Source organism: Pedobacter kyonggii, assembly GCF_004310665.1.
GTDB lineage: Bacteria > Bacteroidota > Bacteroidia > Sphingobacteriales > Sphingobacteriaceae > Pedobacter > Pedobacter kyonggii.
The window spans coordinates 1-99,199 of record NZ_SIXF01000019.1 but is presented as its reverse complement, the minus strand read 5'-3'; the positions used below and the strand labels follow the sequence as shown (position 1 = coordinate 99,199).

The window sequence follows — 99,199 nt, the reverse complement described above, 5'->3', positions numbered from 1 at the left end:
GGCAGGTGGCATGTAGCTACCAGAACTCATCTGGTTCCATAGCTTATAAAGGTATTTCTGGGATTGCATGTCAAATGCTTCCATACTCATCTTGTCTACACCCGCTGCGCCTTTGTTGGCTTTGATCTTCAAGTAGGCTTCATGAACCGACTTTCTTGAAATACAATATGGTTTTGGCCTGTACATCTTCTATACCTCCTGTAGTATTAACCTTGAACAGTTTCTATCAATGTACAGCGCCTGATAATGCCACTCCTTCGCTCCAGTCAAGTTTCCAAGACTATCATCACTACTACGGGCGGCTCTGTCCCCGTGGAAGGCATCGGTACTTTCGGCCTTGCGGGTTCTTCCGCTTGGACTTTTCCCTTCACAGCCTACCGACAGGTTCACAAGTTCCATCTGATCGCCTGTATAAAGCTCATGCTGCCTATACGCCGGATGCCACAGAGACGGTAAACAGGTCGCCCTCCCTGCTGATAATAAAGTGTTACTGTACTTTAGTTTTGACATCATCTAATCCTTTCGACGCCTCTTCGGCAGTTCATTTGCATTCATCTTCTTTATACTTACCTGACACCTTTAAGATGCCTTTTCCTCGGACGCTCACCACCAGGAAACTTAATCCAAGCAGCTCAGAGGCGGTTTGGTACCTGCTCCTGTAAGCCGATACCGAGGGACCAACCCTCATCAATCAGACAGCACTGATTTGCTCGCGCAAATCATTCATGTCGCTCAGTAGCCAGGATTTTGATATGCTTTCTTTGCCTCGTCAGACATTTGCATGCCATCTATCTGCCCTTGTGGAATTGGACGGAGATAAAGATTTGGTGTAATCGTTCTGGTAACCGTTACTGGCGTATGGTCGCCATATCCTGTACCACAAATACTGAAGGTAGTGGATAACTCTGCCCATTTTTGCGTTCTAATGAGGTCGAACCGCCTGTATCCTTCTGCATAATATTCGCGCGATCGCTCTGCTAAAATATAATTGATATCAATTGTTGCTGGGGTTGCGGCAATCATGGCTGCACTATTGTCGGCTACTTTTGCCACATTACCATTATTATCCCAACGCCATTTTCCGGCACGGGCCCTCACCACATTGATCAGTTCGCGCGCACTTTTACCTGCTTTGGGTGTAGCACCTTTTACAGCAGCTTCGGCAGCTACGAAGTAAAGTTCAGAAAACTTTGCAATAGGGTAAGGCCGGGTACTACCTGCGTTTGGCTGACCTAAACCTGTGCCATTATCTGTGCGGTAAGGCCCCAGTTTCCAAAGACCAGGATAAACGATCCTGCTTATTCCTGATGGGGAAATTACATAATCTGCCCTTCCTGGTAGCGTGCCGGCACCAACATTACTTGTTCCGGCTCCGCTTGGATAACTTACAGCGTTATTGTCAGCATCCAGAAAGGTTAAAACCGCATTTCCAGGAACGATAGACAAGCCATTGGCATTAACCAAAGAGGCAGGAGCCGATTCTGGAGGGTTATATCCTTTAGGCCAATTTCCACGGTATACCGTTGTAAAGGTACCATCATAACGCGAATCCAATGTTTTATCGGCAAAAGTATTTTTAAACACTTCAATAGGTGGAGCCATCCGGTTCCACGGCCTGCCAAGGTGTTGCTCTGCTTCACGCTGAACCGAACTGATTCCCCCGCTTCTGATATTGGTGTAATTCCAGGTCATCATCCAACCCGCAAAATTATCAGGTGCCCCGCCACTACCAAAGGTTAAACTACCGCCATTAAAACGTTCGCTCGTTTGGGTATGATCAGCATATAACAACATTTCTTTATTACGATCATTCGATCCTAAATTCACATCGTAATAGGTATCTACCAAACCGTAAGATCCAGGACTTTCGATAGCTGCAGTTGAAACATCATAAGCTTGTTGAAAATACCAGTTTGCGTCATGTCCGTCAGGATCAGTACGGTTTGCTGCAGGATAGGTTGGGATATTGTTGGGATTTTGCAACCACCATCCATAAGTTAGGTAGGCTTTTGCCAAATACAGTCGTGCCAAAGTTTTTGTTATCCCTCCTGTAACGCGGGCAGCAACTGGTAAATCGGCAACGGCCGTCAATAAATCAGGAAACACCGCCTTTGTATATACCTCGGGAACTGTATTGCGAACTGATGTTCTTACGGGACTGGTATTGAATTTAAGTTCTCCGGCACCCAAATCGAGTGGCACGCCACCAAATGTCTGTACCAACAAAAAATAATCAAAGGCGCGGAAGAATCTTGCTTCCGCAACCAATGAAGAGGCAATACCTGCGGCACTGGCATTCTCAATTACGCCACTTGCTGTATTAATATTCGGAAAGGCTTCTCCCCATAATACGCTGCTGGGATAACTTGTAGAAAGTATTGACCCAACACCTGAACAATCCATATCCTTAAAGTTGCCATCAGCATCTTTGCCCCAGGTAGCCTCATCGGTACCGGTAATTAGCGAATTATAATAATAGGCCTGCCCATACATGTTACGCAGGTGACCGTACATTGCTGTAAGACCACCATTTACGCCTGTTACGGTTTTAAAGTAATCTGGTGTAAAGACACTGCGGGGTTCTTCTTCAAGAATTTTTTTACAGCCTGAGAAAACGACCATCCCAAGCCAAACGCTCAATGTTATATTTAAATGTATACGTTTCATATCGGTATATTAAAATGTTAAATTAAGACCAGCTATATAGTTACGGGTAGACGGTGTATTGGTACCAATGGTTAAAATTCTCCGCGGATAAGATGTTACCGCAGCGTTTTCATCACCGTACGAGTTTGTTTCGGGATCCATGCCCGACTCGCGATGATATGGAGAGAACATCACAAAAGGATTTTGAACGGTTAAGTACATGCGAAGCTTCAATCTAGAATCTTTTAACAAACTTCGATTGAAATCATACCCTAAAGAGATGGTCCGGATTTTTAAGAAAGAAGCATCAAAATAACCTAAAGTACTTCCATACTTAGGGTTATCACCGCCTGCAATACCGCCAGGTTTTGGATATTTTGCTCCCGTATTTTCAGGTGTCCAGTAATCAACTTTAACGTTATTTCTTCTACCAGATAAGAGATTCAGGTATCCGGAAGAACCATATAATGTACTAAGCAAAATTCCACCGTCTTTAAATAATCCTACCACATTGAGGTCAAATCCTTTATAAGCTACTCTTGTATTAAATCCTCCTGATAATTTAGGGTCCACATCCATGATCTGTCTATCTGCTGCTCCAATAGGTCTTGTTGGTTTGCCAGTCGCATCAAAATCGCCCGTGTACTTCACTTTAATCATACCCACATTACCGCCCGGCTCTAAAACATTCAGATGTGGATCTCCGGCCTGCCATAAACCTACTTTTTCGAAATCATAAATGGCATTGATGTTATGGCCCACAAACCAGGCATTGCCTTCGTCTCTGGTCTGGCCCGATGCAAGGGCAACGAGTTTGTTTCGATTTGCATACAGATTAAATCCTACATCCCATGACCAACCTCCCTTATCGTTAAAAATATTACCGTTAACACTCAGTTCCCACCCTTTATTCTGTGTTTGTCCGATGTTTGCAGTATAACTTCCCACACCAGCAGTAGACGGCAGTGCAACATCTAATAATATATCTTTGGTGTTGGTTACATAGTATTCAAATGTTCCTGTCAGTCTGCTTTTTAGTAAGGAGAAATCGAGGCCATAGTTCCATGTCTGTGAATATTCCCAGCCTAAACCCGGGCTTGGTAACTTAGAAACATAATATCCAGTGGCATAGTTGTTATCGCCAAAATTGTAAGGGCGCGAATTTAGCAAACCAAGGGTTTGATATGGACTTACCGCTTGGTTTGATGTTTGACCGTAACCCACTCTGATCTTCAACCTGTCGATAGCGGTTATCCCTTTCATGAAATTCTCATTCATCAGATTCCAACCCACAGAAACAGCCGGATAAGTATTCCATTTATGTCCTGGCGCTAAGCGTGATGATGCATCAGATCTGATGGTTGCACTGATTAAATAACGATTATCATAAGCATACATCACTCTTCCCATGTAAGACATTAGTCCACTTAGGTTATAGTTTCCATTACCGATTGTTAACTCCCCATTGGCCTGGCCAAGATTGTAAAACTGAAAAGCATCAGACGGAATATCACGTGCTGACATGGATGAGGAATTGAACTTATTCTGTTCAGCAGAATATAAGGCCACTACATTGATATTGTGTTTTTCTGAGAAGGTTCTGTCATAGGTCAATAAATTCTCAAGTGTCCAATGGTAGGTTTGCGAATTGCTAACCCCGGCAGTAGAAACCGTAGTAGCAGTAGCATTTCCGATTCCAACACCTGTATAGTTACCATTGTTGCTCTGGATAAAATCAAGGCCGAGATTGGTACGGTATTTTAGTCCTTTTACCCATGGAATGTTAATCTCGCCATAAAATGAATTATAGGTAGCAAAGCCACGCGTTTCATTCAGCCATTTATCACTGAGATTCTTAGTGAGTTCGCGGGTGTAAATCCACGATTCATCCTGAGGCATTCTGATTGTTCTTTTTAGGCTACCATCTGCATTGTAAGGATTTGCAATAGGCGAATTGCTAAGGATTCCATAAACGCCGAGTTGATTGCCTTCACTTAAGTTGTAATTGTTATTGGTGGTAAATCCAATTCTTAAGAAACTGGCAATTTGTTGATCCATGGATGCTTTCATTGAATACCGGGTGTACTGTTGAGTTGGGATCAGACTTTGATTCTGATAATAGCCGCCCCCAAAACTGTAGCTACCAGTAGTAGATCCACCAGATACACCAACATCATGACTGGTTACAACTGCCGATTTATCATAGAATAAATCTTGCCAATCGGTGTTTACGTCGTTAGATTCATCTGCGCCATTAGTTGTAAATAACCCAGCTGCCTTGCGCAGGGCAATAAATTCTGGCCCATCCATCATTGGATATTTTGCAAAAAGGGTTTGTAAACCAGTGTATGAATTATAGGATACTTTAGCGGGAGCTCCTTGTTGGCCACGGTTAGTGGTTATCAATATCACTCCATTTGCTCCCCTCGAGCCATAAATCGCAGTAGCGGAAGCATCTTTCAAAATATCTAAACTTTTAATGTCGTTGGGATTAATATCGCCAATAGAGCCTGGAAATGGAATCCCATCAAGCACCACCAATGGGTCGTTACTGGCTGAAAGTGAACGCTGACCACGGATCAGAATCTGCATGGTCGCACCAGGTTTGGTAGAAGTTTGTGAAATGTTTACCCCTGCTATTCTACCTTGGATAGCCTGTGCCACATTGGGTGCGGGTATTTCTCGAACTTTATCGCCCGATATGTTTGCCACAGAACCAGTTACCGATTCTTTGCGCTGGGTTCCGTACCCCACCACTACAACTTGTTCAAGTTCAGCAGCGCTCGGGAGTAATGTCACATTGATTTCGGTTTGATTTCTGACCGGAACCTCACGACTTGTAAATCCGATGTAAGAAAACACCAGTACCGAATTGCTTGTTGGAACCGCAATACTGAAATTTCCTGTGCCCAGGGTTGTTGTACTGGTTGAGGTTCCCTTGACCAGAATACTTACGCCTGGAAGGGGTTTTCCCTGATCATCCACAACACGCCCTTTTACTTGGGTTTGTGCATGTGCAGCAACCACAAAAAGCGAAAAAAAAACAATCAGTGATAGTTTGGCTAGACATTTGGAAAGTCCTGCACCAGGCTTTACAAAAAACTGTAAAAATTCATTCCTCATAAAAATTTGGTTTATAATGGTTAAAGTTCATGCTTTACTCAGTAATGAGCCGACTGGTTATCCAAAAAACTGGATAATGAGTATCTCTAAACAAGAGCAGACGAGCATGATAGATGTAAAGTTATTCGATGAGAAGAAAAGTGTAAGTGTCAATTGTTCATAAATATGGGATAAATGTTCAAAGGAAGGGATCGACTAAAAACGATAAGGGGAAGTCCTTCGACTACAAAACATGAAGTCGTTTTATGCAATCGATTGTAAACTAAACAGATGCAAAAAAAAGCCATTTAAGTGATCCTTAACAGCAACAAATATGGAAGGAGCCCACTTCGATTATTTATTTTTTCGAAGCAATAAAGATCTTTTCAAAAACTCGGAAATTTTGAATGTTGTTAGCGCTATAAATAAAGATGGCAACTTTTAGCCCTGGGGGTGAGTTGCACTTAATTTTGTGTTTAGAAGAATTTATTGCCTGGTCCAACCACTATAGGATAGCCAGGTAATACTTACCCGGGATCCAGAACAAGTTTTCAGCTCGATCTATCATTTGACAGCTAACAAGCGCTTGCCCTGAATCCGAGAAGTACACTAAACCAAAATAATTTCTTTTTCTCTGTGCGTTATTTTTACAGCAAAAAATGCTATTTGTAAATTATTTTCAGGTGGTTAGTTACTCAAAAACGGCTACGAAACCATCATTCTTTTTGAGGTCGATTTTCAATTCTCCAGAAGCTGGTATTTTTACTTCTCTGCCAACAAATCCGTTGTGGCTGTCGTTATCATTTCCTGAAGAAATTAGTCTACCTGTTTTGTTTTTAAGAAAAGTGAGATTTAATGCAAGAGGTTTGTCGATTGGTTCTCCATTCAATCCTGTAACATACCATTTGGAACCAGATTTTCTGGCTACAACATATAACTTGCCCGGGTATCCATCAATAAATTTTACATCATCCCATTGCGCAGGCAACGCTTTTAAGAAATCTTTGACTTCAACAGGTACATGGCCCATTCCATCCGGTGTTTCGGCATAGTGCTGTATGCCCGACAAAAAGGCCACTGCTGTAGCCAGTTCAAATGCAGCGGTAGTTCGCCGTTCGATATTGGGGATCTTGTATAAACACATCGGCGTGAAATCCATCGGATCAAACGCATTTCTGATCATGGCACTGGCAACCATGTGTTGAGGTGCTTTGTTGGCCGCATCTTGCCCAAATGTGATCATTTCGTATCCCAGTACAGCTTCTGTGGTCATTAAATTTGGATAAGTTCGTTGCAATCCCCTAGGCAGTGTAGCCCCATGAAAATTGACCAACAAATGGTGAGCTGCTGCATCGGTTAAAATATCATGGTAGTAAGCAATCATAGACTGTCCGTCGCCACCAAAAAAATCGATTTTGATGCCTTTAACGCCCATTTTTTCAAGCCTGCTAAACTCCTTCACCCGTTTCTCATGCGTCAGCAGCTTATCTCTCGGTGTAAATTCTACGGTATTCCAATCACCTGCTGAATTATACCAGAGCAACATAGCCACATTTTTTTTTCTTGCGTAATTAGCTAAAACCGCAACCGAATCATATCCAACGGTCTGATCCCAATTTGCATCGATCAAACAATACTGCCAGTTCATATCGGCAGCGTAATCAATATATTTTTTCTGAACTGGGTATATCGTTGCCTTATCCTTTTCGAGCACCCAGCTCCATGCGGCTTTTCCGGGTTTTACGAACGATAAATCTTTTAATCTGGATGCAGGGGCAAGATCTGTACCGAGGGTCGATTCCATAATTGTAGCCAGATCGCCAATCGCAATGATCCGCCAGGGCGTAATCCATGGAAGCGTAGATTCGGGATACAGCGCTCCTCCTTTTATTTTTTCAGCTTCCTGGGGAAAATTGATCCGATATTCGCCGCCAGGTGATAAACGCTGCAAAGCGGTTCCACAATAATTTCTTTCCAGTCCTGCTTCCGTAAGCATCACCCAGGTATCGCCTGTTTTAAATAAAGCGGGATATACCCAGCCGTTAGCACTGGAAGATGGTGTACCTACCGGGATAGCCATATTATAATATACCTCGTAGGAAGGATTGGTATGCTCAAATCCCGTTTGCGCCTCGGCTTTGGCCTGTAACCACGCCAACGTACCTTCGGGAAAGTGAAAACTTGTTTGTTCTGACTGTATTTTTCTTAGCGACGAATCTTTTTCCGGAAATTCGTAACGAAAGGCGGCCCCATCATTAGAAACACGAAAAATAATATTCATTCTTTTGCCTGTTGGTGTTTTGGTCGATATCGCCAATTCATTTGCGGTATAGGTAATCGATTTCTTTTTTGCATTGCGCATTACATAGGCCTCTTTCAATTTTCGCTCAGCACTACCAACAACTTTTAATGACCTTGTAAAGTCTTCATCTTCTCTGATTATGCCCAGTTTAGAATTTTGTAAGATTGTTTTTTTACCCTTGATAATGCTGTAGGTTCCCTGAGCGGGATTACAGGTGAGAACAATTTTTTCATCAGGACTGGAAACATGATAACTTATTGCTTCCTGTGCATAAATGGAGATGTTTACAAGGGTAAAAATGATAAATAAATGGATAAATTTCATGAGGTTCTAATTATTTGAGCAGCAGCGTATATAATCTGCCTGGTTTGGTTGGTATATCGTAAACAAAAGTCTTTTTCAATGGATTAGCCGTTAAACGGGCTTCGGGCGCTATAATAGGTTCTTGGGTTTCGGCAATGGAATAGAACATATTTGGATTAGTGCCGACTGCATTTTTCAACTCAACAAGGTCGCTTTTCATTTCATTTGGAACCCTTAACCGTAAATTTCCGCCAAGCGTTGATTTAATTACCGCCTTGATTACCTGCCCATTAGACCATTCGAGGCTGAGTACCTCAAAGCCTCCCCTGGCCCTTAAGCCCTTAATGGAACCTTTTTCCTTCCATACATCTGGCAAAGCGGGCAATAAATGCAATGCCTCATCGGCACTTTGCATCAGCATCTCGGTAATACCGGAGGTACAGCCAAAATTACCATCTATCTGAAACGGTGGATGGGCATCAAAAAGATTATTGTAGGTACCACCACCGCCCGGATTAACGCCTAGTGGTGTGAGTTGGTTTTGAATCAGGCGATAAGCATGATTTCCATCCTGCATCCTTGCCCACCAATTTATTTTCCAGCCCATACTCCACCCGGTAGATACATCGCCTCTTTGAAGCAAGGTATTTTTTGCAGCAGCATAAAGTAAGGGCGTACGGTAGGCAGAAATCTGGTTGGAAGGGAATAAACCATAAAGGTGCGAAACATGACGGTGTTTATCGTTTGGACTGTCTATATCATCCAGCCACTCCTGTAATTGCCCATGTTTGCCGATGTGCATAGGTGATAACTTATTGCGCATCTGCAATAAACTATCGGCAAAAATACCGTCAACTCCCAGTATTTTGGCAGCACGGATAGCGGTAGAAAACACATCGAAAACAATTTGATTATCCATGGTGGTACCCGCATCAATAGAGGAGCCCCCATGTGCCGCAGGAGCATTTTCAGGAGAAGTACCTGGATTAACCACCAAATACTTCAGTGTTGGGTGCACCACCAGAAAATCTTTGTAAAAAGTTGCTGCATCTTTTAAAACGGGATAGATGCTTTTAAGGTATTTGCGATCTCCTCCATAAAGATAATGTTCCCAAAGATGCTGACTGGCCCAGCCGCCGCCACCATTCCAGATTCCCCAGAACGCACCATCCACTGGCCCGGTGCTTCTCCAGATATCGCTATTGTGATGCGCCATCCAGCCCCTTGCGCCGTACATGTTTTTAGCCGTGGCCTTGCCCGTTTCTGCCATTTCACTTACCATTTTAAGGAAGGGCTGGTGCAGCTCGGGCAAATTGGTCGCCTCTGCAGGCCAATAATTCATTTGTGCGTTAATATTAATGGTGTATTTACTGTCCCAGGGCGGGTAAAGCTTATCATTCCAGATGCCTTGTAAATTGGCAGGCTGCCCCTCTGGCTGAGAAGAACTGATTAAGAGATAGCGGCCAAACTGGTAATATAGATTAACAAACTGAAGATCTGTTGTATTCCTGAAGTTCATTAACCTTTTGTCTGTTGGTAAGTCTGTACCATCGCCCTCCCCTAAATCAAGTTGAACACGATTGAAGTATTTGTGATAGTTGGTGAGATGCGTAGTCAGGATTTTATCATAAGATTTTGCTGAAGCCTTATTCAGGTACTCCAATGCCCGTTTAGAGGCATTGCCGCTGATGTCACTATAATGGTTAAAATTGGTAGCAATTGAGATGAAAATGGTCACTGCATTGGCATGCTCCACAACAATACTCGAATCGGTCGCTTTTAATGTACCACCTTCATTGCTGAATCTGCTGATTACGTTGTATTTTACAAGCCCCTTGACACCTTCATGATCGCTGGTCAACCCTTCCATTACCAGATCTTTAACAGCTGAGGTACTGATTGAAACCTTTTTATGTGGCGTGGTATAATTTGCAGTAAAAGAAATGCTGGCGGCTTTAGTGGCAGTAAGTTTCATTACCACTACGCGATTACCATGTGCGGCAAAAGCCGTTCGGGTATAGGTTACATCGCCAATGCTGTAGCTTGTTTTACTTACTGCGTTTTCGATATCGAGTTCTCTGTAGTAGTTTTGATACTTTTCATGACCAGGGAAAACGAGTTGAAGATTGCCTGCCGGCTGAAAGATCTGTCCGGATGATTTTTTCCCAAACATGATTTTATTGGCCAGATTTTCAGCTTCCTTATGCTTCCCTTGAAAAATGAGTTCACGGATTTCAGGTAAATGGCTTAAAGTTTCCGGCACATCATTTTGATAGGGACTACCACTCCACAGGCTATGCTCATTGAGTTTTATCACTTCTTTTGCCACGTTACCATAAATCATTGCTCCTAAAAAGCCATTACCAACAGGAAGTGCATTTTCCCAAACAGCACCTGCAGGCTGTTCGTACCAAAGCTTTAATTTTGATTTTTCAGGCACCTGTGCAAATGCCAAAGTACCTGTAAAAAGCAATAAAATTATCTTACTGAATCTTAGTAATATGTTATTGATGTTCATTGATAAGGGATCTAATTCTTAAATTTCATAATCGTTATTTTTGAAACTGCTGGCATCACAACAATGTTAGTAAGTTAAGTGCTTTTAACCACAGATGCGCACAGATAAACACGGATTTTCATATCTGTGTGCATCCCCTTCTATCTCCCTAAAATCGGGACAAGTCGTGGTTAAATTATTTTCACTTGTGCCGATGGCTTAACTTCATGACATTAGGTATTACCATGCTTGATACTCGTTCATCCGGAGTAGTTTTTCTTGATCCACAGCACCACTCAGCGTTCAAAACCATAGCTCATCCCTTAGTTATTTCTTCACCAACCTCACATAAAATACCCTTGCTGTTGATTTTCCATCTGATGGCGAAAATTTAACCGAAATCCGTTTTTTGCCTTTTAGTATTTCTGCAGGGATTGGGTATTCCTGGTTATAGAAGCTTGTTTTTTGTGGCCCCTGGTCCGCATCTACACCAACCAGTTTTTGATCATCAAGATAAATATCAAATTTATCTCGGCCACCACTTGTATGGTAACGAACATTTAAGGCCAGCTGATCTGCACCCGCGGTGTTCATTTCGTAGCTAAAGAAGCCATTTCCCGTTGCATTGCGCCAAAATTGATCCAGATAAGATCCTGTGTGGGAATTATTGTTTTTCATCTGGTGATCTACCTCCGGCTGTTGTTCTCCCGGTGCAACAAAATCTACTGTACGGCTTTCCAGTGCAAGTTTTTCATTTTCTACACGGCTAGCAGAATCGAGGTAAGCGGCATACTGGCCAGGCGTGAGCGCCATCCAATACATCATGTAACGGGAATCGTGAATGCGGAAAAAGGGCTCCAGGGTAATTTTTTCAGGGTTTTCTATCCGCTCATTTACAAAAGAGAACTTCATCGACTGCCCTTTTATGGGCTCGATTTTCTTGCCGATATCGTCAATATGCTCATCAATAAGAATAGGTGCCTTATTAATGGGCAGTTTCTTTCCACTGGCGATATGCCCCCAACGACTATCACCTGCCACCAGTCCTTTAAGTGCTTCCGTTTCTGTTTTAGTACCCAATAAAATCGGTCCGTGCATAATTGCCACATATTCTGGCAAATTGGGCATCCGCTCAACGGTAGTTTTCATGGGCAGGCTCAGCTCTACCACGTCTCCTTTTTTCCAGTTACGGCCAATTCCCACATAAGCATTCGGAAGCAATTTATAGTCGGCTTTTTTACCATTGATTTTCACTTCCATCATTTCCTTGCCGATCCATGATGGCTTTCTGATCATCAACATTAACCGGGCATTTCCATCTGCAACAATCAGCCTGGTTTTTTCCTCATCCGGAAAAGTAGTTTCCTGCCTTATTGTAATTTTTTTTTCTTTCCAGTTGAGTTCAGAGGCAATAAACAGGTTAAGATATAAAGTATCTTTTTGATGGGTGTAGATAAATTCGTTGTACTTGCTGTGGTTCTCCATACCGCTGCCCACGCAACACCACATACCTTCATTCGGGGCCGAATATACGCGGTAGTGCCTTGGCCGGGCGGGTGTAAAATAAACATAGCCACCATGTTCGGGATGCTGTGACGAAAGAATATGGTTATACAGGGCTTTTTCGTAAAAGTCTACGTATCTGGCATCGGGTTTTTCCCTAAAAAGTCCTTCGGTCAGTTTCAGCATATTGTAGGTGTTGCAGGTTTCTGGCCCTTCCACATCATCTACAAAATCAGCACTGGCAACAGCACTTGGAAAAAATTCCCTGCGACTGTTTCCGCCAAAGGCCAAAGACCTTTTGCCTGTTACTGTTTCCCAAAAAAACTGACCGGCCTGATCATAATTCTGTTGATGACTCAACTCTCCGATCCGCTGGAAACCAACGGCTTTAGGAACCTGAGTATTGGCATGTTTATTATCAAGGTTATCCTGCCCGTTTGCCATAGGCGTAAGCAATTGTTTATGAGAAAACCGCATCGCTGCGTTCAGGTATTTTTCATTGCCAGTGATCTGATAGGCATCAGCCAATACTTCATTCATCCCACCTTGTTCTGTATCTAACATTTGCTGCATCTGTTGCTCATTAATCTTCGAGGTAATGGCTATCGCCCAATCACAGAATTTTAAAAATACCTCCTTCGCATCTTTACTTTCCCCATAAATCCAGGCATCGCGCAAACCCGCAAAAGTTTTGTGAACATTATACCAGGGTACCCACGCAGATTGATAGGCTTTGAAGTTTCCTTCTTTAAGTTTCATCCAGATCTCCTTACTATTGGGAACACCCCCTGCATAGCCTATTCCCCATTCTGGATGTGAAGTGGTATTTTTATTCTGGCAGGCTTTTAATGTTGCTACGATTTTTTCCATCCTGCTTTTGCATTCTGGATTACCTGTTGAGGCATAATTAAGTGCAAGTGCACTAAGGTAATGTCCGGCGATATGCCCATCCAGCCCTTCCCAATTATCATAGCCTTTTTTATCTGTACGAAGCTCTGCCTGCTTAAGGTAAGGGTAAAGCAACCGGTCTACATCATAAGCCAATAGTGTTTTTATGTTAAGGTCTCTAGCGTTGTCAAATGGCCCATTAAGCAGTTTTACCTGTTTTAAAGGAAACGAATTGGCGTAAAATCCCTCTTGTGCCCCAACATTTCCACAGAAGGCCATATTGAATAGCACAGAAACGAATAGGCCGACGAAAAGCTTTTGCAAAAGATCGTATTTTGATAGTGTCAACATATAATTTTATTGGAAAAGGTTTTATTTAAATAAGGTAGAGGAGAATTGATAAAGGTTATTTCGCCAAACAGGCCAGGTGTGCCCTCCCGGATATTCGTGATAACTAAAGTTGATATTAAGCGCTTTAAATTTATCCATCATTATCTGGCAGTTATTATAGGCAATATCTTCTTTCCCACCCATGGCAATCCACAATTGCTTTAGGTTGGTATTGATTTTTTCACGGTTGTTTTTCATCCCTATATACTGAAGGTCGGCTATCGCGTTTTGACGTGGTACAACCCATCCAGAACTAAATACACCAAGATACGCGAATTTATCGGTATTGTTAATCCCCGTATAAAGCGTGTGCATCCCGCCCATCGATAAACCGGCCAATGCCCTGTTTTGCGCATCGGCTTTGGTGCGGTAAGTACTTTCAACCAATGGGATAATCACTTCTTTCAATTCTGATTCGAAGGTTTTTAATACGGCCTCGCCAAAGGCAGCTCCACCTACATTTGCACTGGGCATTACAATAATCATCGGTTTGGCTTTTTGAGCAGCAATAAGATTGTCGAGAATCAGATCTGTTTTACCCTGGTTCGCCCAGCCGGTTTCATCTTCTCCCCCTCCATGGAGGATATAAAGTACCGGGTATTTTTCGTTTACCTGTGCATCATAAAAAGGCGGTGTGTAAACATACAGCTGCCTCCATGACCGGGTTACTTTTGAGTAATATTTTTTGATGCGGAGCTCGCCATGCGGAACATCCTTTAACGCATAATAGTCGCCTTTTGAAAAAGGGATTTCAATTCCGCTGGCCATGCGCCCCATGCCGAAATAAGACTTACTGGCCGGATCTGCTACAGGAAGGCCATCAATGATGAGCGAATAATAATGAAATCCTTCACCCAAAGAATCGGTTGTAACAGTCCATCTGCCCTTTTCGTTTTTGACCATATCATACTTTCGGCCCAGGTCTACCTGAACACTGTGAGCATTGGGCGCCGAAAGATTGAAAACAACTTTATGGTCATCGGTGATCTGTGGATAGCCGCCAGAACCGATATTGGTTGAGGCCGGCGCACCTGCTACCGGATATTTTGAAAAAGTAGTGGTATCAACCGGTTTAAATAACAATTGGGAAAACATGTACAATCCATTCTTCCAGACTTTAAAATCATGAAAACCAGGCTCGATAAAATAGATATGTGGCACCTTGTTTTTAGTTAGATAATCGTGCGTGCGCTTACTATTGATAATGAGGTTATCACTAGCACCACAGGAGATAAATAACAATTTGAGCATGGCTGTGGTCTTTTTTGGATCAGGCACAAGCACTTCTGGCATTTTGGTATTTGGCGCAGAAGAAAAGCCAGCTATCCAGGCAAATTTATTCAGGTTTCCCAGTCCAAAATTCAAAGCCTGTCCTCCTCCCATTGATAAGCCTGCAATCGCCCGGTGTTCGCGGTCTTTATACACGCTAAACCTGCGTTCCACAAAAGGAATAAGATCATTAATTAAATCCTTTTCAAAAGTAGCAAAGGCTTGTACTTTATCCTTGTCCATAATGTTCCCGATGGCGCGGTCATCTTTCATGGCTCTACCGTTCGGCATAATTACCACCATAGGTGCTAACTTACCGGCGGCATAAAGATTATCCAGAATCACCTGGGGATTACCTCCATTAAGCCATTCTTTTTCATCACCTCCAATACCATGCAAAAGATATAAAACAGGATATTTTAATTGTTTAGTGTAACCTGGCGGCGTATATACCAATGCTTTACGGTTATTGCCCACAGTTTTTGACGAATAGATCAAAGTATCGATTTTTCCGTGCGGGATTGCAGGCTGAATAACGTCAAAGCCTTCTGGGGCACTGGACACGATCTGCTGAGCAAAACCATCAAAGGCATAAGCACTTAGACTGACAAAAAGCACTGTTATTTTAACAAAGAGGGATTTATTTGTTTTTTTCATATCTGGTTAGGTTAAGGGTATGTTATTAGCTGTTTATTTGCCTTTTACGGGGCTAACACCGATAGCGGTTTCTACAATTTTCTGTATGGTGCCATCCTCATTATAGTGCATATCATCTACACAGATAGACCTTCTATAACTGCCACCTGTGGGCAAGGAGCCATTGTGGTAAAAAAAGTAAGATCTGCCCTTAAAATCGATAACACCAGGATGAGTAGTAAAACTGTTGGGAACATTTCCCTGAATAATACCTTTGTATACCCAAGGTCCCTGTGGCCCCTTTGCCATACAGTATTCGATCATTTCGGGTTTGGTTCCCGCGCCGGCATAGATCAGATAATAGTTGTCTTTTCTTTTGTAAACCCAAGGGCCTTCAATGTAGTTTTTGATGTCCAGTACCTGGATTTCTCCATCCATCTCAATCATATTTTTTTTCAGCTTGACACTTTTACAACTTCCATTGCCCCAAAACAGATAAGCCTGCCCATCATCATCGATAAAAACAGTAGGATCGATGTCATCCCAGCCATGCTTTTTATCGGTAGTCATTTCATTGGTTACCAAAGCCTTGCCAATCGCATCTTTAAATGGCCCAACAGGGCTATCAGAAACTGCTACGCCGATCGCCATCCCTCCTTTACTCTCCTTATTTTTTTGGTGGCCTGTTGATACATACCAATAAAACTTTCCATCCCTGTAAATACACTGAGCGGCGTATGCATCTCCCCCGGCCCATGAAAAGGCCTTTGGCGAAAGCTGCATGCCATGATCTTCCCACTCGACCATATTTTTCGACGAGAACACATGCCAGTCGGGCATTTTATAATTGGTATCTTTCACCGTTGCAGTATCATGCCCAACATACAGATAAACTTTATTTTTATATACCAATGGTGCCGGATCAGCAGTAAAAATATGTTTGATAATTGGATTTTGCGCCTGCGATTTAAAATGCACCGCAAAAACCAGCGTTGATAACAATAGGAAGAGGGCTTTAAATTTCATTATTATTTTAGTATTTGGTCAGTAATCAGTTTGTTTTACTATGATATTTGCACCTTGATAGCTATTTACCTTCTTCATGTATTCGTGTGAATAATTCATTTTGAGCGTTAGCAGTATCATGCTTTCATTTTGGTCAGGTTAATATTTGGTTTAGCGAAGCTACCGGATCTGTTGTTTTTTCGTAGGAAGATTTGATTATTATTATACAAAATATGTTCATCGGTTGTATTTTTGACCTATTTTGAAGATAAAAGGATTAAATTTTAACGGTCTGTAAGGAACGGTGATGCTAGAGGCTTCTCCAGGTTATATAAATTCGGATTGCCTGGGTTACTGCCCAGCACAACGCACATATTTAGAGTTAAATGCATGTTCAACTTTCTTTTACCAAACGGTCTTCCACTTTTCTTTTAACACTAATGTATTCGGAAGGCTGCATATTAAATTTTGCTTTAAATGACTTAGCAAAATAATTAGGGGTAGCAAATCCAACCATGTAGGCAATTTGCGAAATATTCAAATCACTTTTTTCCAATAAAACAGCCGCCTTATCAAGTTTAACCGACCGGATATATTCAATTGGCGAAAGCCCTGTTAATTCGAGTATTTTATGGTACAGTGAACCTCTGCTCATACCCACATGTTTGCTTAGGTCTTCTACCGATAGTTTAGGGTTGTTTAAATTATCATCAATATAAACTGCCACTTTCTTGAGCAAACGGTCGCTGTGTGATTCGACTGTTACGGCTGTTGCCTCCACCTTGATCTGCTTGCTATAAGTGTCTTTGAGCCTTTTGTTGAGGGAAAGCAGATTTTTAATCTTTGCATTTAAGATCTCGAAGTTGAACGGTTTGGTCAGATAATCGTTTGCACCGGTTTCCAGGCCTTTTATCTGTTCCTGTTCCCCGGTTAAAGCGGTTAGCAATATGATGGGAATGTGATTGGTCCGTTTATCTGATTTAACTTTTTTACATAGTTCTATCCCGCTCATATAAGGCATATTGATATCACTTACGATGATCTGAGGATGGTTCGACAGCGTTTTTTGCCACCCTTCCTGTCCGTTGCTGGCCTCGTATATTCTGTAGAAAGACTGCAGTCCATCTTTAAGATAGGCACGAAAATCCTCATTGTCCTCCACTAGTAAAATAGAAGGGGTATCTGCATCCCGATCCGGTCCGGATATGGCGGCGTTCGACTCCAGTCTGGCCTTATTTGCAGAATCCGAAAAATCGATCATCAATTCGGTTGCAGACCGAACATTTGAGAACGGAAGTTCGATGGTGAAAACACTTCCCTGACCAACTTTACTCCGTACAGCGATTTTTCCGCCATGTAATTTCACAAATTCCTGTGCAATTGAAAGACCTATGCCACTTCCCTGATTCAAGATCGGCGCTATTCCGTCTGCCTGGAAAAAGCGTTGAAAGATTCTCTCCTGATCCGTTTCTGAAATGCCTATGCCCGAATCGGCGACAGTAATAATCAACGTAGCTGCATGCGTTGCGCCAGGCAGTGTAACCTTCTCCAGCTCAACTGAAATCCTTCCACCCAACGGGGTAAATTTGAATGCATTTGATAAAAGATTAAACAGCACCCTTTCGATCTTATCATGATCAAAAGGCGCACTAAAATAGCTCAATTGACTATTGAACACCAACTGTATCTGCTTGCGTTCGCTCAGATCATTGAATGATTCTAGAACTTCTTTGATGAAAGAAACGATATCTGTTTCAACAGCATTTAAAGTAAGTTCCCGGTCCTCGATTTTTCTGAAATCCAGGATCTGGTTAACCAGGTTTAGCAACCGCCTTGTATTGCGCTTGATCATCAATAAGGGATTGGCAACATGCTGATCAGGCTGTTCGGCAATCAGCTTATCTACAGGGCCCATGATGAGCGAAAGCGGGGTCCTGAACTCATGGCTGAGATTTGTCAGAAACTTGATTTTGAGTTTATCCAGTGCCCTTAACTGTTCGGCTTCTTTACGATGCTGCGCTAAACGCTGCTCAGCTTTCATTTTTTCCTGAACAAGGGCAAACTTTCTTTTGAGTTTCTGGATACCCAGATGCCGTATATAGAAAAGCGTACCGACAATGGTGAGGATATAAAAAATATAAGCATATGTGGTTTTCCAGAACGGAGGACTAACATCAATGGCGATGGAAGTTTCTGAGGCATTCCAGATACCGTTACTGTTGTTTGCTTTAACATGAAAGACATATTCCCCTGGATCAAGATTGGTATAGGACACCGATTTTGTCGAGCCTGCCTTTATCCAATCCTTGTCAAACCCCTCTAATTTATAGAAATACTGATTATCCTCAGGGACGGTGTAATTGATGCTGACATAGCTGAGCGTGAAACTCTGTTTATAGTCCAGGTGAATATTTTTGGCAATGGATATGTGCTCCTGGATCGGGCTGGCCTTGCCGGGCAGCACCGACGAGTTTGAAACCTTGAGATCAGTAAAGATCACCGCAGGAATACTTCTGTTTTTTTTAAAGAACCTCGGGTTAAAATAATTGAAGCCAGCGGCCCCTCCAAAATAGATCTCCCCTCCGGCAGTTCGCATCCCTGCACCACGGATAAAATTGTTGTTCTGAACACCATTATAAACCGTGTAGTTTGTAAATACTTTTGTCGTGGGATCAAAACTGCTGATGCCTTTATTGGTACTTACCCAGATCAGCCCCTTTAAGTCTTCTACTATAGCATACACTGTAGCATTGTTCAATCCATTTTTTTCGGAGAAATTGACGAACCTGTTCTTTTTACGATCATAGAGGCTCAGCCCCCCACTAAAAGTTCCGACCCATAGATTACCTGACCGGTCCTTTAATATCGACAGCGTGAGATCATTCGGCAGGTTATTGTTTTTTTTGTTCAGAACCGAAAATTTATGGGTAAACTGATCAAGTATCGATATTCCTGATCCATAAGTGCCGATCCACATATTATTTTGATCATCTTCTTCTATAAACCTAATGAAATTATTCCCCGGGAAATCCACCTCGTTGGGCGCCTGGGGGTTCTTGCAGTATTTCAAAATCACTTTAGCATCTGGCGTCATCAGGTTCACTCCTCCTCCATTGGTTCCTACCCAGATTTTACCTGTCTTGTCTTCTTTTAAGCAAAAAACGTCATTCGAATTCAGCCCGTTGGCTTTGGTGGAGTGTTTAATCTGCAATAGCTTATCCGTTAACAGATCCATAGATACCAAACCGTTTGAATAGGTTCCCATGAGCAGTTTTTTTTCTTTGGTGATAGCCATAGCTATTATGGAAATATTGTTCATTGCACTTCCATCAGGCAATCTGACATTGAACCTTTTTATCAGCTCGGTACGCGGATTGAAAAGATTTAGCCCACCACCATCTGTGCCCACAAATATTTCATCTCTGTACTGCACGAAAGAAGTGATTACAGATGCACTCAAACCATTGGGATCGTAAATATTGCTTTGCTTTAGGTTAAAAAGATTCAGATTGGAATCATATTTACTTATCCCGCCATGAAACGGGCCCAGCCAGTAGATCCCGTCATCAATATAAATACTGCTGATCGATTTGCCTGTCAGCGAGTAGGAATCTCTGTAGTTCGGCCTGTAGGATGTAATAGCGGCACTATTGAGATCAATAATTTTCAGTCCATCATCAGTACCTGCCCATAATTGATTGTTTTTATCAATTGCCAGACTGATCACCCTGCTACTGGCAAGTGCATTGAGGTCGCCGTCCATGTAAACAAAAGCACTGAATCCACCATGGGCAGGCAATTTCCTGCATATTCCCCGCGCGGTACCAAACCAGATATTTCCCGATTTATCCTCACAGATCGTGTTGATCTCGTTACTGATCGGAGTGGAAGCATCAGAGGGGCTGTGGCGGTAAATCCTGAAAGCCTTTTCTTTCCTTTCATAAAGATAAACCCCATTATTTGATCCGATCCACAATCTGTTCTTACTATCTTCTAACAGACAGTTAAAAGATAATTGAGCTGAAGATTTTCTGTTGGGGGTTTGCTTAATGTGATTGATGATCTTATTTGTTTTTGGATCCAGCTCATCAAGCCCATTATAAGTTGCTACCCAAACATGGCCTAAATGGTCTGTAGTCACAGCATGAATAAGATCGCTGCTAAGCCCGCCCTCTACATTGGCAGGATAGGTTATGAAGGAATTGTTTTTACGGTCAAATAAACTCAAAGACCCCAGAGAGCTCCCAACCCATAGGTTACCCGAACTGTCCTCATGTAAAGCCCTGATATCATTGGACCGCAGGCTTGTCGGATCATTTTCATTAAACTTATAAACGGTGAAGTTGCTGCCGTCGTATTTATTCAGTCCGTCCTCTGTGCCAAACCACATAAAACCAAAGTGGTCTTTTACTATCGCATTAACTGTGTTGGATGATAGGCCGTCTTTTATCTGCAGTGATGTGAAATTTATTTTTTGCTGTTGAGCGTAATCTTTCACTGGGGAAATCAGAAGTGAGACCGCAAAGCACAGGAATATTTTATTAAAAGCAGATTTAAAAATCATGATTTTATTTTTTGATCTGAGCAGTAACACTGATATCGGGCCTGGACAGACCTGTTTGCACTGCCTTCTAGAAAACCAAAATCCCACGTAACCAAACTGGCTGACCCGCTGCAGCGCATGGAAAACATTTTAACCGGGTGAAGATATGACAACAGGGAAATTTTGATCACCCTGCAAGTAAAGCTATGGCCCATATTATCTATTTGTTTATCAGTTAGGTAGGTAGCACCCAGAGCTGAACATATCTGGTTATTTAATCAGCGCACCTGGTTTTCGCCCAAGGTTTCCGAATTCAAGCTAAAATAACCTGATTATCTGATGAGCGTTAAGTCAATTGTGAAAATTATAGCAATAAATGTTCAATATCCCCCAATGTTCGTCCTAATTCATCAGGTGAAATAAAATTTAAAGGGCCCAAACAACCAGATCGAAACATTTGTCATAGGTTTTTATCCAAATGTACACCTCCCGAAGTTAAACTATTTGGAACTTGCAAAAGTTAAGAAAACCAAATATATGAGACGATTATTCTTTTTAACAATATTTACCACGTTAGCTCTTCTACACGTTTCCAGTCCAATTCAGGCTCAGGAATATCCATTTGAAGATTACAAATTACCTTTTGATAAAAGGGTTGATGATCTGGTATCCAGATTAACACTTGAGGAAAAAGTTTTTCAGATGCTTAATTCAGCACCTGCAATTCCAAGATTAAAAATTCCGGCTTACGATTGGTGGAATGAAACACTGCACGGGGTGGCTAGAACCCCGTTTAAGGTTACCGTATATCCGCAGGCCATTGCAATGGCGGCCATGTTCGATCCTGCAGCGCTGGGTAAAATGGCAGACTACTCTGCTTTGGAAGGGCGGGCAATTTACAACAAGGCGGTTGCGCTTGGCCGTACGAATGAACGCTATCTGGGACTGACCTATTGGACACCCAATATCAATATCTTTAGAGACCCAAGATGGGGACGCGGTCAGGAAACCTATGGGGAGGATCCTTATTTAACCGCTACACTTGGAGATGCATTTGTAAGGGGTTTGCAGGGCGATGACCCAAAATACCTGAAAGCGGCTGCTTGTGCGAAACATTATGCTGTACACAGCGGACCGGAGCCGCTACGCCACATATTTAATGCAGATGTTAGTGCCTTTGATCTTTGGGACACTTATTTGCCAGCATTTGAAAAACTGGTTACGAAATCGGAAGTTGCCGGAGTGATGTGTGCTTATAACGCATTTCAAGGACAACCATGTTGTGGCAGCGATCTTTTAATGACCGACATTTTAAGAAAGAAATGGGGTTTTAAGGGCTATGTTACTTCAGATTGCTGGGCCATTGATGATTTCTTTAAAAATCACAAAACCCACAAAGACGCAGCAAGTGCATCTGCTGATGCGGTTTTTCATGGAACTGATCTAGACTGTGGAACTGATGCTTATAAAGCTTTACTTACTGCGGTTAAAAACGGTATTATTACAGAAAAAGATATTGACGTATCGGTAAAAAGACTGTTCATGATCCGGTTCAGGCTTGGCATGTTCGATCCGCCTTCGATGGTGAAATACGCCAATACACCAATAACAGTTTTAGAAAACAGTGCCCACAAAGCACATGCACTTAAAATGGCAAGGGCATCAATGGTTCTGTTAAAAAACGAATCCAATACACTCCCGCTGAAAAAGAATCTAAAAAAACTTGTGGTGCTTGGTCCGAATGCTAATAATGATATTTCGGTGCTTGGAAATTACAATGGCACCCCTTCAACCATTACAACGGTTCTTCAGGGCATAAAAGATAAACTGGGAAATCAAACAGAGGTGGTATATGAGCAGGCGATTTCGTTCGCGAGCGATACGATTCTACATTATCGAAATTTAGAGAACCAATTAACCGTAGATGGCCACAAGGGTTTCAAAGCCGAATATTTCAAGGGTATAGAACTGCAGGGAGCGCCATTTTTAACGCGGTTCGAAGAATCAATAAACCACAACTGGCAAGAGGGCGAGCAAATTGGTGAAGGTTTTGCTGCAAACCATTTTTCTGCCCGGTTCAGCACAGTGTTTAAAGCTTTAAAGTCAGAAGAAATCACTTTTGAAGTAGATGGGGATGATGGCTACCGTTTAAAGGTAAACGGGCAAAAAGTTTTAGATGCCTGGTCTAAAAACAGGTGGGGGGCTAAAACGTATAAAATTCCTGTTTCGAAGGATTCTACATACAAAATTGAAATGGAATACTGGCAAGGTGAGGGTGGAGCAAAGGTCCGCTTTGCGGGAGGTACCTTTGGGCGCACAGATTTTACTGAGTTGGTTGCACGCCATCGCGATGCAGATGCATTTATATTCGTGGGCGGCATTTCTCCACAACTTGAAGGCGAAGAAATGAAAGTAAATGTGCCTGGATTTAATGGAGGCGACAGAACCTCGATCATGCTTCCCCAGGCACAAACCTCACTGATGAAAGCTTTAAAATCGAGCGGCAAGCCAGTTGTTTTTGTGATGATGACGGGAAGCGCCATTGCCATTCCATGGGAAGCCGAAAATATACCTGCCATTGTTAATGCCTGGTACGGCGGCCAATCGGCAGGAACTGCGGTAGCTGATTTATTGTTCGGTGATTACAGCCCTTCAGGAAGACTGCCGGTAACCTTTTATAAGAGTGATGAGGATCTAAAAGATTTTAATGATTATAATATGGAAAATCGGACCTATAGGTATTTCAAAGGCAAACCTCTTTTTGGATTTGGATATGGATTAAGCTATTCTACATTCAATTATCACAACTTTATCCTACCTTCAAACCTTAAATCAGGTAAAGGAACAAGTTTGTCTGTAAAGATCACCAATACCGGTAAAATGCAGAGCGACGAGGTTGCCCAGCTGTATGTTATGCATAACAATTTAAAAATCAAATCAGCTAAAAAAGCCCTTAAGGGATATCAGAGAGTTAGCCTGGCACCTGGTGAAAGCAAACTTGTTCATTTTAAATTATCACCTGATGAACTTAGTTATATTGATGATAAAGGAACAAAAAGACCACTAAAAGGCGAGATCACATTATCGATCGGTGGAAGCCAGCCAGATGAGAAGCTGAAAACAAGCGGTAATATTGTAACCAGAAAACTAATAATCAACTAGATGAAAAAGATTACCCTCCTATTGATTATCATTACAGCTACTACCCATTTTCTGAAGGCTGAAGATGGACATCAACTTTGGCTCCGCCATACCGCTGCCAAGCAGGTAAAGGTGGTATCGCCAAGAAAGTCGCCGGTATTAACCATTGCTGTACAAGAAATTAAAAACGGGTGGCTGGGAAAAGATGGCGCAGAACTAAAATTTGATTTTGTTAAAGATGGCTCGGTTACCGATGATGGATTTCGTTTGGAAGGCAATAAAATTGCCGCTAAAACGGATCTGGGCATCCTTTATGGAAGCTACGAGCTCCTTAGAAGGCAGTATTTAGGAAAGTCTGATCAAAATTATGCATCTAATCCCTCCTATTCCAGAAGAATCCTTAACCACTGGGATAATCTGGATGGTTCTGTAGAACGCGGGTATGCTGGTGCTTCGATATTTTGGAGACAGGGCGATTCTTCGCTTCAACTCAGTGAGGCAGATATCGCTTTGTACAAAGAATATGCAAGAGCTAATGCCTCCATAGGCATAAACGGCACAGTGCTAAACAACGTAAACGCTTCTGCAAAAATCCTCACCATAGCCTATCTTCAAAAGGTTCAGGCTATTGCCACAGTATTGCGTCCATATGGTTTAAAAGTCTATTTATCGGTCAACTTTTCCTCGCCCGTTACGGTTGGGAAACTTAAAACCGCCGACCCTCTGGTTCCCGCCGTTAGGCATTGGTGGGCAGCTAAGGCAAAAGAAATTTATTCACTTATTCCTGATTTTGGAGGATTCCTTGTAAAAGCCAATAGCGAAGGGCAACCTGGCCCTCAAAATTTCGGAAGAACACACGTTGATGGTGCCAATATGATGGCTGATGCGCTCTCCCCTTTTGGAGGGATTGTAATGTGGCGTGCCTTTGTATATCAACCAAGTAATGAAGACCGTACCAAACAAGCATATAATGAGTTTTTAAAATTTGATGGTAAATTCAAGAAAAATGTAATTATCCAGATCAAAAACGGACCACTTGATTTTCAGCCCCGAGAGCCATTCAGTCCCTTATTCGGGGCTATGATTAAAACACCTGTAATGCCAGAGTTTCAGATCACGCAGGAGTATCTGGGCTGGTCGAATCACCTGGTTTTCTTGTCTACCCTTTGGGAAGAGTGTTTACAAAGCGATACCTACCGAAATGGTAAAGGCAGCACTGTAGCAGCCTGTACAGATGGGACAATGGATAAACGAACCTTCAGTGCAATTGCAGGGGTATCCAATATTGGCCTGGAGAGAAATTGGACAGGGCATATTTTTGCACAGGCCAATTGGTACGCTTTCGGCAGACTTGCCTGGGACAACAAACTTAAGAGTGAAGATATTGCAGATGAATGGATTAGGCAAACTTTTTTAAGTCCTACGGAAAAGAAAATGGAGCGAACCTTTGTAAAGCCAATAAAAGAAATGATGATGCAGAGCAGAGAAGTGGCTGTGGATTATATGATGCCTTTAGGATTGCACCACATTTTTGCCGAAGGCCACCATTACGGGCCCGCCCCATGGTTCTCGAATAAAGCCATCAGGGCCGATTGGACTTCGGTATACTACCACAATGCAGACCTTTTAGGAGTAGGTTTTAACAGAAGCAGCACCGGTAGCAATGCCGTTGAGCAGTACCATGAACCACTCCGATCTACATTTAACAGCCTGGAAAGTTGTCCAGAAGAATACCTGTTATGGTTTCACCATGTGCCATGGACTTATAAACTTAAAAATGGAAACGACCTTTGGACAGCGCTTTGTTATCGTTATGATTCGGGTTTGCAACGTGTTCGTGCTTTCCAACGCATTTGGGACAGTACCAAGGGCTTGATTGATGATGAGCGGTTCAGATCCGTGCAATCCAAGCTCAAGATCCAAAGCCGTGATGCACAGGTTTGGAAGGATGCCTGTTTGTTATATTTCCAGCAGTTTAGCAAAAGAGAAATTCCTTACGATTTAGAACGACCGATATATGAATTGGATACTTTGAAAAAGCTGACCAAAAGTAAAGACTATGAATAGCCTATTTTCATCAAGACAAAACCAAAAAAATCCGCATCTAGCGGAAGTCTTGGTGCCCTGGCACAAGCAAAGGCCTGACTTGTGCTTTTCATTAAATCAACACATCAATATCTATCAATCCTTTGCCTCCCCATCTAGCACAAGTCTTAGCGCCCCGGCAAAAGCAAAGGCCTGACTTGTGCTTTTCGTTAAATTGATACATTAATCCTTTAGGGCACAAGTCAGCCAGCCCACATTGTCCAAACCACTAAGATTCTGTGTTGATTTCCAAAAAATATTTTAATTAATTATCTTTGTTATATAAGGCAGTCATAGAACTAGCTTGTAATAGCGTACTGATCTTGTATCTGTACGCTATTCTCTTTTTCGAGGTATTTTTTGTCATAAGCAGTTTTGTTTTGGAATAGCGTGTACATCATTTCTAACATTTTTCTTTGTACAGCTACTAATCCTTTCATTTTTATTCCATTTCTGGCCAATATTCTGGCATATATTGCTTTAAATCTTTCATCCCATTTAACAGCACTTAAACTTGGCAGATACATTGCCTTGCGTAAATGGCGGTTTCCTTTTTTTGATATTTTGGGTTTTCCTTTTACCGATGTGCCAGATTGCTTCTCTTTCACATCGAAGCCTGCATAGCTGGCAAGCTGTTTCTTACTGCGGATTAGTTCAAAGCCGTTGGTTTCTGCCAAAACAATTACAGCTGTTAGTTCCCCAACGCCAGGCATTGTACACATTATTTTCACATCCTCCTTCAGATCCCTGTCTTCACAAACAATTTCTGATATATCCTTTTTGCTCTCTTTTTCCTGCGCATTCAAAAAAGCAATCCTCGCCTTTAGGCGATCCAGACTTTTCTCATAAGGGTAAGCCTCTGATTTTTCCGCATGGAGCTGGTTTTTCACTGCAGATCTCTCGTTCACAATCTGGTCACGCTCCCGGGTCAACTGCTGTAAACTCCTATATACCTTCTTTGGCTTTTCCCAATTGTCCAGCTTCCGCCCAAGCCCAAATCTTGCAATAGCTTCCGAACAGGTTTTGTCTGTAATGGTTTTTACCTCCAGGCTGCGCATATAGTTGCTTATCTTGTTGGGAAGGATAATACTGAGTTGATGACCATGTTCCGATAAATAATAAGCAAACTTTTGATGGTAAACTCCAGTAGCCTCCATAACGTAATGAACACCAACTGTGCTGTCCGAAAGTTTTTTTACCCAGTCAACCAACAGTTTCATCCCTGCTTCACTGTTTTTGAAAACTTTATAGGCGTACAGCTCTTCTGATAAATCATCTAATAGCCTGCCAAGGGTTACAACTAGCTCTTTCTGGGCAACATCTATCCCCAATACCTGTTTTAATACTTTTTTCATCGATTAAGAATTTTATAATTGATGAATCTCCCTTCGTTTTTTCTCCTGGTTGGATATTCTGGATAGTATGACATGCATAATTCCTTACATTCTGTTCAAACTCTAAAAGATAGAAAAAGATGAGGCTTGATCTTAGTGACAATATACTTGATAGTTATTTAGACTTACATGCGCTCTCATCTTTTTTCAATTATATTTACGAATTTAAACTTTTGTAAACATAGGAGACTTGCGCCAGTGAGGCGCTAATTCAGCATGAATTCAGGTTTGTTTTGGCCTGGAAGAATCACATTGCGGGTACAGCTCCGATTTGAGTCAGTAAAGCAAGCAGATCAGGTTGTCCTACTTCTTCTATGATCTGGTTGTTAGACAAACGGTAAAAATTTATTGCTGCAACTGCAATAGGTTTTTCAGTTGCGGGTACGCCAAAGAAATTTCCTTTATGAGTTCCTTTCATGGTAAACCTAACCGCTACCCTATCATTCTCAGTGATCATCTCTTCAATATTCCACTGAATATCCGGAAAGCCGCTGCGCATCATTCCGATAATCGTTAAATAACCTTTAGGACCTTGTAGCGGGTCAGCCTGAAAAGGCACATGGAACTTCGCTGCCGGATTTATTAATTGTTGTGCCAAATTTTCGTCGGCAGTATTGATGAACTGTAAAAATTGATCAAAAAATTCTTTTGTTGCTCCCATTTTCTATTTTTTCGCTTATAATATGCACTTGTTTTTATAATGTAAAGATGGACCATAATTACCTTTCTAGTCAATAAACAAGCTTAAGAAATAGTCTTAATGTAGATTAAGGGTAGGTGTTATTTTAATGATATATTTTTTCTGATCTTGCTGAGAAATTCAGGCGTGATGCCCAGATAGGAAGCGATCTGCGTATTGGGTAATCTTGAAGCTAGCGCTGCATATTGTGCTAGAAAATCCAGATAGCGTTGCTCTGCATTTGAACTGAAATTTTGCAACAAGCGGTTTTGAAGTTCAATGAACTTTTCCTCCACGATTACCCGAAAATTTCTATCAAACTTTGGTGAATTCACATAAAGATAAAGCAAGTCCTGATGCTCAATCTGTAAAATAGTGGAAGGTTCAATCGCTTCTATAAAAAGTTTACTCGGTTTTCCCGAATAGAAACTTCCAAGGTCAGCAACCCAATCATTCTCCGCTGCAAACCCCAGATTATGTTCCGTCCCTTTTTCATCGATGCCATACATTTTAAAACAGCCTTGCTCAACAAACGTATAATGTTTGCAAACAAAGCCTTCCTGCAAGATCATTTGTCTCCGTTTTATTTTTCTGTGTGTCGTTCTTTCGGCAAGCAAGTTTATTTCCCCGGAATTTAAAGGAAGGTACTTTTTAAAATATTCGACTAGTGGTTGTATCGTCAATTTTTTGATATTGGTTAAGATGAATATTTAAAATGAATCATCGTTTTACAAATATGATAAAAGTGTAAGTAATTAGATTACTGTCTAAAAGAAAAGTTATACCTATGAAAAAAGCACCTCACGGTCAGAATCTTGATGTTGTTGCCATTCAGCTGCATCGCCAAAAGATGAAGATGTTGTAGATAGTAGAATTAAAGTAGACGACAAAGTTTGAATTAATCTTTCTTTGTCGCCCGCTCATACCACCGTATGTACCCACTTGTATAACAATTTCCTCAGATTGATTTCCAATGAAGTTTCTTATAGTTGGTACTTAAAGCGTAATGCCCTATAGGGATATACCCCGATTTCTCCTGGTTACCTTTTAGCTTCGGCTCATGCCAATGCCTCCACCAAATATAGCATGTTATTGAAGGTGCGTTAATGGTTAACCATCTTCATTGCACCTTCACTATAACGCTCACCAGTTATAGGATATCGCTTGATCAATTCATCAACCGCTGTAAGATCATCACCCGTCAGCTCAACTTCAATCGCACCTACATTATCTTCCAGGTATTTTCTTTTTTTCGTGCCTGGAATCGGGATAATATCCGCGCCTTGCGCCAGCACCCATGCCAGAGCAAGCTGTGCGGGCGTGCAACCTTTGGTACCTGCCAGTGCAGCAAATTCAACTATGAGCCTATTGTTATTTGTAATATTTTCCTGCTGGTAACGTGGCAGGGTTCTCCTAAAATCATCATCAGCCAAGGTGTTTACATCAAGTGCATTGGTAACCAGGCCCCGTGCCAGTGGAGAATAAGGCACAAGTGAAATGCCTAGTTCACGCGTAGTCTGCAATATCCCATTTTCCACATCCCTTGTAAGTAACGAATACTCACTTTGCAGTGCAGCAATCGGGTGCTCGGCATGTGCTTTGCGTAAAGAAGTGACAGAAGCCTCACTAAGTCCAAGATAGCGTACCTTTCCCTCTCTTACCAAATCGGCCATTGCGCCAACAGTTTCTTCAATCGGAATGTTCGGGTCAACCCGATGGGCATAGTAGAGGTCTATGGTATCAATTCTCAATCGTTTCAGGCTCTGTTCAACAGCAACTTTCATCCAGGCGGGAGAACCATCAAAATAAGTTCCCGTTGCGCTGCTGGGGCCGGCAATTCCATCTTTAAAACGGAATCCAAATTTAGTTGCAATAAATACCTTGTTACGGTTAGGTACGAGTACCTTCGAAATGAGCGCTTCATTTGCTCCGTTTGCATACATATCGGCCGTATCCCAAAAATTGATCCCAAGATCAAGTGCTTTTTCAAGAGTCGCTAAACTTTCTTTGTCGTCTGGAGGTCCATACGCAAAACTCATGCCCATGCAGCCTAAGCCAAGTGCAGACAGTTTCTCGCTGCTTGTCCCTAAATTTCTATATTTCATTTTGATAAGATTTTGTTTCCTCAAATGTAGATAAGAAAGCAAAACCATCACTTATAAGCATCAAACAGATCGTTATAATATTCAAACAGTTTCTCTCAGTTTAGTAGGTGCTGAACCAGTGTGTTTTTTAAAGAACAGTGTAAAATATGAAGGGTATTCAAAGCCCAGGCTGTAGGCAACATCACCGATATTCCAGTCGGTATGCTGCAATAGTGCCTTAGCCTCTTTAACAATCCGGGCAGCGATATGAGCGGTTGTGGTTTTACCGGTAACCTCTTTTACAGATCGGTTAAGGTGATTGATGTGTACAGATAAAGCGTCAGCATAATCGGCAGGTTTTTTCAGTTTGAGTATAAGCGTAGGAGAATCTATCGGAAACTGTCTTTCCAGCAGTTCAAGAAATAAGGCAGAAACCCTTGAAGAGGCATTGGCATAGGTATGAAAATTTGTGGCGGGATTATTTTTCATCGCCTCATGAATCAACAGGTGCAAATAACTGCGCAGTACATCGTACTTGTGCGGATAAGTTGAGTACATCTCTGCCCGCATCTTTTGGAATATAGCCGAAAATTCGCGCAATTGAATTTCATCTGGAAAGAACACCGGATTACAGCCGACTTTAAACAATGATGAATCCCGCAGGTTATTTACCCGTTCACTATGCTGAATAAAATCCTCGGTAAAAAGACAATACCAGCCCGACTGCTGATCAGAGTCTGCTTCCCAGGAATAGGGCACAATAGGGTTTGAAAATAGCAATGCGGGTCGATCAATCTGTATCCACTTATCCGCATAATAGATCTTCCCCTTACCAATAATAAGAGAAACCTTGTAAAAATCGCGGCGACTGTATGGACTTACCACGGCGCAGTTATCTCTTGTGAACACGTTTATGTGGCCAATAACAGCATTATCGAGCGGAACATCTATGGGCGCATGGCTTGGCAGTCTGTTATAAAAATCGATAACGGTCTCTGCTTGTTTCATGCTGTAAATTTATAAAAATCAAACAATATACCTTGCATAAACCAAATTGATTAACCTGTACCGTCAACTCCAGAAGCCCCTAACACAAACTGCTTACCAGAATTAATTAATAATTTGTTTTTGATAAAGAGCGATCAATAGATTGTTTTTTCCAATCTATCATCCAAAGCCCTTACTAAACCCAAAGTATCTTCCAATAGTCTGTATTTAACGATCAGTCCCTTAACAATGGTTGGTAGCAAATTGTTTCAACTCAACAGGCCAAGGCGCTCAGGCATATTATTCATCATAATGTATTTGCTTTGAAATAAAAAAATACCTTCTTTTGCGACTTAATTTATATTTAGTCTAAATAAGTGAAGGATGAAAAAAATTTTACAGTTAATTTCAGGGATGAGCTATATTCCCTTGCTTTCAATAATTGTTCTGATCACCAGCCCTTATGGTAGCGTGGCACAGGAACGTGAGTCTCATACAGGTAGAATCCGTGGCAAAGTAGTTACAGATGATGGTCACATTGCACAGAGTGTAACCATAAAAATCAAATCATTAAATAAAACAACCGTAACCAACTCCAGTGGTGAATTCGAATTTAAAAATATTCCGTTTGGGAAATACACGATAGAGGCGGTAATGATCGGCTCAAATTCGGCTTCTATAATGGTGGAACTATCAGCTGACAATCCCGGTCCGAAGGTTGAGCTTCAGCTCGAATATTCTTCACAGAAACTCGATGAGGTTGTTGTACACACAGGCGGTAACCGCTTTGCGAAAAAAGAAAGTGACGACGTAGCAAAACTGCCTTTGAAGAACATGGAAAATGCTCAGGTATATACCGTTGTAAGTAAGGAGCTGATGAAAGAGCAGATCGTTACGGACTATAATAGTGCATTTAAAAATGTACCTGGAGCAGGAATTGCAGAGGTGCGCAATCAAGGCCGTACAACCAGTATTTCAAGAGGTTTCCCAACGCCTCAGGTGGTGAGAAATGGCGTAGGAAGTTTTACCTACACTACAATAGACCCTGCAAATTTGGAGCGTATTGAAGTGATAAAAGGCCCATCGGCAACATTGTTTGGAAGTACCATATCATCTTTCGGCGGGCTATTTAACCGTGTTACCAAAAAACCTTATGAAAGTTTTGGAGGTGAGGTATCCTATTCTGCTGGCAGCTGGGATCTGAACCGTTTGACTGCAGATATCAATTCTCCAATAAACGAGGAAAAGACTGCACTGATACGTATGAATACAGCGTTACACAGTGAGCGGAGTTTTCAGGATGCAGGTTTTAATAAGAGCTATTTACTCGCACCAAGCTTTTTATGCAAAGTTAATGAGCGACTAACCCTGACGCTTGATGCTGAGATCAGTGGTTCGAAAGGTACCTCGCCTATGCGCCTGTTGCCATTGGCACCAACCAATGCATCTCCAGTTCCTATTGCAACAAGCATTAAGGAACTTAATATCCCCTATAACCTTTCTTTTGCAAACAATACAGTGGCCTATACTAGTCAACAGTACAATATTTTTGCACAGATGAAATATAAAATCTCAGATCATTGGACCTCACAGACCATCTTTTCAAGAACAAGGTCTTCATCAGACGGATATGTTACCCAGTTAAGGGTCCGCAGCGCCACTACTGTCCGCCAGGAAGTAACCCTTCAGGAATACCCATATTACGGTACAGATATCCAACAGAACTTTATCGGAGATTTTAAAATAGGTAAACTTAGGAACAGGATTGTAGCAGGTTTTGATTTTTATAGTTTAAAGGCGAACCGTAACGATGCTGCAGTGAACATGACAGATATTAATATGACTGTTCCTGGAGCACCATATAATAACTTTACAGCAGCTAAAATTGTCCCAATGTTTGCTACAGCAACCTTCAACAATTTTACGGCAAACAAAGAAAATACCTATAGTGGCTATGTATCGGACGTATTGAATATTACAGATCGCATCATTGCAACTGCTGGTTTACGGATAGACAGGTATTTTAATAAAGGGATTTTTACACCCGCCACCGGCATACTTTCAGGAGATTACAACCAGACTGCCTATTCACCGAAATTCGGATTGATTTATCAGGCAGTAAAGGATAAGGTATCTATTTTTGCCAACTATCAGAATGGTTTCAGCAATAACTCTGGAACAGATTTTAATGGCAACACTTTTAAACCGAGCTGGGCTAACCAGGCTGAAGGTGGAGTTAAACTAGATTTTAGCAAGATTAATGCGACCTTGAGTTATTACGATATCAAAGTAACCAATATTTTAATTCCGGACCTGATAAATGGAAATTCTTTCAATGTTCAGGATGGTACACAATTGAGCCGGGGTTTTGAGGGAGAGCTTATTGCCAACCCAGTTGCCGGCCTAAATATTATTGCGGGTTATACCTATAACTTCAGCAAGATCACCAACGGAAGTGTGGCAACAAATGGCCTGCGTCCAACAACGGCAGGATCTCCAAAAACCGCTAACTTTTGGATCAGTTATCGTATTGTTAAAGGTGATGCGCAAGGCCTCGGAATTGGATTTGGTGGAATTTATGGTAGCGAGTATTACCAGACCAATGTGAATGCTACAGCAGCTGCGCCTGCTTTTAAATTCGCTGTACCAGAATATATGGTGCTCGATGCCTCTATATTCTATGATCGTCCTAGATTTAGGATTGGACTTAAAGTAGATAACCTGACCAATGAAAAATACTGGTCGTATCGTTTTCAATCACAGAATCCGACAAAAATCACTGGAAATATCGTACTCAAATTTTAATCCTTCAAATTTAGGAGAACAATCTATGTAAATATGGGTGCAATAGCTAACTGCTGTTGTACCCATATTTTATATTCTTCATATTCTAGCGCAAGTCTTAGCGCCTTAGGCACAAGCAAAGGCCTGACTGTGCTTTAGTCAAATCAATATATTAATCTCTTAAGAAATTTTTAAAGCACAAGTCAGCCAACAACACTGCCCTAGCTATTAAGACTTGCGATAGTGAGGGATTTTTGTTATCAAGGTTAAAAATCTACATGATAATCTTTGGAGAACGGTTTTGCTGCCCAGGCTTTTTTTGATGTCCATTCTGCCGAAGGTGCTGCCCAAAATTCGTCGGTAGCGGGTAAACCCAAAGGAAGAAACGATAGTGTAGCCATGTACAAACTGCCTGTTGAGGTATAATAATCTGCTATTTCCGGATCGTGCCCGCAAAAGCCAAGCTGTAACCATCCTTTTGCATCAAAAGTTCCAGGTATGTCATACATATTCTTTTTTACTTTAGTTAAGGCAGAACGTACTTGAGCGGGCTGAATGGTAGCCGGTAACTTATGCATGAGGGCAATTTGGCTTAAAGCCTGAAAAGCACCTGTTCTATAAGTAATCGAACGCCCAATTGGTGGATAGGTTCCTTCGGGAGAAATCATGCGCTCTTGCCCTACTACGTAACGCTGCATCCTTTTTACGGCAAGATCGTATCGTTCTTTTTTGATTAGCTTTTTATCGAGCATAACAGCTAGCGTATCCACCATCATCGGGTGGATTACAAAAGAGTTGTAATAATCAAAAGCCATGTTTACACCATCACCGTACCAACCATCTCCTTTGTACCATGCGTTTAAGGTATCTACCCCTTCATTTAAGCGGCTTTCATCGTGTGGTTCACCAATCGATAATAAAAAGGCTTCGGTAATAGAACCAAATAACAACCAGTTATTTTTAAAGGGTTTTCTGTTCCTCAATGATTTAAACGAAGCAATAATTTCGCGTTTTGTTTCGGGTTTTAACGGCTCCCATAGGGCTCTAGGGGCCCTTAAAAAGGTTTGTGCCAGGTAGGCTGAATCAACAATCGGCTGATAATCTTTGGTAAAATTTAGTTTATCAGGACTATTTACCGCAAAACAGCTATCCAATCCCTGAATGGCCTGTAATTTCAATTTGTTTCTTAACACACCTTCGGTTGTGGTATCATCAGGTAACGAAAGCCAGGGTGCAATTCCGGCATAAGTACGACCAACAGCTTCTAAGTACGATACAGCAGGTGTTCTGGAATCGAATTTCGGCGCCGTAACCACTGGCATATTTTTAATCAATGTTCCATCGGCTAAATTGGAAACAACGGGGCTGGCAATTTTATACAGGAGTTTATACCAATATTCTCTGTCGCTTTTTGGTTGAGCGTTTGTACTGTTATCAATTTTTGTTGCGGATAAAATTTCGTTAGGATTAAACAGCCCAAATACTCCGGTTAATGACAACGCGCCTATAAATTTTCTTCTTTCCATTTTGTGTGTGTTATAAATACCAGTTTTTGTAGCGCATTAGCGCCTCGAGATAATAATAATCGGCGTAGCTTAGCGGAACGTCGACTTCTGATTTAAGGGGTAAAGCGCCAGTACTGTGCATCAGTAAAAAACCACCGTTTTCACCCAGCTTTGCAGTATACGCATCAGAAGAAAGTGAAATAATCATTTTTTTTGCTTCGCCTACATATAATTTTCGCTCGCTTTTTGTTGCATATTGTCCTAATTCCAACAAACCAGAGGCAATAACCGCAGCGGCTGAGGCATCGCGATAGGTATCTGGAATGTTTGGTGCGTTAAAATCCCAATATGGAATCTGATCGGTCGGCATATTTGGGTGGTTGATAATAAACCTGGCGATGTTTTTTGCCTGATTAAGATAATGTTTGTTCCTGGTAAAACGGTACATCATGGTATAACCGTATAATCCCCAACCCTGGCCGCGGCTCCAGGCCGATTCGTCAAATGCGCCCTGGGCCGTACCCCTTTTAAGTACTTTGCCAGTAGTCATATCGTAATCTACTACATGGTAGGAACTATAGTTTGATCTGAAATGGTTTTTAAGCGAAGTATCGGCATGGTTGATGGCAATTTTCTTGTATTTCGGGTCACCACCATGATCAGATACCCATGCCAATAATTCCAGATTCATCATATTATCAATAATAACAGGGCCTTTCCATTGTTTACTGCTATTCCACGATTGGATTACTTTAGCAGCCGGGCGGTAGCGCGTAGCAAGCGAAGCTGCAGCTGTATCGATGGTTGGCTTATATCGCGCATTACCTGTAATGCGATAGGCGTTGCCGAAACTACAGAACATCATAAAACCTAAATCATGGTTTCCGGTATAATGTTTCTCCTTTTCTAGTACAGCAAGGCGTTTTTCTGCCTCTTTTAAGGTGCCAGAATCTTTGGTGTATTCGTAAATATAAAGTAGCGAACCCGGGTAAAAACCACTGCACCACCATTTGGTATCGCTCGTTTCCAGCTTATTATTTTTTGCATAATAGGTTTTCGGCATGCGGTCTGCCGGTGTGTTTTTGGCCAATAGCTGATATTGTTTCTGTGCAAATTCAAATTGCCTGTTGAGCAGATTTTTCATTGCTTCTTTTTCATTAGCTGCCTCTTGTGCATGAGCAATTACTGCTGTAGCCAAAAAACTCAAGGCGAACAATAATTTCTTCATAGGTTAGGTAAATTTGTATAATTCATTTTGTGTTAAGCCTTAACATAGGCTTTTGATGTTGGTTGCGGCAAATTTGTGCTTTTACAAGTTCAAAAGAGGTGAAAATCGGAAATGATATGGTAGAAAATCGGAAATCAACTATCTTTTTAAGGTGAATTTTAAAACAATCCATTTTACTGATGGTGTTTTATCCAGTTGATCGTTTCTTTTGAAAAATAATGCCCAATGAGTGGCTATAGGATTTTGAAATCTGTAAAAAGGAATGCCGCCCATCAGAGAACAGCCTTTCTTTCAATCTCATCGGTCTTTAATCAATGCATATTGATTAATGGTACTGGATTTCATTATGCTTATCTTAGTGAAAATCAATTGATTTTTAACTCGGCATAGTGTTTAATAAACCAATTTAATGCGGGGTTTTTATTCGATTCGTTATAAGCCAGTACCACCTCTGTGTTAACCGGAATGGCATCAAATTCAATAAAAGATACTTTCAACTGTGCATATTGCTTTTTTAACGACAATGGCAAAATAGATACCCCCAGGCCCGCTTCTACCAATTGTAATATAGAGTGTACATTGTTGGCCTCGTGGGTAATATCAGGACTAAAGCCCATCCGCTGGCAAATCTCCATAAGTTTCTGGTTATATTGAGGCGCAAAATCTTTATTAAAGAATATAAACGGGCTTTTCTTCAAAAAATCGGCAAGTCCGTTTTTCGTATCAATTTTTTGGTCTGTTAAAGGAATAACCACCACAAATGGATCAAAGAACAAAGACTCTACTTTCAATTTTTCCGATAAAACTGGTGCTCTTAAAATCCCCACATCTAAACCACCATGTTCTAGCTCTTTAATTTGAGCAAGTGTTGGCACTTCGAATAAACTCGTTTTCAGATAGGGAAATTCCCGGTGCATTAATTTTAAAATTTCTGCCAGGTGAGATTGATAAACCGAACTGATGTAGCCAATCTTTAATTCGCCGCTAACGCCTTTATAAATTTTACGAACCACTTCTTTACTCTCTTCCAGTTTGGCAAAGATGGCATCTACTTCAGCCTTAAAATACTTTCCGGCATTTGTTAATGCAACCCGCTTATTACTCCTGGTAAACAATTGTACTTCGAGTTCTTCTTCCAGTTCTCTAATCTGCCTGCTCAAAGGAGGCTGCGAGATGAAAAGTTTTGCTGCAGCCTTGGTAAAATGAAGTTCTTCTGCAACAGTTTTAAAGTACAGCAAATGCCTGAGTTCCATATTTATAATACCTAATAAGTATCGATATATGCCAAAATTGATATTTTACAAATATGATCAACAGCATTAACTTTACAAAAAAATTAAAGCAATGAATAAAGATTATTCGCATAAGGCAACAAATGAAGAAATTAAAACCAGGTTTGATAACGATGTAGAACGTTTCTCGAACTTAGAAAGTGGACAACAAACCACTATAGATGCTCCACTTACCATGGAGCTTTGCACCGGAGCGGCCAAATATATTAATCCAAATGCAAAAGAACTGTTGGATATTGGATGTGGTGCGGGCAATTACACGTTAAAAATGCTCAGTAAAATTCCAAACCTTAACTGTACGCTTAACGACTTAAGCTTACCGATGCTAGCGCGTGCAAGTGATAGGGTATCGGCACAAACCACCGGAACAGTAACGGTTATACAGGACGATATGCGTAACCTTAATTTACCCGATAGTCATTTCGATATTATACTTGCTGCTGCAACATTTCATCATTTGCGCACCGATGCCGATTGGGAGCTTGTTTTTACTAAGGTTTATAGGGCTTTAAAACCTGGGGGCAGTATCTGGATTTCAGATCTCATTGCACACGATTCAGTTTTGATCGATAATCTTTTCCAAGATCAATACGGGGCCTACCTGGAAACACTTGGTGGTGCAGAATATAAGCAAAAGGTATTTGATTATATTGAATATGAAGATACCCCGCGCTCTTTAAACTATCAACTGGCTTTATTGCAAAAAGTTGGTTTCAGCGTTACCGAAATCCTGCATAAGAACTCTTATTTTGCAGCTTTTGGAGCGATAAAATAAAAAAAGAGCTGCAATTAGCTGCAGCTCTTTTCTTCCAGCTTAAAAATTCATATATCTCTTAACAGCTGAAGTAGTAATAGAGATTAACGGTTCTTATTATTAATCAAATCGTTGGCTTTTCCGTTTTTGGCGTCAATAGGTTTACCATTCTGAAGGTAAATTAAGCCGTTTCTATATACAGCCAAACTAGATTTCCCCCCAGATAAATAGTTACCCGGAACAGGAATATCTCCTTCTTGTCCAAATTTTACTGGTTCTTTAAAACGGTCTATAATCCATTCGTTTGTTGAAGGCCTGAAAACAGCCATCTCTGCCCTGCCATCGCCATCATAATCGGCAGGCACCGGAATATCGCCTGGTGTATGTTTAACCTGCAAAGGGATATTGCCGAGACTGGTTTGCCATAAAGAGTTGTCTTTACGGAATATGCCAACATCCAATATTCCATCACCATCATAATCTGCAGGAATGGGTACACCATTTTTATGTCCGAATTTTATACAGTCCAGTCCATCAAAGTACCATATTAATGTGGAAGGACGATAAACAGCAACCTCTGCGAAACCATCTCCATCCCAATCTCCACACACGGGGATATCGCCTGCCTGACCAAGGACAACCTCTTTCCCACCCTGGATATAAAACTTTCCTTCTGATGGCCTGAAAACCGCTAGCTCCGTTTTACCATCACCATTATAATCAGCTGGAGCTGCAACATCGCCTGGTTTACCAAAAGTGATATCTGCCTGTCCCGATATTTTCCAGGTACCATTAGAAAAAAATGCGATTTCGCTAATACCATCGTTGTTATAGTCTTGATACCTGGCCACTGTGGTATGGTGGAACCAGGGAAGTGTGAATTTACTATCGGCATCGGCCTCTTCTTCACCTGTTACCGGAGAAAAAGTACGTACACTGATCAGGTCTTTCGACTTAGAAAATTTCATGAGCCGCATTAAGCCGTGCCCGCCATCTGGCCTGCTCTGATAATCTGATAATAATGATTTGATCACATTGCCAGCATAACCGTCTTGGCGATAGCCTTCACCATTATCGCCCACATGACCTGATAAAGTTAAAAATACATTGGGATAGCTTTTTAAACGATCAAAAACCCGCTGCCCCTGTTTAGAAAACTTCGGAAAGCCCTTTTCGTTGGTACCGGTTTTCTTATTAAAATGAATAATAGAATGGCTCACTAAGATGGCTTTCCGATCGTTAAATTTTTCAAGCAGCCCACTTGCCCATTTGTTTAATCCTTCAATATCCTCATCGTAAGAATCATATTCAAAAAATATAGTAATGAATTTATAACCGCCTGCCTCGAAAAGATCGAAATGGCTATCGTTGTTATCACGATAATGCCCACCGTACCATTTTTTATCCTTGAAATGATCTATGCCGAAATATTTATTGTACTGATCGGTTTTACCACTTAAAGGATATTGGCTTTTGGTTTGATCGTGGTTGCCTACGGCCATACCATATGGAATACCCTGTGGATAACCAGGCTGTGGTTTTTCCAATTTATACATCGACTCGGCAGCGTTTACCCATTGTTGTGGGAATTTTTCCCCATCATCAGAAATATCACCAAGATGGATTACGTATTTAATGTTTTCTTTTACTGCATTTTTTGCAATCCACTCAGTCTGTGCCGAAAACATCTCCCTTTTCCCACCATTCTTCTCTGAAGTATAATATTGAGTATCGGGTAGTACAACAATCGCAAATTCGTCATTTGCTAAACGTTCCCCCTGCAACGCAGGTATAAGGCTTGCACTTGTGGTTAATAACATTTGTGCACTTAAAAAAATGCAAAGGCTTTTCTTTAACAGTGCTTTATTTATGGTCATTTTTACTTAATTAAATTTTATTCTTCTTTTACTTGTCTTATACTTCAATCTTAAAAGTATCCTGGGTTTTGGATGATCTTAGGATTTAGCCCAACTTCGTTTTGTGGGATTGGAAATAATAAGTGGTGATTATCGATTACGTAAGCATCTGAGGAAAGAAATGGAAGCTGCTGCCTTATTTTAACACCAAATGCATTAATAACACTAATTGCTTTTCCAGTCCTCAATAAATCTGTCCATCTGCTGTTTTCGAAAGCCAGTTCAACTCGGCGCTCATGTAGAATAATTGTTCTAAGCTCCGTTTGATCGGCACTTACAATATCCGTTAAACCAGCTCTTTTCCTCACCCTATTTAGTGGTGCTAAAGCAAGCGCCGATTTTCCTTGCTCGTTCAAAGCCTCGGCCAATAACAATAATGCATCAGAAAAACGGTATATCGGAAAGTTATCACTAGAACCCGTGGTTGCTGCAAGTGGCGAGTGCAGGTATTTTTTAATATATGGCACACCAATCTTGCCTGCAGCAGGAGTATAATTAACAATACTTTTAACTGCCGAGTAAACAAAATAACTGCTGGCATCGTAAGTACCTTCGGCAATACCAATAGCGGCATCAAGACGTTTATCATTGGCTTCAAAATCAGCAATCAGATCGCTGCTTGGGGTATTCCATCCACCTGTACCTGTATTATCGATCGCAATACCGGTGAGCAATCTGGTATCCTTACTTCTGGGCAGAAAGTGGAATGAAAGTGCATTAGGTGTAGAACCTGTAATGGTACTACCTAAATATTGGATTTCGAAGATTGATTCTTTTCCGTTTTTATTGGTAGGTGAAAAGGTATCGGCATAATTGGCATTGAGGTCGTAACCCATGGTTAACAGACTATTCAATTGGGTTTCGGCCTCTGCCCATTTTTTTTGAACAGCATATACATTAGCCAATAACATCGTGGCCGAACCTTTTGTTGCCTCGCCAGTTTGTGGGAATTTAGTTGGTACTGAAAGCTCATTGATAGCATCTTTAGCATCAGCAACAATCTGAGCATAAACTTCAACTCCAGTAGCTCTAGGTTTAAATGCATCTTCTGCTGTTTTAACTTCGGCTATCGAAAGTGGTACCCCACCATATAGGCGAACCAGTTTGAAATAATTAAGCGCCCTTAAAAACTTGGCCTGTCCATCCAAATTGGCTTTTACGGCATCGCCAAGATCAGAAGTTTTCAATCTTTCGATAATGATATTGCAACGTGAAATACCGGTATAACTGTGTTGCCAGGTTGCCGAAACATAAGCATTGGTAGAGGTGTTGGTAAAATCTGAAATATTCTCACGCTCTACATAGGCCGTCCCCCTATTTCCAGGAATGGGCTGGTACACCGTATTATCTGAATGCATTTCTGAGGTAAAATAGTCGTTTATTAAAACATCTCTTAGAGGTGCATAAGCAGCTACCACAGCCGAACGGAATTGCTGTTCGGTTTTATAGAACACTCCATCAGTATAAGAATCTTCGGGATTAAGTGCAATAAAATCCTTTTTACATGAACTGATACCAATGGTTATTAGTATAATGGCTATATATATCTTTTTCATTTTTTTAGCTTAAATGTTTATCTGAATGTGGTTGAGATCCCTAAAGAAAAGGTTCTTGGAATTGGGTAAGCATTTTCATCTACCCCAACACCCAAAGTTGGATCTGATCCACCTACATTTGTTTCGGGGTTCATTCCCGAATAACCGGTGATAACGAAGGCTTGCTGAACGGAGGCAAAAACACGAAGGTTTTTCAGCATGAGGTTTTTTACAGGTATGGTATAACCCAGTGAAATATTTTTGGCAGCCAAATAAGATCCGTCCTCAATCCATTGTGTATTCACGTTACGGCCAATACCAGTAGTTCCAGATTTGGTTCTCGGGTAAATGCCTGATCCCGGGTTTTCTACCGATCGCCAACGGTCTGCTGCTGCTGCCAGCAAAACCCTCGAACCATCCATGTTGGTTTGATAGGCCCATTTGGCGGCATTTAAAATTTTACCACCTACCGAAAAAGTCATATCAACAGTTAGATCGAAATTTTTGTATTTAAAATTATTCACCATACCACCGGTAAAGGTTGGTGTTGGATCGCCAATAAAAGTACGGTCGTTCACATCGTCAATTACGCCATCGCCATTAATATCTTTAACCTTAATGGTGCCGATGTCTGAATTGCCGTTAGGTTTTGCAGGGGTACTTAAATACTTAGCCGAATTAGCCAGATCTGCAGCATCTTTGTATAAACCTTCGAAAACAAATCCGTAAAACTCTCCTAAATGATGACCAACCTGCTGACGGAAATAATCTGAACTTACAGTAACATTTCTTCTGATAAAACCAGGATCAACCAAATTGGTAATCAGGTTACGGTCGAATGAAAGACTTAAGTTGGTATTCCATTTGAAGTTACCTACGAGGTTTTTTGAGCTGACAGAAAATTCATGTCCCCACATTTTAAGTTCGCCCACATTAAATATAATCTGAGAAAAGCCTGAAGAGGTTGGTATGGCACGTTGTTGAATCAATCCATCAGTTAACTTTCGGTAATAGTCGTAGGTAAAATTAATCCTGTTGTTCAGAATACCTATTTCAAGACCTAAATCAAGCTGTTTGTTGCGCTCCCACCTCAACTCCTGGTTAGGCAAGCGATTAATGGTTTGGCCTTGTGTAATTACATTATTGAAGTTGTAATAATAAGTGCCTATGGTGGCCTGCGAATCGTAGTTACCTGCGAAAAAGTTATTTCCGGTAATGCCATAACTTGCACGGAGTTTTAAGAAATCGATACCTTTTACGTTTTTCATAAAGCCTTCATCAGTTACAATCCATCCGGCAGATACTGAAGGAAAACTTCCCCATTGTTTGTTAATGCCGAATTTAGATGAGCCATCACGCCTTACCGCGGCTGATAAAAGATACCTGCCTTTATAAGCGTAATTAATTCTCGCAATTGCCGAAAGCAAAGCGTAAGAACCAGCACCACTGCTACCGGTTACACTGGTAGCCGCACCTAAATACTCAATATCATCACTCGCAAAGCCTAGTCCGGTTAAGGTATTGCTGTAGGTACTAAATTGTTGCGCTGAGTATCCTAAAAGTGCATCAATACTATGATCTTTTGCAAATGTTTTGTTGTAGGTAAGGTTTCCTTCTGCAGTCCACGAACCATTATCAACCGACGAACTTGTACCCGTGGTTTGTCCCTGTGTTCCTGTAACCAATCCTGCCTGGAAATATTTACGCATCTCGGCCCCTTTATCTACGCCCAGATTCGTTTTTACAGTAAGGCCTGGCAAAAATTCGTAATTCAGATAACCATTACCTAAAATGCGGGTCGTATTATAATCATCGTTGGTAAGCTCATAAGTAGCCAGTGGATTGATATAAGCAACCATACCTGGAGAGGCCACATTTCTGATATAAGTACCATCCGGATTGTAAGGTGAAATTAAGGGGCTGGCTTCAAAAAAACGTTCAAAATAACCACCAACGCCGTCGCTACTTAACCTGTTGTTATGGTCCATTCTATAACTCGGGGCCAGGTTAAAACCAACTTTAAGTTTATTATTGGCCGAAGTAAAATCCTGATTGAATCTTAGGGAAAATAACTTGGTTCCGTTATTAATTACTACGCCCTGCTGTTCCTGGTAGCCGGCAATAACCGTTGATGAGGAATGCTCGCGTGCCGATTGAACCGTCAGATCGTAACTTTGGATAGGTGCCGAACGGGTTAACAGATCGAACCAGTTGGTTCCTTCACCGTATTGTTCGGGATTATCATAAGCGGCATGGTAATCTGCAGCGATGGTATAACCTGGCTCATATTTTAACCCGTCTTCTCCACGCTCTTTCATAAATGTTGCAAATTCCCTTGCCGTCATCATTTTAGGCAATTTCCCAGTTGGAATCTTCTGGATACCGTAATAAGTAGAAAAATCTATCTTCGAATCGCCTGGTTTTGCGTGTTTGGTGGTAATTAGCACCACACCATTCGCTGCTCTCGATCCATAAAGTGCAGTTGCCGAAGCATCTTTTAAAAAGCTAAAGCTTTCAATTTCTGCTGGATTAATGTTGTTGATACTTCCGGTGATAGGGGTACCATCGATTACAAATAAAGGCTGGTTACTGGAATAAAATGAAGCCGCACCGCGGATAATAAATCCCATTCCACGCCCAGGTTGCCCGCTGGTTTGCGCTATCTGTACACCGGCAATTTTTCCTTGAAGCTGCTGGGCGAACTGACCAACAGGCATATCCTGAAGTTGAGTAGCATCAATAGTGGCTATAGATCCGGTTACATCTTTTAACCTTTGTTTTCCATAACTCACCACAACTTCCGAAAGCTGATTATCCGCAGGTTTCATCGAAAAACTTAAGGCTGTAGTTTTACCTTCTTTTACGGTTACCCCTGTCATTCTTTGCGTTAGGAAAGAGATATAGGAAGCTTCAATGGTATAGTTGCCAGGTTTTAACGAAAGGGTGTAATTACCATTAGGATCAGTTTGAATGGTTTGTCCGGTTTCGAGCACTTTTAAAGTAGCGCCAGGTAGTGGCCCACCTTTTTCGTCGACAATACGACCAGAAATGATCCCTGGTTGCTGAAGAACTGGTTTTTGAGCAATTACCACATAACCCTCTACTAATTTATATTCGAGATTGGTTTCGCCAAGTACTTTTTCAATCAGGTACTTTACCGTTTTAGTTTGCTGGCCCAAGGTAATTTCGGTTTTCACACCACTAAGCAACCGCTCTGGCAGCACAAACTTAACACCACTTTTTTCCTGAATGCTGAGCAAGCTTGCTTTAACAGTCGAATGATCTAAATTAATATTGATTACCTGATCGAGGTTCTGGCTGCGAACACTCCCGGCCAAAAGCACGCCGATAAAGGTAAACTGTGCGATTAAAAGCATAAATGAACACCTCATCATAAACTTAATTGTAGGATGTAATCCTTTTTGCATAAATTTGTATATTAATAGTTTGCCCGGTTATAAACCGGAATAATTGTTGATTTTTTTCTTCATTTAATCGCTCTGTCGTCGAAAAGCAAGCGATTATAATGCGATAAAGACTGCTTCCCCGCCCTATGGATGGGGAAGTTTGTTATTTTTAATCCATTGATTTCCTTTCCTGTTTTTTTGAATGTTAACGGATAGTTATTTCGTTATTTTTTATATGGTAATGGAACTTCCCTGCCGCAGAAAGTACATTTAATAGCTTATTTATCGATACAGTTGCATCCATAGTTAGTGTCATCCGTTCCATCGATTTTTGCCGTTTTTTGAAAATGATTTTAACATTATACCAGCGCTCAAGTGTTTCACATATCTCTAAAAGGGTTGAATTATGGAAGGCCAGCTGCGATGATTTAAAACCAGTAACATCAGCAATGTCGATACCTTCGGTATTGGCTTTGCCACGGAAATAAACCACCCGTTGTCCAGGCGTAAGGATTGCTAATGATTCAACGCTGTTTCCGTTTATTCTGTCTACCCTTACTTTTCCGGTTGCTACTTCTACCATTAGGGCTTTATTGTTAAATGCCTCTATTTTGAAAGAGGTACCAAGAACCTTGGTGCTAACCTTTCCGGTATGGATAATGAAAGGTTTTTTTGGATTCTTAGTTACCTCAAAAAAAGCTTCTCCATACAGGCTAATTTCTCTTTTAGCTGCCGAAAATGTTTCCGGGTACCTTAAGCGACTGCCGGCACCAAGGTAAACGACACTGTTATCGGATAAAATTATTTTAGATCGTTGACCATTTGGATTACTACGCTCTATAAAAGCCAGTACCTGTTGATCGGGTTTACTAAAATGCATGATCAGGTAAACACTTAGTGTAGTGAGTATCAGCGCGGTCCAGATGGCTGCGTATTTAAAATTGAAGCGCTTTTTCGCTCTTAACTCTTGCTCCTCTAGTTTGACCGTAATTCTTTGGTTGATTGAATTGTTCCAATATCGTTGTTTAATATGCGGAACATCTTCTGCTTCAAATAGCGCCCAATCTTTGGTCTGATTGGAGGAGAGGATTTTGCTTAATAAGATTTCAGATTCTGGCTGTTTTAAGAATAAGCGCACCATTTGCTCTTCTTGCACAGAACATTCACCTTTAAGGAATTTTTCTAGAAGTAATTGATCAACCAACTCGGGCATATTTGTTTGGCTCGGCACATATTAATCGCCTTCAACTAACAAGGGACAAAAAAAGCTGTAAGGGGCTAGTGCATTTTCAATAAAACACATAAACAGCTGATAATCAAACAAATTAATTTCAAAAAAAAGATTAACAGAAGCGATAAAAGGAGGGATTAGCTTAATGCCAAAGCAGTAGAAGGCTAACAATTAATGCTGCATCTCTATATCTCAGCAAACTTTTACGGAAATGGTTCAGCGAAAATTTGAGGTGGTTTTTTACTGTGTTGATCGAAATATTGAGGTTATTGGCAATTTCGGCATGGCTCAGCTCTTCTTCCCTGCTCATTTGGAAAACAATTTTGCGCTGAGGACTTAAAAGATTAAGCTTATTCTGATAGTTTTGTTCCAGTTCGCTTGCTAAAATTGCATAATCGGCGGTGTTACCGGTAAAGCAGATATGATTTTCTATACTTTCTATTGAAGTCGTTTCGATGGCCTTTTTTCTGATCGCTTTAATGGTTGCGTTTTTCGCCGCCCTAAAAATATAATGTTTAAACTCTCCCTGTACTTCGAGTGTATGCCTTTTCTCCCACAACCACATCATCAAGTCCATCATTGCCTCTTCTGCAAAACATTCATCGCTTACATAACCAAGCGCATATTTAAAAAGCTTGTTAAAATACCTGTCAAATAAAACATTAAACGCTTTCAGGTTGTCGCGAGAACATTCTTCTAGTAATTGCCGATCTGAAAGTAAGGGATATTCCATAAAAAAATGGATGATTCTATTTTCAGCAAAACTAGAGTCTCGAGTTTATTTTTTGATTAATTACATGTTAAGTATTCATTAATAAACCGGATGTAAACCAATGGCGAATTTATGGTTAGAAGCGATCTATTTGACCGCCTGCCGAATTACTCGTAGCTAGGCTTAAAACCCTTACTTAATGTTATTAATTCGTCTTTATTGATCAGATTGGGATCTTCGAACTGTCGCTTTAAAAAGTTAACCGGAACATTTACTGTACCGTTTGTGGTACGCAGTATGCAAACTTCTTCATTTGCGGTTGAGGATACATAATGACCGATTTCGGATTCAATTTCAGATAAACGGATCAGCAGTTCGTAATAGATATAGAGCGGAAAATTCACAGCGCAAAGTTAACACTATACAAAGCTAACATTTAATTATTGTTATGTTAATATTAACCAATCTTGTAATAATAGCTTAACAAAGGACGCCATTTCTTTTAAGGCGATATGCAATAAATAAATCTACTTTGAAAATTAATCTCGAGTTAACAATAGTAGCTTTAAGTTTGTTCCTAAAATCCGAAAAGGCGATGACAAACCCCATAACCTACTTAAAAAGAACAACTTATTATAGTATTTATCTTGTCATTCTATTTTTAGCCATTCTACCATCCTGCAAAAAGGGCAATAAAAACCCCGAATATCCAATTGGAAGCAACGAGAATATCAACACCTGGATACTCGATAGCCTTAAACACTACTATTATTGGAATGAGCAATTGCCTGCCGATCCTAATATCAGTTTATCGCCAAAAGATTTTTTTAATTCCATCCGCAATGCATCCGATCGTTTTTCCTATATCAGTATCCCTAACGACCCAAGCACCGCAACCCCAAGCAATAAAAATTTTGGTTTTGATTATGCAACGGTAAGCGACCAAAACAGGGCAAAAGTTATCGGGATCATTAAAGTTGTATTAAAGGATTCTCCGGCATCGAGGGCTGGTTTAAAACGTGGAGATTACATCAGTAAAATTAACGGCAAAACCTTAACCTCTAGCAATGCACAGACTTTACAAACTGAAATCTTAAACAGCGACCGCTTTTCTTTAGGTTTAGCCGAGCTAAATAACAATACCTGGACAGATACACGCACTGTTGACTTAAGCAAAGGTGTAATACTCGATCAACGGGAGATTAGCAAGGTTATTGAAAGCGACGGAAAAAAAATCGGTTACCTCTATTTTCTGGATTTTAATGGGGGCTTGGCCAGCTCGCTCACTCCTGTTTTTAGTAACTTTAAAGCAGCAGGCATATCCGAACTGATCCTCGATCTCCGTTATAACGCGGGGGGGCAGGTAGCAGAAGCAGCTGGAGTATGTGCCATGATCGCTAAAAACGTATCGTTCGATAAACCTTTTATTACCTACAGAGGCAATAAAAATGGAGGTGCCAAAACAGAATCTATTGGTACTGCAGCTACTTTCGATGGCACCATAAATTTTAATACCCTTTTGCAACAAAACCTTGGCCTAAGCCGGGTTTATATTTTATCAACCGCCGCCACAGCATCTGCATCAGAAGTCATGATCAATAACCTTAAACCTTTTATTCAGGTGATATTAATTGGTGAAAAGACCAGGGGAAAAGATGAAGCATCATTCAGAATATTTGATGCCAGAATTCCGAAACAGGTGAACTGGGAAATGCATCCGATTGTCTATAAACTTTTTAATGCAAATGGCAGCGGTGGGTATAGTGTGGGAATCAACCCCGATATCGCGATCAATGAAATGAGTATTTTGCCCTTGCTTCAACTGGGTGATCCTGCAGATCCCATGTTAAAAGCAGCAATCGCTGCGATAACAGGCAAAACCATCAAAACATCGATTGCTATAAATAATGTGCTTTCCGAGCGCTTTCGTGCTGATCATATTTTAATGGATTCGAGGGCGCAGTCTGCTCAACAGAGTATCGTAACCACTCACCGGTTAAGGTGATAGAAAAGGTTTTCATTGTGTTAACATTAACTTTAAACGCGACCGCTAACTTGCCCCCATAACCGCTACTTATGGAACAGTTGGAAGATTTTAAAAACGCAAAACTCCTGAATGCAGTGAAAACTGGCAATTCAGCTGCTTTTAATGAAATTTACCATCTGTACCGCAAAAAAATATATGGTTATGCCTACCATTTTACACGGGGCAAAGAAGAAGCCGAAGAACTTACTCAGGATGTTTTTGTAAGGCTTTGGGAGAACAGATCGAAGATCGATCCAGAAAAGAATTTTGATGCCTTTCTTTATACGCTTATCCGCAACAATTTCCTTGCTACACTTCGTAAAAAAGCCAGAGAAAAAGCTTACAGTAGCGAGAACCTTAAGTATGAGCAGTCTTTTAATGCCATAGAAGACGAACTTAATGCGAAAGAAACTAAACAGATTGCACAGGAAGCAATAGAAAGTCTTTCTCCACAGGTAAAAAAAATATACCTGATGAGTAGAAATGACCACCATACGCATGAGGAAATATCGCAACTGATGGGCATCTCGAAAAACACGGTAAACAATCACCTCAAAAAATCACTAGGTATAATGCGGAAATATTTTAGCACTTATTCTCCAGAAACGATCCTGTCTTTTGTATTGGTGTTGTTTTGTTAAGTGGGAGGCATGGAGCGTTAAGATAAATGCCCTGTTCCATTTTACATCATCCATCTTCCCTTTTTTCATCTTATATCATTTCATCATTAAGAGTTAAGAGCATTAAATTTTTTTAGCACCTCCCTGAGTCGCGTCCTCCTGAGCTTTTTTCAGGACTTATCCTGCTAGTAAGACCCTGAAATAAATTCAGGGTGACGAATCAAGGATTAGCTATTGCTAATTGAATATTGGTTATTAATCCCCTACTCCATCATCCATTTACATCATTCATCATTTCATCAATAAGAAGTTAAGGACATTAAGGTTTTTCTAGCGCAGCCCAAGCGGTCGTCCTCCTGAACTTGTTTCAGGATCTATCCTAACTCCAACCACAAAAACTAATCACCTATTAAACAACACTTTACATTTTATTCTAAAAAAAACATTTTTCTGGATAGCTGTATCCAAAGTTTCGTGCATATATACAGTAGCGCGCAGCATAAAAGCTTACAAACATTAAAGTGAAAGAAAACATTAAAATACTATTTGGACATTACTTAGCAGGTAAAACCAATCCGGAACAAGAAAAAATCCTGATGGAGTACCTGGCCGACCCGGCAAACGCCGATTCTGAATTTCACGATGTAATGGAAAAAGCCTGGACAAAACAAAGGGGAGAAACCGATTATTCTTTAGCCGCAGTTCAAGGACTGGCACAGATATGGAATAAAGTTGAGGAACGCCAACCAAAAAGCCGATCACTCTTCCCATTATTAAAATATGCCGCAGCAATTGTGGTCATCATTTCTGCATCACTTGGTTGGTATGCGTATAAGAAAACACAACAACCTTTACAAACTACAATTGCCCTTATAAGTAAAACCACTCAAAAAGGCGAAAAAGTAAAGCTGGTTTTACCTGATAGTTCTATTGTCTACCTCGGTGCGGGAAGTAAACTTACCTGGCCATCGCACTTTGTGAAGGGCGGTTTAAGAAAAATACAGCTTGATGGAGAAGCTTTTTTTGAAGTAAAACGCGATACCACCAGTCCTTTTATTGTACATAGCGGGCAGATGCAGACACAGGTTTTGGGTACTTCATTCAATATCTATGCGTACCCAAAAGATAGAACATTTAGTGTTGCTGTGCGCACTGGTAAAGTGAAGGTTTCGGAGAACAGCCAGGGCAAACTAAAAGAACTTTCACTGCTTACTCCTGGCATGAAAATATTATATCATTTAAAGGAACGGAATTATACGGTACACACCGAACGGGTAACGGAAGTAAATGCCTGGATCAAAAATAGCTTCGCTTTTAAAGATGTAACGCTACCAAATATGCTCAAATCATTGGAAAGATATTACAATGTGCACATCGAGCTAAAGAGTAATAAACTTAATCAATGCAGGTTTAATGCCACCTTTTCGAACAAAAGCATCAGCAATGTAATGGAAGAGCTCCATGTGATGAGTGGAAAACACCTGAAATACAAAATAGATACAGGCACTAAAACAATTACCGTATGGGGGGAGGGCTGCCAATGATAGGTTAGCTTATTTAAGGGCGCAATATACAGGCGCAACATTACCGGATTTACACCTATGAAAAATAAATTAAACCTCTTAACACAAACATGGAGCCGGATTGCTCGAACAATCCAGCTCCTAAACAAAAGTTTTTAACCCGTGAGAATTAAAAAACATCTTGAACCTATGAAAATAGGATTTTATGAATATATAAAAGAATATATTATCAGTTTCGATTACAGGCCAACGGCAATTATGTTGTTACTGTGCGTCCTTTTGTTTAATCAGGCATTAGCAAGAAGCTTTGAGCAAACACCAGGAGAAAGTAGCGTAAGCATCAAAATAGCAGAAATGAGCATCACGGATGCCCTTAGTCTTTTAGAAGAAAAGGCAGGCTTGTCGATTAATTACAATAGATCGATTTTTAGCCAGAACAGCAAAATAAGCCTGGAGGTAAAAAACATGCCACTTGAGCTGATCCTCAAAAAAATACTTTCAGGAACCAGGGTAGCCTACAGGTTTGCCGATACCAATACCATATTGCTTTATAAACTTCCTGATCCGGTAAAACCCGGACGTATATCAGGAAAAATATTAGACGAAAAAGGTGAAACCCTCCCTGGTGCTTCCATTAAGGTTATCCAAACAGGCAAAGCTACACAAACCGCCAGCGATGGAAGTTACACTTTAAGCGTTGAACCAGGCATCTATACTATAGAGGTCAGCTATATTTCTTTTGTTACCCAGCGCATTAGCGAGGTAAATGTAAAGGCTGACAAAAATACACCATTAGACATTTCGTTAAAACCTGATGCAAAAGGCCTACAAGAAGTGGTGGTAACAGCCAGTTATAAAAAAGCATCGGTTGAGGGTTTATTGGCCCGCCAGAAAAACGCCTCCGAAATCAGTAATGGAATCAGCGCCGAACAAATCGGCAGAACACCTGATAAAAATATAGGCGAAAGTTTGAAACGCATTAGCGGCGTAAGTTCTATAGACAATAAGTTTGTAATTGTAAGGGGAATTGGCGAGCGTTACAATTCGGCTCAATTGGATGGCGTGACCCTGCCAAGTACAGAAGCGCAGACACGTAATTTCTCCTTTGATCTTATTCCATCTAACCTCGTTGATAACGTAGTAGTGAGTAAAACGGTTACGCCCGATATGAACACCAGTTTTGGTGGTGGACTGATCCAGATTAACACTAAAGACATCCCCACTGAAAATTTTATGAGCTTTACTGCAGGTACATCGTACAACGACCAGAGTACGGGTAAGGATTTTTTAAGCCACAAGAGAGGTAAATATGATTATCTGGGCTTTGATGATGGCCGAAGGGATTATCCTAAAGACCTTGTTGTAACTGATAGAAGAGTCGCACCCAACAATAGTTTAACAGAAGCGGAATATGCAAAAAAGGTAGAAATGCAGAGCCGTTTATTTACCAACGATAATTTTACAATATACCGTTACCAAGCTGTACCCTCTCAAAACTATCAATTCAGTATCGGAAGAATGATTCAGGTTGATACCTTAAAACAAAAGAGACTTGGTTTTACAGGATCAATAAGTTACCGGAACACACAACAGATCAACACATTTGATCAACAGAAAAGAGGAGACTGGTCTGCTTCCGAATTATATAACAATGCCGGTTCTAGTTATGGTTTTAACACAACCTGGTCTGCGCTGTTAAACATTGGCTACCAATCGGGCAAAAACAGGTATAGTTTCCGCAACAATTACACGCACATGTACGACAATGCGTTGGTGAGAACACTTGGACACAGTTTTGATGTTTCAGGCAATACACCCGCCAACCGTTTGGAAGAAACAGATGATCCAACATTTACAGATCTGTTACAGAACAAACTAAGTGGACAGCACCAGGCAGGTAAATTTAAAATAGAATGGAGTCTTGCCCGAACATCGATCAACCGTACCGAAAAAGATGTGATACTGGCCACCCAGGTGCCAAGGCTTATCGGTAAGGAATACCAGTATTTTTATGATATTGTAAACAGTAGTGAGCCCCGTATCCTACCGACCTCCCGTCACCATTATGAAAATGCCGAAGAGCATTATTCGTGGGATGTGTCTACATCTGTTCCCTTTGAAGTATCAGGAACAAGAAACACGTTAAAAACAGGATATTTCGGAAACTGGAAACAAGCACGATTTAACTGGACAATCGCTTCCTTTTCGGCCAACTTTAATACCCTGCCAGATAGCCTGCGCTATTTAACAATAGCAGAGATGCAACAGCCCGAAAACATTCGCGGTGCTAATGGTTTCTTCTATAATGTGGGGAATGGTTTTCAGGATATATACAAGGGCAAAAGCCTTACACAGGCTGGTTTTGCGATGTTTGACACCAGGTTTCTGGAGAAATTCAGATTGGTTTGGGGTGTACGTGCAGAATATTATAAATATGATGAAATAAACAACGGGAACAACACCAACCTCAAAATATTCAGTATCAAACCAGATAAACACTGGCAATGGCTTCCCTCTGCAAATTTAACTTACAGCCCTACAAGTAGCTTCAATATCCGGACCGCCTTTTCGAGCAGTGTAATCCGACCTGAACTATTAGACAATAGTCAGTTTTGGAGATATAGCCCGTATCTTGGTGCACAATTCGGCAACCAGGGCTTATACAGTACCAGGATTAATAGTTACGACCTGAAAGCAGAGTGGTTTCCCGGACTTGGTGAAATTATTTCTGCAGGAGGCTTTTACAAGAAATTCGACACACCCACCGAACTTACCTTTAGTACCGCTTCAGGCAACATCAACTACTACTTAAAAAGTGCCGATTTTGCACAAGTTTATGGGCTAGAGCTTGAACTACGGAAAAATTTCAACTTTATTTCTACACATAAACTGTTTAGCAACCTAACGGCATACGCCAATTTAACCCTTCAAAGATCGGATGTGAAAGGAACATACCTGGTGGCCAATACAGATCCAAATGGTCCTCCTAGCATAGAGGCTTCAAGCAAACAGAACCGCCCCATGTACGGACAGTCGCCCTATCTGGTTAACCTGGGCTTACAATATAATGCAAGCCGTTTTGGTTTCAACATCATGTACAACAAATCTGGCTATAAAACATATATCGTAAGTGAACTGCCCGCTGATATTGAATACGAAAAACCCAGGGCACAGATAGATGCTCAGATTAGTGGACGTTTATTAAAAAACAGGCTTGAGATAAAGATCAATGCCGGAAATATTTTGAACAGGGCATCGGTTTTTTATCGAAATACCGCCAGCTATGAGGTAAATCCGGATTACGTTGGTGGCGATGCCGACCGTAGCAACAGAACAAGGTTAAAAGAAGGATATAGTAACAAATATGATGATGGCGACCTGATCAGCTTTAGCCAGAAATTTGGCCGAACCTACAGTACCTCTATTACCTACAATTTTTAAAACTACTATGAAAAACAGTATAAATAAGGTTACACCATTTAATCAGAAAGGAGGAACAACGTTTCCTGCATAGCCATAAAAAAAACGAAAGGTTGTATCAGAACCCTTCGTTTAAACCGATCATTTCTAGTGGAACGGCGCATCAGGATAAACCCGAATTATTTTAAAAACCTACTGTTAAAAACCAAGGGTGCCTAACAGGATTACTTAGTAAAATTGATAAGAAATACTAAGATATAAAAAATCATCCCATTTAGATATAAATAGGCTTTTATTTCCACGAAAATTATGGATCACCTGACCTCTTATCTAAATGACCGTAAAAAATCAACCTAAAAAACATGGATCCTACCTATGAGGTCCTATGAAAAACAAAAAACGAAAATGAAAAATTTCAAAAATTTAATCGGTCTTTTATCAATTGTTGCTGTTTCTTTTACAGCTTGTAAAAAAAATGAAGGTGGATCAGCTTCATTCAACAACCGCAGCACTTCAGCAGCAGATTATTCACAATCATCATTACCGGTTGTAACCGTTAGCGGAGACATTACCAGCTCTGTTACCTGGACAGCAGGAAACGTTTATGAATTAAGCGGTGTGGTAACCGTTAGAAATGGTGCAACTTTAACCATCCAACCAGGTACTTATATCAAAGCATCTGTGAATACTCCTGGTGTACAAAACGGTGTATTGGTTATTGCAAAAGATGGTACCATCAATGCTGTTGGTACAGCTGCTGATCCGATTGTATTTACCAGCCGTTACCTTTTAGATGGTGATGCCAGCACAACAGGTAAGCCAGGAGATATAGGTGGTTTAATTGTTTTAGGTAACGCAACAATCAACGTTGGCGATAAACTGATTGAAGGTTTAGCTGACCAGCCTCAGTTCCATTACGGTGGATCGAATGATGCCGATAACCGCGGTACTTTACAGTATGTACGCATCGAATATGCAGGTTTCCAATTGGCTACAAACATCGAAGTTAATGGTTTAACTTTAGGTGGTGTGGGTAGCGGTACTACTATTGACCACGTACAGGTTTCTTATGGTCTTGATGATGGATTCGAATTTTTCGGTGGTACAGTGAGCCCTAGTAATTTAATTGCTTTAGCATCTGACGATGATCAATTTGATTTTGACAATGGTTTCACTGGAATCCTGAGCGACTGTATCGCTATTGCAGATAAAAACGCTACACACAGTACAAGTGGTGGTAACAGCGATTCTAACGGTATCGAATCTGATAACAATGCACCTGCAGAAGATGCTACTTTTAGCTTAACCCCTAAAACTCATCCTGTATTGATCAATGTAAGCATTTTTGGAACAGAAAACACTTCAGGTATTGCCGGTTTAGGTTACCGTAACGGTATCCGCGAGCGTAGAGGTTCGGAAGTTACTTTATCTAACGTAATTGTTTCTGGTTACAACACCAGTATCGCTTTCGATGCTGATGCCAATGCAAGTCTTTCAGATATCTCTACTACATCTGTTCACGGTTTTGTAAACTCAATTACCGCAGCAGTTGGTGCTTACGTTGATGGTGGTGGTAACAACTTGGTAGTTAATGCAAGCAACGCAAGTTATTTTGGCGTGAGCCAACCATGGTACAATACACCAGGTTCTCCATCTACGGTTACGCTTCCAAGCTGGGCTGCTACATGGTCAAAACTTGTATTCTAATTTTTTTCTCTCTTAACTAAAGGAGGCTGTACCCCGTGGGGTACAGCCCCTTTATTACAAAAACAGACAGCTGTTTTTAAATGTAATGACCCTTTATATGAAACTAAAAATTTTTACCCTTTTCTTTTTTTCTGCTGTTGTAACCTTAAGTTTATCTTGCCGCAAAGCAGAACTTCTTCAACCAGATCCTGCTAAAATTATCCAGTTAAACATTACCGGTGCATCTGATGTAGCATTAGAATATCTGTATAAAGACAGTATTATAGCTACGCCACCTGTTGGTAGTATTAACGTAAAAACCCTCCTCTCTGTAAAAGGCGAGAATGCTACTTTAAAGGTGAGAAAAAAAGGCACCTCAGAAATATTGCTAACCAAAACCATCACAGCAATACCATTTGATCAGAACATCAGTTTGTTTTATGATGGAACCAAAATATACAACAGTGCCATTTCGCTGATTGTTAAAGGCTTTGCCTTATCTGGTGAAATCGAATTCTTATTAGATGGAAAATTATTGTCGTCGGGCACCAGCATCATCAATAGTAACTTTTTTATCCTTATTGATAAAGGCACCACCAGGGAAATTACCATCCGCAAGAAAGGAACAACCGAAATACTCTTTACCAAAACAATCGAATCTGAAATAGCAAGGCAGAATATTGATTTTTTTTTCGATGGAACCAAAATCACAAATAACGTTAAACTCACTCCACCGGCAAATCCTACAAATATGATGATCAGTGCCAAGTTCGAAACCATATTTGCCCCACAATTTAAAAATGTTGATGTAGATATTGTTTTTTATACAAAACCTAAATCTGCCACCATTACAACAGCAGGTACCAAAGTTACACCCGAACTTAGGCTTACCCTTAAGAAAGATGGCTCGTTCAATTCGATAGAACTTCCGGCCCTTCCAGGACCAGATTACATCTATAGCTTTGATGTATTTGAATCGGGAACAAACAATGTCCCTTACACTACCACAGCCTCACCATTTGTAAACGCAGCATTTCCATTTAAACAGAACGAAGGAAGGTATGGCGCAATTAATTTCGAAGCAAATGCATCCAAGCTGTTTATTATAAAGGATACCAAAAATTTAGCTTCCACAACAAGATCTACCTATTTTTCAGGTGCTATTACAGATCTTTCAGAATATTTCAGATAAGTTAAATACTGTTCTAACAGGGCATAGGGGAAAACCAAAGCAAATTGCAATGGGTATTCCCCTTTTTCTATTATTACAATTTGCGCATCAACCTATTGACAACAATCATTTAGCTTACAACATGATTTAAATCAGCTACTGATTCATTTATTTGAGCTACTGAACAATTGGTAAAAGCAATTCTAGCTTTACAAGAAAGATTATTGACTGATTTGCTGTGATTTTTTTCCAAGTACCCAGCGGTTCCGCATGCAACGGTAACACCTGTAACGTTTCATGGGTAACCAGAATAACAGGGTTTTCATCATAAATGTCCGTGGAATTCTTTCCATATCCGATTTATCACCCTTACCGCATGGGCATGCACCTTGAAAATGACCATTGCCAATTGATTCGATTGCTGCTGTCATGACACAAAAAATTGAAAACTTATACTAAACATATAGATTACCAAAAATATAGCGCTAATGTTAATATAAAATAACCTGTTCAATACCAAACCAGGTTTATCACTTTAGTACCAAGAAAATCTCACAGTTATTTCCTGATCTTTCTATAAAGCCTGGCTATTTTTTTAGCATCTTTTTTAAATGTTTCGAGATAATCTTCTATTTCTTTCTTCGATAATGTTTCGATCTTCGCTTTAACCGCATGCTTAAAACTACCTACTGCAAGTAACTGGTTTTTACTGTCGCGAAATTTCACATTCGGAAAAAGTTCTGTAATATGACGTTTGTTTCTTTCCCTGATTTCGCTCAGTTTGGTAAAAGATTTTGAATTTGTATCGCTATTTAAATCTGTGAGCGAATCATAATAATCATAATCGTTAATGTAATTGATCACGCTGAGGGTAACAATGTTCGAATCCATATTTACTTTTGTTTCAGTTAAATATAACAGTTTGTGTTTAAAATACACCGTACTGTATAAAATATGTAACTCAACAAACAAATCCAGTTTAGCACTTTATTCAGGCTATAAAATCTAAACCTATGTAATTTTTTTGCCTGATCATTCACATAGATGTAATTACATTATTTCATAGCTTTACCAGCAAAAAATACAGCATGATGAACTTAGTGATGTCAATTATCGGATGGTCTGGAGTAGCATTTTGTACCCTTGGGTATCTTTTTTTAAGCATGAAATTAATCCGTGCTGATTCACTCTCCTTTCAGGCCCTAAACATATTGGGTGGTTTATGCTTAGCCATAACCGCGTTAAACACACACGATCTACCAAATGCTGTAGCAAATGTGCTCTGGATGTCTATTGGTTTATATGCTTTAAGCAGGCAGTTTAGCAAACGGGAGCAGAAACAGCCTTAACAGGTGATATGGAAAGTGCATCATATGCTTTTTGTTTATAATAAGCCAAACGATCTAAATAAGCTTTCTTATCGCTTTCCATTGAAAGATAAAAATAAGCACCATCTACCAGTACAAAAACAAAATCAGCTGTAAGCTGAGGATTCTCAACATTTGTGATCTGCTGTTCATTACACTGTTCAATCATTAGGGCCAGGCCATTGCGAAGGGCATCTAAAATAAGTTTATATTTTAACTTGATCTTTTTCTCCCTGAATGCCAAAGCGTAAAAGGTATAAAACAATCCATCATCAAAAAGCAGGTTCCATTTTTTAGAAAATAGCAGTTCAATAGTGCCTTGCAAATCGTCTAGTTTTGCTTTCTCTTTGTTCTTTATCGTGTAAATCAATAAATACCGATCGAGTATATGATCGATCAATTCATAAGTAAGTCCCTCTTTGGTTTCAAAATAATGAATAATAAGGCTTGGGTTAATATCCATCACCTTAGCAATCTTCGCAATAGAGGTATTTTCGTACCCCTCTTTCTTGGCCACTTGGTAAAATACCTTAATAATTTCCAGTCGTCTTGTTTCTTTTAGGCTTTTGCGTCCCATTGTGCAGTTAATTTAATTAGGCAAACTAATCAAAAGTAGTTCTATTCTGCAAATTTATTTTCTTAATAGATTGAATGAACATTCAATTAATATAATAATCTAATCTTAACCTAACTTTAATATGATATATTCAATTTAGCGCCGCTGAAAGGTACTTATCATTCCAAATCAAACAACTAAATTATTAAGAAAAATGAAAAAAACTATTCTGGATGTTCACGCTGTTGATCCTATCCGCTAGAAGCTTTGCTCAAGAGAGCATTATTAACGGCTTAGTCTCTGACATAAAAACGGTAGAAACGATCTCAACGGTAAACAATGAGCTTATGTTGGAGTATGCCAAAAGGAAACCAAATTGAACTAGGGTTCCGATAAAAAACATTTAAAATTTTAACAAACGAATTAGCTTTATGAAAAAAAGATTTACTTATCCATCTTTGGTTTGCCTGAAGAAGAGTTTATGGGTAACCTGCCTATTTATCGTTATTTTCAATTCTGCCTTTTCCATTCCAAAAACGAATGACAAGATTGTTTTAAAGCCTTCTGAGCGGAAAAAAACAACAGAAAATGCCAGAATTATTAAAGGCCATGTTACTGATGAAAAGAAACTTGGCATTCCTGGAGTATCAGTATTGATAAAAGGAACCAATACAGGTACAGTTACTAACCAGGAAGGCGATTTTTCAATCAAGGCTGACGATGGCAATGTACTTGTCTTTAGTAGTATCGGGTATGTTAACAAAGAAATTACAGTTGATCATTCCGATACTTACCAGATCATGATGACCGAGGATGCAAAAGCATTATCTGAGGTGGTAGTTACCGCTTTAGGTGTTAAAAAAGAACGGTCAAAATTAGGTTATGTGGCACAAACGGTGCAAGGCGAAAATTTAGTTAAGGCAAGAGAGGCAAATATTATTAGCTCACTTACCGGAAGGGTTGCCGGCCTTAATATCAGCAATTCAACTGATTTGTTTCAGGATCCTGGCATTTCATTGAGGGGCAGAAAGCCACTTATTGTTATCGATGGCATACCAGACCAATCTGCAGATCTTTTCCGTGTAAATGCAGATGATGTCGAATCAGTAACGGTATTAAAAGGAGCCAATGCATCTGCATTATATGGTTCTATCGGGCAAAACGGCGCAATTATGATTACGACAAAACGTGGCAAGGGAAATGATCTTAGTATTGATGTAAATAGTTCTACGCAAATACAGCCAAGTTTTATCAGGATTCCGAAGGTACAATCAGAATATGGTGCAGGCTATAAAGGAAAATATACTTATGTTGATGGTTCAGGAGGAGGACAAGAAGGCTCTGGATGGATTTGGGGTCCAAAACTCGATCAGCCCGATCCGACTACGCCGAGTGGTTTTTTTGAAACACCTCAGTTTAACAGCCCCAGAGACCCGATTACCGGAAAATTGGTTCCGCTTCCATTCCTTTCAAGAGGAAAAAACAATGTAAAGGACTTTTTTCAAACCGGACTAATTTCAAGTAATAACATTAGTATTACCCAAAGTTCGGAGAAGGGTTCCTTCCGGGCTTCAGCATCGCATATTTATCAAAAAGGCATTGTGCCGAATACCAATTTAAACAATAGTTCATTTAACGTTTCGGGCAATTATAAACTTTCAGATGCATTTACAATCGATGCAAGATTGAACTATAACCGCCAGTTTACCAAGAACTTTCCTGAAACAGGATACGGACCGACCAATTATCTTTACAATCTGGTGTTATGGACAGGAACGGATATAAACGTGCAGGATTTAAAAGACTATTGGGTGCCGGGCAAAGAGGGTATTCAACAACGCAATTATAATGTATCTTACTATAATAACCCATATTTTCAGGCTTATGAATATTTGCGCGGTTATGATAAAGACAACACTTATGGTTCATTAAACCTGAATTACAAAATCAGTCCGGCTTTTAGTGTTCAGTTTAGAAATGGAATAAACGCTTATGGCTTAAACCGGACCTATAAAGAACCTATGAGTTATATTGGTTATGGCAACAAATCCAGAGGACAGTTTACCGTTGCGACCCAAAACTATATTGACCTGGTTACGGATTTGATTGGAGACTACAACCATACCTTCACCGATAAGTTTAAGCTGCATGCGCAGGTTGGTGGTTCTAATTATTATAGAAATAACAAATATGGTTCTACAAATACGGATGGGTTAACCATTCCCGGTTTTTATAACCTTGGTAATTCTGCAAATCCTCTTCAGGGCAGTAATGCTGTTGAAGAGAGAAGAACAAGCAGTGTTTATGCGATTTTAGATCTGGAGTTTTTAAATGCAATCTATTTAACTGCTACTGGCAGAAATGATGTTATTTCTACGCTCCCAACAAATAATAACAGCTTCTTCTATCCTTCAATAGGTTCATCGGTTGTTGTTTCTCAGTTAACTAAATTGCCAGACTGGTTCAGCTATTTAAAAGCACGCGGTTCGTGGTCAAGAGTTTCAAGCGGTACGCTTGGGGATGATACTTATACCTATGGTTATCTTCCAGCATTTGATAAAGGAACGAGCTGGGACAGTACACCTGCCCTTACTTTTGGCAGTTTGCTTAAACAGGCTAACCTTACCCCACAAACATCTGACAGTTGGGAGGTAGGATTAGACACCAAGTTTTTTAAAAACAGATTAAGTGTTGAAGCCACTTATTACCAGACAAGCGACTTTAACAATATCGCTTCTCCGGATATTTCAATAACAAGCGGTTATGGCAGCCAGTTGGTTAACGGGAACGTTTATCAACGTAAGGGAATGGAGTTTGTGGTTAATGGAACCTTGTTAAAAAACAACGATTTTCAATGGGATATGGCCGTAAATCTGAGCAAGTATCGCAGGTATTTAAAAGAAATTTATGGCGGTGCCGAAACCCTGGGCAATCTGCGTGTGGGTGACAGGACAGATAGGATCTACGGTTCGGTTTATCAGACCACCAGTCAGGGGCAGATTATTTACGGAAGCAACGGTTTTCCATTAATTGATAATTTTTCAAGGTTTATTGGAAATGAAGCCCCAGACTGGACTTACGGTATCGAAAATACTTTTAATTATAAGAGTTTCACACTAAAGTTTCTGGTTGATGGGCGACTTGGCGGATTGATGTACTCGACAACCAACCAGAAAATGTGGTGGGGTGGTACACATCCGGGTACAGTTAACCAATACCGTGTTGATGCCAATGCAGGGAAAGCAACTTTTGTTGGCGATGGTGTTGTGGTTACCAGCGGAACAGCTACTTATGATGCCAAAGGTAATATTACGAGCGATAGCCGTGTTTTCGCCCCAAATACCAAAGCCGTAAACTACATAGATTATATGATTGATACCAGTAATGGTGCCTACAATAACTACAACTATTTTTCGCAAACCTTCCTCAAATTAAGAGAGGTAACATTAGGATGGCAGGTGCCAGCCAGGCTGTTGGGCAAATCGTTTATTAAAGGTTTAGATGTTTCAGTAGTTGGCCGTAATCTCTTATTGTTCTCAAAAATGCCAAATATTGATCCTGATCCCGCAAAGGATAACCTCCAAACGCCTTCGGCACGTTCATATGGTTTTAACTTAAACCTTAAATTTTAATCTGAAGTATATGAAAAAGACATTATATATTATATTATTTGCGGCAATCGCACAAACGGGCTGCAAAAAATTTAGCGAGTTCCAGGTAGACCCTAACAAAACCACTGCTGCTACACCCGATCTATTATTGAATGCTATTGAGCAGAGTGCCTTCCAATCAACCGATATCACTGTCGCGCTTACTTCCCGTCAAATGATAAATACAGATGACATTGACTTAAATCAGTACTATGGCTGGAGCCGGGGAAGCTATTCTAATTATAACAATCTGCGCCAGGTAGTTAAGATGGAACAAGCTGCCACAAATCTGAACAAACCTCAGTATTTGCCACTTGTGAAGTTTTTTAAGGCCTGGAATTTTCTACAATTAACCCAAACCTTTGGCGATATTCCTTACAGTGAGGCTTTGAAAGCCGAGGAAGATATTGTCGCGCCAAGATATGACAGGCAGGAAGACATTTACTTAAGTATTTTAAATGAGCTTAAATCTGCCAACGGGATGATTAATGTAAATACAGAAAGTTTACAGGGCGACATTGTTTTCGGGGGGAATATACAACAATGGAAACGCGCAATCAACTCCCTTTCCTTAAGGGTATTAATGAGTTTATCGGTTAAGGAAAATGACCCCAAATTAGAAATCAGGAAACGTTTTGCCGAAATTGTGAACAATCCGGCAGATTATCCACTGTTTACAGGAAACGTGGACAATGCCCAGCTAAAATTTTACGATCTTCAGGGAAACCGCTATCCATATTTCAATAGCAATAGTATGCAGACCGCATATTATATGGATGAAACTTTTATCAATTTGTTAAAATCGCTCCAGGATTCCCGTTTATTCCGCTTTGCCGATAAAGCACCAAAATTCGCATCCCTTGCTGCAACAGATTTTAAGGCTTATGGTGGGGGGAATGGTAGCGCACCAAAAGATGAGAATAATGCCCGTACGCTTGCGGGAGAAGTTTCTAAAATTAACCCGCGTTATTATAATCGCCCTGCAAATGAGGCAAGTATAGCAATGGGTTATGCCGAGCAGCAGTTTATTCTTGCCGAAGGCGTTGTAAGGGGATGGATTTCCGGAAGTGCAAATGAGTATTATCAGAAAGGTATCAGGGCATCTATGCAGTTTTACAATATTGATGAGGCAACCATCAGTACTTATCTGGCACAGACAACAGTGCAATTAAATGCTGCTGCAAATCCTCTGGCGAATATTATTACCCAAAAATACATCGCATCTTTCATGAACAGCGGCTGGCAGCCATTTTTTGAGCAGAGAAGAACCAGTTTCCCTGTTTTTGATACTACAGGAGCTGGGGTGTTAAATAATAAACGCATTCCAAAACGTTGGATGTATCCGGAATCTGAATTACGATTGAATCAGCAGAATGTTTCCGGGGCAATAGCAAGACAGTACCCTGAAGGTGACAACATAAACGGGGTAATGTGGTTATTGAAGCCATAAAATAGACCAACAGCAGCACCGCCAATTTTGTCGGTGCTGTTTATTTAACCACAGTTTCAAATTTTTACAAAGCATAAAATGATTAAAAAAATACTTTTCCTGTTACTGATTTTTGTTTCAGTAAATAGCTGGGCTCAGAAAATAAAAAAAACAGTATTCGTTATCGCCGATGGTATCCCTGCCGATGTAATGGAACGTTTGGCGTTACCTAATTTCAAAAAGATCATCTCAGCTGGATCTTATTTGCGTATGCATGTAGGAGGCGATAAAGCAAGTTACAATGAAACACCAACCATATCTGCTGTTGGTTATAACAGTTTGCTTACGGGAACATGGGTAAACAAACATAATGTACCCGATAACGACATTAAAGCACCCAATTACAATTATCAACACATTTTCAGATTGTTTAAAAATCAATACCCTGAGAAAAAAACAGCAATTTTCTCCAGCTGGACAGATAACCGTACCAAGTTGCTTGGCGATGGCCTTCCTGAAACAGGAAACTTTAAACCCGATTTTGTAGCAGATGGTTTTGAGTTAGATACTGTTCGCTTTAAACATGATAAAAATTCGGCTTACATGCACCTTATTGATGAGGAGGTAGTTAAACAGGCTGCAAACACCATTCATGATAAAGCACCTGATCTTTCTTGGGTATACCTGGAATATACGGATGATATGGGACATCGATATGGTGATAGTCCTGCGTTTTATAATGCTGTTGAGATGCTGGATAAACAAATGGGCCAGATTTGGGATGCCATTACTTACCGTCAACAGAAATTTAAAGAAGATTGGCTGATTATAATTACAACCGATCATGGACGTGATGAGCAAACAGGCCGTGGACATGGGGGACAATCTGAGCGTCAACGTTCTACCTGGATGGTAAGCAATTATAAAAACCTGAATACTTACGCCCAATACTTCGATCTTGGTGTAGTAGATATCATGCCTTCAATTGCCAATTATCTTAATGTAAAACTGCCTAAAAGTGTGGAACAGGAAATTGACGGCACATCATTTATAGGCCCAGTATCCATATCAGCACTAAAAGCAAATTATGTACAAAACCACCTTGACATTAGCTGGAAAGCACTGGAAAAGAAAGGAAAGGTAAAAATTTGGGTGGCGACTACCAATGCATTTAAAACAGGAGGAAAAGATGACTATCATTTATTGGGAGAAGTTGAGGTTAGTCAGCAACATTATTTTGCAGATCTTAAAAACTACCCATCTTCTTTCTATAAACTCTTGCTAGAAGCACCAGATAACATGCTCAACAAATGGATAAGCATTAAATAATTAGTTTCATTCCTAATTCCAATAAATTATCTTTCTAAGCCCAATCGCTGATCGTTCAAGATCAACCATTGGGCTTTTTAATTACTTATGGCACTTGCCATATTTCCTGCAAGCTGTTTTAACTTGGTATTTTGTATTAAATAATTGAAAGAAATAATACCCAATATGGCGCAGCTTAATCCGGCCAACACATCAAGCGTATAATGATGACTGGTATAAACAGCCGAAAACCAGATGCCAAGCATAACGGCAGCAAAAAAAATATTGATCTTGCCCAACCGGTTTTTTAAACCATAATAAACAACAATAACAGGATACGATGAATGCAGCGATGGCATAGCCGCAAACACATTAGAGCCTTTGCTGTATATACCATGAAAAAGCGAAATGTTAAAATAATGGTCAAACCGGGCCAACCCAGCAGTATTTCCAGCTGTTTTGGCGATAAACCCGAAGCCATGTTCCTGCACATACCATGGTGGTGCAGCCGGGAAAGCGTAGTACAACACAAAGCCTAACAAATTTACCCAAACAAAGGTGAGCGAGAACCGAACAAACTGTTCTTTATTCTTAAAAAAAAGATAAGTAGCAAATGCCAGCGGAACGGGTACCCACATCAGGTAGAAAATCCCTGTTAATACATCTAAAAATGCAGTACTGTTTATTTTCCAATACTCGTTAGGTGTAAGTATTAAGCCATGGTAGTTGATACCGAAAGTATTTTTTTCCAGGTCGTATAAATCTTCAATATGTACCGTATTAAAAAGATAGTTTGGAAAGGCTTTCATGTAATCAAACAGTATCCAATAGACAATAAAGATCGAAAAGCCAAGAATAAACTGCCTGGTTCCCTTCGAGATATAAAACAAAGCATTAAAAATAAAAATCAGCACCAGCTGATCGGTTTTAAAGCCAACTAGCAGCAGTGATAACAATAGATATCCAACAGAGATAGCAACTGTTAGATAAATATTCCGAAGATTATAAAAACTGTTTTTAAGCAATACCTCTTGCTGCATGTTATTTTTTATCAAAATTAGATCTAAAAATATGATCCCAAAAAGTCCAGCTCACCCCATAACCCTTGGTCGAATCGGAATAATGGTGAAGCATATGGTGCTGTTTTAACTGTTTCCAGAAACCACTTTTAAAATTGGCATGGTGAAGCGCATAATGCACCATATCGTAAAATAGATAACCGATCATAAAACCAGAGAAAAATGGGTAAACCACTGTATCCGGCAATAACCAATCGAAAATAAAATAAAAGCCCAAAGCCATAGGGATACTGGCCGAAGGCGGCATAACCAACCTTTTGGCATCGTTGGGATAATCGTGGTGTACACCATGAAAAATAAAATGGATTTTCTTGCCCCATTCGGCTTCCGGTTCGAAATGGAACACGTAGCGGTGCAGGATGTATTCGGTAATGGTCCAGATGGCCAGGCCCAACAAAAACCATCCTGCAAAATTGAAAACAGGCATTTCGATTTCCCAAAGCGCTTTCCAAAAAAGAAAAGCAATCACTGGAACATAAACAATCAAAGGCACATAAAACCTAACCTTTGAGAGGCTTTCTAAAAAGTCGTTTTTAAACATCCTGATGGATGCTGTCGAATTTGAAACAAAATTCTTTTTCATTGGTAATATTTTAACTGGTCTTCGACTCGGTTCACCGTTGATCGTCATCCTGAACTTGTTTCAGGATCTTCTCCTCAAACAATTTGTCATTCTCAACGTAGGGGTCTTCGACTCCGCTCAGACTGACAAAATGCTGTCATTCTGAACGTAGTGAAGAATCTCTAACCTAGATACTGAACTCAATCTCATATCGAAAGATTCTTCATTGCACTCAGAATGACATCAGCTAAACCTTAATCCTTTCAACTAACGTTTTTGAGGGCTCAGAAGCATCTACCCCTTTTATCTCTACATATTTCACATTCGGAAACCAAAAGGTACCGCCCTCTATCCGAAGGAAAATCCGTTCTAACTGCATTTTTTTATTGTTGATGGTGGCAAAAACATGGTATTTTTTATCTGCACCAGATTTATTTAAATACATCGGCAGTTTTTTATGCGAGGTAAACCGCAGTTCAAACTGACCGTTACCCATATTTTTGCTGATAATGCCATATGCAAATTTCCGTTGGATATAACTCAGCTCTTTCTTTTCGCCTTTATCTCCGTAGCGCATCCAAAATACATTTACGGGCTGTTCTTTATTTACTTCGCCATGTTTGTCTACATTTAACTGGCAGATAATGGTATTGGTATTCGGATCGCGCTGTAAATAAAACAGCTGATCGCTGATATCTTTTGGTGTTGGAAAAGTAATTGGAGAAGGATCTGATCCCTGCGCATTTGCGTTAAAAGAAAGCATTCCAGTTAAACTTCCCATTAATACCAAACCGGCAATTAATGCAGCCTTGTTATTTCCTTTTCGCTCATTAAATTCTTGCGCTTCGAGTCCTTTTTTGGCTTCCTGTAACCTTTTAACAGCTGTAATATTGGTCAATATCGCCATTAGGGTAATGGGCATGGTAAAAATCGACATCGTTTCGAAAACATGGAATGAAATACCTGGTATGTAAACTTTGTAATCGCCACCAATAAAATGACCTGCAATACCACAGGCTATGGCAAAAACGCCAATGGTTACCACACGCTCTGGCCGCTGCATTAAACCGCCCTTACATTCTACCCCTAATCCCTCGGCTCTCGCACGGGTATAACTCACCATCATCGAGCCGATTAATGCGATAAATGCGAATAGTGAACTTAAAAAATAATGATGCGCAACCAGATAATAACAAATGCCCAAAAACATAATCATTTCGCTGTAGCGATCGAGCACCGAATCGTACAAAGCACCAAACTTCGAACTCATGTTTCCCAATCGCGCCACCTGACCATCGAGCATATCAAACAGACCCGCAAAAAGCACCAGTGCTCCTCCCCAACCGATGTATGACATATCGCCACGGTTCGATTTTTCGGCACCGAGCACAAAAATAACCGCCACACCGATATTCAGGATCAGGCCAATGGTCGTCACCGCATTAGGCGTTAAACCTATTTTTATCAATCCCTTTACAAAAGGATTGATCACCTTGTATATGCCCTGTTGCAGGCTGTCCCTTAGATTTTTTTCCATAGCTTTTTTCTTAAAAATCAAATTTTACCCTTGCCCTTATTCCCCACTTCGAAACCTCCGGATTATTGAGGTAGTTGAACCTTTTCACCACGTCGACCCTCAATAGTTTAAAGATATTGCCTACACCAACACTACCTTCCATATAGGGCTCGTTACTCAATGCATAAGTTCTTTGTGCACCGTTTTCGTAAACCGGAAACTGGTATAATCCCGATTGGAAATTTGGGTTATTCTCCTTCCTCAATCCACCATATAATGCTTTGAATGACACCACTTCCCTCAATTTTAATTTTTTGATCAATGGTACCTTATTAAAAAAGAAGCCGTTAAAATTGTGGTCTATATTGATGCTTACATAGTGATCGCTCACAAACTCGAGGAAGTTCATCAGGTTATAAGAGTTGAGCTGATAGGCATAAGTTTGGTTAGCGCGGTGTATGGTCAATAAAGGGAAAGGTACTTTCCCGGCGATATAACCACCTTCGAAAGTTACATCGCTATAGCCTAACTGCGATAAATAGAAACGTTTATCGATGCTTCCCATTAAGTTATGGTAATTGTATTCGCCACCGAAAGCGCCCTTTAAACCTGCAGTATAACGCAAATTAAATACCGGATAACGATCGGCAATGGGTACACGGTATATTTTTCCCTGATAAAACTTTTCATTCGGCGCGTACCTTAATTGCAGGGAAATTTCGCTGGTGCTTAACCTGTTAACAGACTGATTTGCTCCGTTTAGGTAATTGAGTCCGCCAGCAGGTGTTTGGCTCCACTTTTTAAAGCCAAGGTTGTAAGAAAAGTGGTTTTCAAATTCTTTAACATAATCTAAACGATAAAAATCGTTGTACAATAGCATATCATTTACTCCTCTTTTAAACGACAGCAAGAAATTATCTTCCTGCACAAACTGCAGCTCCTGTCCGGGAATTTTTGTATCGCGCTGAAAACTGGCCCTAACATAATTTTGAGGAAATTCGTAGATCGATTTATTATTCAGCGAATAAGTTCCGGAAAGGAAAAACTTCCATTTCTCATCTTTAATCCCATAAGCCAAATAATTTTCGAAATAATAACGTTTACTAAGCTCAGGCGTTGTTCGGCCACCTACCCGCAGCCTTAAACCTTCTACATTGTTAAAGCTGTAAAATGTATTTACCGGACCAATTTCATAGGGGCCTAAATTCTGATAGCCTGCAAATAAAAGCGTAACGATTTTCATGGTCCGTTTAAAAGATGGCAGGTTTTGCAGGGTATCTATATTGCCATAAATCTTAAGCTGGTTCTTCGAAATGGTATCCAGTCTGTTTTGCTCCCAGAATTTATCGTCTTTTTTTGCTGCATCGGCCTGCACCACGGTACTTTTCCCTTGAAAAATAGTATCAGGCAACACCGTATCGAACTGGTAATTCTTATAGGTAACGGTTCGCTCGCCCGTAAAACCTATGCCTTTGGTTTTGCCAATACCAAAATCGGCCAACAGATTGCTTTTACTTAAACTGTATTTACCTTTGTTGTTGACTTCGAAATCGAGATCGATTTTTAAAGCACGTACAAAATTGAGGTTAATGTTTTTATTTACCCCAAATGAAGCGCCGGTAACAGCATAATGGCTATCATTCGTTACATAAATCTTCCCTTCGAACAACATATCGTTTGTATTTCGGGGGGTAAAAGAAAGTTCAATAACCTGAGGCTTTTGATTTTTTAATGTATCGGTAATAAAAAACTTATAAAAAGCAGGCGCTCCATCCGAAATCGGACTTAAAAATTCATTACTGATGACAGAGATGTTGTTTTTATAGATATCGATGTCCTGATACATCCTATCGAAATAGGTTTTCATTCCTTTATTATCGATGTACCTGCTATCGAAGTTTACTTGTTTCTCGGCAATAACAACAGTTTTATTTCTTTCCGGATCTTTACTGAGGTAACTATCTGCTAGTTTCTCCTGAATGTACACAGGCAAGAGATTTTTCCCGCCAATTAAGGTCGAATCCTGCTCCTGAAACAAAAACTGATAATTTCTGAACATCTTTTTGTTCTTAAACTTTTCCGAAACATTGCTCAACGAAAACAACATCTTCTCATACTGCCTAAAAGACACCGTATTGTAACTCTTAATCCGGTTCTCATCTTTGTGGGCAATTACCTGGCGGATCAATTCTACAGCCGGATTATCTTTGTTTCGGTATTTTACCTTTTTTCCACCCACAATGATCACTTCGTCCAAAGCTTTCGAATCAGGAACCAATGCAATATCGAGTTCCTGCGTTGCAGATGGCATAACATTTTTAAAAGCCGCCCGATAACCTACGTAGTTAAAAGTGATTTCGTTTTGAGGATCGGGAGAAACCAATGTATACTTTCCGTTTACATCAGTCTGTATGCCTATTTTCGTGTCTTTAAAGAAAACGGAAACATTGGGCAGTGTTTCTTTGGTAACCGCATCGCGCACGATGCCAGATACTACTGTTCTTTGGCCAAAAGCATTTACCTGCAAAATAAAACTGAGCACCACGAGGAGAAAAAATGAATAAATCGGTTTCATTTAACTTGAAAAAATAAACTGCTTTTGCATGATATAATTGTAGCTTACCCCGGTTAAAACTGAGCTAAGCACTTTAGCGAGAACGTAATTGAGATTAAAAAAATGGGTGAGCATAAACACACCCACGGTTACGATAATCAGATTGCCTGCCCATACCAAAATATATTTCAATATCTGCCATTTAATGGCTGTAGATTCACTTTCGAAAACCCATTTCCGGTTCACATAAAAATTAACTGCTCCACCTGCAACCGTACCTGTAATACTTGCTGCCAGATACCACCAGCCAAAAAGATTTACGGCAATAAGGGTCACACCGAAATCTGTTGCCGAGGCCACTAAGGATGATGCCTGTGCTTTTAGATAAGTGAATATCATGGCTAAAACAGTTCTAAAACAACAACCAATTGCAGTATAACATTTGCATAAATCCCGGCCAGCACATCATCTGCCATTACACCCCAACCACCTGGCAATTCTTCGAGTTTGCGGATGTAAAGTGGCTTGAGGATATCAAAAAACCTAAAAAGAATAAGTCCTATTAGGGTGTATTCCCATTTTAAAGGCACAAACAACAGGGTGATGCACATTCCGGCCACTTCGTCAATCACCACCCTGCCATGGTCTTTTCCCCAAATCTCTTCTACCCGATCGGCACTCATCACTCCCAACATCACGATGAGCATAGTGAAGAGTATCGGCCATAAATAAGGGTTGGTATAGGGGCTCTGGAAAAGATGCCAGCAGATGCAGGTTGCTATAGCAGCATAAGTACCTGCGCCCTTGCCGATATACCCGATTCCCAGAGCCGTTGAAAGAAATTTGTGGATAAACACTATACCGTTTCTATCAGTTCTTCTTCGTAATCCTGACCTAAGTGGGTGATCAATTCTTCGCCCATAATGTAACGTAAGGTATTCTGAAGTTTCATTAACTGTTTAAAAATGTCGTTTTCTGCAGGTACACCTGGGATCGTTTGTGGCGATTTCAGGTAGAATGATAACCATTCCTGAATGCCCGATAGGTTTGCACGTTTAGCCAGATCGATAAACAAAGCAAGATCTAATACAATCGGTGCAGCTAAAATCGAATCGCGGCAAAGGAAATTGATCTTGATCTGCATTTTATAACCTAACCAACCAAAAATATCGATGTTATCCCAGCTTTCTTTGTTATCACCGTGAGGCGGATAATAGTTGATCCTGATTTTGTGGTACATATCGCCATATAAATCAGGGTTAACCTCCGGTTTAAAGATATCTTCCAATACACCCAGTTTAGATACTTCTTTGGTTTTAAAATTATCAGGATCGTCTAACACCAAACCATCGCGGTTACCCAAAATATTATCAGAAAACCAACCGTTTACACCTAACGAACGTGCCGCTAAACCAGGCGCCAAAATGGTTTTCATTAAAGTTTGACCGGTTTTAAAATCTTTACCAGCAATTGGGGTATCGGTTTCTTTAGCCAGCTCGATTAAAGCAGGAATATCAACCGTTAAGTTTGGTGCTCCGTTAGCGAAAGGAATTCCTAATTTTAATGCAGCATAAGCATAGATCATACTCGGCGCAATACGCAAATCGTTATCTCTTAAACCTTGCTCAAACGCAGCCAGCGATTCGTGAACTTCTGATGGTTCAAAATAAATTTCGGTAGAACCACACCAAACCAATACAATGCGGTCGCAATTGTTTTCTACTTTGAAGTTTTTAATATCTTCCATTACGGCTAAAGCCAGTTCGTAACGGTTATCGAGATCTTTTACATATTTACCATCCAGGTTTTTTACATAATTTCTGTCGAAAGCAGCGCGCATCGGTTTAATGGCCTGTAATTCTTCACGTACATCGCGCAAAAGGTTAGCGTCTAATACGCGGGCATTCATTGCTGCTTCGTAAACATTATCTTCATAAACATCCCAGCCACCGAAAACTAAGTCTTCAAGACCAGCCAGAGGCACAAAATCTTTAATTTTTGGTTCTCTTTTTTCTGTTCTTTTGCCCAAACGGATGGTACCCATCTGTGTTAACGAACCGATAGGTTTTGATATCCCTTTTTTAATCGCAGCAACTCCGGCAATCATGGTTGTTGCTACAGCGCCTAATCCTGGCATTAATATTCCCAGCTTGCCTTCAGCTGCTTTTACTTGTTGTTTCATTCTATTTTATTTAAAATCTTATAACCAATTGTTTTTACGGTACCAGTTTATGGTTTCATTAAGCCCTTGTTCGAGACCGAATTGCGGCACAAAACCAAAGTCGTTCTGAATATTTTTAATATCGCAGCCCCAATTGAGGGCGGTGAGTTCTTTTATCTTATCTACATTTAAAGCTGGAATCTTATTAAACACGCCATACAAACGTTCCATCGACCAGGCAAGGCCCTTAATCATTTGCACAGGTACATTCACGGTCAACGTTTTTTTGTTTAAGGCCTTACGCACATGGGCAGCTAGCGCAGAGCGGTTATAAACTGCTCCATCAGAAATGTTATAACTTTTGCCAACAACATCAGATGCAAGTGCTTTTATAATAATATTGGCCAAATCGGTGGCGTATACAAAGCTTAGTTCCTGTTCCTGTTTGCCGATATACAGCTCCAGTCCTGCTTTAATGGTTTTAATCAATATGAAAATGTCTTTCTCCCTCGGCCCATATACTGCGGTAGGCCTGAAGGTGATTAGCGGCAGATTCGGAATCTGAGCCAGGTATGTCTCGGCAAGCGCTTTGCTGATTCCATAATTGGTTATCGGATTTGATGCCCCCTTATCAGTCAGTTTTTCATTCTTTCGATTTAAAGGCCCCAGCGCAGCCAAACTGCTGATAAATACAAATTTCTTTATGCTATGTGCCGATTTTGAAGCCGCCAAAGCCAGGTTTCGGGTATAAATGGCGTTTACCTGATTGTAATCATCGAGTTTTTTGGCCTTGGTTACCGCAGCTGCATGCACGATGTAATCGTATCTCTTTTCCTCTATATTTTCCTTCAACAGGTATATAGAAGAAAGATCAAGGTCAACGTAGTTGATCGGAAAATCTTTAAGATGTGCTGCAGTAGCCGATTGACGTACATTTGCATACACTTCGAGATCATTCGCCAAAGCAGATTTAATCAGGTGATACCCTACAAATCCTGTCGCTCCTGTAATCAACACCCGCTTTTTCATATCGCTTTCTCTAAAATCCTGTATTTACGATATAGTTTTCCACCAATATCTTCAATGGGTTTATTGATCAGATCGTTATGATCTAAAGTCCAGCTGGCCTCCGCATATTTCATGTTTTTAGCCTTGAAATGTTTAATAATACGACCATAAAGACAAGCTTCAATCCCCATTTTACGGTACCCATCTACCACGCCAAGCAACAAAATACGGATGCCATCAATTTTCTTTTTATTGGCCAAAAGCTTGATTAAACCTGTTGGAAACAACCTACCGCGTTTAATTTTGATCAGGATCTGATTGATGTCGGGAATGGCCAATGCAAAGCCCACAATCTTGCCATGCTGCTCGGCCAGGATACAAAACTCTGGGTCGAGGATCAGTTTTAAGTCGTTTGCGGTATAGTCGAATTCTTTATCCGTCATCGGTACAAAACCAAGGTTTTTATCCCATGCTTTATTGTATACCTCCCTCACGGCGTTACACTCCTCCTTGAATTTTTTCATGTTGATTTTACGCAGCACGATGTCGTTACGGAGTAGCCGTTCTTCTATCCTATCCAGCAGTTTAACCGATCTTTCGCTATAATTGTCCGCGGTGTAGCGGTAGGCCCTTAAATCGACATTTTTACGAAAGCCGGTTTGCTCTAAAAGCGACAGATAATATGGCGCATTATATGGCATCATGGCTACAGGTGGCCCATCGAAGCCTTCAATCAGTAATCCGCATACTTCGTTGGTTGAAAAATTTACAGGACCCAAAACTTTTGTCAACCCTCTTTCCGACAACCAATCCTGTGCTGCATTTAAAAGCTGCAAGGCAACTTCTGCATCATTTATACAATCGAAAAAACCGAAGAAACCATCATGTCCGCCGTAAACCTTATTGTGATTTGTATTGTTAATTGCGGCAATGCGCCCAACTACTTTACCTTCGTCGTACAGCAAAAAAAGCTGTATTTCCGAATGTTCGTAAAAAGGATGTTTGCCTGGGGTAAGCAGATCGCGTTGGGCAATAAAAAGTTCAGGGACATAGTTTACATCGGCCGCATACAATTGGTGCGGAAAATCTACAAATGCCTTTAATGCTTTTTTACCAGAAACCTTTAGCAGTTCTCTCATGATTGGCTTCCTACTAATTCTACGTTAACAGCTTTAAAAGCAGCACTTAGTTTTGTAATGGCTGATTCGATCTGATCGAAAGTATGCGTAGCCATTAAAGAAAACCTGATCAAAGATGAATCGGAAGGCACAGCCGGCGAAACAACCGGGTTTACAAATACCCCATTTTGCTGAAGGATATTCGTAATCATAAAGGTTTTGGTATTATCGCGAATATAAATGGGAATAATCGGGCTATTGCTATACCCGATGTCGAAACCGGCCTCAAGCAAAAGTTTCTTCGCATATTCTGTATTGGCCCAGAGTTTATCAATCCGTTCAGGCTCAGATTCGATGATATCCAATGCAGCAATTACACTTGCTACAGCAGAAGGCGGCATACTTGCACTGAACATCAGTGAGCGGGCACGGTGCTTGATATATTCGATGGTTTCGGTATTGCCCGCAATAAAACCACCTAATGAGGCCAGCGATTTGCTAAAAGTGCCCATAATCAGGTCTACATCTTCCGTAAGATTGAAATGTGATGCTGTACCAGAGCCGTTAAAACCGATTACCCCTAAACTGTGCGCATCATCCATCATGATATTGGCGCCAAATTCGTTGGCAATATTTACCATTTCAGGAAGATTAACTAAATCGCCTTCCATGCTGAAAATGCCATCAGAAACAATCAGTTTAGCTGCATCCTCAGGTAACCTGCTTAGTTTTCGGCGCAGGTCCTGCATATCGTTATGTGCATATTTAATGGTACGTGAAAAGGCCAAACGGCTTCCATCAATAATTGAGGCATGATCGTACTCATCCAATAACAGATAATCGTTACGATCTAATAAACAGGATATTACCCCTAAGTTGACCTGAAAACCAGTACTAAAAAGCACTGCCGCTTCTTTGCCCACATATTCGGCCAAACGATTTTCCAATTCAAGGTGAATATCAAGCGAACCGTTCAAAAACCGCGATCCTGCACAGCCAGTCCCATATTTATCGATAGCTGCTTTTGCGGCTTCTTTTATTTTAGGATGATTGGTTAACCCTAAATAGGAATTTGAACCAAACATGAGTACCTTTTTTCCATTGATAACCACCTCGGTATCCTGGCCTGATTCTATCGACCTGAAATAAGGATATAATCCCTTTTCTTTTATCACCGCTGCATCCTTAAAAGAGGCAATTCTATCTTGTAATTTTTTACGCATGCTGAACACTTATATTCTTCAGTTTTTAAAACCCTGTTCTGAAAATTTGGCCTGCACCTGAAGCTACTTGTAGAGATTAAAATCAACTAGGTAGATTAAGGCCGCATTAACCAAACGATTTGATAACACAATTTTAACGCGGAATTGAAGCCAAAAAAAGGTTCAAATGTGGGATATATTGGTCAAAAAGTTGGATCGACAAAATGTGACATTCAGATGAATTGACCAATTGACATTCTGACTTTTATTATAAAATAGTAAAATCTCAAAAAAACACTAAAAAAGCACGATAAATAATATAAATTGCTGTTTTTAAGTCAATTAAAACCACACAATTATTAATCAAAAGATTGAAAATTAATCAGAAATTAGTCATTTTAAAAAATTGATATTGCAAAATTGATCTCGAACATTACATTTGCCGGTACAAAATCCGACAGATAAAAGGGCGAAAAAACCATCCATAACCGAATGGCTAAATTGTAGTGCAAAAGATGATAGAATCTGTTAAGAAATTATTAAAAAACGCTGAACGATTTTATGCAACAAGAGTTACTCAATAAAACTTTTTCAGAAAAAAACCATGAGGAGGCGCTTTCTTTAAATGATGGATTGATGGCAAAAATCCATCATAGTAGTGATCCGCATTATTGCAGTTCGGAACCTTTTCGCGTATCGAGTTACGCTTTAATTCTGATCACAAAAGGAAAGATGAATCTCCGGATAAATTTTGTAGAGCATGTATTAAATCAAAGAGATATTCTACTCATTTTTCCACATGCCGTTTATGAGATTAAGAACAACAGTGATGTTTCTTTCATCAGCATCCATTTTAATAAAAATTATTTAAAAACCAAGGGGATATTCTTTAATAGCGGAGAAGCTTACAGAATGTTCCAGAACGATCCTACTCATAAATTTTCATTATCAAAAGAAGAATATACATTCATTTACTATGATATGCTTGCCCTGCACAAAAAGCTGAATGTACCTAAAGATACCCCTCAGATTAAAAATATTGTGCACAATAGCTTCCTGGAGCTTTTGTACGACCTCTTTTTGTTAAAGAATAAACGGAAAGATCCTATACCTTTTGCTCATGATAGCAAGACAGAACTCACCAATCGGTTTTTATCGTTGGTATCGGAAAACTTTAAGAAGGAAAAACGTGTAATTTATTATGCCAACTGTTTACGTATCACGCCAAGGCATTTATCGCAGGTTGTTAAACAGGTAACCGATAGAACAGCGGGAGAAGTTATTGACGAAATGGTGATCAGGGAGGCTAAACTACTGTTAACCAGTCATGTTATGAATATCTCGGAGGTGGCGATGGAACTGCGTTTTAGCAACTCTTCTTTTTTCGGTAAGTTTTTTAAAAAACAGACCGGAATTACGCCGTCTGAGTATAAATTATCGAATAATATCGCGGTATAGGTCAAAGTTAAGTATAGGCGTTGTCATCCTCAGCCTGTCGAAGATCTTATTAGTCGTAAACAAAAGCATTTGTCCTTTGACAGGCTCAGGATGACAATACTTTTTTGTTTCTCCTTAACTCAATGACTTTAGTCACCCAACTGCAATGGGCAGGGGTTTATTTCGCCACCATAGTAGTACTATTCATGCCTCCTAAACCCGATCAAAGCGGGATGCTACCGATTTTTCATCGGGAGCAGAAGCGGGAGCGGGACTGAACCTCCCTAAATGCTCCTGCAATTGCTTTCCAAAAAAATAAATGTGAATGTTATGGATGTGCACTGGTCAATTTTTTACCTGCTATATCTTCCCATCTATAAAAATGAAAGGTTTTATCATCGCTCATGGCCACCAATAAACCATGTTTAAAATCGTTATTTAAAGGGACTGAAACCACATCAATACCATCGGTTTGATTAGCTGAATACTTAACGGTAGTTAACAGCGGATGTGGATGAACAGTATTGGCTTTAGCCACGCGATCGTACACTTTTAACTGTTTAGCGCCCTGATCGGATACAAGGACATAGCCTTCATTCCCTGAAGTTTTATAAATGGCAATCCCTTCATTATCGACAGCAAAATCACCCTGCCCAAATAATGCCAATTCTTTATTCCCTTTGGCCGGATCGGCATAATACTTACGTACACCTACCTGCTCATCGCAATAATAAACATAACCCAGTTCGTTATCAACTGCAATGGCTTCTATTTCTTTTTTGCCACTATACTGACCAAATTTTCGTACTAAATCTGCTTTAACATTACCTTTTCCGTCATCTGACAACAGGTATTGCCAAAGATAACTTCCGTTTTTAGGACCGGTTTTACGGCCAACAATAGCATAAATTTTTCCACTTGGATCGGCATACATCGAAATTCCCATCAAATCGCGGTACTCTGCTCCTGTTTCGCCAACAAAAACAGGAATTCCACCATTATCGATTGCTTTCATATCGGGAAGTGAAAATATCCGCAGTTTATGTGTATAACGTTCTGTTGTTACTGCAATATCTGTCTTTTTCCCAGCCAGCCGCAAACCATAAGCAATGTCCACATTATCTGGTCGTTTTAAGCCCTTTACGGTTTTTGATTTGATGATTTTACCTTTCAGGTCGAAAACATATAAGCCACCACTGGAATCTTTATCGGTACCGATTACTAAAGACTGCGTTGGATCGTTGGGGTTTACCCAGATCGCAGGATCATCAGTATCAAAATCGACAGGATCAGATACATACAAGGGTTTTATTGCTTCACTATTTCCGCTTTGTGTACCTCCATTACATGAAATGGCCAGGCTTAAAACCACAAAAGCGGCAAGGTTTAATATTTTGTTATGCTTCATTTTATATTTTAGTTCCGTATGCACCAACAAATGTTGATGGTGAAGGCGAGATATAGGTGATACCATTTTTCATTATAATTCCAGCTTGGTGATGGCGGGTAAAGTTGGTGATGCCCTTGCCCAAAGCTGGCGAGTTGCCTTGCAGGTGAAAATCCCATGCAGTATTAAAATCGGCATTGGTAACCGCAGTATTTAAGGGATAATTCACAAATTTAGGATCATTTGCTCCGGCAACATTGCTAATCACATCGTTTTTACCGCCTACAATATCGCCGGTTAGCTGAAACTGATTTACAGTGGTCTGATCGAAACCATAATACCAGTTATTGCTGTAAGCAGAACGGTTATCTTCAGGCTTTTTTGGATCCCTTTTTACACCAAAACGGGTATTGGCGAAAAGATTATTATACAAATCGGCACGTACAGTACTCTCCAGCCAGATTGATCCACCTTTCGCAGTTGGTCTTCTCCAGCCCGTATTCACCATGGTATTGTTATAGGCAATAATATAGGTTTGCGGTGTTTTATCTCCAGTGTTTGATAATTTCAAAGCATTGGTATTGGTGCTATAAACCAAATTATAGGCTATATCAGCCAAGCAGCCCGATTTGAAGTTCATGGCCTCTCCTCCTGTTACACCAGTGGTATAAAAAACATTGTTGGCAAAAATAATTCTACCCCCCTCAATGTAAGTACAATCTTCCTGAAAATTTCTGATGGTGCTATTCTGAACAACTAACCTGCCTTTGGCATTAGCAAACCAAAGCGCGGGTAAACTTTCTCCGGCAACAGCCTTATAAAGTCCCAATTTAACAGATGTAGAAGCATCGGAAGTTTTAGCGCCCCCATATTCGAGAATCACGTGATCCAGGACGAGTTCCTCAGCAGTTGGGCCGGCCAGGATTCCTCCCCAAAGTTTTCCGAATTTTGTTAAAGGGGTTTTATAAAATTCGTTTACCGTAAACTTAATTGGATTTTCTGCCGTTCCGAGCGCATACAGATTACCTTTTACGATAAATTCGGGTTTTGCAACCGTATCCATTAAAACCGTTACCCCTTCTTCAATGGTTAAAGATTTACCTTCGGGGATAATCACATCACCTTTAATTACCTGGGTGCTGCCCTTCGCCCAAACACCAGAAACCTCTCCAATTGCTGAACCGTCTACAGCAGCCGTATCTACATCCACATTGGCTTTTTCGCATCCTGCCAAGGCTAGCGCCATGAGGATCATTAATTTAAAAATCTGATTCGATTTCATGTCTTTGTATCTTTAAATTCTATTTAATTAAACTTATATCTGAAACCAACAAGGTAGTTTTGGCCAAAATAATCACTCCTGACCAAGGTGTTTCCATTTTTGACTAAATCTTCATTGATCTTATCATTTTCTGGATTTGTACCTTTTATAAATAATTTTGTTGGGGTATTTAAGATGTTATTGGCTTTTACAAAAACACTAATGCCACCTTTAAAACGTTTTTCGGCAGATGCATCCATCTGAATGAAACCTTCTTGCCATAAATCGTTATTTAAAAATTGAGAAACAGTATTAATACGAGGACCTGTATAAGCACCCGCAACCTGAACATCCCAGCCTTTTTTAGTGTCTTTAAATAACAATGATAAGTTGGCAATGTGTGCTGATTGTCCGTAAAGAGGTCGCTCCTGATCAACAGAAAGCGCCTGGATATCGCCTGTTGCACTGTTAATACTTCTTGTGGTTTTAGGGGTTACAATACGCGAATGGGTATAAGTATAATTGGCCTTTACGCCGATTTTACTGAAATACTTGATGTAATCTACCTCTGCACCGTAATTTTTAGCAGTACCAAAGTTTCCAGGTGTATAATAAATATCCTGTCCGCGAACGGCATCGGCCTGGAAAGTATATTCAATAGGATTTTTTATCCTTTTATAGAAGGCACCAACTAATAACTGCTCGGAAGCACCAGGAAAAAGTTCATAACGTAAATCGAAGTTATCTGCTAAGGCGCGTTGAAGGTTTGGGTTACCCCTCTCCTGAAATTCTTCATTTACTACTTTTCCAGGTACAATTTCATAAAAACCCGGACGGTTTAGTGCTTTATAATAAGAAGCGTGCAGCTGTGCCTTTTCTGTTAGAAAATATTTTGCCGTTAAACTAGGCAGCACATCGGTGTATACCTGATTTCCCTTTGGAAAAGATTCTCCTGCCGGAAAAAGAAGATTATAACCCTGATTGGTATGTTCTACTCTTGCACCACCAATTACTTCTAATTTAGCTGAAGCGTATTTAAACATACCATAACCAGCGCCGATTTTTTCCGTTGCATCATAAGTAAGTGAATTTGCCACAGCCCCTGTAGGATTACTCACAACTAAGTTTAGATCGGTATAATTCTGAAAATCCACACCATAAACATCGTTTGCCCCATCTGCGTTCGGGGCCAAACTGTAATTATTAAAGAAGCTGCTTCTTTGTTTATCGCGGTATAAACCTCCTGTCATAATATCCAATTTGTGCACTCCCGTTAAAACGCAGTAAGTCAAATCCAGATAACCTGTTAAGTCTTCGTCAGTATTGCGTTCCCACCTGCGGGTAACCGGATTGGTATTGACTAAACTGGTACGTTTGCTTTGAAAATTCTGCTCTATCCCGTTTAAACTGATACTGGTATTATCGGGCACATCATTTTTGGCCGAAGAATAAACAGCTGACCATTGTACTTTAAATTTATCATCAAAAAATTTATGATCGCCATGCAAGGTACTATTGTAAATCTGTTGTTCGGTTAAACGGTTGCGGGTATCGTAAACCAATTCTGCGTTTCCTACCGTAGGATTATAAACGCCGTTATAGGTAGTAGTTACAGCATCTCTAACCTGCTGATTTTTCAGGTTAACATATACATTATACAGGCTAATCTGATGATCTTTGTTAAAAACGTAATCAGCCTTTCCATGCAAACCTGTTCTTTGCTGTTGTTCTGAGAATTCGCGGTAACTTTTACTGGTAATTGTGGCATAAGCATCACTTCCAACAACCGCATTATTATAAAAAGTACTGTTGCTGCCACGGTACGTATTCTGGTAGCTTCCTGCTATTACTACGCCCAGCTTATTATCTAAAAAGCGTTTACTTAATGATAAACTTCCGATTAAATTAGGTGCCGGATTTTTATATTTATAATCGAGTGTTCCCTTTGTAAAATCGTTCTGCATAGCGTTGTAGTTCTTTCCGTTTAACTCATAAGGCGATTTATAATTGATGCCTGAAGCATCAAAACTGGCAAACTTACGATCGAAAAACAACTGGCTGTAACCAGTAGAAACATTGGCATTTACCTGCAATAAGCCTGGAGCGTTTTTCATCACCATATTAATGGCTCCACCAATGGCATCGCCCTCTAAATTTGGGGTAAGGGTTTTATACACCTCTAAACGATCGAGTAAATCAGAAGGAAAAAGATCCAGCGGAACGTAACGGTATTTATTATCCGGACTTGGAATTTTAACGCCATTTACCAGTGTGTAATTGTACCGTTTATCCATACCCCTCAATATGGCGTATTGCCCGTCGCCATTGCTGTTTCTCTCAATAGAAACACCCGAAACACGTTGCATCACGTTTGCCACGGTTAAATCTGGCGAAATTTCAATCGATCTACCCGATACAATATTCATCAGCTGTGTAGCATCTTTCTCTAAACGCCTGGCACCTTGATCAGTAGAACTCACCGCATTTGATTTGATCGTTACATCATCGAGGCTTTTCGAATCACTCTCCATGTAAAACTTTAAGTGATCGTTATCCTCTTTTACTACAACTATAGTTTTGCTAATGGTTTTGTAGGTAATATAACTCACGCTGATCGTTGCTGTACCTACTTTTACATCCTTAAACTCAAAAGTCCCATCCAATCCGGTATTGGTTATGCGCCTCGGATTTTCTAAAACCACCGTAGCACCTACAATGGCCTCGCCGGTCTGCCTATCGTAAACATGGCCTTTCAGTTTTGTGGCGTAGGCTGTGCCTGCACAAAAAAGAAGTAAAAACAGAATTTGTAATAGTTTGTTCATTGTGTTTGGTAATGTCTTTTTATTATCGACGGGGCAAAGGTGTATACACCATTTTACACAAAGAAATTATTGAGGTTACATAAAGGCAACAGCGTTACAACAAGCATATATCAAAAGGCAACACCAAAACACAACACAATGATTACCAATAAATTAAACAAGCATCAAAACGCCATTATGCTTTCGTTACCGTTACATTAACAAATTGTTAAGCTCCTAAAAACCAAAAAAACAGGTAATATATTACAGCTGATGTAACGGTTACAATGCCTGGATAAATGCCGATAAATTATCGCCTTGCGACAGATTTAGCTTTTTTCTTAGCCTATATCTCGATACCCTTAAGCTATCGGTAGATATACCAAGCAAGGTTGCAATATCTCCTGAATCGAGGTTCATTTTTAACAGTGCAATCAAGCGCATATCGGCTGAAGTAAGCTCATTGCTGTATTTTTTTAGGCTTTCGAGAAACTGATGGTGGACCTGTTCGAAAGCCACCGTAAATTCTTTCCAGTTGCGTTCGTGATTAAAGCTCTGATTAATCTCCGTGAGGATCTGGTTCATCTGTTTTTTCTGATCGCGCTTATCCTCTTTTACCATCGCCTGTAAAGTGCCTCTAAGGTTTTCCAAAAACTGGTTGTGTTTAATCAGATTTAAGGTATGGGTAGAGAGTTCTCTGCTTTTAACCTCCAACAGCTGTTTCAGATTTTGCTCTTCGAGCTGAAGATTTTTTAGTTCCAGACTGGTCATATCGTGTTGTATTGCCTTCTGCCGCGCCAACATTTGCTGATCTCTTAACTTTAACCGTTGTCTGCTAAAAATAAAAAAACCTAAAACAACCAATAATATCACCACAATTGTGGCAGAAAAAGCAATAATCCTGTTCACCTTCCTGTCGTTTTTCAGTTTATTAATCTCCTCCGATTTTTTATTGATATCGTAAAGCACCTGCAAAAAGGCCACCTGCCGAGCACCATCTTCCGAATACAGATCAATAGTATACTTATAACCAAGTTTTACATAGTGGTAGGCGCTGTCCATATTGTTCAACAGTTCGTAGGCTTTGCCTAAATCCCTGCAGCAGGAACTCAACTGGTAAACATTCCCCATCTTTTCGGCCAGTTTCAGTGCAGTTTCGGTTTGCACAATGCTTTCTTTATAACGGCCTGTTTTACGGAGAATATCGCCGAGATTATTAATTACCTCGATACTACCCAAGTCATTATGGTCTTCCTGATATAAATTTAACGACTGTTTAAAATGCACATATGCAGAATCGTAACGCTCCAGATCTTCATATATACTGCCTAGGTTTTCGTGTATTTTTGCTGCACCGCTCTTGTCATTAACCTGTTCATTTATTTTTAAAGCCAGTTTTTGATAATAAAATGCACTGTCGTAAAGTTGCCTTTTTTCGTATAACTGCCCGATATTGCCCAAAACGGTTGCCTGTCCGGTTAAGTTATCCGATCTTTTATAAATACTAATGGCTTTGCTATAGCTATTCATGGCCTTGTCTTTCTGCTTCATATAATAGTATAGCACGCCCGCATCGTTAAGGTTGGCGGCCAATAAGAGCGATTGATTGGCATTGTTGAATATTTTATCGGCTTTTAAAAAGAACTCTAAAGATTGACTGAAATGCCCCTGTGTATAACAAATCTTGCCCATTTGCTGCAAACATTTACCTTCTAAAAGCTCATCATTGTCATCGATAGATTTGGCGTATATTTTTTTTAATTGAGCCAGGGCTGCAGTCGGATCTTTTTGATTCAGCGCAATAATCAATTCGAATTTTTCTTCTTGGGCAATCGCATTCGAAATGAAAAGCAAAAAAAGTACAAGAACACTAAAGGGTTTGATCATATTAAAAACATCTATATATCAGGCAATGCTGAACAAAGAAAGAGCGTATATGTTAACTTAAGGTTAAGTTGAAAAATTAAGTGATGTGAAATATCACATTACAGTTCTCTCGGTCTTTTGACTGGTTATAAGCCTGTTATTTTGTAATTTAGTACCAAAAATCATTTGCCAATATGAATATTACCTATAGACTAGACGTAATTCCAGAACCGGAAACAGTAATTGAACTGTTTACAAACGCTAATCTTAAAAGGCCAACTGAACCGGAAAGAATAGCGCTGATGTTAAAAAATGCCGACCTATTGGTTACCGCATGGCAAAAGGATAAACTTGTTGGTATTTCAAGAACCATTACCGATTGGGTTTGGTGCGCTTACCTGGCGGATCTGGCTGTATTTACAGATTTAAAAAGTTCGGGAATAGGCAAGGAAATGATCGCAATAACGCGCGAAAAACTTGGTCCTCAATGCATGCTCATTCTCTTATCAGTACCTACTGCTTTTGATTATTACCCTAAAGTGGGTTTTAATAAAGAGGATCGCGCTTTTAGTATCGAACGAACAAAATAATACTGAAATATGAAAAAGATTATTCTAAACCTTGCCGTTACGCTTGATGGCTACATTGAAGGGCCTAATGGAGAAATTGATTGGTGCATTATGGATGGTGACGCCAATTTTAACAACTTTTTAGATGGCATAGATTCTATTTTTTATGGACGGATCAGCTATGATCTTTGGGGAAATTACTCACCCGGAGAAGAAGAGGATGAATTGATGAAATCGATCTCCGAAAATATTAACAGCAAGAAAAAATATGTTTTTTCGCATACCAAAACAGATGATGGTACAGATGCTACTTTTATCCAGTCGGATATTGTGCAAAGGGTTAACGAAATTAAAAACCTTCCCGGCAAAAACATATGGCTATATGGTGGTGCAAAACTGATATCTAGCTTTTTAAATGCCGGCCTGGTTGATGAGTTACAACTGGCTGTGCATCCCGTAATATTAGGTGAAGGAAAATTACTGTTTAGCGAAATCACCAATCGGGTTTGGTTAACATTAAAAGAAACAAAAAGTGCCCCATCAGGTGTTGTGCAGCTTATATATGGAGTGGTTAGATAAGTTGGGCATTAGGCATCGATTAACCGATTTACACAATTAACCTATTACCATGAGCTGTACGAAAGACTACTAAACGAATGACAAATGAACCATTGAACTATTCCTATGGAAGAAATAAAAAACGGAGTTAAGGCTTTTTATGCCAAAACCCAGGCCGATTGGCGCCAATGGCTCGCCAAAAACCATGAAAAAGAAGTATCTGTTTGGTTAATTATCTACAAAAAAGATGCATCAGCAAATAGTTTACCACATAGCAACGCAGTTGATGAAGCCCTTTGTTATGGATGGATCGATAGTTTAACCCTGAAAAGGGATGAGGAAAGCCGTTATCAATTTTTCTCCAAAAGAAAACCTAAAAGCAACTGGAGCGCAATTAACAAGAACAAGGCTTTACATATGATAGCTCAAGGAATGATGAGCCATGCAGGACTACAGTCAATCGAAACAGCTAAAGCCAACGGCATGTGGGATGCCCTGAACGATGTGGAAAAACTGATTGTACCCGATGATTTAAAAAAAGAATTTGAACCCAACAAAGCAGCACAAACCCATTGGGAAAAATTTCCTCGTTCTTCTAAAAAAGCCATTCTAAAATGGATATCAGAGGCCAAAAGAGCAGAAACAAGAGCAACAAGAATTAACGAAACGGTTAGGTTAGCCGGAGAAAATGTGCGGGTGAAGTAGCATTTAGTCCGAAGTCTTTAGTCGGAAGTCCGAAGTCTAGTTGCAAGTTAACAGTTCTCAACAACCAGTTAACCGATTAAACAATTAATGAGTTTACCATTATCGATCTTCAGCTAACTAGTAGAGAAGACCAGCCTCTGAAGAATAAGCCAACTACCCCATCGCTCTAATCAACGCTTCCATTAATTCTTTTGCAGAAGTATATTTTAAGTTTACCGCGTTTTGTCCCGACCAAAAATTGTACAAATCTGTTTTGCCCTGTTCAATGGCAGCGGCTCTTAACGGTCCCATTAATCGGGTTTGCAGTGGAAAGGGCAATACTTCAGTTTCATAACGAATAGCACCAGATATCCGGTTAGCAATCATCCGGCCCATTCTACCGGTTAATGATTTAGAAAGTACCGTATTTTTTGATTCTTCGGAGAAAAGTTTTGCCTTGTGCATCGGCGTTGCATTAGATTCGTCGGTTACTAAAAAGGCCGTACCAATCTGAACTGCATCTGCACCAAGCGTTAATGCTGCCCTTATACCTTTTGCATCGGCAATACCACCAGCAGCAATTATGGGTGTTTTTGTTTTCGCTTTTACCTGTTGGATCAATGCAAAAGTTCCTGTCAATGATTCATCTGCTGGTTTAAGGAATGAAGGACGATGTCCGCCCGCTTCAAATCCTGTTGCTACAATGGCATCAACCCGGGCTTCTTCGAGTGCCAAAGCTTCGTCTAATGTGGTTGCTGCACCCACTGTTTTAATACCTTGCTTTCGCGCTTCGTTTAATATTTCTTTTGAAGGTATGCCGAATATAAAACTAAATACTGCGGGTTTCAGCTCGAAAAGCGTTTCTACCTGTTTCAAAAATTTTGAAGGAATGTTGGCATCAAGATCGGGTAATGGGATGCTCAACTCGTCAAAAAAAGGTTTGAATAATAGTTTAATCTCCTCAATTTTTTCTGATGGATAATTAAGCAAATGCTCATCTACATCATTTACCCATAGGTTGATGTTGTAAGGTTTATCCGTTTTTGTTCTTATGATCTTATCACTTTCAATAATTTCTTGAGGCGTTAAGGTATATGCGCCCAGGCTTCCAAGTCCGCCTGCATTTGATACGGCTGCTAAAAGCTCAGGTGTTGAAAATCCACCGCCCATTGGGCCTAATAAAATCGGATATTCGACCTCTAAAAGTTCGGTTATTTTAGTTCTATTCCACATCCTAGTAAATTTTCACGTTGGTTAAGAGTTTATTCACAATTACCCATCCCCGATCTGTTAAATTTAGCGATAAAAGATCGTAATAATTAAAATCAAACATAGGCAGATGAACTTTGGCAATTGCAATAGAATTGATAATTTCTATCGACAATATTTCCATACGAAATGTTTCATTGAGCTCCTGCGGACTTTTGCGCTTACTTACGCCTTCTAAGTATTCATCAAGCGTTTTAAAATATGGAATACCATTTACATCACCAGCCAATATAGACTGAGGGTGAAATATTTTCCTGAGCAGTGTGGTATCCCCATTAAAAATTCCGTTGAAATAAGAAGATAATACTGCTGCTATTGCATTTGAATTTTCAGTGTAATTGTTCATGGTTTTAATTTTTAAGGTATGCTCGGGCTAATTATTTCCCTTTGCATACCTGGTTTTTGTTTTAATTTTTATCCTTAACCAATATGATGACCCGCTACATGACCTCCGTCTAAATTGATGATTTCGCCTGTTACAAAATTACTTTCTGCCAGGTACAGGGCGAGTTGAGCAACATCCTGTGTTTCGCCAATACGGTTTAATAAATGTAAACCCGCAAACGCATCAGCATTACTAATGCCATTTTTGGCCTGTAACGGACTTCTAATAATCCCCGGCGCGATGCCGTTTACCCGGATGTTGTTTTTGCCAAACTCGGCAGCCAATTGTTTGGTTAAGGCATGAATGCCTCCTTTACTCGAAATGGGTGCAGTTGCTGGAAAACCTCCAATGGCATGATCTACCAATACGGTTCCGATGTTAATAATTGCACCACCATCTTGTTTCAACATCTGCGTTATGGTTGCCTGAGTGGTGAAAAATGTGCCTTTTAAATTGATGTTCAAAAATTTATCCAGGTGCGCTTCATCTACCTCTAAAAAAGGTTTTGATTCAAAAATACCGGCATTATTTATCAGCACATCTACAGTACCAAAACGCGCTATGGCAGTTTCTACCAATCGTTTACCTGTGCTGATGTTGCTGATGTCACCAGCTACCATCGCCAATTGATGGTGCGATCCTAATTCGTTGAAAGCAGAGATTAAATTGTTTTCATTTGCAGCGTTGATCACCACATTGTGACCCTGTTTTAAAAATAAAGCTGCAATGGCACGACCAATACCTGTTGATGCGCCTGTTATAATAACTGTTAATGTTTTCATGTTTTTGATGATTATTTATTGTTTGCTGTTATCCCTTTTTCGCGCAATACCGATACCTGCTCGCCCGCATATCCCCAGTCATCCAATTCGATTTCCTGAATTACTACATGCGTAAGCTTTGGATCTTTATCCAATACTTCGGTAATCAGTTTGGTAATCCCACTAATTAGGGCTTGTTTTTGTTCGCGTGTAACACCTTCGCGGGTTACTTCTATTTTTACGTATGGCATGGCTGTTCGATTAAATAGTTGATGATGCGGTTAATTTTACATCGAGCTCAAATTCATTGTAGATCAGGTTATCGCCAAGGTTGGTGAAAAAGTTACCAGATCTGAATTTCATGTCGTACTTTGTACGGTCGATAAAGATTTTACCAGAAGCTGCTAACGTATTGCCATTAACTACAACATCTGCCGCAAAAATTACAGCATGTGTAATGCCTTTAATGGTTAAATCGCCAGTAATTACTGTATTGTCTTCATTGGTTTGATCAACGGCTGTAATAACAAATGTGGCCTCGGGGAATTGATCGGTTGCGAAAAAATCTTCAGAGAATAAATGTCCGGCGAACTGTGCATTGGTTGCAGGGTCGGTAACATCCAATATTACAATAGAGGTGGTATCGATAATAAAGTTCCCGTTGCTAAATTTACCATCGTTTAAACTTAGTGAACCCGATTTAATCGTGATGGTTCCGTTGTGTGATCCAGTTACTTTTTTACCAGTCCAGTTGATATTGCTTTGAGCGCTTACAATTTCAAATTTTGTAGTTTCCATTTCTTTGTTTTATCAATCATTAGTGATTTGACAACACAAAGTAAAGGAGGATTTTTACAGGGCTTAGGTGATGTACATCACATTCTCCAAACGCTATTTTTGTGCGTTGTAAAGTCTGCTCAGGGTTTCTCTCGAAACACCCAAATAAGCTGCAATTAAATGCTTGGGCACGAGATTATACAATTGCGGGTACATGGCTAAAAGTTCTTCGTAACGGGCTTTGGTATCGTTATTCATAAAAGATAACAGCCTTTTTTGCGAAGCCAGATAGCCCCTGTTTGTTCTCCAACGAAAAAAATGTTCAGCCTGATGGATTTCGCTGCAGATCTTTTCGCGGTCATCGTTAGAAAGGCATAATACTTCTGCATCGCTAATGCAATCTACACTTATGGTTGCACGCGTATGGTTGTATAGGGCACCATAATCTGAAGTCCACCAGGTAGGCATCGCAAACTGCAGGATATACATCTTGATTTCATCGTTGATAAAAAAAGCTTTTAAACAGCCCGAGATCACAAAATATTCGTGATCTACCCTATCACCCTCGCTAATGATGGCCTGCCCCTTTTTAAAAGACTGTAACTTGAAATAGGAAAATAAATAATCGAACTCTTTGTCGGTTAAAGTAGCGGTTTTTAAAATATGCGCTTTTAGTGTTTCTTTAGGATCCATAGCTTGAAATAAAGGTAAGAATTAATGGGGTTAGTCGGAAGTCAGGAGTCCGCAGTTGATTAAACGACATAAAGTTAACCGTCAGCAATAACACAACAACACAGTGCTTGATTTTTAATATTTTAATGTAACTTTGTTGCATTGAAATATTCAGTGTGTACATATCGCAAAGAAATTTTTGCCCGTATATGGGCGATATTACTATTGGCGGTATTTCTTAATGCAACACTGATAGAAAGCCTGCATCATCATGATGCCGCAAAAACCAGTTACAGCAAGCAAAGCTGTAGTGAGGCGCACCTGCTCAAACAATTGAGTTCGGCAAAGCTAAAATGTAAATTGTGTGAGGTATTAAAACACCGGTCTCACTTTTTCGATCTTCCTGCTCCTATTGCATTTGCTTTACCTGTAATCAAACCAACGATTAGGCCTTGCATCTACTTGATGAGGCATTCTATTGTTTATATCTTATCTTGCTCCAATAAGGGGCCACCTAGCCTAATTTCTTAATCTTCATACAAGAAGTTTCTTTTCGTAACCTTCAAATTCATTCTGTTTAACGCACATGCCTGTTGGGTATGCGCCAATATTTTATTATGCTTCAAGCCATTTCATTATCCAAAAATTATCAATCTTATCGGGCCCTAAATCAGCTTAATTTAACCGTTAACCCCGGTGAGGTATTTTGCCTGCTGGGCCAGAACGGTGCCGGAAAAACCACTACTATCAATTTATTTTTAGGTTTTATTCAACCGAGTAGCGGAAAAATCTTAATCGACAACGAAGAAATCTCTGCGCACGATGACGAACGGCGGAAACATCTGGCCTACATTCCCGAAGTTGTGATGCTTTACAGTAATCTTTCGGCCATCGAAAACCTTGATTACTTTTCTAAACTGGCAGGGTTTAACTATGATACTTCAAACTTGATCGGTTTTTTAAAGCAATGTGGTTTACAGGAAGCTGCCCACCACAAACATTTATCGGGCTTTAGTAAAGGCATGCGCCAAAAAGTGGGAATTGCAATTGCATTAGCCAAAAATGCAAAGATTATTTTAATGGACGAACCTACCAGTGGCCTGGACCCAAAAGCTACAGCAGAGTTTACTCAACTGGTTAAACAATTGGCGGCCGAGGGGAAATCGATATTAATGGCTACGCATGATATTTTTAATGCGGTAAATGTAGGTTCGCACATTGGCATTATGAAACAAGGCGAATTAATCCATACACTTAAAGCCAGCGACATCACTGCGGCCGATCTTCAGGAATTATACTTACAAACTATTTAAAAACAAATCCATTTCATGTACCCAATATATAAAGGCTTTTCTATTTTCCGTGCAATCTGTTTGCTATTGCTCTTCAGCACGTTTAGCCTGGTCGCTCTTGCTCAGATTAAGGTGAGTGGAAAAGTGATCGACCCCCAAAACCAAGCAATCCAAAAAGCCACTATTAAATTTAAGAATGGGAAAGATCAACTGAATACAAGCAGCGATTCACTCGGTAATTTTTCGGTTGTTTTACCCCAAATGGCTAATTACACCATCACCATTAGTGCCATAGGCTACAGCACTTTTAATCGCATCTACTCCGTTAATGGCATTGGTGATTTAAAACTGGATGCAATTATGCTACAAAGCACCAACGAAGAATTGCAGACCGTTGAAGTGGTAGGTACCAATGGCAAAAAGTACTATGGCAACTACTCTTTTTCGGCCACCAAAATGGCTACTTTGAACAAGGATATTCCACAGGTTATTTCTTCTGTTTCGAAAGAATTAATTGCCGACAGGCAGGCGGCTGTATTGGCCGACGCGGTTAAAAATGTAACCAGTGTATCGCAAAGCAGCTATTACAACCAATTTTCGATCAGGGGAATTAACCAGAACGAGGAGGGTGCTATTATTAACGGCATGCGTACCCGCCAATATTATTTTAACCAGCCTTTAACCAATAATCTGGAACGGATAGAGGTAATAAAAGGTCCGGCAAGTACAACATTTTCGAGTGTAGACCCAGGGGGAAGCATTAATCTGGTAACAAAAAAACCACTGACTGAAGATCGAAAAGAGATTAGTCTCTCGGCCGGAAGTTTCAGCACCATTAGAGGCGCTTTAGATTTTACAGGCCCGTTAAATACTGATAAAACGCTGCTTTACCGGCTTAATGTAGGTTATGAAGACAGTAAAAGCTTCAGAGACCTGCAATACAGAAAGGGTTACCTGATTGCCCCTTCCTTTTCGTACATCCCGAACGATCGAACCAGTTTAAATGTAGAAGTGGTAATGAACAACAGCAATTCGAGGTTAGACCGCGGACAGGCTATTTTTGGTGCAATTGCTGGTAAAACCGATCTAAAAAGTACACCGATCAGTTTCAATATGGGCGCCAGTAACGACCGTTTTAACAGTCAGGATTTAATGTTAATGACCAATTTTTCGCATAGCCTTACACAGGATATTGTATTTAATGTAGCTTATATGAAGCAAAACTGGAACGAAGATCTTTTAGAACATAGAACCACCAATGCTTTCGGCGTTGATGAAAACAATCAACCTATTCCTACCCTTGCGGCCATGCGTGCCGTGCAGCGTCAGCAAAAGTGGCGAACCGACAATTTAAGCACTTATTTTAGTATAAACGCCAATACTTTTAGCTTAAGTCATAAGCTGGTAATCGGGTACGACAGAATAAACACCCAGAAATTGCGGGGCGGTGGCGAAAACTCGGCTCAGGGTTACCGGTTAAAAGATGGAACCATTGCAACAAGGTACGATGCTACAAAAAAGGACCTCTATTTATTTAAGGCAATAAATGGTATAAATGCACCGGTACCCAACGTGGAACACTTTAACTTGTTCAACCCAACCTATACCATTAAAAATTTAAGCGATTATGTTTTTACCAAAACAGAAATTCCGGCCGCATATAATTTGGTTAACGCAGTATACCTGCAGGATCAGATAAAATACCATCAGCTTACCTTAACATTGGGTTTACGACAAGAGTGGTATGAGGATTATAGCAATTACAAACTGGCTAACGAGAAGAAAATTTATCAGCATAAGCTTTTGCCAAGGGCCGGAATTACCTATGCCATAAGCGCAAACATTAACCTTTACGGAACCTATTTACAGGGGTACCAGCCGCAAGGCAATACCTCAACCCTCGTTATTGTTCCACCGCCTGCAGGCACCAATTTTAAACCTTTAGAAAGTAATTTAAAAGAGATTGGTGCAAAATCTGAATGGTTGAATAAAAGTTTAATGGTTAACATTTCGGTATTCGAAATCAACCAGAAAAACCTATTGATGAATGCAAATGATCCACTGGATGTAAACCGCCTGATAGAACGCGGGGCCCAACGCAGCCGTGGTGCAGAATTCGAAGCTTCTGGTTTTATCAGGCCTAACTGGCAGTTTAATGCTGGTTATAGTTATGTAGATGCCATTATTAAGGATGATTTTAATCCTGATTTAATTGGCCAAAGGGTGCAGAACACACCAAAACACAGTGCAAGCTTATGGACACGCTACAACTTTGAAAACCGTAAGCTAAAGGGAATAGGTTTTGGAGCAGGTTTACAGTACAGTGGTACTAAACTTCCGTTGTATATCAGAGATTTTGTACTGCCCGCTTATACCCTGGTAGATGCCGCTCTTTATTATTCGCCTGCTGGTTCTAAAGTGCAACTGGCTGTAAATATGAATAACATTCTAAATAAAACCTATTGGGTTGGCGCACAAAACTATCTACGCCTTTTCCCCGGTACACCAAGAAATGTAATGTTTAACGTAACCTATAGAATATAATGCCAAATAGAATAAGCACTATAGCCAAACAAACTTTTAAAACCGCCCTTAACAACAGGGCCACCTTAGCCTTAACCCTTTTATTAGGTTTATCGCTTGGTTTGGCCACTTACGTGGGCTGGCAGAATTTTAAAACACAAAACAATCAGCGCCTGCACTATAAAGAACTAGTTAGGGCACAATGGCTGGCAAAACCAGATAAACACCCACACCGGATGGCGCACTATGGTTACCTCGCCTTTCGCGAGAAACATGAACTAAGTTTCTTCGATTTTGGGATAGAAAGTTTTGCAGGTGTATCGATCTTTTTAGAAGCGCATAAACAAAACACAGTGAATTTTAGTGAAGCAGGTTTTTCTAATGGAATGTTGCGCTTCGGCGAAATTAGTGTGGCCATGGTGCTGCAACTCCTGGTACCACTTCTCATTTTCTTCTTAGGTTACAACAGCATTTCGGCTGAGCGCGAATCAGGAACATTAAAAATCCTGCTATGCCAAAATGTAAGCTGGAAACAGCTCCTCTGGGGCAAAACACTGGGCATAATTGGTGTTTGTTTATCGATATTTATCCCCCTTATGCTGCTTACCATTTTGCTATGGGCCTCGCTAAGTCATTGGCAGATTAGTGGCGATGCCAGTTTGCGTTTAATGGTATTGATTTTTAGCTATGCGATTTATTTCTTCATTGTATCTGCCGTAACGGTTTTGGTTTCGGCTTTTGCACGCAGTTCTAAATCAGCCTTAACTACCTTATTGGCCTGCTGGATATTTTTTATGGTCATTATGCCCAGAATTACCCAAGCAATCGGCGTAAAAATTTACCCCTCCCCATCTAAAATAGAGTTTGCAGATGCCATTGCTACCGACATCCATAAGCAGGGCGATAGCCATAATCCAGATGACCCACATTATGCTGCGATTAAAGACTCACTACTCAAAACTTACGGTGTTACCGATGTAAAAAAACTGCCTTTTAACTATGGGGGTTATATTATGGCCGAGGGAGAAAAAATAACCTCAAAAATTTACAGCAATCACCAAAAGGAGCTGAATAAAGTTTTTGAAAAGCAGAACAGCATTACAACGGCAGCAGGTTTCATGAATCCTTACTTATCCCTCAAGCATATTTCAATGGCCATAACAGCCTCTGATTTTGACACTTTTGTTGATTTTCAGAACCAGGCAGAAGCCTACCGCTATCAGCTGGCGCAAAAGATGAATAAACTACAGATTGATAAGATCAGCAACATTGCGCCAGGAGAAGAAGAAAAACCTTTGGCCATTAGTAAGGCACACTGGGCCGAGCAACCTGATTTCAATTATCACTTTGGCAAATTAAGTTCAGTATTAACAAATGAGTTATTGGCACTGAGTGCTTTAACCTGTTGGTTATTGGCAACGGTTATGCTGCTACAGTACACGACCAGGTGGATTAAAACGATATAGCTATTAAGGATGAAAAAAAGTATATATAACCCCGAATTTAAACTGTTTTTTAGAAACAGCTCCTCATGGATAGGCATCATTGTGCTGCTGATTACAGGCTTTGCCGGTTTGTATTTCGGCAAAACATTTATTAACAACCAACAGGCCGTAATTGAAAAAGCAGCAATGTTACAAAAGAAAAACACCCTCAGCAATATCGATCATTTTGGTAAAGATATTGGCTTATTGTTTTACCACAATAAGTTTTCATTTGCTAATGCACCCAATGCCTGGGCCGCCTTTGCCAATGGGCAGCGGGATATTAACCCTTATTTAATTTCGGTAACCATGTTGGGTTTAGAAGGTCAGATTTACGATACAGATATTAATAACCCGGTAAGCCTGCTTTTGGGAAACATGGATCTGAGTTTTGTATTTATCTTTTTATTTCCCCTGGTGATTATTGCCTTTAGCTATAACTTACTTTCGGAGCAAAAAGAAAGTGGAGTTTGGTCGCTTTTAAGGGCACAAACCAATCAGTCTTTTCAGGTAATCTGGCAAAAATTTTTAGTTAGGGTAGCCGTAATTTTTTCTGTTGCCTTATTACTATTATTTGTAGCTATTCTTTATCTGCATTTGCCTGTAGATTTCATTTTCTTTTCAATAACTACACTCATTATCTTTTATCTGGCCTTCTGGTTTGCAGTTTCATTTTTTATCATTTCTTTAGCAAAATCATCGAACTTTAATGCATCGGCATTGGTTGCCGTTTGGGTACTTATCTGCATTGTAATTCCAGCATCACTTAACCTTTTTCTTACCCGAAAATATCCCATGCCAGAAGCACTGCAAAATGTAATTAATCAACGCGAGGGTAACCACGAAAAATGGGATATGGCCAAAGAGGTTACAATGAAACCATTTTTCGATCATTATCCGCAGCTGAAGCAATATCCCTTCCCAGAAGAGAAAACTTTTAGCTGGTTCTGGTATTATGCCATGCAACAGATGGGCGATGATCAGGCAATAGCAAGTAGACGCGCAATTGAGAATAAACTGGCCGCCAGACAGCGATTTACAAATACGCTTGCATTTTTCTTCCCTACCATACAAACCCAGTTAGGGATAAACAATATGGCTGGATCGGATCTTAATACCCACCTCGATTTTCAGGAGGCAGTTAGAAAATATCATGAACAGATCCGCTTGCATTTTTATCCCGGTATCTTTCTGAATAAAGCAGTAGACAGTACAGATATAAAGGATTATAAACTGGAAAAATATAGTCCTCAGCAAATACCTTCAGTTTGGGCTAATTTGTTATCTATATCAATCCTGACCGTAATCCTAATTGGAACAACAGTTTTTAACTTTAAAAGGCAGGAACAATTTTAGATTTACTGTGATTGAAACAATATAAAAATGGTCTGTGTTTACATGAGGGCACTGAAAAAGTCCCTTCAAGATTGGGTCAGAAAAAAGGAGTAGAAATTAATAATTTCTGCTTCTTTTTTTGTATTTTAAAGGTGTACCAGAACGGCCTTTAAAATGCTTCTTCAACAACAAAAAATCCAGTTTAGCGAATTTTCCAGGCTCTACGATCTGATTGTCCCTAAGGAGAATCTGCTGCGCAAGATTAACGAGCTTATAGATTTTAGTTTTATATATAACGAGCTTTTGGATAAATACTGTCAGGACAATGGGCGTGCGGCAGAGAGCCCTGTGCGTATGTTCAAAT

66 protein-coding genes and 1 pseudogene are annotated in these 99,199 nt (G+C 40.2%); 23 read left to right on the top strand and 44 right to left on the bottom strand.

Features of this window, described 5'->3' with window-relative positions:
- Positions 1-732: 732 nt before the first annotated feature.
- The 8 genes from EYS08_RS17620 to EYS08_RS17585 all read right to left on the bottom strand — a co-directional run bounded on the left by EYS08_RS17620 (position 733) and on the right by EYS08_RS17585 (position 21,105).
- The gene (locus tag EYS08_RS17620) at positions 733-2,667 is read right to left on the bottom strand and encodes a RagB/SusD family nutrient uptake outer membrane protein (RefSeq protein WP_131031288.1); all 1,935 of its coding nucleotides are present in this window, start codon (positions 2,665-2,667) and stop codon (positions 733-735) included.
- 9 nt (positions 2,668-2,676) lie between these two features.
- Positions 2,677-5,769: a SusC/RagA family TonB-linked outer membrane protein gene (locus EYS08_RS17615; RefSeq protein WP_131031286.1), complete on the bottom strand. Its 3,093-nt coding sequence runs from the start codon at positions 5,767-5,769 to the stop codon at positions 2,677-2,679.
- Positions 5,770-6,439: 670 nt separating this feature from the next.
- On the bottom strand, positions 6,440-8,374 hold the full coding sequence (locus EYS08_RS17610) for a glycoside hydrolase family 97 protein (protein ID WP_131031284.1): 1,935 nt from the start codon (positions 8,372-8,374) through the stop codon (positions 6,440-6,442).
- Between the two features lie 10 nt (positions 8,375-8,384).
- Positions 8,385-10,871: a glycoside hydrolase family 95 protein gene (locus EYS08_RS17605; protein ID WP_131031282.1), complete on the bottom strand. Its 2,487-nt coding sequence runs from the start codon at positions 10,869-10,871 to the stop codon at positions 8,385-8,387.
- A gap of 306 nt (positions 10,872-11,177) precedes the next feature.
- Complete coding sequence (locus EYS08_RS17600; RefSeq protein ID WP_131031280.1) at positions 11,178-13,592, bottom strand: glycoside hydrolase family 127 protein; 2,415 nt, start codon at positions 13,590-13,592, stop codon at positions 11,178-11,180.
- A gap of 21 nt (positions 13,593-13,613) precedes the next feature.
- Entirely contained in the window at positions 13,614-15,557 is a 1,944-nt protein-coding gene (locus EYS08_RS17595; protein ID WP_131031278.1) for an alpha/beta hydrolase-fold protein, read from the bottom strand.
- A 33-nt stretch (positions 15,558-15,590) separates the two neighbouring features.
- Positions 15,591-16,562: a glycoside hydrolase family 43 protein gene (locus EYS08_RS17590; protein WP_131031277.1), complete on the bottom strand. Its 972-nt coding sequence runs from the start codon at positions 16,560-16,562 to the stop codon at positions 15,591-15,593.
- Between the two features lie 373 nt (positions 16,563-16,935).
- Positions 16,936-21,105, bottom strand: coding sequence for a hybrid sensor histidine kinase/response regulator transcription factor (locus tag EYS08_RS17585; RefSeq protein WP_131031275.1), 4,170 nt, complete (start codon positions 21,103-21,105; stop codon positions 16,936-16,938).
- A gap of 516 nt (positions 21,106-21,621) precedes the next feature.
- Between EYS08_RS17585 and EYS08_RS17580 the strand changes: the two genes are divergently transcribed.
- Both EYS08_RS17580 and EYS08_RS17575 read left to right on the top strand, forming a co-directional pair.
- The gene (locus EYS08_RS17580) at positions 21,622-24,246 is read left to right on the top strand and encodes a glycoside hydrolase family 3 C-terminal domain-containing protein (protein WP_131031273.1); all 2,625 of its coding nucleotides are present in this window, start codon (positions 21,622-21,624) and stop codon (positions 24,244-24,246) included.
- Positions 24,247-26,292, top strand: a complete 2,046-nt coding sequence (locus EYS08_RS17575) for an alpha-glucuronidase (RefSeq protein WP_131031271.1) — start codon at positions 24,247-24,249, stop codon at positions 26,290-26,292. It abuts the gene before it with no gap.
- 317 nt (positions 26,293-26,609) lie between these two features.
- Here the strand turns inward: EYS08_RS17575 and EYS08_RS17570 are convergent, their stop codons facing one another.
- The 5 genes from EYS08_RS17570 to EYS08_RS17550 form a co-directional block, all read right to left on the bottom strand.
- Positions 26,610-27,665 carry an IS110 family RNA-guided transposase gene (locus tag EYS08_RS17570; RefSeq protein ID WP_131031270.1) on the bottom strand — a complete coding sequence of 352 codons (1,056 nt, stop codon included), beginning with the start codon at positions 27,663-27,665 and terminating at the stop codon, positions 26,610-26,612.
- Between the two features lie 286 nt (positions 27,666-27,951).
- Complete coding sequence (locus tag EYS08_RS17565) at positions 27,952-28,365, bottom strand: ester cyclase (protein WP_131031268.1); 414 nt, start codon at positions 28,363-28,365, stop codon at positions 27,952-27,954.
- Between the two features lie 119 nt (positions 28,366-28,484).
- The gene (locus tag EYS08_RS17560) at positions 28,485-29,000 is read right to left on the bottom strand and encodes a Crp/Fnr family transcriptional regulator (protein ID WP_394343122.1); all 516 of its coding nucleotides are present in this window, start codon (positions 28,998-29,000) and stop codon (positions 28,485-28,487) included.
- Between the two features lie 486 nt (positions 29,001-29,486).
- Entirely contained in the window at positions 29,487-30,488 is a 1,002-nt protein-coding gene (locus EYS08_RS17555) for an aldo/keto reductase (RefSeq protein ID WP_131031265.1), read from the bottom strand.
- A gap of 81 nt (positions 30,489-30,569) precedes the next feature.
- Positions 30,570-31,475, bottom strand: a complete 906-nt coding sequence (locus EYS08_RS17550; RefSeq protein ID WP_131031264.1) for a helix-turn-helix domain-containing protein — start codon at positions 31,473-31,475, stop codon at positions 30,570-30,572.
- Positions 31,476-31,838: 363 nt separating this feature from the next.
- Here EYS08_RS17550 and EYS08_RS17545 point away from each other — a divergent pair, with 363 nt between their 5' ends.
- Positions 31,839-34,259 carry a TonB-dependent receptor gene (locus EYS08_RS17545; RefSeq protein WP_165456495.1) on the top strand — a complete coding sequence of 807 codons (2,421 nt, stop codon included), beginning with the start codon at positions 31,839-31,841 and terminating at the stop codon, positions 34,257-34,259.
- A gap of 245 nt (positions 34,260-34,504) precedes the next feature.
- Here the strand turns inward: EYS08_RS17545 and EYS08_RS17540 are convergent, their stop codons facing one another.
- The 3 genes from EYS08_RS17540 to EYS08_RS17530 all read right to left on the bottom strand — a co-directional run bounded on the left by EYS08_RS17540 (position 34,505) and on the right by EYS08_RS17530 (position 38,224).
- Positions 34,505-35,764: a DUF2264 domain-containing protein gene (locus EYS08_RS17540; RefSeq protein WP_131031262.1), complete on the bottom strand. Its 1,260-nt coding sequence runs from the start codon at positions 35,762-35,764 to the stop codon at positions 34,505-34,507.
- A gap of 10 nt (positions 35,765-35,774) precedes the next feature.
- The gene (locus EYS08_RS17535; protein ID WP_131031260.1) at positions 35,775-36,971 is read right to left on the bottom strand and encodes a glycoside hydrolase family 88 protein; all 1,197 of its coding nucleotides are present in this window, start codon (positions 36,969-36,971) and stop codon (positions 35,775-35,777) included.
- Between the two features lie 365 nt (positions 36,972-37,336).
- Complete coding sequence (locus EYS08_RS17530; protein ID WP_131031258.1) at positions 37,337-38,224, bottom strand: LysR family transcriptional regulator; 888 nt, start codon at positions 38,222-38,224, stop codon at positions 37,337-37,339.
- Between the two features lie 91 nt (positions 38,225-38,315).
- Between EYS08_RS17530 and EYS08_RS17525 the strand changes: the two genes are divergently transcribed.
- Positions 38,316-39,038 carry a class I SAM-dependent methyltransferase gene (locus EYS08_RS17525; RefSeq protein ID WP_131031257.1) on the top strand — a complete coding sequence of 241 codons (723 nt, stop codon included), beginning with the start codon at positions 38,316-38,318 and terminating at the stop codon, positions 39,036-39,038.
- Positions 39,039-39,121: 83 nt separating this feature from the next.
- Here the strand turns inward: EYS08_RS17525 and EYS08_RS17520 are convergent, their stop codons facing one another.
- From EYS08_RS17520 to EYS08_RS17495, 6 genes are all read right to left on the bottom strand, one after another.
- Positions 39,122-40,894: a metallophosphoesterase gene (locus tag EYS08_RS17520; RefSeq protein WP_131031255.1), complete on the bottom strand. Its 1,773-nt coding sequence runs from the start codon at positions 40,892-40,894 to the stop codon at positions 39,122-39,124.
- Between the two features lie 50 nt (positions 40,895-40,944).
- Positions 40,945-42,489, bottom strand: coding sequence for a RagB/SusD family nutrient uptake outer membrane protein (locus tag EYS08_RS17515; RefSeq protein ID WP_131031253.1), 1,545 nt, complete (start codon positions 42,487-42,489; stop codon positions 40,945-40,947).
- Between the two features lie 17 nt (positions 42,490-42,506).
- Complete coding sequence (locus EYS08_RS17510) at positions 42,507-45,896, bottom strand: SusC/RagA family TonB-linked outer membrane protein (protein ID WP_244215987.1); 3,390 nt, start codon at positions 45,894-45,896, stop codon at positions 42,507-42,509.
- A gap of 184 nt (positions 45,897-46,080) precedes the next feature.
- Positions 46,081-47,088, bottom strand: a complete 1,008-nt coding sequence (locus tag EYS08_RS17505) for a FecR family protein (protein WP_131031252.1) — start codon at positions 47,086-47,088, stop codon at positions 46,081-46,083.
- A 160-nt stretch (positions 47,089-47,248) separates the two neighbouring features.
- Positions 47,249-47,839 carry an RNA polymerase sigma-70 factor gene (locus EYS08_RS17500; protein ID WP_131031250.1) on the bottom strand — a complete coding sequence of 197 codons (591 nt, stop codon included), beginning with the start codon at positions 47,837-47,839 and terminating at the stop codon, positions 47,249-47,251.
- A gap of 146 nt (positions 47,840-47,985) precedes the next feature.
- Positions 47,986-48,222 (bottom strand): hypothetical protein, encoded by a 237-nt coding sequence (locus EYS08_RS17495; protein WP_131031248.1) that lies wholly within the window; start codon positions 48,220-48,222, stop codon positions 47,986-47,988.
- Positions 48,223-48,413: 191 nt separating this feature from the next.
- Between EYS08_RS17495 and EYS08_RS17490 the strand changes: the two genes are divergently transcribed.
- From EYS08_RS17490 to EYS08_RS17465, 6 genes are all read left to right on the top strand, one after another.
- Positions 48,414-49,823, top strand: a complete 1,410-nt coding sequence (locus EYS08_RS17490; RefSeq protein WP_131031247.1) for a S41 family peptidase — start codon at positions 48,414-48,416, stop codon at positions 49,821-49,823.
- Positions 49,824-49,894: 71 nt separating this feature from the next.
- A complete protein-coding gene (locus tag EYS08_RS17485) occupies positions 49,895-50,485 on the top strand; it encodes an RNA polymerase sigma-70 factor (protein WP_131031245.1) in 591 nt (196 codons plus the stop codon).
- A gap of 500 nt (positions 50,486-50,985) precedes the next feature.
- On the top strand, positions 50,986-52,008 hold the full coding sequence (locus EYS08_RS17480; RefSeq protein WP_131031243.1) for a FecR family protein: 1,023 nt from the start codon (positions 50,986-50,988) through the stop codon (positions 52,006-52,008).
- 168 nt (positions 52,009-52,176) lie between these two features.
- A complete protein-coding gene (locus EYS08_RS17475; RefSeq protein WP_131031242.1) occupies positions 52,177-55,428 on the top strand; it encodes a TonB-dependent receptor in 3,252 nt (1,083 codons plus the stop codon).
- A 384-nt stretch (positions 55,429-55,812) separates the two neighbouring features.
- Positions 55,813-57,114, top strand: coding sequence for a hypothetical protein (locus EYS08_RS17470; protein WP_131031241.1), 1,302 nt, complete (start codon positions 55,813-55,815; stop codon positions 57,112-57,114).
- 97 nt (positions 57,115-57,211) lie between these two features.
- Positions 57,212-58,285: a hypothetical protein gene (locus EYS08_RS17465; protein WP_131031240.1), complete on the top strand. Its 1,074-nt coding sequence runs from the start codon at positions 57,212-57,214 to the stop codon at positions 58,283-58,285.
- Positions 58,286-58,822: 537 nt separating this feature from the next.
- Here EYS08_RS17465 and EYS08_RS17460 read toward each other — a convergent pair.
- Positions 58,823-59,155, bottom strand: coding sequence for a hypothetical protein (locus EYS08_RS17460; protein WP_131031239.1), 333 nt, complete (start codon positions 59,153-59,155; stop codon positions 58,823-58,825).
- Positions 59,156-59,352: 197 nt separating this feature from the next.
- On the opposite strand from EYS08_RS17460, the gene EYS08_RS17455 reads away from it, so the two are divergent.
- Positions 59,353-59,613: a CBU_0592 family membrane protein gene (locus tag EYS08_RS17455; RefSeq protein ID WP_131031238.1), complete on the top strand. Its 261-nt coding sequence runs from the start codon at positions 59,353-59,355 to the stop codon at positions 59,611-59,613.
- Here the strand turns inward: EYS08_RS17455 and EYS08_RS17450 are convergent.
- On the bottom strand, positions 59,585-60,208 hold the full coding sequence (locus EYS08_RS17450; RefSeq protein WP_131031237.1) for a TetR family transcriptional regulator: 624 nt from the start codon (positions 60,206-60,208) through the stop codon (positions 59,585-59,587). The two genes, EYS08_RS17455 and EYS08_RS17450, sit on opposite strands and share 29 nt — an antisense overlap.
- A 410-nt stretch (positions 60,209-60,618) precedes the next feature.
- On the opposite strand from EYS08_RS17450, the gene EYS08_RS17445 reads away from it, so the two are divergent.
- From EYS08_RS17445 to EYS08_RS17435, 3 genes are all read left to right on the top strand, one after another.
- Entirely contained in the window at positions 60,619-63,819 is a 3,201-nt protein-coding gene (locus EYS08_RS17445) for a SusC/RagA family TonB-linked outer membrane protein (RefSeq protein ID WP_131031236.1), read from the top strand.
- Between the two features lie 10 nt (positions 63,820-63,829).
- Positions 63,830-65,287: a SusD/RagB family nutrient-binding outer membrane lipoprotein gene (locus EYS08_RS17440; RefSeq protein ID WP_131031235.1), complete on the top strand. Its 1,458-nt coding sequence runs from the start codon at positions 63,830-63,832 to the stop codon at positions 65,285-65,287.
- Between the two features lie 78 nt (positions 65,288-65,365).
- Positions 65,366-66,595 (top strand): alkaline phosphatase family protein, encoded by a 1,230-nt coding sequence (locus EYS08_RS17435; protein WP_131031234.1) that lies wholly within the window; start codon positions 65,366-65,368, stop codon positions 66,593-66,595.
- Between the two features lie 77 nt (positions 66,596-66,672).
- On the opposite strand, the gene EYS08_RS17430 is transcribed toward EYS08_RS17435, so the two are convergent.
- The 10 genes from EYS08_RS17430 to spt form a co-directional block, all read right to left on the bottom strand.
- Positions 66,673-67,614 carry a phosphatase PAP2 family protein gene (locus tag EYS08_RS17430; protein ID WP_131031233.1) on the bottom strand — a complete coding sequence of 314 codons (942 nt, stop codon included), beginning with the start codon at positions 67,612-67,614 and terminating at the stop codon, positions 66,673-66,675.
- Between the two features lies 1 nt (position 67,615).
- Positions 67,616-68,236, bottom strand: a complete 621-nt coding sequence (locus EYS08_RS17425) for a sterol desaturase family protein (protein ID WP_131031232.1) — start codon at positions 68,234-68,236, stop codon at positions 67,616-67,618.
- A gap of 226 nt (positions 68,237-68,462) precedes the next feature.
- Complete coding sequence (locus EYS08_RS17420; protein WP_131031231.1) at positions 68,463-69,752, bottom strand: DUF4833 domain-containing protein; 1,290 nt, start codon at positions 69,750-69,752, stop codon at positions 68,463-68,465.
- A gap of 10 nt (positions 69,753-69,762) precedes the next feature.
- Complete coding sequence (locus EYS08_RS17415) at positions 69,763-72,306, bottom strand: DUF5686 and carboxypeptidase-like regulatory domain-containing protein (RefSeq protein WP_131031230.1); 2,544 nt, start codon at positions 72,304-72,306, stop codon at positions 69,763-69,765.
- Positions 72,307-72,684, bottom strand: coding sequence for a GtrA family protein (locus tag EYS08_RS17410; protein WP_131031229.1), 378 nt, complete (start codon positions 72,682-72,684; stop codon positions 72,307-72,309).
- Between the two features lie 2 nt (positions 72,685-72,686).
- The gene (locus EYS08_RS17405) at positions 72,687-73,142 is read right to left on the bottom strand and encodes a phosphatidylglycerophosphatase A family protein (protein WP_244215986.1); all 456 of its coding nucleotides are present in this window, start codon (positions 73,140-73,142) and stop codon (positions 72,687-72,689) included.
- On the bottom strand, positions 73,142-74,467 hold the full coding sequence (locus EYS08_RS17400) for an inositol-3-phosphate synthase (protein WP_131031227.1): 1,326 nt from the start codon (positions 74,465-74,467) through the stop codon (positions 73,142-73,144). The genes EYS08_RS17405 and EYS08_RS17400 overlap by 1 nt, the downstream gene beginning before the upstream one ends.
- 18 nt (positions 74,468-74,485) lie before the next feature.
- Positions 74,486-75,475: an NAD-dependent epimerase/dehydratase family protein gene (locus EYS08_RS17395; RefSeq protein ID WP_131031226.1), complete on the bottom strand. Its 990-nt coding sequence runs from the start codon at positions 75,473-75,475 to the stop codon at positions 74,486-74,488.
- Positions 75,472-76,593 (bottom strand): hypothetical protein, encoded by a 1,122-nt coding sequence (locus tag EYS08_RS17390; protein WP_131031225.1) that lies wholly within the window; start codon positions 76,591-76,593, stop codon positions 75,472-75,474. The genes EYS08_RS17395 and EYS08_RS17390 overlap by 4 nt, the downstream gene beginning before the upstream one ends.
- Positions 76,590-77,795, bottom strand: coding sequence for a serine palmitoyltransferase (gene spt, locus EYS08_RS17385; protein WP_131031224.1), 1,206 nt, complete (start codon positions 77,793-77,795; stop codon positions 76,590-76,592). The genes EYS08_RS17390 and spt overlap by 4 nt, the downstream gene beginning before the upstream one ends.
- A 540-nt stretch (positions 77,796-78,335) precedes the next feature.
- Between spt and EYS08_RS17380 the strand changes: the two genes are divergently transcribed.
- Positions 78,336-79,232 (top strand): AraC family transcriptional regulator, encoded by an 897-nt coding sequence (locus tag EYS08_RS17380; protein WP_131031223.1) that lies wholly within the window; start codon positions 78,336-78,338, stop codon positions 79,230-79,232.
- Positions 79,233-79,539: 307 nt separating this feature from the next.
- Here the strand turns inward: EYS08_RS17380 and EYS08_RS17375 are convergent, their stop codons facing one another.
- From EYS08_RS17375 to EYS08_RS17360, 4 genes are all read right to left on the bottom strand, one after another.
- The gene (locus EYS08_RS17375; protein ID WP_131031222.1) at positions 79,540-80,619 is read right to left on the bottom strand and encodes a phytase; all 1,080 of its coding nucleotides are present in this window, start codon (positions 80,617-80,619) and stop codon (positions 79,540-79,542) included.
- A 1-nt stretch (position 80,620) separates the two neighbouring features.
- Complete coding sequence (locus EYS08_RS17370; protein ID WP_244215985.1) at positions 80,621-81,880, bottom strand: right-handed parallel beta-helix repeat-containing protein; 1,260 nt, start codon at positions 81,878-81,880, stop codon at positions 80,621-80,623.
- Between the two features lie 23 nt (positions 81,881-81,903).
- The gene (locus EYS08_RS17365) at positions 81,904-84,681 is read right to left on the bottom strand and encodes a TonB-dependent receptor (protein ID WP_131031221.1); all 2,778 of its coding nucleotides are present in this window, start codon (positions 84,679-84,681) and stop codon (positions 81,904-81,906) included.
- Between the two features lie 261 nt (positions 84,682-84,942).
- Positions 84,943-86,547: a tetratricopeptide repeat protein gene (locus EYS08_RS17360; RefSeq protein ID WP_131031220.1), complete on the bottom strand. Its 1,605-nt coding sequence runs from the start codon at positions 86,545-86,547 to the stop codon at positions 84,943-84,945.
- A gap of 173 nt (positions 86,548-86,720) precedes the next feature.
- Here EYS08_RS17360 and EYS08_RS17355 point away from each other — a divergent pair, with 173 nt between their 5' ends.
- The 3 genes from EYS08_RS17355 (at position 86,721) to EYS08_RS17345 (ending at position 88,358) form a co-directional block, all read left to right on the top strand.
- A complete protein-coding gene (locus EYS08_RS17355; RefSeq protein ID WP_131031219.1) occupies positions 86,721-87,116 on the top strand; it encodes a GNAT family N-acetyltransferase in 396 nt (131 codons plus the stop codon).
- Between the two features lie 9 nt (positions 87,117-87,125).
- A complete protein-coding gene (locus EYS08_RS17350; RefSeq protein ID WP_131031218.1) occupies positions 87,126-87,674 on the top strand; it encodes a dihydrofolate reductase family protein in 549 nt (182 codons plus the stop codon).
- A 105-nt stretch (positions 87,675-87,779) separates the two neighbouring features.
- Positions 87,780-88,358 carry a YdeI/OmpD-associated family protein gene (locus tag EYS08_RS17345; RefSeq protein WP_131031217.1) on the top strand — a complete coding sequence of 193 codons (579 nt, stop codon included), beginning with the start codon at positions 87,780-87,782 and terminating at the stop codon, positions 88,356-88,358.
- A gap of 153 nt (positions 88,359-88,511) precedes the next feature.
- Here the strand turns inward: EYS08_RS17345 and EYS08_RS17340 are convergent, their stop codons facing one another.
- From EYS08_RS17340 to EYS08_RS17315, 6 genes are all read right to left on the bottom strand, one after another.
- The gene (locus tag EYS08_RS17340) at positions 88,512-89,570 is read right to left on the bottom strand and encodes an NAD(P)H-dependent flavin oxidoreductase (RefSeq protein WP_131031216.1); all 1,059 of its coding nucleotides are present in this window, start codon (positions 89,568-89,570) and stop codon (positions 88,512-88,514) included.
- A gap of 1 nt (position 89,571) precedes the next feature.
- A complete protein-coding gene (locus EYS08_RS17335) occupies positions 89,572-89,952 on the bottom strand; it encodes a nuclear transport factor 2 family protein (protein WP_131031215.1) in 381 nt (126 codons plus the stop codon).
- Positions 89,953-90,026: 74 nt separating this feature from the next.
- Complete coding sequence (locus tag EYS08_RS17330) at positions 90,027-90,773, bottom strand: SDR family NAD(P)-dependent oxidoreductase (protein WP_131031214.1); 747 nt, start codon at positions 90,771-90,773, stop codon at positions 90,027-90,029.
- A gap of 11 nt (positions 90,774-90,784) precedes the next feature.
- Entirely contained in the window at positions 90,785-91,003 is a 219-nt protein-coding gene (locus EYS08_RS17325) for a tautomerase family protein (RefSeq protein WP_131031213.1), read from the bottom strand.
- A gap of 10 nt (positions 91,004-91,013) precedes the next feature.
- Positions 91,014-91,550: a YceI family protein gene (locus tag EYS08_RS17320; protein ID WP_131031212.1), complete on the bottom strand. Its 537-nt coding sequence runs from the start codon at positions 91,548-91,550 to the stop codon at positions 91,014-91,016.
- 93 nt (positions 91,551-91,643) lie between these two features.
- Complete coding sequence (locus EYS08_RS17315) at positions 91,644-92,222, bottom strand: Crp/Fnr family transcriptional regulator (protein ID WP_131031211.1); 579 nt, start codon at positions 92,220-92,222, stop codon at positions 91,644-91,646.
- 596 nt (positions 92,223-92,818) lie between these two features.
- Here EYS08_RS17315 and EYS08_RS17310 point away from each other — a divergent pair.
- The 5 genes and pseudogenes from EYS08_RS17310 to EYS08_RS17290 form a co-directional block, all read left to right on the top strand.
- Positions 92,819-93,514, top strand: a complete 696-nt coding sequence (locus EYS08_RS17310) for an ABC transporter ATP-binding protein (protein WP_131031210.1) — start codon at positions 92,819-92,821, stop codon at positions 93,512-93,514.
- Between the two features lie 15 nt (positions 93,515-93,529).
- Positions 93,530-96,037, top strand: a complete 2,508-nt coding sequence (locus EYS08_RS17305) for a TonB-dependent receptor (protein WP_131031209.1) — start codon at positions 93,530-93,532, stop codon at positions 96,035-96,037.
- Positions 96,037-97,482: an ABC transporter permease gene (locus EYS08_RS17300; protein ID WP_131031208.1), complete on the top strand. Its 1,446-nt coding sequence runs from the start codon at positions 96,037-96,039 to the stop codon at positions 97,480-97,482. The genes EYS08_RS17305 and EYS08_RS17300 overlap by 1 nt, the downstream gene beginning before the upstream one ends.
- A gap of 9 nt (positions 97,483-97,491) precedes the next feature.
- The gene (locus EYS08_RS17295) at positions 97,492-98,856 is read left to right on the top strand and encodes a DUF3526 domain-containing protein (RefSeq protein ID WP_131031207.1); all 1,365 of its coding nucleotides are present in this window, start codon (positions 97,492-97,494) and stop codon (positions 98,854-98,856) included.
- 153 nt (positions 98,857-99,009) lie between these two features.
- Positions 99,010-99,199, top strand: a pseudogene (locus EYS08_RS17290) (IS5/IS1182 family transposase); the annotation flags it as partial.

Excerpts from the sequence above, each read along its gene's own strand:
- EYS08_RS17620 (WP_131031288.1), bottom strand. The coding sequence starts at position 2,667 with ATGAAACGTATACATTTAAATATAACATTGAGCGTTTGGCTTGGGATG.
- EYS08_RS17615 (WP_131031286.1), bottom strand. The coding sequence starts at position 5,769 with ATGAGGAATGAATTTTTACAGTTTTTTGTAAAGCCTGGTGCAGGACTT.
- EYS08_RS17610 (WP_131031284.1), bottom strand. The coding sequence starts at position 8,374 with ATGAAATTTATCCATTTATTTATCATTTTTACCCTTGTAAACATCTCC.
- EYS08_RS17605 (WP_131031282.1), bottom strand. The coding sequence starts at position 10,871 with ATGAACATCAATAACATATTACTAAGATTCAGTAAGATAATTTTATTG.
- EYS08_RS17600 (WP_131031280.1), bottom strand. The coding sequence starts at position 13,592 with ATGTTGACACTATCAAAATACGATCTTTTGCAAAAGCTTTTCGTCGGC.
- EYS08_RS17595 (WP_131031278.1), bottom strand. The coding sequence starts at position 15,557 with ATGAAAAAAACAAATAAATCCCTCTTTGTTAAAATAACAGTGCTTTTT.
- EYS08_RS17590 (WP_131031277.1), bottom strand. The coding sequence starts at position 16,562 with ATGAAATTTAAAGCCCTCTTCCTATTGTTATCAACGCTGGTTTTTGCG.
- EYS08_RS17585 (WP_131031275.1), bottom strand. The coding sequence starts at position 21,105 with ATGATTTTTAAATCTGCTTTTAATAAAATATTCCTGTGCTTTGCGGTC.
- EYS08_RS17580 (WP_131031273.1), top strand. The coding sequence starts at position 21,622 with ATGAGACGATTATTCTTTTTAACAATATTTACCACGTTAGCTCTTCTA.
- EYS08_RS17575 (WP_131031271.1), top strand. The coding sequence starts at position 24,247 with ATGAAAAAGATTACCCTCCTATTGATTATCATTACAGCTACTACCCAT.
- EYS08_RS17570 (WP_131031270.1), bottom strand. The coding sequence starts at position 27,665 with ATGAAAAAAGTATTAAAACAGGTATTGGGGATAGATGTTGCCCAGAAA.
- EYS08_RS17565 (WP_131031268.1), bottom strand. The coding sequence starts at position 28,365 with ATGGGAGCAACAAAAGAATTTTTTGATCAATTTTTACAGTTCATCAAT.
- EYS08_RS17555 (WP_131031265.1), bottom strand. The coding sequence starts at position 30,488 with ATGAAATATAGAAATTTAGGGACAAGCAGCGAGAAACTGTCTGCACTT.
- EYS08_RS17550 (WP_131031264.1), bottom strand. The coding sequence starts at position 31,475 with ATGAAACAAGCAGAGACCGTTATCGATTTTTATAACAGACTGCCAAGC.
- EYS08_RS17545 (WP_165456495.1), top strand. The coding sequence starts at position 31,839 with ATGAAAAAAATTTTACAGTTAATTTCAGGGATGAGCTATATTCCCTTG.
- EYS08_RS17540 (WP_131031262.1), bottom strand. The coding sequence starts at position 35,764 with ATGGAAAGAAGAAAATTTATAGGCGCGTTGTCATTAACCGGAGTATTT.
- EYS08_RS17535 (WP_131031260.1), bottom strand. The coding sequence starts at position 36,971 with ATGAAGAAATTATTGTTCGCCTTGAGTTTTTTGGCTACAGCAGTAATT.
- EYS08_RS17530 (WP_131031258.1), bottom strand. The coding sequence starts at position 38,224 with ATGGAACTCAGGCATTTGCTGTACTTTAAAACTGTTGCAGAAGAACTT.
- EYS08_RS17525 (WP_131031257.1), top strand. The coding sequence starts at position 38,316 with ATGAATAAAGATTATTCGCATAAGGCAACAAATGAAGAAATTAAAACC.
- EYS08_RS17520 (WP_131031255.1), bottom strand. The coding sequence starts at position 40,894 with ATGACCATAAATAAAGCACTGTTAAAGAAAAGCCTTTGCATTTTTTTA.
- EYS08_RS17515 (WP_131031253.1), bottom strand. The coding sequence starts at position 42,489 with ATGAAAAAGATATATATAGCCATTATACTAATAACCATTGGTATCAGT.
- EYS08_RS17510 (WP_244215987.1), bottom strand. The coding sequence starts at position 45,896 with ATGCAAAAAGGATTACATCCTACAATTAAGTTTATGATGAGGTGTTCA.
- EYS08_RS17505 (WP_131031252.1), bottom strand. The coding sequence starts at position 47,088 with ATGCCCGAGTTGGTTGATCAATTACTTCTAGAAAAATTCCTTAAAGGT.
- EYS08_RS17500 (WP_131031250.1), bottom strand. The coding sequence starts at position 47,839 with ATGGAATATCCCTTACTTTCAGATCGGCAATTACTAGAAGAATGTTCT.
- EYS08_RS17490 (WP_131031247.1), top strand. The coding sequence starts at position 48,414 with ATGACAAACCCCATAACCTACTTAAAAAGAACAACTTATTATAGTATT.
- EYS08_RS17485 (WP_131031245.1), top strand. The coding sequence starts at position 49,895 with ATGGAACAGTTGGAAGATTTTAAAAACGCAAAACTCCTGAATGCAGTG.
- EYS08_RS17475 (WP_131031242.1), top strand. The coding sequence starts at position 52,177 with ATGAAAATAGGATTTTATGAATATATAAAAGAATATATTATCAGTTTC.
- EYS08_RS17470 (WP_131031241.1), top strand. The coding sequence starts at position 55,813 with ATGAAAAATTTCAAAAATTTAATCGGTCTTTTATCAATTGTTGCTGTT.
- EYS08_RS17465 (WP_131031240.1), top strand. The coding sequence starts at position 57,212 with ATGAAACTAAAAATTTTTACCCTTTTCTTTTTTTCTGCTGTTGTAACC.
- EYS08_RS17460 (WP_131031239.1), bottom strand. The coding sequence starts at position 59,155 with ATGGATTCGAACATTGTTACCCTCAGCGTGATCAATTACATTAACGAT.
- EYS08_RS17455 (WP_131031238.1), top strand. The coding sequence starts at position 59,353 with ATGATGAACTTAGTGATGTCAATTATCGGATGGTCTGGAGTAGCATTT.
- EYS08_RS17450 (WP_131031237.1), bottom strand. The coding sequence starts at position 60,208 with ATGGGACGCAAAAGCCTAAAAGAAACAAGACGACTGGAAATTATTAAG.
- EYS08_RS17445 (WP_131031236.1), top strand. The coding sequence starts at position 60,619 with ATGAAAAAAAGATTTACTTATCCATCTTTGGTTTGCCTGAAGAAGAGT.
- EYS08_RS17440 (WP_131031235.1), top strand. The coding sequence starts at position 63,830 with ATGAAAAAGACATTATATATTATATTATTTGCGGCAATCGCACAAACG.
- EYS08_RS17435 (WP_131031234.1), top strand. The coding sequence starts at position 65,366 with ATGATTAAAAAAATACTTTTCCTGTTACTGATTTTTGTTTCAGTAAAT.
- EYS08_RS17430 (WP_131031233.1), bottom strand. The coding sequence starts at position 67,614 with ATGCAGCAAGAGGTATTGCTTAAAAACAGTTTTTATAATCTTCGGAAT.
- EYS08_RS17425 (WP_131031232.1), bottom strand. The coding sequence starts at position 68,236 with ATGAAAAAGAATTTTGTTTCAAATTCGACAGCATCCATCAGGATGTTT.
- EYS08_RS17420 (WP_131031231.1), bottom strand. The coding sequence starts at position 69,752 with ATGGAAAAAAATCTAAGGGACAGCCTGCAACAGGGCATATACAAGGTG.
- EYS08_RS17415 (WP_131031230.1), bottom strand. The coding sequence starts at position 72,306 with ATGAAACCGATTTATTCATTTTTTCTCCTCGTGGTGCTCAGTTTTATT.
- EYS08_RS17410 (WP_131031229.1), bottom strand. The coding sequence starts at position 72,684 with ATGATATTCACTTATCTAAAAGCACAGGCATCATCCTTAGTGGCCTCG.
- EYS08_RS17400 (WP_131031227.1), bottom strand. The coding sequence starts at position 74,467 with ATGAAACAACAAGTAAAAGCAGCTGAAGGCAAGCTGGGAATATTAATG.
- EYS08_RS17395 (WP_131031226.1), bottom strand. The coding sequence starts at position 75,475 with ATGAAAAAGCGGGTGTTGATTACAGGAGCGACAGGATTTGTAGGGTAT.
- EYS08_RS17390 (WP_131031225.1), bottom strand. The coding sequence starts at position 76,593 with ATGAGAGAACTGCTAAAGGTTTCTGGTAAAAAAGCATTAAAGGCATTT.
- spt (WP_131031224.1), bottom strand. The coding sequence starts at position 77,795 with ATGCGTAAAAAATTACAAGATAGAATTGCCTCTTTTAAGGATGCAGCG.
- EYS08_RS17380 (WP_131031223.1), top strand. The coding sequence starts at position 78,336 with ATGCAACAAGAGTTACTCAATAAAACTTTTTCAGAAAAAAACCATGAG.
- EYS08_RS17375 (WP_131031222.1), bottom strand. The coding sequence starts at position 80,619 with ATGAAGCATAACAAAATATTAAACCTTGCCGCTTTTGTGGTTTTAAGC.
- EYS08_RS17370 (WP_244215985.1), bottom strand. The coding sequence starts at position 81,880 with ATGAAATCGAATCAGATTTTTAAATTAATGATCCTCATGGCGCTAGCC.
- EYS08_RS17365 (WP_131031221.1), bottom strand. The coding sequence starts at position 84,681 with ATGAACAAACTATTACAAATTCTGTTTTTACTTCTTTTTTGTGCAGGC.
- EYS08_RS17360 (WP_131031220.1), bottom strand. The coding sequence starts at position 86,547 with ATGATCAAACCCTTTAGTGTTCTTGTACTTTTTTTGCTTTTCATTTCG.
- EYS08_RS17355 (WP_131031219.1), top strand. The coding sequence starts at position 86,721 with ATGAATATTACCTATAGACTAGACGTAATTCCAGAACCGGAAACAGTA.
- EYS08_RS17350 (WP_131031218.1), top strand. The coding sequence starts at position 87,126 with ATGAAAAAGATTATTCTAAACCTTGCCGTTACGCTTGATGGCTACATT.
- EYS08_RS17345 (WP_131031217.1), top strand. The coding sequence starts at position 87,780 with ATGGAAGAAATAAAAAACGGAGTTAAGGCTTTTTATGCCAAAACCCAG.
- EYS08_RS17340 (WP_131031216.1), bottom strand. The coding sequence starts at position 89,570 with ATGTGGAATAGAACTAAAATAACCGAACTTTTAGAGGTCGAATATCCG.
- EYS08_RS17335 (WP_131031215.1), bottom strand. The coding sequence starts at position 89,952 with ATGAACAATTACACTGAAAATTCAAATGCAATAGCAGCAGTATTATCT.
- EYS08_RS17330 (WP_131031214.1), bottom strand. The coding sequence starts at position 90,773 with ATGAAAACATTAACAGTTATTATAACAGGCGCATCAACAGGTATTGGT.
- EYS08_RS17325 (WP_131031213.1), bottom strand. The coding sequence starts at position 91,003 with ATGCCATACGTAAAAATAGAAGTAACCCGCGAAGGTGTTACACGCGAA.
- EYS08_RS17320 (WP_131031212.1), bottom strand. The coding sequence starts at position 91,550 with ATGGAAACTACAAAATTTGAAATTGTAAGCGCTCAAAGCAATATCAAC.
- EYS08_RS17315 (WP_131031211.1), bottom strand. The coding sequence starts at position 92,222 with ATGGATCCTAAAGAAACACTAAAAGCGCATATTTTAAAAACCGCTACT.
- EYS08_RS17310 (WP_131031210.1), top strand. The coding sequence starts at position 92,819 with ATGCTTCAAGCCATTTCATTATCCAAAAATTATCAATCTTATCGGGCC.
- EYS08_RS17305 (WP_131031209.1), top strand. The coding sequence starts at position 93,530 with ATGTACCCAATATATAAAGGCTTTTCTATTTTCCGTGCAATCTGTTTG.
- EYS08_RS17300 (WP_131031208.1), top strand. The coding sequence starts at position 96,037 with ATGCCAAATAGAATAAGCACTATAGCCAAACAAACTTTTAAAACCGCC.
- EYS08_RS17295 (WP_131031207.1), top strand. The coding sequence starts at position 97,492 with ATGAAAAAAAGTATATATAACCCCGAATTTAAACTGTTTTTTAGAAAC.